General features: G+C 40.7%; 101 protein-coding genes and 1 tRNA gene (1 of these 102 running past the window's edge). 11 read left to right on the top strand and 91 right to left on the bottom strand.

Features of this window, described 5'->3' with window-relative positions; genetic code table 11:
* The 17 genes from DW650_RS10385 to DW650_RS10305 form a co-directional block, all read right to left on the bottom strand.
* On the bottom strand, positions 1-1,100 hold the 5' portion of the coding sequence (locus DW650_RS10385; RefSeq protein WP_014079053.1) for a hypothetical protein. Its footprint begins 997 nt before the window's first position; the window shows 1,100 of its 2,097 coding nt (coding positions 1-1,100); it begins with the start codon at positions 1,098-1,100; its stop codon lies off the left edge, out of view.
* Positions 1,090-4,557 carry a hypothetical protein gene (locus DW650_RS10380; RefSeq protein ID WP_118209850.1) on the bottom strand — a complete coding sequence of 1,156 codons (3,468 nt, stop codon included), beginning with the start codon at positions 4,555-4,557 and terminating at the stop codon, positions 1,090-1,092. Before DW650_RS10380 ends, DW650_RS10385 begins: the two co-directional genes overlap by 11 nt.
* Positions 4,558-4,659: 102 nt before the next feature.
* A complete protein-coding gene (locus tag DW650_RS10375; protein ID WP_199654248.1) occupies positions 4,660-5,658 on the bottom strand; it encodes a helix-turn-helix transcriptional regulator in 999 nt (332 codons plus the stop codon).
* 16 nt (positions 5,659-5,674) lie between these two features.
* On the bottom strand, positions 5,675-6,097 hold the full coding sequence (locus DW650_RS10370) for a UPF0158 family protein (RefSeq protein ID WP_014079050.1): 423 nt from the start codon (positions 6,095-6,097) through the stop codon (positions 5,675-5,677).
* 72 nt (positions 6,098-6,169) lie between these two features.
* A complete protein-coding gene (locus DW650_RS10365) occupies positions 6,170-7,057 on the bottom strand; it encodes an ATP-binding protein (RefSeq protein WP_014079049.1) in 888 nt (295 codons plus the stop codon).
* 54 nt (positions 7,058-7,111) lie between these two features.
* Complete coding sequence (locus tag DW650_RS10360; RefSeq protein ID WP_118209849.1) at positions 7,112-8,452, bottom strand: UvrD-helicase domain-containing protein; 1,341 nt, start codon at positions 8,450-8,452, stop codon at positions 7,112-7,114.
* A 1-nt stretch (position 8,453) separates the two neighbouring features.
* Positions 8,454-10,220 (bottom strand): ATP-dependent nuclease, encoded by a 1,767-nt coding sequence (locus DW650_RS10355; protein WP_118209848.1) that lies wholly within the window; start codon positions 10,218-10,220, stop codon positions 8,454-8,456.
* A 52-nt stretch (positions 10,221-10,272) separates the two neighbouring features.
* Positions 10,273-10,950, bottom strand: a complete 678-nt coding sequence (locus DW650_RS10350) for a hypothetical protein (RefSeq protein WP_014079046.1) — start codon at positions 10,948-10,950, stop codon at positions 10,273-10,275.
* 1 nt (position 10,951) lies between these two features.
* Positions 10,952-11,353: an ATPase gene (locus DW650_RS10345; RefSeq protein WP_014079045.1), complete on the bottom strand. Its 402-nt coding sequence runs from the start codon at positions 11,351-11,353 to the stop codon at positions 10,952-10,954.
* The gene (locus DW650_RS10340) at positions 11,343-11,795 is read right to left on the bottom strand and encodes a DUF4869 domain-containing protein (RefSeq protein WP_014079044.1); all 453 of its coding nucleotides are present in this window, start codon (positions 11,793-11,795) and stop codon (positions 11,343-11,345) included. The genes DW650_RS10345 and DW650_RS10340 overlap by 11 nt, the downstream gene beginning before the upstream one ends.
* Positions 11,796-11,801: 6 nt before the next feature.
* On the bottom strand, positions 11,802-12,455 hold the full coding sequence (locus DW650_RS10335) for a hypothetical protein (RefSeq protein WP_118209847.1): 654 nt from the start codon (positions 12,453-12,455) through the stop codon (positions 11,802-11,804).
* A gap of 53 nt (positions 12,456-12,508) precedes the next feature.
* On the bottom strand, positions 12,509-14,005 hold the full coding sequence (locus tag DW650_RS10330) for a DUF3800 domain-containing protein (protein ID WP_118209858.1): 1,497 nt from the start codon (positions 14,003-14,005) through the stop codon (positions 12,509-12,511).
* Between the two features lie 13 nt (positions 14,006-14,018).
* The gene (locus tag DW650_RS10325; RefSeq protein WP_118209846.1) at positions 14,019-17,465 is read right to left on the bottom strand and encodes a type I restriction endonuclease subunit R; all 3,447 of its coding nucleotides are present in this window, start codon (positions 17,463-17,465) and stop codon (positions 14,019-14,021) included.
* A gap of 3 nt (positions 17,466-17,468) precedes the next feature.
* Positions 17,469-18,599, bottom strand: a complete 1,131-nt coding sequence (locus DW650_RS10320) for a restriction endonuclease subunit S (protein ID WP_118209845.1) — start codon at positions 18,597-18,599, stop codon at positions 17,469-17,471.
* The gene (locus tag DW650_RS10315; protein ID WP_118209844.1) at positions 18,586-20,193 is read right to left on the bottom strand and encodes an N-6 DNA methylase; all 1,608 of its coding nucleotides are present in this window, start codon (positions 20,191-20,193) and stop codon (positions 18,586-18,588) included. The genes DW650_RS10320 and DW650_RS10315 overlap by 14 nt, the downstream gene beginning before the upstream one ends.
* Before the next feature lies 1 nt (position 20,194).
* Positions 20,195-20,416, bottom strand: a complete 222-nt coding sequence (locus tag DW650_RS10310) for a helix-turn-helix domain-containing protein (RefSeq protein WP_117997817.1) — start codon at positions 20,414-20,416, stop codon at positions 20,195-20,197.
* Between the two features lie 167 nt (positions 20,417-20,583).
* Positions 20,584-21,666 (bottom strand): hypothetical protein, encoded by a 1,083-nt coding sequence (locus tag DW650_RS10305; RefSeq protein ID WP_118209843.1) that lies wholly within the window; start codon positions 21,664-21,666, stop codon positions 20,584-20,586.
* A 71-nt stretch (positions 21,667-21,737) separates the two neighbouring features.
* Between DW650_RS10305 and DW650_RS10300 the strand changes: the two genes are divergently transcribed.
* The gene (locus DW650_RS10300; RefSeq protein WP_243102929.1) at positions 21,738-22,022 is read left to right on the top strand and encodes a hypothetical protein; all 285 of its coding nucleotides are present in this window, start codon (positions 21,738-21,740) and stop codon (positions 22,020-22,022) included.
* A 411-nt stretch (positions 22,023-22,433) separates the two neighbouring features.
* On the opposite strand, the gene DW650_RS10290 is transcribed toward DW650_RS10300, so the two are convergent.
* Both DW650_RS10290 and guaA read right to left on the bottom strand, forming a co-directional pair.
* On the bottom strand, positions 22,434-23,480 hold the full coding sequence (locus DW650_RS10290) for an HAD-IA family hydrolase (protein ID WP_118209842.1): 1,047 nt from the start codon (positions 23,478-23,480) through the stop codon (positions 22,434-22,436).
* A gap of 131 nt (positions 23,481-23,611) precedes the next feature.
* Entirely contained in the window at positions 23,612-25,186 is a 1,575-nt protein-coding gene (guaA, locus tag DW650_RS10285) for a glutamine-hydrolyzing GMP synthase (protein ID WP_118209841.1), read from the bottom strand.
* 320 nt (positions 25,187-25,506) lie between these two features.
* On the opposite strand from guaA, the gene DW650_RS10280 reads away from it, so the two are divergent.
* Complete coding sequence (locus tag DW650_RS10280; protein ID WP_118209840.1) at positions 25,507-26,151, top strand: putative ABC transporter permease; 645 nt, start codon at positions 25,507-25,509, stop codon at positions 26,149-26,151.
* Positions 26,152-26,180: 29 nt separating this feature from the next.
* Here the strand turns inward: DW650_RS10280 and DW650_RS10275 are convergent, their stop codons facing one another.
* The 11 genes from DW650_RS10275 to DW650_RS10225 all read right to left on the bottom strand — a co-directional run bounded on the left by DW650_RS10275 (position 26,181) and on the right by DW650_RS10225 (position 37,632).
* The gene (locus DW650_RS10275) at positions 26,181-26,699 is read right to left on the bottom strand and encodes a DUF2798 domain-containing protein (RefSeq protein ID WP_117922257.1); all 519 of its coding nucleotides are present in this window, start codon (positions 26,697-26,699) and stop codon (positions 26,181-26,183) included.
* A gap of 327 nt (positions 26,700-27,026) precedes the next feature.
* A complete protein-coding gene (spoIIID, locus tag DW650_RS10270; RefSeq protein ID WP_117922258.1) occupies positions 27,027-27,281 on the bottom strand; it encodes a sporulation transcriptional regulator SpoIIID in 255 nt (84 codons plus the stop codon).
* A 94-nt stretch (positions 27,282-27,375) separates the two neighbouring features.
* Positions 27,376-28,020, bottom strand: a complete 645-nt coding sequence (locus DW650_RS10265; protein WP_243102928.1) for a DUF4230 domain-containing protein — start codon at positions 28,018-28,020, stop codon at positions 27,376-27,378.
* Between the two features lie 11 nt (positions 28,021-28,031).
* Positions 28,032-28,694, bottom strand: a complete 663-nt coding sequence (locus tag DW650_RS10260) for a DUF4230 domain-containing protein (protein WP_118209838.1) — start codon at positions 28,692-28,694, stop codon at positions 28,032-28,034.
* A gap of 175 nt (positions 28,695-28,869) precedes the next feature.
* Positions 28,870-31,095, bottom strand: coding sequence for a penicillin-binding Tp47 domain C-containing protein (locus DW650_RS10255; RefSeq protein ID WP_158576224.1), 2,226 nt, complete (start codon positions 31,093-31,095; stop codon positions 28,870-28,872).
* Between the two features lie 72 nt (positions 31,096-31,167).
* On the bottom strand, positions 31,168-32,076 hold the full coding sequence (locus DW650_RS10250; protein WP_243102927.1) for a 4Fe-4S binding protein: 909 nt from the start codon (positions 32,074-32,076) through the stop codon (positions 31,168-31,170).
* Positions 32,077-32,090: 14 nt separating this feature from the next.
* Positions 32,091-32,552, bottom strand: coding sequence for an FMN-binding protein (locus tag DW650_RS10245; RefSeq protein WP_117922262.1), 462 nt, complete (start codon positions 32,550-32,552; stop codon positions 32,091-32,093).
* A gap of 13 nt (positions 32,553-32,565) precedes the next feature.
* Positions 32,566-34,896, bottom strand: a complete 2,331-nt coding sequence (locus DW650_RS10240) for an FMN-binding protein (protein WP_158576223.1) — start codon at positions 34,894-34,896, stop codon at positions 32,566-32,568.
* Between the two features lie 26 nt (positions 34,897-34,922).
* Positions 34,923-36,047, bottom strand: a complete 1,125-nt coding sequence (locus DW650_RS10235; RefSeq protein ID WP_199654250.1) for an FAD:protein FMN transferase — start codon at positions 36,045-36,047, stop codon at positions 34,923-34,925.
* A gap of 255 nt (positions 36,048-36,302) precedes the next feature.
* The gene (locus DW650_RS10230; RefSeq protein WP_117922265.1) at positions 36,303-36,911 is read right to left on the bottom strand and encodes an ECF transporter S component; all 609 of its coding nucleotides are present in this window, start codon (positions 36,909-36,911) and stop codon (positions 36,303-36,305) included.
* 112 nt (positions 36,912-37,023) lie between these two features.
* Positions 37,024-37,632: an ECF transporter S component gene (locus tag DW650_RS10225; protein WP_117922266.1), complete on the bottom strand. Its 609-nt coding sequence runs from the start codon at positions 37,630-37,632 to the stop codon at positions 37,024-37,026.
* A gap of 294 nt (positions 37,633-37,926) precedes the next feature.
* Here DW650_RS10225 and DW650_RS10220 point away from each other — a divergent pair, with 294 nt between their 5' ends.
* A complete protein-coding gene (locus tag DW650_RS10220) occupies positions 37,927-39,273 on the top strand; it encodes a hypothetical protein (RefSeq protein ID WP_118209836.1) in 1,347 nt (448 codons plus the stop codon).
* Positions 39,274-39,413: 140 nt separating this feature from the next.
* Here the strand turns inward: DW650_RS10220 and DW650_RS10215 are convergent, their stop codons facing one another.
* The 6 genes from DW650_RS10215 to DW650_RS10185 all read right to left on the bottom strand — a co-directional run bounded on the left by DW650_RS10215 (position 39,414) and on the right by DW650_RS10185 (position 46,258).
* Positions 39,414-40,463: an electron transfer flavoprotein subunit alpha/FixB family protein gene (locus DW650_RS10215; protein WP_117922270.1), complete on the bottom strand. Its 1,050-nt coding sequence runs from the start codon at positions 40,461-40,463 to the stop codon at positions 39,414-39,416.
* A 26-nt stretch (positions 40,464-40,489) separates the two neighbouring features.
* Positions 40,490-41,272: an electron transfer flavoprotein subunit beta/FixA family protein gene (locus DW650_RS10210; protein WP_006855163.1), complete on the bottom strand. Its 783-nt coding sequence runs from the start codon at positions 41,270-41,272 to the stop codon at positions 40,490-40,492.
* Positions 41,273-41,440: 168 nt separating this feature from the next.
* Positions 41,441-42,595 (bottom strand): acyl-CoA dehydrogenase, encoded by a 1,155-nt coding sequence (locus tag DW650_RS10205; RefSeq protein WP_006855164.1) that lies wholly within the window; start codon positions 42,593-42,595, stop codon positions 41,441-41,443.
* 29 nt (positions 42,596-42,624) lie between these two features.
* Positions 42,625-43,497 (bottom strand): 3-hydroxyacyl-CoA dehydrogenase family protein, encoded by an 873-nt coding sequence (locus DW650_RS10200; protein WP_015520873.1) that lies wholly within the window; start codon positions 43,495-43,497, stop codon positions 42,625-42,627.
* 93 nt (positions 43,498-43,590) lie between these two features.
* Positions 43,591-44,772 (bottom strand): acetyl-CoA C-acetyltransferase, encoded by a 1,182-nt coding sequence (locus DW650_RS10195; protein ID WP_015560964.1) that lies wholly within the window; start codon positions 44,770-44,772, stop codon positions 43,591-43,593.
* Between the two features lie 346 nt (positions 44,773-45,118).
* Complete coding sequence (locus DW650_RS10185) at positions 45,119-46,258, bottom strand: cell wall hydrolase (RefSeq protein WP_241070780.1); 1,140 nt, start codon at positions 46,256-46,258, stop codon at positions 45,119-45,121.
* Positions 46,259-46,482: 224 nt separating this feature from the next.
* On the opposite strand from DW650_RS10185, the gene DW650_RS10180 reads away from it, so the two are divergent.
* A complete protein-coding gene (locus DW650_RS10180; protein ID WP_117922274.1) occupies positions 46,483-47,775 on the top strand; it encodes an HD-GYP domain-containing protein in 1,293 nt (430 codons plus the stop codon).
* Positions 47,776-47,868: 93 nt separating this feature from the next.
* Here the strand turns inward: DW650_RS10180 and DW650_RS10175 are convergent, their stop codons facing one another.
* The 24 genes from DW650_RS10175 to DW650_RS10050 form a co-directional block, all read right to left on the bottom strand.
* A complete protein-coding gene (locus DW650_RS10175) occupies positions 47,869-49,479 on the bottom strand; it encodes a mannitol dehydrogenase family protein (protein WP_118209835.1) in 1,611 nt (536 codons plus the stop codon).
* A gap of 34 nt (positions 49,480-49,513) precedes the next feature.
* The gene (gene uxuA, locus DW650_RS10170; RefSeq protein WP_118209834.1) at positions 49,514-50,596 is read right to left on the bottom strand and encodes a mannonate dehydratase; all 1,083 of its coding nucleotides are present in this window, start codon (positions 50,594-50,596) and stop codon (positions 49,514-49,516) included.
* Positions 50,597-50,754: 158 nt separating this feature from the next.
* The gene (locus DW650_RS10165; protein WP_117922276.1) at positions 50,755-51,432 is read right to left on the bottom strand and encodes a GntR family transcriptional regulator; all 678 of its coding nucleotides are present in this window, start codon (positions 51,430-51,432) and stop codon (positions 50,755-50,757) included.
* Between the two features lie 421 nt (positions 51,433-51,853).
* Entirely contained in the window at positions 51,854-55,060 is a 3,207-nt protein-coding gene (gene carB / locus DW650_RS10155) for a carbamoyl-phosphate synthase large subunit (protein ID WP_118209833.1), read from the bottom strand.
* A gap of 46 nt (positions 55,061-55,106) precedes the next feature.
* Positions 55,107-56,165, bottom strand: a complete 1,059-nt coding sequence (locus tag DW650_RS10150; protein WP_117922282.1) for a carbamoyl phosphate synthase small subunit — start codon at positions 56,163-56,165, stop codon at positions 55,107-55,109.
* A gap of 351 nt (positions 56,166-56,516) precedes the next feature.
* The gene (locus DW650_RS10145; RefSeq protein WP_117922278.1) at positions 56,517-57,137 is read right to left on the bottom strand and encodes a manganese efflux pump; all 621 of its coding nucleotides are present in this window, start codon (positions 57,135-57,137) and stop codon (positions 56,517-56,519) included.
* Between the two features lie 144 nt (positions 57,138-57,281).
* Positions 57,282-57,632, bottom strand: coding sequence for an Hpt domain-containing protein (locus tag DW650_RS10140; RefSeq protein WP_118209832.1), 351 nt, complete (start codon positions 57,630-57,632; stop codon positions 57,282-57,284).
* A gap of 1,171 nt (positions 57,633-58,803) precedes the next feature.
* Positions 58,804-60,006: a homoserine dehydrogenase gene (locus DW650_RS10135; RefSeq protein ID WP_118209831.1), complete on the bottom strand. Its 1,203-nt coding sequence runs from the start codon at positions 60,004-60,006 to the stop codon at positions 58,804-58,806.
* A gap of 132 nt (positions 60,007-60,138) precedes the next feature.
* Positions 60,139-60,582, bottom strand: coding sequence for an ACT domain-containing protein (locus tag DW650_RS10130; RefSeq protein ID WP_006855183.1), 444 nt, complete (start codon positions 60,580-60,582; stop codon positions 60,139-60,141).
* 143 nt (positions 60,583-60,725) lie between these two features.
* Complete coding sequence (locus DW650_RS10125) at positions 60,726-61,547, bottom strand: TPM domain-containing protein (protein WP_118209830.1); 822 nt, start codon at positions 61,545-61,547, stop codon at positions 60,726-60,728.
* The gene (locus DW650_RS10120) at positions 61,544-62,716 is read right to left on the bottom strand and encodes a TFIIB-type zinc ribbon-containing protein (protein WP_118209829.1); all 1,173 of its coding nucleotides are present in this window, start codon (positions 62,714-62,716) and stop codon (positions 61,544-61,546) included. Before DW650_RS10120 ends, DW650_RS10125 begins: the two co-directional genes overlap by 4 nt.
* Before the next feature lie 2 nt (positions 62,717-62,718).
* Complete coding sequence (locus DW650_RS10115; RefSeq protein WP_015560959.1) at positions 62,719-64,053, bottom strand: SPFH domain-containing protein; 1,335 nt, start codon at positions 64,051-64,053, stop codon at positions 62,719-62,721.
* A 138-nt stretch (positions 64,054-64,191) separates the two neighbouring features.
* On the bottom strand, positions 64,192-64,977 hold the full coding sequence (locus tag DW650_RS10110) for a zinc ribbon domain-containing protein (RefSeq protein ID WP_118209828.1): 786 nt from the start codon (positions 64,975-64,977) through the stop codon (positions 64,192-64,194).
* A protein-coding gene (gene prfB / locus DW650_RS10105) for a peptide chain release factor 2 (RefSeq protein ID WP_118209827.1) occupies positions 64,970-66,107 on the bottom strand; the annotation gives its coding sequence in 2 pieces (ribosomal slippage) (positions 64,970-66,031 and positions 66,033-66,107; 1,137 coding nt in all). Before prfB ends, DW650_RS10110 begins: the two co-directional genes overlap by 8 nt.
* Positions 66,108-66,141: 34 nt before the next feature.
* On the bottom strand, positions 66,142-66,642 hold the full coding sequence (locus DW650_RS10100; protein ID WP_117922505.1) for a VanZ family protein: 501 nt from the start codon (positions 66,640-66,642) through the stop codon (positions 66,142-66,144).
* Entirely contained in the window at positions 66,639-67,934 is a 1,296-nt protein-coding gene (locus DW650_RS10095) for a S41 family peptidase (protein ID WP_118209826.1), read from the bottom strand. The genes DW650_RS10100 and DW650_RS10095 overlap by 4 nt, the downstream gene beginning before the upstream one ends.
* Before the next feature lie 327 nt (positions 67,935-68,261).
* A complete protein-coding gene (locus DW650_RS10090) occupies positions 68,262-69,527 on the bottom strand; it encodes a murein hydrolase activator EnvC family protein (RefSeq protein WP_243102926.1) in 1,266 nt (421 codons plus the stop codon).
* Entirely contained in the window at positions 69,524-70,432 is a 909-nt protein-coding gene (ftsX, locus tag DW650_RS10085; protein ID WP_117922502.1) for a permease-like cell division protein FtsX, read from the bottom strand. The genes DW650_RS10090 and ftsX overlap by 4 nt, the downstream gene beginning before the upstream one ends.
* The gene (ftsE, locus tag DW650_RS10080) at positions 70,422-71,180 is read right to left on the bottom strand and encodes a cell division ATP-binding protein FtsE (protein ID WP_015520859.1); all 759 of its coding nucleotides are present in this window, start codon (positions 71,178-71,180) and stop codon (positions 70,422-70,424) included. Before ftsE ends, ftsX begins: the two co-directional genes overlap by 11 nt.
* A gap of 14 nt (positions 71,181-71,194) precedes the next feature.
* Complete coding sequence (locus DW650_RS10075) at positions 71,195-72,283, bottom strand: PucR family transcriptional regulator (protein ID WP_006855194.1); 1,089 nt, start codon at positions 72,281-72,283, stop codon at positions 71,195-71,197.
* A gap of 290 nt (positions 72,284-72,573) precedes the next feature.
* Entirely contained in the window at positions 72,574-73,449 is an 876-nt protein-coding gene (locus tag DW650_RS10070) for a YitT family protein (RefSeq protein ID WP_117922501.1), read from the bottom strand.
* 8 nt (positions 73,450-73,457) lie between these two features.
* Positions 73,458-74,123, bottom strand: a complete 666-nt coding sequence (locus DW650_RS10065) for a WecB/TagA/CpsF family glycosyltransferase (RefSeq protein ID WP_243093950.1) — start codon at positions 74,121-74,123, stop codon at positions 73,458-73,460.
* 92 nt (positions 74,124-74,215) lie between these two features.
* Positions 74,216-75,901, bottom strand: coding sequence for a carbon starvation CstA family protein (locus DW650_RS10060; RefSeq protein WP_117922499.1), 1,686 nt, complete (start codon positions 75,899-75,901; stop codon positions 74,216-74,218).
* 889 nt (positions 75,902-76,790) lie between these two features.
* A complete protein-coding gene (locus tag DW650_RS10050; RefSeq protein WP_118209824.1) occupies positions 76,791-77,987 on the bottom strand; it encodes a C40 family peptidase in 1,197 nt (398 codons plus the stop codon).
* Positions 77,988-78,278: 291 nt separating this feature from the next.
* Between DW650_RS10050 and DW650_RS10045 the strand changes: the two genes are divergently transcribed.
* A complete protein-coding gene (locus DW650_RS10045; RefSeq protein WP_117922497.1) occupies positions 78,279-78,491 on the top strand; it encodes a YjfB family protein in 213 nt (70 codons plus the stop codon).
* Between the two features lie 149 nt (positions 78,492-78,640).
* Here the strand turns inward: DW650_RS10045 and DW650_RS10040 are convergent, their stop codons facing one another.
* From DW650_RS10040 to DW650_RS10010, 8 genes are all read right to left on the bottom strand, one after another.
* Positions 78,641-79,015 carry a RidA family protein gene (locus DW650_RS10040; protein WP_006855202.1) on the bottom strand — a complete coding sequence of 125 codons (375 nt, stop codon included), beginning with the start codon at positions 79,013-79,015 and terminating at the stop codon, positions 78,641-78,643.
* Positions 79,016-79,068: 53 nt separating this feature from the next.
* The gene (locus tag DW650_RS10035; protein WP_118209823.1) at positions 79,069-79,905 is read right to left on the bottom strand and encodes a CvfB family protein; all 837 of its coding nucleotides are present in this window, start codon (positions 79,903-79,905) and stop codon (positions 79,069-79,071) included.
* Positions 79,906-79,908: 3 nt separating this feature from the next.
* Positions 79,909-80,652: an acyl-[acyl-carrier-protein] thioesterase gene (locus DW650_RS10030; protein WP_118209822.1), complete on the bottom strand. Its 744-nt coding sequence runs from the start codon at positions 80,650-80,652 to the stop codon at positions 79,909-79,911.
* 366 nt (positions 80,653-81,018) lie between these two features.
* Positions 81,019-81,423, bottom strand: coding sequence for a HEPN domain-containing protein (locus DW650_RS10025; RefSeq protein WP_118209821.1), 405 nt, complete (start codon positions 81,421-81,423; stop codon positions 81,019-81,021).
* Positions 81,420-81,752 carry a nucleotidyltransferase domain-containing protein gene (locus DW650_RS10020; protein WP_117922493.1) on the bottom strand — a complete coding sequence of 111 codons (333 nt, stop codon included), beginning with the start codon at positions 81,750-81,752 and terminating at the stop codon, positions 81,420-81,422. The genes DW650_RS10025 and DW650_RS10020 overlap by 4 nt, the downstream gene beginning before the upstream one ends.
* A gap of 337 nt (positions 81,753-82,089) precedes the next feature.
* On the bottom strand, positions 82,090-82,566 hold the full coding sequence (locus tag DW650_RS10015) for a hypothetical protein (protein WP_118209820.1): 477 nt from the start codon (positions 82,564-82,566) through the stop codon (positions 82,090-82,092).
* 39 nt (positions 82,567-82,605) lie between these two features.
* Positions 82,606-82,776, bottom strand: a complete 171-nt coding sequence (locus tag DW650_RS19555) for a hypothetical protein (protein WP_158576222.1) — start codon at positions 82,774-82,776, stop codon at positions 82,606-82,608.
* A gap of 12 nt (positions 82,777-82,788) precedes the next feature.
* Complete coding sequence (locus DW650_RS10010) at positions 82,789-83,535, bottom strand: hypothetical protein (protein WP_147403014.1); 747 nt, start codon at positions 83,533-83,535, stop codon at positions 82,789-82,791.
* A 199-nt stretch (positions 83,536-83,734) separates the two neighbouring features.
* Here DW650_RS10010 and DW650_RS20630 point away from each other — a divergent pair, with 199 nt between their 5' ends.
* Entirely contained in the window at positions 83,735-83,923 is a 189-nt protein-coding gene (locus tag DW650_RS20630; protein ID WP_117921107.1) for a helix-turn-helix domain-containing protein, read from the top strand.
* A 209-nt stretch (positions 83,924-84,132) separates the two neighbouring features.
* Here the strand turns inward: DW650_RS20630 and DW650_RS10000 are convergent, their stop codons facing one another.
* The 3 genes from DW650_RS10000 to DW650_RS09990 all read right to left on the bottom strand — a co-directional run bounded on the left by DW650_RS10000 (position 84,133) and on the right by DW650_RS09990 (position 85,388).
* Positions 84,133-84,405: a nucleotidyltransferase domain-containing protein gene (locus DW650_RS10000; RefSeq protein WP_118209818.1), complete on the bottom strand. Its 273-nt coding sequence runs from the start codon at positions 84,403-84,405 to the stop codon at positions 84,133-84,135.
* A gap of 176 nt (positions 84,406-84,581) precedes the next feature.
* Positions 84,582-84,653: transfer RNA gene (locus DW650_RS09995), tRNA-Gln, on the bottom strand.
* Between the two features lie 96 nt (positions 84,654-84,749).
* Complete coding sequence (locus DW650_RS09990; protein WP_118209817.1) at positions 84,750-85,388, bottom strand: YigZ family protein; 639 nt, start codon at positions 85,386-85,388, stop codon at positions 84,750-84,752.
* A 288-nt stretch (positions 85,389-85,676) separates the two neighbouring features.
* Between DW650_RS09990 and DW650_RS09985 the strand changes: the two genes are divergently transcribed.
* Complete coding sequence (locus DW650_RS09985; RefSeq protein WP_243102925.1) at positions 85,677-88,445, top strand: transglycosylase domain-containing protein; 2,769 nt, start codon at positions 85,677-85,679, stop codon at positions 88,443-88,445.
* A 171-nt stretch (positions 88,446-88,616) separates the two neighbouring features.
* Here DW650_RS09985 and DW650_RS09980 read toward each other — a convergent pair whose 3' ends face one another.
* From DW650_RS09980 to ftsH, 13 genes are all read right to left on the bottom strand, one after another.
* Positions 88,617-89,813 carry an ammonium transporter gene (locus DW650_RS09980; RefSeq protein WP_118209816.1) on the bottom strand — a complete coding sequence of 399 codons (1,197 nt, stop codon included), beginning with the start codon at positions 89,811-89,813 and terminating at the stop codon, positions 88,617-88,619.
* A 182-nt stretch (positions 89,814-89,995) separates the two neighbouring features.
* Positions 89,996-90,334: a P-II family nitrogen regulator gene (locus tag DW650_RS09975; protein ID WP_117921112.1), complete on the bottom strand. Its 339-nt coding sequence runs from the start codon at positions 90,332-90,334 to the stop codon at positions 89,996-89,998.
* A gap of 270 nt (positions 90,335-90,604) precedes the next feature.
* Entirely contained in the window at positions 90,605-92,725 is a 2,121-nt protein-coding gene (locus tag DW650_RS09970) for a glutamine synthetase III family protein (protein ID WP_118209815.1), read from the bottom strand.
* Positions 92,726-93,112: 387 nt separating this feature from the next.
* Positions 93,113-93,979, bottom strand: coding sequence for a class II fructose-1,6-bisphosphate aldolase (gene fba, locus DW650_RS09965; protein WP_006855227.1), 867 nt, complete (start codon positions 93,977-93,979; stop codon positions 93,113-93,115).
* Positions 93,980-94,071: 92 nt separating this feature from the next.
* Complete coding sequence (locus tag DW650_RS09960) at positions 94,072-94,974, bottom strand: diacylglycerol/lipid kinase family protein (RefSeq protein ID WP_117921115.1); 903 nt, start codon at positions 94,972-94,974, stop codon at positions 94,072-94,074.
* A gap of 21 nt (positions 94,975-94,995) precedes the next feature.
* On the bottom strand, positions 94,996-95,247 hold the full coding sequence (locus tag DW650_RS09955; protein ID WP_182384829.1) for an HPr family phosphocarrier protein: 252 nt from the start codon (positions 95,245-95,247) through the stop codon (positions 94,996-94,998).
* Between the two features lie 67 nt (positions 95,248-95,314).
* Positions 95,315-96,220, bottom strand: coding sequence for a DNA-binding protein WhiA (whiA, locus tag DW650_RS09950; protein ID WP_117921116.1), 906 nt, complete (start codon positions 96,218-96,220; stop codon positions 95,315-95,317).
* A gap of 3 nt (positions 96,221-96,223) precedes the next feature.
* Positions 96,224-97,099, bottom strand: coding sequence for an RNase adapter RapZ (rapZ, locus tag DW650_RS09945; protein ID WP_118209852.1), 876 nt, complete (start codon positions 97,097-97,099; stop codon positions 96,224-96,226).
* A 131-nt stretch (positions 97,100-97,230) separates the two neighbouring features.
* A complete protein-coding gene (gene murB / locus DW650_RS09940) occupies positions 97,231-98,139 on the bottom strand; it encodes a UDP-N-acetylmuramate dehydrogenase (RefSeq protein WP_118209814.1) in 909 nt (302 codons plus the stop codon).
* Positions 98,140-98,160: 21 nt separating this feature from the next.
* On the bottom strand, positions 98,161-99,561 hold the full coding sequence (locus tag DW650_RS09935; RefSeq protein WP_118209813.1) for an aminopeptidase: 1,401 nt from the start codon (positions 99,559-99,561) through the stop codon (positions 98,161-98,163).
* A gap of 49 nt (positions 99,562-99,610) precedes the next feature.
* The gene (gene hprK / locus DW650_RS09930) at positions 99,611-100,552 is read right to left on the bottom strand and encodes an HPr(Ser) kinase/phosphatase (protein ID WP_117921120.1); all 942 of its coding nucleotides are present in this window, start codon (positions 100,550-100,552) and stop codon (positions 99,611-99,613) included.
* A gap of 71 nt (positions 100,553-100,623) precedes the next feature.
* Entirely contained in the window at positions 100,624-102,492 is a 1,869-nt protein-coding gene (uvrC, locus tag DW650_RS09925) for an excinuclease ABC subunit UvrC (protein WP_118209812.1), read from the bottom strand.
* 107 nt (positions 102,493-102,599) lie between these two features.
* Positions 102,600-104,762, bottom strand: coding sequence for an ATP-dependent zinc metalloprotease FtsH (ftsH, locus tag DW650_RS09920; protein WP_118209811.1), 2,163 nt, complete (start codon positions 104,760-104,762; stop codon positions 102,600-102,602).
* Between the two features lie 266 nt (positions 104,763-105,028).
* Here ftsH and DW650_RS09915 point away from each other — a divergent pair, with 266 nt between their 5' ends.
* Positions 105,029-106,636 (top strand): CTP synthase, encoded by a 1,608-nt coding sequence (locus DW650_RS09915; RefSeq protein ID WP_117921123.1) that lies wholly within the window; start codon positions 105,029-105,031, stop codon positions 106,634-106,636.
* 91 nt (positions 106,637-106,727) lie between these two features.
* On the opposite strand, the gene DW650_RS09910 is transcribed toward DW650_RS09915, so the two are convergent.
* From DW650_RS09910 to DW650_RS09905, 3 genes are all read right to left on the bottom strand, one after another.
* Entirely contained in the window at positions 106,728-107,825 is a 1,098-nt protein-coding gene (locus DW650_RS09910; protein ID WP_243102924.1) for an N-acetylmuramoyl-L-alanine amidase, read from the bottom strand.
* A gap of 40 nt (positions 107,826-107,865) precedes the next feature.
* Positions 107,866-108,039: a DUF6472 family protein gene (locus tag DW650_RS19755; protein WP_015521421.1), complete on the bottom strand. Its 174-nt coding sequence runs from the start codon at positions 108,037-108,039 to the stop codon at positions 107,866-107,868.
* Positions 108,040-108,119: 80 nt separating this feature from the next.
* The gene (locus tag DW650_RS09905) at positions 108,120-108,503 is read right to left on the bottom strand and encodes a hypothetical protein (protein ID WP_243102923.1); all 384 of its coding nucleotides are present in this window, start codon (positions 108,501-108,503) and stop codon (positions 108,120-108,122) included.
* A 149-nt stretch (positions 108,504-108,652) separates the two neighbouring features.
* On the opposite strand from DW650_RS09905, the gene DW650_RS09900 reads away from it, so the two are divergent.
* A complete protein-coding gene (locus DW650_RS09900; protein ID WP_015521422.1) occupies positions 108,653-108,841 on the top strand; it encodes a DUF4250 domain-containing protein in 189 nt (62 codons plus the stop codon).
* A 3-nt stretch (positions 108,842-108,844) separates the two neighbouring features.
* On the opposite strand, the gene DW650_RS09895 is transcribed toward DW650_RS09900, so the two are convergent.
* Complete coding sequence (locus DW650_RS09895; protein ID WP_199654246.1) at positions 108,845-109,420, bottom strand: M48 family metallopeptidase; 576 nt, start codon at positions 109,418-109,420, stop codon at positions 108,845-108,847.
* A 425-nt stretch (positions 109,421-109,845) separates the two neighbouring features.
* On the opposite strand from DW650_RS09895, the gene DW650_RS09890 reads away from it, so the two are divergent.
* Complete coding sequence (locus DW650_RS09890; protein ID WP_118209808.1) at positions 109,846-110,103, top strand: hypothetical protein; 258 nt, start codon at positions 109,846-109,848, stop codon at positions 110,101-110,103.
* A gap of 4 nt (positions 110,104-110,107) precedes the next feature.
* Here the strand turns inward: DW650_RS09890 and DW650_RS09885 are convergent, their stop codons facing one another.
* The 3 genes from DW650_RS09885 to DW650_RS09875 are packed head-to-tail and all read right to left on the bottom strand — an operon-like array spanning position 110,108 to position 112,301.
* A complete protein-coding gene (locus DW650_RS09885; protein WP_199654244.1) occupies positions 110,108-111,025 on the bottom strand; it encodes a SufB/SufD family protein in 918 nt (305 codons plus the stop codon).
* Between the two features lie 29 nt (positions 111,026-111,054).
* On the bottom strand, positions 111,055-111,777 hold the full coding sequence (locus tag DW650_RS09880) for an ABC transporter ATP-binding protein (RefSeq protein WP_006858976.1): 723 nt from the start codon (positions 111,775-111,777) through the stop codon (positions 111,055-111,057).
* A 26-nt stretch (positions 111,778-111,803) separates the two neighbouring features.
* On the bottom strand, positions 111,804-112,301 hold the full coding sequence (locus tag DW650_RS09875; RefSeq protein ID WP_118209806.1) for a hypothetical protein: 498 nt from the start codon (positions 112,299-112,301) through the stop codon (positions 111,804-111,806).
* A 292-nt stretch (positions 112,302-112,593) separates the two neighbouring features.
* On the opposite strand from DW650_RS09875, the gene DW650_RS09870 reads away from it, so the two are divergent.
* Positions 112,594-114,822, top strand: a complete 2,229-nt coding sequence (locus DW650_RS09870; RefSeq protein WP_118209805.1) for an amylo-alpha-1,6-glucosidase — start codon at positions 112,594-112,596, stop codon at positions 114,820-114,822.
* Positions 114,823-115,343 lie beyond the last annotated feature (521 nt).

The raw sequence follows: 115,343 nt of genomic DNA, 5'->3' as shown, positions 1-115,343 counted from the left end.
GTAAAATGCTCGGCCTCTTCTGTTATATGCTGTACAATATATCCTTTTAAGTTATCACTGTGTAGATCATGCATCTCATTTTCAGCATAATATTCACCATCATGAATGATTCTGATATTATATGCTTCTTCCGAAAGATTTCCTACCGCTGCCTTTACATGATAATACTTCTCCAACTCCTCTTGGAGCTTTGCTACAATATCCTTTGATACTTCAGAGTTATTTTCATCTACAATTACAACACCCTTTTTCTGTAACATTTCACCATATTCAAACTCTGATATTCCCCTCTTTTCCAAATTGGAGATATCAAATTCTTGTGCATCTTCCCTCTCCACAATGTCTATGGACATATATTTAGAAAGATTATCATTCACATCTCTTAAAAACTGCTCCATTACGCCCATCTTACTTTTCCTAAAATGTGCAATATCAGATATATCAAAATTATCTACTCTAAAGTGATTATGCGGCAAGGAACCTTCCTTGTATGTAATGACATTTGTATCTGTCTTTAATTTTTTTCTAAACTCACCAGTCTTTGAATCTATTACATACAATCCGTTACTTTCTCGATCATATCTCTTGAAAGTTTTATGTTCCAAATTGAGATACATCCCTGGATCAATAACAATCTCCAAGAATCTGATAAAATTCACCTTACCTGTTAATTTATCTTTATGTCTCCATGATGGGTCATGATAGAAAAGCTTACCTGTGAGATTATTATACATAAAAGCCTCATGCTTAGGCGTTCTCATTGAATTTATCAGGAGTTGTGCAAGTAATCTGTTTTCAAAATAAAAACATTTATTGCACTGCTCGCTATCAAACAAATCAATCTTTTGGATTTTTACATCCTCATACTCTTTCATAATACTTTCTTTAAATTGCTTTTCTGTCACCTCACCCTTACGGAACAGCACCAATGCAGTTGCGCCAAAGGTCCACTGAACTGCTGCCGCCTTAAATTCATATACTGCCGAATCTAAGATATTGTATTTGTAATAATCCTTATTAGACTTCTCGACCCTAAAAATATCAAAGTCAGCATCAATATTTTCTATATTGTAGGTAACATTAATTCTGTTAGTTAACATTTTCGAAATCCTCCTTACAAATCATATGTAAATTTTCATAACAAACTGTACCATCTTCTCTTATAAGCATCGGAATCTCCACCAAGCACTGATCCACTATGGCACTCGGCTTGTAATTTTTATCTGATACAACATTTATGATATAAACCCGTTTAGCCCCTATAGCCTCCAACTTTCTCAATATATCTTTTCTGATTTCGTCTCTATCCTGCACATATGTAAACTTCCAATTCTTAAAATCAACATACACATCATCAGATAGCTTATAATCGAAGAATTCAAAATATTCCGGCACTGTTATTGGTGATAATTCAATTCCCAATTCTCTTTTCAATATAAACTTACCAGCCACTTCGCCCAATGCACCTTTATAAATATTATGAAACAACACTGGACTAAGAAGATATTCATTCATTTCAAATTTCAATGCATATCCCATTTCTTCAAAATGAGCTTTCATTCCGGGATATCTAAGTATCGCCTGCAAACCGGATTCCTTTTCACTCATTTCATAAATAGCAACTTCATCAGAATTCCCCTTTATTTTAGCTCTTTTACTGTTTTTAAATGCCACCTTGTCGTTTCCAAAATCTATAGTAACATCATTGAAATCTGAATACTGTGAGTAAATATACTGGTTCCGCTTTTCTCCACTTGTAATATAAAGTTTTTGAAGATATTCATTATTCTGCCAGTCATATGTACTTGCCGTCGGATACTGTAATACCAACGACCTTAACTGTTCCCACAACTGCATACTTTCAATAGTCCAATCCTTTGCCAACATTCTTCGAATCGTCCAAAGACCAACCGAGGATATCTTTTCCGCCTTATTAAGCATAAGGTTTTCGTCCGGAAGATAATCCTTTCCAATTGTCTCTCGCATAGATACAATTGCTTTCATTTCAGGTGATAATATACGTTTATTTATTTCACCAACATACAATTTCTCTAACAGTTCCGACTCAACAAACAAGTATATATTAGGACTCTTTACAAATGTTCTACACATACGCCCCACTGCTTGTAAAACCATTCGGCTAGCTTGCACAACTACACTCTTTAACTTATACAACTTGTTTAAAGTGAATTGGTCACTTCCTGTATAAGAACGAAACGCAAGCTTTAACATTTGGTCCTTTTCAGAATAATTCATTTCACCGTTCTCGTATAATTCCTCAATTTGAAACAACATCTGCAACAAATCATGAGATGTTATTGTCTCATCCTGATATGTATTTACTGTCATATTAGTTATATTTCCCAGATACAATGCATCGAAATCCTTATATAAGAATCTCTTGTCACCTTCGGCAAACTCTCCCAGTTGAACAACTTTTTTACCTTTCAGAATCTTATATTGTAAATTCTGTCCAGCACCTATAGTCTGATAAGATGACATAACAAATATCTTTTCTCCACATGACAATCGCTGCTGCAATTCTTCCTTATCTTGTTCAAAATTGTCGCTTTTCAAGAAACAAACACTACTATTACTCTGCTGTGTCTCCATCTGAGAATATTCAAACAACTGCTGCAGAACGCCTTCATCCATGCCGGGATTGTTCTTTTTCGGCAATGCCATTCCCAAGTACAACATTGATTGAATATCTTCATTCCTATTAAAAATACACATTGATTGAAGTACATTGCAGTATCTTATTATCTGATATTCGTTATCTGTTATATTGGTGATAATGTTTGAAGCATAACGTGCAAATTCTGCATCCATAAATGTTTTGCAATAATCTTCTGCATTGAATCCTTGTATATTACTGCTGATTACTTCCCCATGTACATTTATCTCGCCATCTGCATAAGCGCTCCATCTTTTTTCTAATGCAGTTCTTGTTTTGTCCTTTAAATAACCCGGCGTCTTATGAAACCTGTCTTTTAACCGCTCCTTCAAATATCTCAAATCATAATTTCCAACAACTGTATCAACTTCAGCAGTTGCCGATATCCCAAACACAGTTGCTTTTCCTGCAAGGTATAACATGATTTTTTCAGGAGTATCATATACCTTAACAAATTTAAGATTTGTATTGTCATGATGAGAATCATTATCCTCAAATTCATAATACTCCATGCCAACTTGATAGAAGCTTCTATCCTCCAATATCAGTTCACGATTATTTCTAATCATTTGGCAAGTTTCACCCATCAACAAATCTCTTTGCTTATTAGTTAATTCTAATCTTTTTAGGATTGTACTAATAGCATTCTCCAAATTCATCGCATCCATGATACCGCTTCTGGAGCTATTTATAATTTCCATGTAATTTCTTGCCCATTCTATAGAAAATAACCTAAAATGCAAAAGAAATACATTAATCTCACGCAATAAGCTATATAACACAATATCCTTCTCTTTGTTTCTGTTCTTGAAAAAATCATCTTTCCCCTCAAAGAAAACATCAATACGATTGTCTTCTTTATTTAAAGATGAGCGGATATACTGTGCCCCTTCTTTTAAAACCGTATGGAATGAACCATCATTAAACAAGAAAATCTGTCTCTGATCCACTAAATCTTCTTTGGTTTTTATACTTAACCTTACATGATAATTCTCTGCAATTTCTCTTGCTTCATCCATTAGTGTTGTAAATGTATTTCTATTCCCTAATTTTTCAACCTCATCCATAGCTTGTCTCATACTGGAAGAAAAATCGTTTGGATTCAAAGTACGATATATCTGACGAAACAACTGTATATAGTCTTCCTGCATTGCCAATGACTTATCAATCAGCTCACTTTGTATAGTATCCTTCGTTGCATCAAATTCATCAATAACAATTACTGCGTTTTCTATTAAATCCGAATTCAAAAACTCATAACTGGAATCAATAAGAATAGAATTTCTCTTCATAAACTTACTGACACTCATTAATATTATTTTGTAATCGTCTGTAAATACTGCAGGATATAATTGCCCAATCCATTTATATTTAGCATCAGTTCTAATAGCATTTTTTCGCTGTGTCTTTGTTTGAAATCTATTCTTTAAATGTTTAGTAATTTCATATCGAAGCTGCCTGTCCCCTTCTGTTATTCTGTCAGCCAATTCTTTTATATATTCCTTATCGGCATATCTTTTTTCCACAGCATTACGATAAAGGGAAACATCCTTGCATAATTTAAGATACGCATCCGTTTTCATTTCCTCCGGCACTTCAATCTCAAGAATTTTTTCTACAACCTCATCAAAATTAGAGCGTAATCTCAATATATTACGCTTATAAAGCTCCTCACTCCCATATGCCGCCCTCAATGCATCTTCTGGTAAATTCTTATTTAAAGTTGTCAGGTAAATGATTTTGGTATCATCACCAATTGAATCCGCATATTCTTTCATTGCCCGTGCCGAATCATAAGTTTTTCCATTGCCCGTTGGTAATTCGCACATATACAAACCATGTTCATGTTGTTGCATAACATCTAATAAGTAATCTTTCAACACCAAACCTCCTTGTGGTTGCTTATTTCTTGCATGATTGGTAACAGTAAAATTATATATAATTTTATCATAGAACGGAAAAAGAATTGCCGCATATTTGCGTCAATTCTTTTTAGAATATATTTCCATATTTTGTTTTATCAAATCAGTCATAGCATTCCTAACACTCTGTGGTTCTAATACCTCTACATATTGTAATCCTAATAACCATCCAAGCAAGATAACAGACGCAACTGCATTAAAAGTAACTAACAACATACCCTCTGTGTATTCCGAAATTGTAATCCTCTTACCAAATTGATCTATAAAAGGGCCAACTAACGTATCCGGAATTCTCACAGTTATTACCTGTTCTTTTCCTGAAAACATACCCATCCGTCTTGAAACATATGTATTAGCATTAAAAATACGGAACTGGCTTTTACCAGCTCTTGGTATATCGGACAACTTGATATTATCAAGTTTATCCACTCTATAATTTCTTTCACTTAATACACCATCTTTTTCTTTTACATCATATCCATACAAATAATACCTATCATTTGCCCATATTAAAGCCCAGGGGTTCATGTTATATCGTCTATCCGACTTTTTTACCAACTTCTTATTTCTATCCCACACCATATAATCAAAACTTATCTGAACCCCCTTAGATAGAGCTTCCTGAATCAAATTTACATTATAGAGAATTTTCTTATTCTCTGCTTTTGCAATATTAATCCCTAACACGCTTCTATCCAGTTCTTCCGCATCATACAGACTCATAGTATATTTCAATTTATCAATCATTTTGGTGGCAATACTTTTCTCAATGAAATTAGACGCATTAACGGAATCAATAATAAGTTTCATCTCTTCCTTTTCCAAAAGTCTGTTTCCAATGAAATAACGAGCATTCCTTCCACGACCGGAAATTACATCTACCCCTAATTCATTTCTTAATTGTTTTATATATCGCAGAATACTGTCTTCACTACAGTAATAACCTTCTGCATCCATGTGAACCAGAATATCCTGCATAGAAATCTGATGTTGTTCGTCTGTATATGCTGTCAGAATCTTATATAATGCCAATACTCTGTTTTTTTCGAAATCACTCACAATTTACCTCTTTCTTTTATTCAACAAGATCAATCTTATGTCTTTCACACCATTGCCTTGCTATTTTTTCATAAGCTTCATCACGATATTGGTACCACTGTTTCTCCAGATTCAAGTCATACAATTTATCCTTAAATCTTCTAAAAGCGCCTCTTCCCTGGATTGCCCCTGCCAATACATTCTGATTCTTTCCCTCCGGAAGCTCGTATATAAACTCTTCCATTATTCGATACTCGTTGATATCGTATTGTCCCGGTAACGGTATATAATCCTCAACAAATCCCTCTTTGATATCTTCAAAAAGTTCCGGATTGTCCTCACCATCCACCATTCCATCAAACAACATCAGAACTTTTTCGTTTTGGGTATCATAATAATATTCTGTTTCCATACCGGCAAATTCCATTGCCTCGATTATGTCTTCTAATTTTACTTTCATCTTTTATCCTTATTTCATGTTCTTTTTTAATTTGTTCCCTAGCCCGAGGAACATTTTTAGCATCCATTTGCATTATTCTCTAAAATATACTTTATTCTTTGTTTTTCCGTAACTTTTAAGAATATCCAATTTTGCTGCCTTCGATAACAGTCGACTTGCCGTCTTTATTTCCGCTTTCAATAATTTTGCTGCAATAGAGCTATTTATTTCTTTATTTGTATCGAGATAGTGCAAAATTATCTGCATTCTTGTCCTTTCCAATTCGGACATTGATTCGGACATTGATTCAGACATTGTCTCATTTCCTTCAAAATTTTGAGGGACATCATAGTTCAGATTCGGCATCACTACAGTAAACTCATATCTGTCTGAGCGGAATGATGGTCTTTTACTCTCATTATAATTAATTTGAAATTCATATCCACTGATAATCTTTCCAAATCCACTACCTTTACGCTCCATATATCCAAGCCGGTTGAATACATCGGCAAGAACCGGATTTCTTCTGGTAGAAGCTACTGTAAATGGATCTCTGTCTTGAATCATGGAACCATCCGGCATTCCTCCCGGGGAATAAATTTCCATTCTGTCATCATATATGTCAATATGCACTTCACTTCCATTCACCAGATAGTCACGGTGAGCCAAAGCATTAACAAGTGCTTCGTGATAACTTCGCTCTACATACTCCGGCATTTCTTCTCTTGAATTTGCAATCTTACGCCACTTCATTTTACAATTACGCTTGATGAATGCCTCTCCATTTTCAATCAGTGAAATAACACTACCTGAATACTCCACATCATCTAACGCATCAACTGCGCCACCACTTTTATTTAATCCATTCCACCTTGTACAAAATAATCTTGAACAACGAATCGGACTTTCATCCGCAAGTAATGCCCCTGCATTTGTTAATTCGCACCGCTCATTTACCAATCCAAATGAAATCTTTACCATCAAAGCTATTCCCTATCCACCTAAATTACTTATAATACCTTCTCTCCTTCACATTCAAAGGTATCCTTCAAAAAAATCCTGTATTCTCTTCTTTGTGTATTTATTCTCAACTTCTTTTAATATGTACATCGACAATTCATTTAGCGAACGAGTAAGTGCTACATAAAGCTTATTCTTGGTCTTATTCATCTCGGTATTATCGTCAAATAAATATGCCGCCAAATCGTTAGTAAGAATAAACAAACACTTCTCACCCTCCATTCCCTTTATGTAGTCTATTGATTTTACAAAAATCTTATCTTCCTGTTTTATTGGGCTTTCGTCTTCAAAAATATTTATGATAATGCCATATCTTCTTGAATCTATTTTTTCACACTTGCTCAGTAATGCCATTGCATCTTTTTTCTTTCCCGTATTCCTGTACTTTTCAATCATCTTCCCAGCATAATAATACGCTACTTTTTTTACTGTCAGAGTATCTTTGGTTGGATGATTCTCAGACAACAATGGTTCAAGCTCTTCCGCTAAATTCTCTCTCATATTATTTTTCTTGTAGTCATGCGTTTCATATACCCCTTGCTTCTGGGATATATACATCAAATCATATTTTTGACTTTCAATTAACGTGCGACAATCAATTTCACTTTCATAATATATTGACAATTGTCTGGAATCTTTTTCAGATTTCTGTTTTTCATTTTCATCTACTAAACGATTTGACAGTTCTAAATGTAATTGCGGACATCTATGGCATTCCGATATATATCTAACATTTTGCTTGTATATAGACATAAGATTCCTTAAGCATTTAAAACCTTTTAAATCCTGTTTTGGATCTCCCATCAGCAACATGGGGATTCCCATTCTACTTAATTCTTCTATAATTTCTTGCATATGCTTATCTATATCCTGTACTTCATCTATACAGATTGCGCCGCAATATTTTGCAATTGCATTTTTAATGATTACTCTGCCATTCTTTATACTTTTTGTGTCCTTTGATTTTTTACATAACACCCATTTAGCATGTTCAGGAATTACTGTTTGGTGAAGTACATTCAACTCATCAAGTCTTTTAATCTTTGCATTTTTATACTTTGCATCTTGGGGTAAATCCGAAATAGAAATTTTTTCATATTTCTTTCCATAAAGTAAATGATAATACGGTTTTATTATTTCTCTATACAGAAATGAATGAATCGTACTCACTATTATATTTTCCGGGATTTGTACATAATGTTCACATAATTTTCTACGAATGCAATCTACGGCACTATTAGTAAACGCAACGCAAAATATTTTCTTATTCTCATCTATTTGATTACGAAGAAGTATTATTTTATCTGACATCTTTGTAGTCTTTCCTGCTCCGGCCCCCGCTATATTTATTTCCACTTTATAACCCCTCTTCCTGCTCTTGAGAAAGAAAATCTAATACATCTTGAATATGTTTGGGCATTTGAAATCCTTCTAATCCACCACTAGCTAAATCCTTACAAATAGTAAACATATCTGATGCTTTTGCATTTTTCCATGCTTCTGTAAGCTGCTCAGCTGTCATATTACTCCAACCGAAAACTTCTCCATATTTTTCCTTCAAAATATTAAAGTTGTCACCAGTATTTACAATTTCCGGTTCTAAGGTATAATACTCTGTTGTCCTAACACATATTTCTTTATCATCATTATACTTATCATGTCGTTTCTTTGCATCAGGTTGGTCATCATAATCTCGTATAATGCCCAATTTGTTACCTGAACCTTCATTGATTTTTTTCCAAATATTCATTATTTTCTCAAATCCCTTATGGAATGATAGCAATTCAATCTCACTCAAAGATACTTGCGAGTCAATATAAGAGCGAATTAGTAATTCTTCTGATATTCCCTCAAACAAAACACATTTCTTAGAGAAAAAAAGCTTAAAAAGATCCAAATTAGGATTCTTTGCTAAATATGCTATATCTTCATCTTCTAATTCGTCAACAAACGAAAATGCTTTTCCCTTATGTAAAACCACCACATTTTTCAAATTCATTTTATTAATAAATTCAGTACTATGCGTGGAGTAGAATAACTGAACAGTTTTATTCTTATCTGTAAATGCTTTTAGAAAACTGACCATCAATCTAGTATTGTTAATGCATAAATGAGCTTCTGGTTCTTCAATCGTCAAAACATTCAGAGCAGTATCCGAATTTTTACCAATCAACGAATTAATCAGAACAAACAACAATACTAAGTTACGATGTCCCAACCCTTGCATTGACAGTTCTTCTTCTGAATACCCTAATCTTACACTGTTTAAAATAGATTGCATTGGTGGCATATTAGGAAGAATATTAATATGTGAAAAAAACTTCTTTGCCTCTTTTAGCTCCGATGTATCTTGCCAGTTTATTATGTCATTGATATCACTAATTTTTTTTAAAGACTCAAAGAAATGGCTATATTCTTTTTCTATTTTTAATTTATCCTGATCTGAAAGTCCATCTTTCAATAAATCAACCAAAAATTTTGAACCTAATTGATTTTTAGTTCTTGAAAAATCGTCTCTTTCTGCCTCAAGAGCCTCATATTTGAACTGCTTTAATGTGTCATATGATATATTACTGCCATCAGAAACCTTTACTGAGTAATTATAATATTCTACTGGTAAGAGATTCATTTTAACCTCATTCAAATTCGCATCATTGATTTCATTCTCAGATACAATTTCCTTTACCATTCTGAATATATCTTCACAACTCTTAGGTGCAAACTCATATTTTATACCATATTGAATTTTCCCATCTCTAATTTCATATGACAAATCCTTGACATAATACTCCTCCGCACCACTTGCCTGAATATTAACTTCAACACTTACTATTGGCAATAATTCTACAAATTGCTCAATAGTAATCTCGTCATTCTTAATTTTATTCTGGTTTTCAATAATTTTATTGTAATAACACTTTTTAGTTTCATTATTTATATCAGACCATGATAATTTCTTACTGATATGTGTATTATCATCGGTTAAAAAAGGAAGCGTAATTGCTTTTAAGAAATTACTCTTACCACTATTGTTTTCTCCTATAATTGCAACTGTTTCTGCTAAGCCTATGTCTATATTCCTTAAATTCCTATAATTGCATACTTTTACATGTGTAATCTTCAAATCTTCACTTCCTTTTCACAATACAGCTATCAATTGTTAAGTAGATATATTTTTAAATAATGCCTTCTCCAATCACTCTTTGTACTTCCTCCGACTTTATCAACATCCTCATCTTCTCACTACCATCATCAATCTCAGGCTTTCCACACCTAAGACTATCCGTATGTTCAGATACACAACAATCCTTATACCAGCATTCACCCATAAGCTGCCCCTTAACAGACCACTTCTCGTTTTGTGTAAATTCACCCACCAATGATTTCATCACACGCTCTGTAGAGTATCTCTTAAAACCTGCCAAGTACTGTAATGTCTTCTCATCATCAATCTTTGACAAGTTGATTCTATGATTCTCAATTGCTGATAAAACCTCTTCACGAATTTTGATTTTATCTGTCTTTCCGGTACCTGTCCATGCCACCAGCTTATCAAAAGCAAGAATCAGGTATTCAAAACAAATCATATCCAGAATGATAATCTTCCCTTCTGCCTTATCTTCTATTGATTTCAACATACGATACTTATTACGAATATCCTGATTATCAACCACACAATCAAACGCAATATAATACTTATCGTCCTCTTTAATGTCTATCTCTGCCAATGCATCCAATAAGCCCTGATTGCTTTCTTTACTTTCGACCACAAGTGCATCATCAAAGAAAAGCTGATTGACTAACTTCCAGAAGTGGAGTCCAGCACCAGTGTCTTCTGTCCATAAATATTTCATATCACAACTCCTCTTCCAGTGTTATCCTATTATTGCCAAACTTCAGCACCTTAAAACTCTTATCTGAAACATTGAGGCCATCACAATTTCGTAGGAAAAGCATATATTGATTCGACGGCTCAAAATTAATAAAACGTCTGATCTCATCATTAATCAAATTATCTGCATTATCGACTACAATAAAACTATCTCTGCACTGTTCAATCGATTCTGAGAAATTATCTGATTTGTAGTTAAACAACTTTATAGCTTTGTATTCATTAGTTAATCGTAGATCTTCTAACATTTCATAAAGCACTGTTTTTCCAGTACCACTATCTCCACCAACAAGAGTAATCCTGTCATCAAATTCTAAATCGTATGAAAATGGATCTGCTTTAAATGTAATATTCTTATAAATCATCTGCTTCTCTCCTTTCATACTCCTTACTCCACCAGGCATTATAACCTCTCCCTCCGGTCACTATATCAGAATCATTGAATCTGATTTGCACATCATCCGGGATATCAAAAAGCGTTGGTCTGGACATGTAAATTTTTATATTATCCATAGAAAAAATGATTCTAAGTACATTCGGACCACATTCTTCTACATTTACTACCTTATCAGGATGCTTTACGATATTAAGTAATGTCTTGCAGCCAGATGACAAATTACGGATTGTACCTAAACCATATTTTGTTTCAATGTGCTTGTCTGGTGTCAGCTTTGCCTCATCTACTTTCTGAATGAGATTTATTTCATATTGGGACATTTCTTCATTACTTGTATTCAAATTGAAATACAAATCGTTTTGAAGTATCCAGTCGTTGGAATCTTTTTTTTCTGTATATATATATATCATTCGGTGTCACTCCTTCTCTCTATCATAATCAGGAACAAATGTTGCCATTTCTTCATAATATCCAGCAATACAATTTAAGTTATCACCTATCTTTTTGAATATCTCCACAAACATCTCTAAATCAACAACTTCATTTCCATAATTTTCGATATAAAAATGATATTCGTCATCGGCATTAAACGGATACCGTGAAAAATCCATATTTTTCATCTTTGCATTAGCATTATGATCTTTATCTATTTTGTCATATAATTCTAAAATATAGTCGTCCAGTTCTTTTGTCATTTCCTTAAATTGTTTTCGTTGTTCTTTATCGGTTTCAAAACCTATCATACGTTTCTTTACTGTGTTCCATATTTGCCTGATATCGTGACCTCCACAAAATGACTCTTTCATGTTCAGCAACATATCCAAAGACCAGTTTATAGATTTTAGATACAACTCTATTGCATGGTTTGCCGAAAACAGCATTGGGAAAACTACAATATCCGCCTTTTTATCTCCATTATCCTGCAAACAATCTTGTGCAAGCATTATCGCTGCCTTCATGTATCCATCAGCAATAATCATCATATCATGAATGGGTTGATGCTGTCTGGTTCTCCAATTCATATATGCTGTTTTGTCTATATCTACATTATACGAAAAAATCTTTTCCATTCATTCACCTACTTTTCAAAACTATATATTTAAATTTCTAAAATGCCTAAAATCTATAAAATATCAACCAAATACCTTCCACCAATTAATGAAAATAACACTTTTGATGGAAATAATCTTTCACCCATACTGGAAAACCCAGCAACAGTCATAGTCCAATCACTGTACTCATTCGGCAACCTATAACATATAGGCTTATCATTTTCAGAGATTGTTACTAATGGAGTTCCATTCTGTGAAAATCCAACAGAAAGAACATAAAACTCATTTTGTCCACTATGTAATGGCAACATGGGTTGCTTATTAATATTCTTATAAACCATTGCACCTCTTTGATTATAAAAATAATTTTTGTCATCTTCTACTATAGGATCAATCGGTAATTTGTTTCTCATTATTTTATAACGTTCGTTCAAGTTCTCGCAGACAAAAGCATTATAATATTCTGGTTGCATTTCTATCTTACTATTACGAATCTCATCTGCATCTGAAAATTGATTCATAAATTGAAGAAGTGCTACAAAAGCCACTAAATCATCCGAATAAATTCCAGAAAAAGATTTGTACCAATAGTCATTAATCTCACAAATTACCCGATATAATTTTTTATACAAATCAAGCTGTCTTTGATTCAATGCAAACCAGCCCGAATCTAAAAGTGTCTTCTTCATTTTCCCATCTTTATAATCTCCAGTTAACGATATCTTCAATGATTGCATCAATCGAGATATCAATCCAGCAAGCATATCAGCCATTCTGATTCCAATATAATCCTTAGAATCTTCTTCGATGACATTTTTAAGTCCTACATTCTTTGCAGAATTCAATGTATGCGATTCTTTTCCTTCTCGGTCAATCATCAACTGATATTCATTAACATTCATCTCTGTCAACAATTTCTTAAATCCATCAAAAGGTGCAAAATAGGACCAATCTAATGTTTCGGGTACCTCTGTGTCCTCAAGCAGTAAAAGTATTTCCTGAAATGCTTGATTCTCATGCTCTTTCAAAGCAGTATTCGCTTGATTTTTAATAATCCTATCTTCTAAAAAAGACCGTAGTTCTTTAACAAATATTTGTGGCTCTTTATAAATTGCTTCTATCACATTTTGTGGTCGATATACATTGATAGCCTTAATTATTGAGTATTTCATGTAATCAATATCAACAAACATAGAATTATGATAATTTACAAACAGCTGGCTAATAACATACTCTATTTTGCTAAACACAGAGAAATAAATAATTATTTTCTCGTCAAATAGTGATACAAGGTCTTCATATAACTCAATCGTATGATTATTAAGAGAAGCAAACCCAAGCCTAAAATCTTTTACTTTCATAGTCTGACTCTTTAATTCTCCGTCTTTTTTTCTATAATCATACTTCGATTCAAAAGCAAGGTATCTGTCAGAAATACATTCATCATCTTCTGCTTTCCACCCTACAATTCCTGTTATGAAATTATCATAGTAATTATTCGCGGTAACAGTTTCATAATTAATCTTTCTACTATGCTCTGTTTCATCATAGAAAAAAATGTACTTCATCTTCAACGCCTTCCTACTGATTATTTTTTGAATCACCATAATGTATCGAATCTTCCGCAACCTTCATCACCTTATACTCTGGCTCATATTGATAAATCTTTGCAGAATTATCTACTTCATTTCCTATATCTTCTGTTATGGAATACTCCTCAAAATTCTCCACCTGTTCCATAACTTTATTGAATACTTCCGGACTATACTGTGGTGGATAACCATTCTTCACCAAGCAGATTTTTATATCAAGTTTTAATTGGTTACGAACATTCTGATTATTGAGCCAATCAGCAAATGAGGATTTTGTATCAATAATATCCTTTATCTTCTTAGCTAATGCTTTACATTTATCATTGACTGCAACACCATCTACCTCTTTATCTGTTCCGTACTCAAAGCTATATTGGTCACGCAGAGAAATCAAAATATCATAGAATGCTTTTTCCTCAAATGTTAAGCCAATTTTTCGAAAACTCTCTCTATTTTCGTTCATCTGACGAAGAATAGCTAAAGCCTGTTCCGTTGCAATCTTAATGATATCCTCTGATGCCTTTTCCTGTGTCTCACCGGCTTCTTCAGCAGTAAGATGTTTACGTCTTTCATGATATTCTGCAATCGTCTTTTCCAACATTTCCTGAAATGATTTTGCAGCTAACTGATTAACTTTTCCATATTCCTTAATTTGTTTACGGATCATTTTCACAAGAAGTTCCAATTTAGTTGCCGGCATTTTGACATCAGATAATTTTTCAAAATATTCCGGAGAAAAAATATCTTCTTCCTCTCCGCTTTCAAGAACACTTTCCACCTGATTATATTTTAATGCTTCTTCAACCATCTTTGAAACTGCACGATTCATCGTATCAGTGTCTACTTCACTTGTTCCGCTCATCTTACGAACAAAACCTGCTATAGCCATAAAGCATTGTGCAAGTGCAGATTCTTCTTCCCCAAGATAACCGGAAGGCTGACAAATATCAAAAGCTGCCCTCATTCGTTTTACTGTCTTTAAAAAGTAGGTTTTGAAAGAAACTTTCTGAACACCTTTATTTCCTTCCGACTGTAATTCTTCTGTTGATACAAATACATATTCCGCTGCTTTTGCAAGGAGTCTGTATCGTTCTATAGGATCACATTCCGGATTTAAAAACGGTAATAAATCATAACCTGTGAACATGTTTTTCAACACTTCTAGTTCTTCTCTAAACACTGATGTAGCCTGCTCAACATCATCGGATGTCGGTGCAACAGATGTATCTCCTCCATATACCTTCATAGCTTCACGCATATTGTCGCGAATACCAATATAGTCGATAACCATACCATATTCTTTCCCCGGATATTTTCTGTTTACACGGCTTATTGTCTGTATCAGCAAATGCTTTTTGAGAGGTTTATCATTATATAAATATGTAAGGCAAGGAACATCAAAGCCCGTAATCCACATATCTACAACAATGACAATACTGAAATTTGATTTTTCCTGTTTAAAAGCAGCATCCAATTCTTCTGAACGCTTATCATTTTTAACTCCGCCAAGATAATCATACATATCTTTTTCATCATTACTGCCAACACTGGATACCATTGCCATAAATGGCATTGGTTTCAATTCTTTCAGTTCCTCTTCTGTTACAGAAACCCCATCCGGTGATTTCTTTTCCTCAAACCATTCCGGGTATTTATCCTTAAACTTTTGTAATAATGCATAAGCAATCTTTCTATTAGAACATACAACCATTGCTTTTTGTATTCTATCCGGATCACCTGCACAAGACGCAACATAATGGTTGTGGATATCTGTAGCAAGACGCTCAAGTCTGGAAGGCTCACCAAGAATTATTTCCATAGAGCTCATTGCTTTCTTACTTGCTTCGATATCCTCATATGTTGCACCATCATCTGCACATTTTTTATAATAATTCTCAATTTCTTTTACTTTTTTATTATCAAGCAATACCTTTGCAATACGCGGATGATACTTAATGGAAACAGTAAGTCCATCTGCAACTGCCTGATCCATTGTATATCGATCAATTTCATCACCAAAGGTCTGATAAGTTTCCGCAATAGGCGTTCCGGTAAAACCAACGAAAGTAGCATGTGGAAATGCTTCCTTCAATACTTTTGCATATGGTTTTGAAACCATAGCTTTCATGTTTTCATCGGCATCTTTACTAAATTGAATTTTCTTAGAATGTTCAAGCTGAGTTCTGTGAGCCTCGTCTGAAAAACATATAATATTCTGCCTATCATTGATAAGTCCGATTTTATCATCTTCCCTATCACAGAATTTCTGAATGGTACAAATATAAAAACCACCACTTTGTCTTGCACCAAGCTCCTGCCTTAATTGTGTTCTGTTTTTTACAACAGATACTTCTCCCAGATTAAGAAACTCTTTACTCTTTGTAAAAAGCTTTGAACCTTGTTTTTGCAGTTCATCTCTGTCAACAATTAATATAATTGTTGGTGAACCGATTTCCGGAATATCAGTACAACGAAGTGCAAGCTGACGTGCAAGAAAAGCCATCGTATATGTTTTTCCACATCCGGTTGCTCCAAAATATGTACCACCTTTACCACTCCTAGTAACAACAGAATTTACAATACTTTGTTTTAAAAGTTTTGCTGCAAAGAACTGAGGATATCGGCATACGATTTCTACTTCATCACAGTCGTAAATACTATCTTGGAAATAGATATAGTCCCTAAAAATCTCCACGAACCGCTCTGGTGTATATATACCCTTTATCATAGTTTCTGTTTCTGCAAAAGGAAGAGTGGATACAACATCTCCTTCGTTTACTCTACGCCAAGCATAAAAATGCTCGTAAGGTGTACGTACTGTACCTAATCTTGTTTTCACACCATCTGAAATGCAAGCCAAAGGGCAATAATGTAAAAGGTGTGGAATATCTCTCCAGTATCGAATATTAATTTGTTCCCAAGCATCATAAATAGTCGCATTCGCATCAGCGGGATTTTTCAACTCGATGACACACAGAGGTATACCATTTACAAACAAAAGCACATCCGCTCTACGATTTTCTTTTTGACCATTGTTTGTATATTCCACTGTAAACTGATTCACTACACGGAAGATATTCTTATCCCAATTATCAAACTCAATAAGCGGTATCATTCTTGGCAATCTATCTTGCGGCGTAAACTGAACACCATTTACCATCCAGCCATATACTTTATGCAAAGTAGCAAAATCACTTTCCGCACCTACAAGACGGACATTATCATATATCTGTGTCACCTCGTCTTCTGTCAAATCCGGGTTGGTGTCTGCTATAAACTTCTTGAAATCATCAGCAATCAGTACATCTCTTTTTGTGACACGAGAGATATTATTGCCAGAAGAATACTTCCAACCTTCCGCTTCTAAAAATTCAATGAAGGCATATTCATATTCTGATTCACAATAATGACCATTGTATTCTTTTAATCTTGCCATAGACTATGCCTCCTTTGCTTTTGTCGCCTCTTCTATTGAGCCTTTAATAAGAATTGGACAGATGTCTTTTATTTGTGCTTTGAGTTTTTCGTTAATCTCTTTTCGTATTGTGTATGCTTCATAGATACCAACTATGGATTTTTGAACGTCAATAGATGGAAGTGGCATTCGTACTTCTTTCATATCATCAAGGCTAAATGTTTCTCTTGCACTCCCCCACGAATGAAAACGGGCATAACGATCAAATTCTGTTCTGCAAAAAAATAAATACAAATATTTAGGAAGTAGTTTAGTATTATCAGTTTGTATTACAGTTGATATTGACGATACTAAATAGTTCTCTTCCGACTGATTCAAAGCTATCGACATTTTATCTGCTCTTCGTGAAGTGTCAGAAATAAAAGCAATCATTCCAGGCTCTACTACCTTGTAATTTTCTAGAGAAACTCCCTCCATATTAGCTTTAGTATTGATGAATTCTTTACTTGTTGCTATACCTCGTACAGAATCCAACTTGAGATTACCAATATTTTTTTGATTGACCTCTTCTATATAGAAACCAATTGCTTCACAAGGCATCTCTCGCCTCAAATCTTCAATATACGCATCACAAACAAGTTTTATATCATCCAAGCCACGCTCATAGCTTTTCTGATTTTCCAGCATAGCATTATAGATATCTACATAATTTTGTTGAATTGATAGTGGCGGCAGTTCAAGTTCAATATCACAAAACACATCCCAATCCAGATTTGAACGAATACTTCCATCACTACAAAAAGCACCATATCTATCCTTTTCCTTAGAAAGAAATTTCATAAAGAAATACAACGGATTAACGATATCCGTCGCAACAACTTCAAACGTTGTATATGCAGGAGATACCAATATCGGAACATCTTTGTTGTACATACTTACTCTAATGCATTCATCTCGACCTGTTTGCATCCCGCTATAAACAAAACGATTCTTTCTAACCACTTTATACTTAGTTTCATCTAAACCTTCAGTATTTGCAACAGTAGGCATAAACTCTTTATGAATATTGATTCCAAAAAAATCTCTAATACCAAGATTGTTTCTTTCATCAACTATTTCTATCAATTCTCCGATTTTATATTTAGTCAATCCCATATCCAATCCCCCTAAATGCTTCCTCCAGCATCTGCTGGGATTTCTTTTCTTGTTTCATAACCTCTTTCATTTCAGATTGAATACGAGCCATTTCTTTTTCATAATCAATTTCTAAATCATGGTCAATAAACTCAATATATTTGCTTGGTGTAAGTGCCCAACCTTTACTTTCAATTTCATTAATGCACACACTACGGTAAAGTTCTGGCATCTCATAGGCTGCTCCATCAGTTCCCTCACATTGCCATGTGTGATAAATATCTGCTGACTTCTCAATTTGTTCTGTATCCAACCGAACTTTCTTTTTGCTCTCACCCTTAACAGCATTTTCTGTCCATTGGCGTAAATCCATAAAGAGCATCTCATGCTCGCGGTTTCGGAGATTTCTTCCATGATATTTTCCGCCTTTTTTATTCTGATTCAGTATCCAAAGAGTAACACTGATATCTGTTGTAATAAACAATTCTCTTGGTAGAACAACGATAGCCTCAATTTTATCATTCTGAATCAGTTCCTTACGTATTTCCAATGTATCACTATCATTCAACGCACCATTCGCAAGAAGGAATCCTGCTACTCCATCAGCTTTCTTCAAATGTGAAAGTATATGCAAAATCCATGCATAATTTGCGTTGCTTTCAGGTGGCGTTTGATAGTCAGACCAACGACCGTCATTTTTCAAATTGTCATTATACCAGCCTTTCAGATTAAAAGGTGGATTTGCCATAATATAGTTAAAGTGTAACCCCTTGTGTAAATCATGTGTAAATGATGAATCTGCTTCTTCTCCTAGATTATGGCTAATTCCACGCAAAGCCAAATTCATTTTCGCAAGGCGATATGTAGCCGGTTCTTTTTCCTGACCATATACATTGATACCATTTAAGTTTCCCTGCTTTGACTTTACAAGTTCAGCACTCTGAATAAACATACCGCCTGAACCACAGCAAGGATCATATAAAGTGCCATCATAAGGTTCAATCATAGTTGCAATCAATTGAACCACGTCATGAGGCGTATAAAACTCTCCTTCTTCTTTTGTAGCATTTACTGCAAATTCTTTAAGAAAGTATTCGTATACACGTCCAATAAGATCCTTCTCTTCGCCAAATGCCTTATGGCTGATTTTGTTTACTTCATCAACAATTTTCTTTATATCATTTGCAGCAAGATTTCGTGCCGTAAATGTTCCTTTAACAAAACAACCTTTTAATTGTGGATCTTCTTCCTCGAGTCTCTGCAAAGCAGTATCAAGTGCAACATTTAATCCGGGAGCTGGTGTATTAATAATTGTCGACCATCTTGTTTCTGGTGGTAAATTATACGTTCCATCTGCGAAAGTAGCATCATCAAAAAAGGCTGCTCTAATATTTTCATCTTCCGGATCTAATCCCTGTTCTATCAGTGTTTGCTTTAACTTTTCAATTCCATCTTCATACTTTTCTCCAATAAATCTCAAGAACACGAGTGTAAGCATCATATCTCTCTTTTCAAAGAATGAGCCGGAGTTACGTGCCGCACGTAAGTAATCTCTACAATTAAATAAAATACTATCTAAGTTCAATGCTTTTTCAACTGTTTTCTTCTTAGCCATATTACTTTTCTTCCCTTTCCTCATCTGGAACGAATTCCATAATGTCTTGTATCTCACAATGCAATACTTTACATATTTTTTCCAAAACTTGCGTACTTACATGTTCATTCTTTCCTAGTTTTGCCAGTGCATTTGTTGTAATTCCAGCCTGATCTCTAAGGTCAACTTTCATCATATTTTCATCTATTAATTTCTTCCATAATTTGTTGTATCTGATTGCCATTATTAATCCCTTTCGTATCATTACAACTATTTATCATTTCTTTTTCATTATATCATCAAATCCAGTTTATTTCAATCTGAAATTGATTTTTTCAATCTCTTAAATATATGTAAAGGACAGATATTATTAGTCAATAAAATACCTGTCCATCTTGTCAATAATTCTTCCTACCTACTCCTATTCCAACGTTTTTTATTGTTGTAATAATTCACATTCTGCTCCTCAACAGGCTTCTTATCCGTTTCATCCGCAATGCTCATATAATCATCATACAATTCTGAACTATACATTTTCACATTAAGCTCTTTTAACACCAATGAATGCAGTTTCATATCCGCTTCAAAATCATCAACAGAAAATTGGAATAGCTCTGCTTTTACCTTTACTGGCACATTATCATATCTGCCATAATTATTACGGATAACAGATGATATTTCTTTTGCCCGTTCCTCCATAGTTACCGGTCTTTCAACAGCTTGTTCAATGACAGCCACCTCTTCTACTGTTGATTCCAGTATTGAAATATCCTGAACCTCAAGCTCTTCTGCCTGATTCTTTTCTGTACCTATTGTTTCTTCTGCCTCCTCTACCACTACAGCATCCTGAACGTTTCCTACTGTTTCCACAGGTATAGCACTTTCACGCTCCATCATTTCACCAAATTCCCCAAAAGTTAGAATTGGTTCTTTTACCTGTTGCAAGGTAAATGTAGACACCTTTCGATACCTTATCTCTTCTAAATAGTTCAGATATTCCCACTTGTGCGGATATACTAAACCATCAATATTATTGAGAGTATCCTTCCATAATTCATGCGCCTTCTCGCAATTTTCTTCCTGCAATTCTTCAATCTGCTTTCGTTCGAATTCTTCCTTTGTTAAAATCGATTTCGATAACTCTTCAATACTTTTAGAATCAAAATCGATAATCTTCTCTGCCATCAGATACTCCGCATACTCAGGATTCCAACTCTCAGAATTAGAATTTGCCATAAAATACTCAAATTGAATACTATTTCGTTCAAATGCCAATTTTCTCTTTCTCTTGGACAGTTCTTCTTTTCTCTTCCGCTCTGCTCTTTCAGACACCGCCCTTCGTTCTGCTTCAATTCTGGCTTTTTCTCTTGCTTCAGCCTCCGCCTTAGCTTTAGCCTCTACAATCCGCCTAGCTTCTTCTCTTGCCTTTTCTTCTGCAATTCTCTTGGCTTCTGCAACAGCCTTATCCCTGATAGCAACATCAATTCGTTCCATTAGTTCTGCTTTTCCATATCCATCTCCAAGCTTATTACCTCGAATACCCCGATTCATATCCGGCAGGCTAAATGTTACTGTTTTATCTGTTACACGAATCTTCCAACCATCCTGCTACTGTTAAGCTGTCCTTTAAGGACAACCTCATCAAAAAAAAACTCTGTACCTATATGAAAGCTCTGGAAATTCGTGAAAATATGATAAATGCTAAAGATCAATATTCAGAAGAAGAGTATGCTGACAGTTTGCAGCATATCAATGAAAATATCGAAGAAATCAAGCAACATCTGCTTGATGACAATATGGTTGTCAAAAAAGGCACTGACCGCCTTACTGTAAAAAATTATCCAAATTAGTGAAACCTCTTGAATTATCAGACATAAGATGATAATATCTAATTAAACAGAAAGCACCCACTCCAAAGGTGGATGCTCCGAGTTTAGGCTAAAGAAATGTCCTTACGGACACCGCCTATCCTGTTGGCAGACAGGATAGGCATTTTTATTTTTTCGCCTGCTCTTCCTCGAAGAGCTTTTCTCTTTATCGAGAAAGGCAAGCAACGCTATAATCAAGCTACCAAAGGACATCAACAATGCTAATATCCCAATGAAAATCGAAATGATCTCATAAGCCGTCATCGGCGCTAAGCAAGCCCCCCAGACACTTAACGCCCTGTCATGGGTACTTTCCTTAAAGAGTACCCTAACATATATCATATGTTCTGCAAGAACAATTGTAATTTGAATCTTATTTTATAGACCTATCCCCTATAAATATTTTAATACATCAGATAAGTTATTAATTTCCATATCAGCTTTTTCACTCTCATCTGTTATATTCCACAAACTTCCTAATCCCTGTTTTACCCATATAGTTTTCATACCCAACTGTTTTGCGGGTACAATATCATTATCAATACGGTCACCAATCATGACTGCATTCTCTGGCTTACAACAGCTTCTTTCCAATGCAATTTCAAATATGCGCCTATCAGGTTTTGAAACGCCTTCTTCTGCTGATGCGATAATCAAATCAATATATTTTCGTACTCCAAGATTTTCTAATCTCTCAGAAGTTCCTAATGATTGGTTTGCAATTACACCAATTTTATAAATTCTACTTAACTTTTTCAAACAATCTTTAGTATCTGTATACAGCCTCTCGTATTGCGATTCCCATTTAGGTAATTTCACCCCCAATTGCCTTGCTACCTCTAAATCTCCTTTTTTGTTTTCTTTATAAAACGACATGGCATATTTATAAATTTGCTCGTAAGTTAAACCTGATAAATCCGCTATCCTTTTCATCCTGTCTTCATAAACTTTGCTTTCATCAACCAATGTCGACCCAACATCAAAAAATAACCATTTTATTTCATTCTTCTTAGGCAAAAATCCTCTTTGTCTCGCTTCTTCTAGCAGTCTTGGTTGAATTTCTGGATAAGTCCAATTAATCGGTAGTTCATCCATAATTGCTATTTTTTCAATTTCACTGTGAAGCTCTTTTTCAAATGTATGTATATCTGAGAAGAATAATTTTCCAAAAGTCTCCATTCCATCGAAATTATCTGGTGCAGTCACAGAATATATACAAATTGGAGTAATATCAAAAGTTATTGCTCCTGTTTCTTCATATAGTTCTCGTTTGGCTGTTTCAAGAATATCCTCACCATCTTCTCTATGTCCCCCCGGTGCCTCCCATGTATTTCTTTCCTTGTGCTTGCAAAATACCCATTTACCATTATGTCTGGCAATAATAACTGCAAACTTCAGCATTGAATCATTAATACTATCATAAAAATTCACTTTCGTCATATAATGCTCCTTATTAGATTTCATCTATTTTCTTGCCATTATTGCTCTCACAAATAGAGCCAAACTAGAGCCATTTGATAAAACAAATGCCGGAAGCCCGCATAAATACAGGCTTTCGGCATTTTAATCCGTTATTCAAGCTCAATCGTTCCCGGTGGTTTACTCGTCAAATCATACATTACCCTGTTGACGCCCTTCACCTCATTAATAATTCGGCTCATAACTCTCTGGAGCACCTCAAACGGAATCTCCGCTGATTCGGCAGTCATGAAATCAACTGTATTGACGGCACGCAGTGCCACAGCATAGTCGTAGGTACGCTCATCACCCATAACACCGACGGAACGCATGTTAGTGAGTGCCGCAAAGTATTGGTTCGGCATCCAGGATGGCGCCTTGCCATTTGCTTTAGTGTACTCTTCTACTGCTTTGTCCACTTCCTCCCGGTAGATGGCATCAGCATCCTGCACGATCTTGACTTTTTCGGCATTAACCTCACCGATGATACGGATGCCAAGTCCCGGTCCAGGGAATGGCTGACGGAAAACAAGTTTTTCCGGGATACCAAGTTCAAGTCCGGCTTTTCTTACTTCGTCCTTGAAAAGATTACGGAGTGGCTCAATGATTTCTTTGAAATCAACGAAATCAGGAAGACCACCTACGTTGTGGTGGGATTTGATCACGGCTGACTCTCCGCCAAGTCCACTCTCAACAACATCCGGGTAAATCGTTCCCTGTGCGAGGAAATCGACAGCTCCGATCTTCTTTGCCTCTTCTTCGAATACACGGATGAATTCCTCACCGATGATCTTACGTTTCCTCTCCGGCTCTGTGACACCAGATAGCTTGCTATAATAGCGCTCCTGTGCATTGACACGGATAAAATTCAGGTCAAACTGTCCGTTTGGTCCGAATACTGCTTCAACCTCGTCGCCCTCATTTTTACGAAGAAGACCATGGTCTACAAATACACAGGTAAGCTGTTTTCCAATTGCACGGGACAACAGACCTGCTGCAACAGAAGAATCCACTCCACCAGATAAGGCAAGTAATACTTTTCCGTCACCGACTTTTTCACGGATCTCTTTAATCGTATGCTCCACAAAAGAGTCCATTCTCCAGGTTCCCTCACAGCCACAGATGCTGCGTACAAAATTGTGAAGCATCTTCGTACCTTCCTGTGTATGAAGCACTTCCGGATGAAACTGGATTGCAAATAATCCTTTCTCCTGATTCTCTGCAGCAGCAACCGGACAATCTGCCGTATGCGCAACAATATTAAATCTCGGTGCAACCTTTGAAATATAATCAAAATGACTCATCCAGCAGATCGTATTTTCCGATACGCCTGTAAATAACGGCGATGAAGTATCGACCGTAACCTCGGTTTTTCCGTACTCACGGACAGGTGCCTTTTCCACTTTTCCTCCAAGTACGTGCATCATCAACTGCGCACCATAGCAGAGTCCTAAAACCGGCACGCCAAGTTCAAATAATTCTTTCGAACAGGTCGGTGAATCAGCCTCATAGCAACTGTTCGGACCGCCGGTAAGAATGATTCCCTTTGGATTCATTGCCTTGATCTGCGCGATATCCGTCTTGTAGGAATATATCTCACAGTAAACATTGCATTCTCTGACACGTCTCGCAACCAACTGGTTGTACTGACCGCCAAAATCAATGACAATTACTTTCTCATGATCCATTGATCTTCTTCCTCCTGATGTTTTCGTTGCCTGCCATCCGTTTGTGACGATGCCTTTTTTAAAGCATGTCCTTCCCTGATACAGACTTTAATGATATTTATTATAAGATACGTTTTGAGAGTTTACAAGGCGTTTTTCCCTCTATTACAGTATTTTGTCATTTTTATCAAAAAAATAAATATTTTGGATTCAAATATCACTTAATTTTAAAAACATGTACCTGAAAAATTTGGTCTAAAAATCTGTCTGATGCATTTTAAAATCTGTGAATTATTAAACAAAAATACATATCCCTTTTCTTCTGCGGTCATAATATCCATATGAAAAAACATTCCAATCTTCCGGATTTTTCAAAACTCTGCGCACCGGAGCAGAATCCCATACAGGATAAGATTTCCCTGCTGATCCACTTCTTCTTTCTGGGAAGTTTTTCAGGATTTCTCTGGGAAACCCTTATTTTTCTTGTAAAAGATAATACTTTTCGCAACCGTGGCTTCTTTTATGGTCCATGGCTGCCTGTTTATGGGATTGGCGCGGTGGTCTTTTACTGTTTTTTTCATCATTCCAGCAAAAAAATATCCGGAGCCACTCATCTATCAGGCAGAACATTCCGCTCTAAAATAAAATACCACCCAATCACTATATTCACCAAAACTGCTCTTCTTGGAACAGCCTTAGAACTTGTGATCGGATGGCTTCTCAATACATTTTTCCATTTACGGTACTGGGATTACAGCAGTTATCCGTACAATTTTCATGGATATATCTGCCTTTTTTCAGCAATCGGATTTGGTATCGCAGGTATGCTCTGGATCTGTGTATTTTCTAATATATTCCGAAAATACTGGTTCTCCCTGCCACCCGGTTTCAGACGCTGCTTCAACAGTATGCTAGTACTTTTATTCCTCGCAGACTGCGCGGCTGCACTGATTTTCCCAAATACCGGGCATGGAATCACATTTTAATCTGCAGGCTTGCGCCTTCATCTGCCTCTTTAATTTCTGGCACTTCCACCTTCTAAATATTCGCTTTCCTCTTCCATAACCTGATTTTCTTTTTCTTTAAAAATCATTCCGAAAATAGCACGTACAAGCGGGCCTGCAAAAAAGATCTGCCAGAAAAATGCCATTGGGAAATTCAGTGCTGTCGTCTCAATCCACACAGCGATCACTTCTTTTCCGGCATGTTTAAATAAAAGTGTTGCTGCAAGGCTCATTGTCGGACACATCAGGCAGACTGTGATTGATGAAATAGCAAGAATCAGCATGATCGGCTTGTCCACACCAGGTGTCACAATACGGAATGCAAGTTTTTTTGACAATGATCCGTAAAGGAAAAAGTCAAGAATAAATGCGATCGGTCCCATGATCACCAGTTCATGAAATGCATTTAAAAATACAATATTGCTCATTCCTCCCATGTTCAGTGAAATATTGTAGCAGATCATTGCGTACACCATCACGAACACCATTAAAATAGTAAATACAACTTCCTGTAACTTTGTCTTTGGCATATTTTTCTCCTCATTCTTCTGATAAAATATTTATTTTTCCCGACAAAAAAGCAGAGAAAGCAATCTTTGCGATCGCTTTCTCTGCTGCACGTCGTGTGATTATTATAACGTATTATATGCACTTTTATAATAGTTTTAATTTCACAAATTTTTTATACAATTCATGAAATTCATTGTGCAATTTCTTCAATGCTGTCCTATAATTTCGTAGGAAGCACTTTCCTTTTTTATATGTTTTTTGTTTCATGAAGCATGCCTTTCATTTTTTGAAACATGTCTTTCGTTTCATGAAGCATGCTTTTCATTTTTTGAAACATGTCTTTCGTTTCATGCATGCTGATGCAGATATTTCTCCCTTGTTGCGAGTCCGCCGCGGATATGACGTTCGGATTTATTGACATCTAATACTTTTCGTGCTTCTGCCGCAAGCGACGGATTTACCTGGGCAAGACGTTCCGTGACATCTTTATGTACCGTACTCTTGCTGATTCCAAAATGTTTCGCTGCCTGACGCACCGTCGTATTATTATCAATAATATATCTGGCTATTTCCATAGCTCTTTCCTCAATATAGGTTTTCACAAAAAATCCCCTGCAATACTTGTTTTTACATTGTATGCAGGGAATTTTTGTTCATGACAATAGAATGTTTACAGAACATGCATCCTATTGTTTCTTACCTTTCTGTTCCATTTTCAGCATATTTCCATATAACCTGATATTCCACACCGGTAGCTTCCCCCAACTGTGTGATATAATTTTCTATCAATGTTTTCGCACGCTCCTGCGCGCCTGCCAATAACGTTTTATTCTTTTCCACTGCTGCCACCATTTCATCCTGTGCCTCATTTACTGCCTGTGTCTGCTCCTCAGCTGTGATCTGATTCTTGTTAAACCATGAATCTGACGTTGCAATATAATCATCCACATCTATTGTTTTTACTTCCGGTTGAAAAATTTTTGCTCCGGGAATCGTAATTTGTACACTGGTACCATTTACATCCATTTTCACATCTGACATTTCAATCCCAATCTTGACAACTCCTGTATACTCAATCCAGAATTTTCTCTCCTTTTCTCCCAGATGTGCCAATCCGGATCCTTTTTCTTTTGTGGACTTAGCCACATTATGATAATAACATTCCAGCGTTGCAAGATCACAGATGGATCTGATCTGTGCCAGATCCGGTTCTAAGACAGCCGCAGTTTCCATTTCTTGTGTTTCTTCCATTTTCACTTTTGTCTTATCGTTTTTATTTGTACATGCAACTAAAAACAATGACATGACACATAGTATCATTATTATCCTATATTTTCTCATTGCATTCCCCCCTATTTAATATTAACTTTATATTCCCCGTCTATCTGTTGTACCCATGGATCAACCAGCGCTTCTACCGCAGTAACCGCATTTTCCTTCGCCAATGTCATCAAATCATTTTCTTTTGCCGCCCGCCTGGCAAGATCTGTTTTACATAATTCATATGCCTCCTGTGATACAGTTTCCGTTTCATATTTTTTATTTTCAAAAATATAATCCATTGAACCAAAATCCACCGTTGTATTCTGTATTTCGCTCTCCGGCAAGGTAATGGTGATTATTTTTGTATCCTCATCAATATCGATCATAATCTTACTGAAATCAATTCCTGCAGTAACGGTTCCTTCATATGCCACATAATATTTCGGAGTAGCACCATCCTCCTCATACGCACGGGCAACTGCATTATAGGAATAATCTACCGTGGAAAGTTCACTGATTTCAAAAACTTTTTCCAATGACGCTTTTGAAATCGTTGTTACCGTTCCTTCTTCTCCGATGATTGCATCTTTTGTATTTTTTAAGAAAACAGATGAAGGATCTGCATTCAGAATTTTCAGAATGACACACACTATCACAATTGCTAAAATAACCCCTCCTGTGATACGAATCTTTATCACCCGTGTTCTCTTCTCTTTATTTTTGCTCTTTTTTTCGCCTGTGTTCTGCTGCATCGCTTTTTCCTCCGCAAATGTTCAATTACACATTCCATTCTACAATAAGGTTTCTTTTCTCACAAGCACCATATTTTCTGTAATAAAAGAAAGAAGAAGCCTGGTTACAGTTCAAAAAAAGGATCTGAATCTTTTCAGATTCAGACCCCATTTTACAATAAAATATATCTGCGCCTTACATTTTTTTTACCTTGATATTTTTACCGGCACCTTTTGCCTTAAAAATAGTCTTGTAAAAAGATACTTTCTTTGAAGGTACTTTAAAGACTGCGTTTGCTTTGATGTTCTTAAATGCATCTTTTCCTACACTTGATTTAGTAAGTTTTGATGTCTTGATTGTAACTGCTGCTAACTTTTTATTACCGGAAAATGCTTCTTTACCGATCTTTGTCAGTTTTGTGGAAGAAACCGTAATGCTGGTAAGTGCTGTACAATTTTTAAAAGCAGCATTCCCAATGCTCTGCAGGGATTTTGAATCTAAAACAAGTTTTTTCAACGCCTTACATCCGTTAAAAGCGTTGTTTTCAATTTTTGTTATATTAGATGCTCCACTTACAGTTTTTAATTCTGTACATTTATAAAATGCCTTATTTCCGATCGTCTTTACATTAGAACCGACAGTTACTTTTGTCAGTTTGCTACATCCGGAAAATGCGCTGTCTGCAATTGCAGTTACCTTAAATGTATATCCGTTGATTTTAACCGTTGCAGGAATAGATACCTTTGTAATGGTTTTCTTTGCATATTTATTTACGGTTACGGTATTTTTTCCGGTTACTTTATACTTGATCTGTCCAACTGTTTTCACAGTTCCAACTGCCGGTTTTTTCTTTTTGTCTGTAGTTCCGTTATTTCCCGTATCAGCTTTTACCAGTGCCGAAATCGCTGTTTCCAGATCACTTGCTGCCTGATCTACTGCAGTCTGTTCTGCGACTGCATCTGTAAGTTTTTTTGCAGCATTAAGTGCAGTCTGTAACTTTTTCCAGCTGTCTGCCGTGTAATCACTCTGCTTTAATGATTCTGCTTTCCTGATCGCAGCGTTCAGTTTTGTAACATCTGTTTTTGTTTCTTCCTTTGGCTCTGCCTTTACCAGCGCTTTGATTGCAGCATTCAGATGCTCTGTTGCCTCATCTACAGTAGCCTGTGTGTGCGGAGCCGCAAGCTCATCTTTTGCCTCTTTCAATTCAACGCAAAGATCAGACCAGCTTGCTGCCGTATAATCACTCTCAGTTAAGCTCTCTGCACTTTTGATTGCAGCTTCAAGTGCTGTAGTATTTACCGTTTCCTCTTTATCCTTAACGATATTTGCATCCGTTGCCTCAAATTTTACTGTATAATCATTGTAACCAAGTGCATATACCGTCAATGTCCAATATCCGGTTCCATCTGTTCCCTCCGGCAGTTTGCAGCGCAGTGAATCCGTAAGTCCAAGCTGTATTCCCTGTGCTTTGTGCATCCAGTTATCTGCTGCAAATTTGGTTCCATAAGACTGAAGTGGTTTGGTATAAGTACTGTCAGATCCATAATAAGTCCACTCTACTGCCTGCATATCTGCGCCAAGTGCACCATATCCGTCTCCTGTTAAATCAACACGGAGAAACTCTCCATAAGAACCGTTTGCCTCTTTTACCGTTGTTGTGATATTCTCTGCAGTTTTTAATGCAGCATCCTTAATACCAGAATCCGTTCCTTTATTTACCCTCGCAGAAAATGAAAAACTTCCGTCCTCATTTTTGGTAACCGTTTTTAAGCCATTGGTGTTTTCTGTTACTTCTGCGACCAGATCCGTATAGTTTTTCAGATTGTTCTCCGTAAAGCCTCCGGATAAAGTATCTCCATTTTCTACTACGGTATATGCTGCTTTAAAAGCTTCATAATCGTCTGTTTTTACCTTGACTGGAACATATTTAAGTCCGGTTACCACATAACTTTCAATATCCTTTTTATCATAGGAAAAAGGATTTCCGTCCGTCAGTACACCTTTGGTTGCCCCCGTATAATATGCCACTTTAAGTTTGGTACCATCTTTCATTGTAATTTCTGATGTACACTGGTAACTTCCCCTGTGCAGACCATGATTGGTAGTTGCCCTCGATACCGTATCAAATGCGCCCTTGTCAAGTTCGCCCTTTGCATCTTCCTCGGCAGAGCTCTCTGTACTTCCGGCATTATATACATCTTCATTTTTCCAGTACTCAGCCCAGCTCAGTGCTGCATAAGCATACTGATACTCCTGCGCCGTCTCGTTTTCACTCTTCACCTCTTCTCCGGTGTTCTGCTCTGCTTCTACTGCACTTTCTTCTGCTGCAAAAACTGCCATAGACGGTGTTCCTGTTGCTGCCACCATGGAAAAAGCCAATACACCAGTAAGAATCCGTGCAGATACATCTTTTCTTTTCACTTTAAAATCCTCCTTTGTTTTATCTATCAAAAGTCAGTATCAACTAACTTTTAACCAAAAATTTTTCTTTGATCAAATTCCGATCCATAAATATAATAAAAGCAGAATTACCACCCTTATGCCAGTAAACCACCATTCATTACCTTTCTGTTTTCCAGAGATACCGCAGTGAATGTTCCTTTTGGGACAGGTGCCGATACATTTCTGGCACATAAAACATTCACCTCTTGTCTCGATCGAGTCATTTTCCGGCAGTCCGATATCCGATGGACATTTTTTCGTACATGCCGCACACCCCGGAATGCAGTTTTCCCTGTCTCTTCTGAGTACAAAATATGGAAATACCGGAAGAAGAGAAAATATCGCTCCCATCGGGCACAAAATGCGGCAGAAAAAACGCTCCTGCACACACATGCCGCACAGGATCAAAATGAATAGTACCGTTCCCACAAGATAGCCTCCCAATGCAGGATTGCCTGCATGAAGCATGGAAAACACATCCCACGGACTGCTGCCTTTCAGCCTCACATAAATCCCTTTAAAACACAGAAGAAGAATCACTACTAATACGATATATTTTATTTGTGATAACGCTGCCGTAAGTTCCGCACTAAGCGTGACCGGCTTCTTTTTTAATTTTTTACTAACCCAGACATAAACTGCACGCACCCAGTCAGAAAGGCTTCCAAATGCACACGCAAATCCACAAAAAAACCGTCCAAATACCACAGTAAATGCACAGAGCATAATAAGTGTCATCACAAACGACGTAATCTCTATCTGTGCCCCTGTTCCCATCTGTCCGGCAATATATTTGACACCGGAAAATGCAGCCGTAAATGCTGATGGGAACAATACAAAAAACAATAGTTGTATTCCCGCACGTATCCATACCGGGATCTGCTTTTTATGCTTTTTCCAAAAAACAGATCTATTTTTTTGAATTATTTCAGCTATATTTTTTAACTTTGTATCTTCCAATTTTTTCCTCACTCTTACTGTTCTGCCTGTTTCAGTGCCTCGCTGACGGCATCCCGGATTCCGGTAGAACTAAATGTTGCACCACTTATGGTATCCACTTCCGTGGACTGCGCATCCATGATCTTTGGAATAATATCTTCTGCCATGGATAAATAAGCTTTATCCTCACCATCTGCAGATGTTATCTCAATTTCACTGACTGCTCCATTTTCAACGGTCACAAGTACATTGATCATTCCGCCAAAACCCTTTGCTTCACCTTCCCATTTACCATCAGAATAGGCTCCTTTTGCATTGACAGTTTTCTCATTTTCCTGCCCTATGGCATCTTCTTTGTCCTGCTGCAGTTTTGTCACCTGCGCCTCTAACTTTGTGATCTCTTCATCTTTGCTTCTATCCTTTAATACCTGGTCATAACCTGCCAGTATCAAAATGACTGCTGCCAGACTAAATGAGCGGATCAAAAAATCTTTCATCTGACATTCTCCCTTAATTTTTTGCCTGCTCTAATGCCTTCTGGCAGGCTTCAATGATTGCTTTTGAAGAACAGGTTGCAGACGATACCGTATCGATTCCCTCTGTACTGTTCTTTTGTAATATCTGACTGACAACACCTTTCGATGCGGCTTTTATATAGAAAGAATTGCTCTTTCCACCGTCTCCGGAAATATCTCTGATCTCTGTGATCTTATCGTTTTCAATCACAACCGTCACCGTCAGATTATATGCATCAAAATCCTCGTCCTCATCCGGATTGCAGACAACATTTACCTTATAGTTACCATTTTTATAAGTCAGCGTCTTCTCGCCACTATCCTCAGTGTTTTCCGTATCATTTTTTTCGGTATCACCGCCACTCTCCGTGCTGTCACTGCCGTTTTCCGTATTACCACCGTTATTTTCTGTGTCTTCACTGTCTTTTTCTGTATTCTCGCTGTTCTTTTCCGTGTTTTCGCTGTCTTTTTCTGTATTCTCGCTGTCTTTTTCTGTGTCCTCGCTGTTCTTTGTATCGTCAGCATCGTTCTGACTGCCGGATGAAGTGTAGATGCCGTCTTTTTCTGCAGCTTTTGCCACTACCTCCACAGCATGCATTACCGCTTTAGAGGTGCAGGTTGCACCGGACACTGTGTCTACTCCATCAATTCCGTTTTTCTTTACAATCTGCGCCGCAACCCCCGGATGTTTACTGCTGCCAGAGACCGCTTTTGTAATATAAGTATCATTCTGGGAACCTCCATCCCCATACACGTCGGAAACTTCAATGATCTTTCCATTCTGAAACATCACTTTTACATGCAGGTTGTACGATGTAAAAGCGCCGCTCTCATCCGGATTACATACAACTACTCCATAATACGAACTCGCATTTGATGTGTCTGGCTTTTCGGTATCATCCTGTGTTTCGGTATCCGTTTTTCCCTTTTTTGCAGCCTTCATCGCATTTGATACTGCCTCAATGATTCCTTTTGAACTATATGTTGCACCGGAAACCGTATCCACAGACAAGCTCTGCTTATCTATGATAGTATCCGCTACTTTTTTCGCCTGGTTAAAATAACGGTCATCCTCGTTTTTGTGATCTGTGATCAGAATCGCCTTAATCGTCTTATCCTGTAATACCATCGTGGCAGCGATATCACCGCCATAGCCCTCCCCGACTCCGGTATAGACTCCGTCTGGATAGTTAAATTTTCCCTTTTTCTGCTTTTCTGTTTCTTCCTTGTCCAGCCCAAGTGCATTTTTTACCGCATTAATAATACCGTTGGAACTAAATGTTGCACCGGAAACCGCATCCACATTTACTGTCTGACCTGCAAGGATTGTCCTTATAACGCCTTTCGCACGTTCAAAATAAGATTCCGTGTCTGACTGGCTGACAATATCGATCGCCGTGATCGTACGGTTTTCCACTTTTACCGATACTGTCACTGTGCCGGAATATCCCTGTGCATTTCCCGTATATGTACCATCCGCAATATCAAAATCTCCTTTTCCAATTGTAAATGCATCTTCCGTCTCGCCCGTCAATGCATTTTTTACCGCATCAATAATTCCCCTTGAACTATATGTAGCGCCGGAGACCGTATCCACATCCGTACTCTGCTTTTCTAAAATACTTGCAGTCACACCCTCCTTTGCACGGTTAAAAAATCCTGCATCATCCGACGTTTTTACAATATAGATCCCAACGATCGACTTATCTTTGATTTCAATAAACAATTTGACTGGTCCGGCAAATCCAGTTCCGGTTCCTTCATAATAGCCATCGTCCAACGTAAAATTTCCTTTTGCCACAGCCGTTTTCTTCGTCTTGTCACCGGAAGACAATGCATCTTTGACTGCATTTATGATTCCTTTTGAACTGTATGTTGCACCGGAAACTGTCTCCACATCCGTACTCTGCTTTGCAAGGATGCTTGCTGTCACGCCTTCTTTTGCACGATTGAAAAAGGCTGCATCATCCGAATTGCTCAGAATATTGATCGACCGGATCGTCTGATTTCTGATCTCAACTGAAACTTTGATCTTGCCGGAGAATCCATTCGCACTTCCTTCATAAGTTCCATCTGCAAGATCAAACGCACCAGTCAAAACAGCAACCGTTTCCGTATTTTCAAATTCCGTCTCTGTTTCCGGCTCTTCCACCGACTCATTACTGGCATTTTCGATAACAGTTTCTGACCCTTCCTGTTCATCCTCTGATTCTGCACCATAAACCGGTGCTGTATAATCACTCAGTGAAACAACTGCACCAAGTCCCACGATTGCTGCCAGAATAACCGGTGCGATTCCTGAAATATTTTTCCAGATTTTGTTCATGCTTATCTCCATCTAAAACTATCTTTTTATGATTCTTTTTCAATGATCTTCGTATCCAGTTCCGATTCAAAACTATTTGCAATCCCCTCTGTGACATAGATTTTCCTGTCATCCGTCATCAGAATCATGTCAAATTCATCACTGTGAGCTCTCCAGTATTCCGTTGCAGCTTCCTTCCCCATAATAAAAACGGACGTAGAAAGTCCATCCGCAAGCGTCCCGTCTGCCGTAACAATGGAAACAGAAATCAGTCCGTTCTTCGCCGGATAACCAGTTTTGGGGTCTATAATATGATGATATGTCTTTCCATCCTGCTCAAAATACCGTTCATACCCACCGGAAGTGATCACTGCCTTATCCTGTATGGAGAGCACCCCAATATACTGATCTGTATCCTGTGGATTCTGCACTGCAACACGCCATTTGCTCCCATCTGTTTTGGTTCCAAGTGCCTGTACATTTCCACCAAGATTAACCAGTCCGCTTTTAATTCCACATTCACGGTATATATCCATGATACGTGCGGAAGTATATCCTTTTGCTATCCCGCCTAAATCAATCTGCATTCCTTCTTTTTGGAATGAAATCTCCTTCGTCCTGCTGTCATAAGAAATATCATTCACATCCGTCAATGTCAGAAGCTCCTGTAATTCTTCTTCCTCCGGCACCCTGAAATTATCATCTGTAAATCCCCATGCTTTCATCACAGGGTATATTGCAATATCAAATGCACCATTTGTTGACTGGTACAGGTCTAAAGACCGTTCCACAAGATAATCGGTATCCTCCGAAAGGATTCCTCCTCCATTCTGGTTGATCTGATAAATCTCACTATTTTGATCTCCGGTAGATAAAAGACTATCGAGACGTTCTATTTCCTCCTCTGCCCGTCGGACAGCTTCATTTGCACCAACACCATAAGCTGTTACATTCATATAGGTATCCATTGCAAATATATCCCTGCTTGCCTGTGTACTTTCGTTTTCCTGCTGACTCTGCGCATCTGCCATTTTCTGTGTGCTGCTTTCCTCCGCAGCTATTTCGCTGTCCGCTGTATATATTTTCACAGATCGGTCTGTTCCACAGCCTCCAAGCATTGCAATTACTGTCACCGTTGTTATTAGTAAATATTTTTTTCTAATTTTATCCATTCTCATATATTATAAATCCTAACTATCGTTAGTTTTTTCTAACTCAAATAGTTTACAATGCTTATCACTATTATGTCAATCACACCTTTCGATATTTTTTCTCATTAAAATCTGCGTTCCAAAAGGTGATTTGCAATTTCTTGACTGAATTTTATATAACAGGAAACTTCAACGCTTTTTTTATAAGCAGAAAGATCCCAGTGTTATCCTTAATGGTAACACTGGGATCTTTCTACATATCGTCATATGTTTTATTTAATTGTATTTTAATGCCTTTTTCAAAGCTGCTGAAATTGCCGTTCCTACGATAAAACATACGATTGCTTCAATCAGTCCGTTCACACCGACAAATGCTAAAATAAACAGCAATGCATTTTTTGCACCCAGAGCCGATACAAATGACTGGATGTATTCTGTATTGTAAAATCCAAGCACTAACATTCCCATAAAAAATGTAGTATTAAGTAATGGACAGCAAAGGTTGCTGATCGTAACAGATGCACCGGATGGCAGCTTTGTTTTGCGAAGTCCTTTATAGATCAGACCTGTCAGCCATCCCATCAAAATACGGGTAGGTACGCATACCAGAAATGTCAAAAAGCCGTTAATTCCAAGCAGTGCCGCACCAAACGGACTCATGCCAAAGCACTGGATAAAACTTGTAATGCCGAACACACCGCCTAAGATCGCACCTGCTGCCGGTCCTAATGTAACAGCTCCTACCGCTACCGGAACGACGATCAGCGTGATCTCAAGACCTGCTGTTCTGATATATCCGATCGGGGTAAAAGCCATGATAAGAATAATAGCAACTAAAAGTGCCATCTCCACAAGATACTTTGTGGAAAACTTTTTCTGAGTCATAGTCTCTTCCTCTTTTCTTAATAATATGTAATTTTTTCATATGCAACGTTATTAAGTATAGCACTTGAACACCTTTTCCGCAATGCTGCATTAACGTTTTTAACATATTCTGTTAATTGTATTTCAGTGCCTTTTTCAAAGCTGCAGAAATTGCCGTTCCTACAACAAAACATACAACCGCTTCAACAAGTCCGTTGATTCCCACAAATGCAAGCACAAACCAGAACGGATTGCTGACACCCAGTGTCTGAACAAATGACTGGATATACTCCGTCTGATAAAAACCAATCACCAGCATACCCATAAACAATGTCGTATTCAAAAGCGGACAGCATAAATTTGCGACCGTGATTGATGCAGTATATGGGATTTTCGTCTTTCTGAGTCCCTGATAGATCAATCCGGTCAGCCATCCTACCAGAATACGTGTCGGCACATATACCAGAAATGCCAGAAACGGATTAATTCCAAGCAGCGTCGCACCAAAGGCGTTTAGTCCGAAACACCGTAAAAAACTGGCAAATCCAAATACACCACCTAAGATTGCACCTGCCGTTGGTCCTAGTGTAACAGCTCCTACCGCCACCGGAACAACGATCAGGGTAATTTCTATACCTACTGTCTTAATGTATCCGAGCGGGGTAAAAGCCATGATAAGAATGATGGCAACTAAAAGTGCCATTTCCACAAGAAATTTTGTGGAAAACTTTTTCTGAGTCATAGTCCCTTCCTCTTTTCTCGTTTTTATGTAATTTTATACGAAACACAGGACGAGCCATTTGTGAATCATTATAAATTTCCGGCATCCTGTATCTCTGCAACGTGACTAAGTATAACATCTGGCAGTATTTTCCGCAATCTTAGATTGCATTAATCCTAAAATTGTGCCATCCTCAGAATTGCACTACCACTTTTTTATATTTTTAATGTTTCCTTAATTATCAATAAATGCCATTGACTTTCTGCTTTTTGCGTGCAAAGCTAACCATATATTTATAAGAAAAGAGTTTTTACCATGATACAGAAAAAAAATGTACTTAACACCGTTCCGGTTATCTGCCTTGGTGCCCTGCTTTTAGGGTCGGCATACGGGCAGCTTCACACGCCAATGACGCCGCCACCGATTACAGCTCTCGCCTCAGATATTCTGCCGACGACAGGCAATGTCCGAGCACTTGATGTTGTGGTCGATTTTGCGGATGCGAAATATGATACAGACAGACGCCTGTCCGATGAAGAAATTTCCTCCTATCTGTTTGGCACAGACAATACTGAATTTTATCCCTGTGAGAGCCTGACTAGTTATTTTGACCGTGCTTCATACGGATCACTGCATATGACCGGAAATGTATTTCATTACACAGCGAAAGGTACGATCGCATCCTACGAAAAAACGAACGATGGATACGAAACGCTGGTGCGTGAGGTTCTTTCCGGTTTAAATGATACGATCGACTATACCGATTATGATTCTGACGGCGATGGCTATATCGACGCTCTCTGCCTTTCTGTTCCAAGCGGAGGCAATGCTGATTTCTGGTATGGCTGTACGGCATCCTGGTGGGCTTCCACCCTGCCGGATTTAGATGGCGAAAAATTAAATTACTATGTGATCAGCGATGAACAGCCTTATGCCGATACCATGGATTATTATCTCGGAACACTCGCCCACGAATACGGGCACTGTATGGGACTCCCGGATTATTATAAATACGGTTTAAAAGAAAATTTTGAAGCTACGACTGGGGATGCCGGCATTGAACGCATGGATGAAGCTGCGGGTGATTTTTGTCCGTTGTCAAAGCTGCTGCTCGGATGGTACCTTCCGGCAGAAGTACAGATTTACCACCCCGGCAGCAAAAAGACCGACATCACTTTAGCTGACTCCTCCATGCAGACTGACACTCCAGCTGCACAGACATTTACCCTGACAGATGATACCCAAGAGGGAAGCTGTCTGATCATACCGCGCACTGATGCTTCCAGTTATTTTTCAGAATACATGATCCTTGACTATATCACCCCGAATGGTAATTATGACGGTATGTTTTCTTCCGGCGGACTTCGTATTTATCACGTCGATGCCACCCTTGCAAACGACGAATACTATGCCCCCTATCTGACCGCTGATAACTACAGTCCTGTCTACGATTCCACCAATAACGGCAGGCGGATCTTAAGACTGGTCAATGACGGAAATGGCTTTTACCGGAACGGTGATGTGATTGATGGCACTGCCACAGGCTTGGGCTGGTATGACAACAACGGACAGGTGACCATTGATACCGGGTATACGATCACGGTTGACTCTGTATCTGCGGATCAGAAAAAATGTACCGTAACGATTTTGCCGGACAACTAAATAACTTTTTCCACCAACTCCAGACAAGAAGCCGCAAATTTTCTCCAACTCCCAACAAAAAGCCCGTCCCCCATGTCAGCTTCCTCACAGAATCCAAACATGAAAGACGGGCTTTCTATCTTACAGGTTGTCCACCTATATTATTTGTTGCCTAACTCAGCTTTTAATGCTGCTGTTAAAGCAGGAACGATCTTATTCAGATCACCAACCAGACCGTAATCAGCTACGTCGAAGATTGGAGCATCTTCATCTTTGTTGATTGCGATGATCAGGTCAGAATCTTCCATACCAGCTACATGCTGGATTGCTCCGGAAATACCGATTGCAAAGTAGATCTGAGGACGAACAGTTTTACCTGTCTGACCTACCTGTAAATCAACCGGTAACCAGCCATTCTCTACAACTGCACGGGAGCAACTTACAGTACCGCCAAGTACCTCTGCAAGATCTTCAAGAAGTTTGAAGTTCTCTTTGGAACCAACTCCACGACCACCGGAAACAAGGATCTTTGCTTCCATGATGTTTGCTGTGCTCTTAACAGCTTTTACGATATTTAAGATCTCAACATATCTGTTGTTTGGTGTAAATCCCGGATTGTATTCTACAACGTTTGCTTTTGCACCAGCGATCGGAGCGATCTTCTGCATAACACCAGGACGTACAGTTGCCATCTGAGGACGGTTGTCCGGACAGGCAATTGTTGCGATGGTGTTACCACCGAATGCAGGACGTGTCATTAATAACTGATTGTGTTTCTGCTCTGATTCTTTACCAGGTGCAGCAACCAGTGGGAAATCACCGATCTCAAGAGATGTACAGTCTGCTGTCAGACCTGTTTTTACTCTTGCGGAAACAGTAGGTCCTAAATCACGACCGATTGCAGTTGCACCTACTAACATGATCTCCGGTTTGTACTCATTGATTACAGATGCTAATGCATGTGCATACGGCTCTGTTCTGTAGTCTTTTAATTCCGGATCATCTACAACGATAACTCTGTCAGCACCATACTCAGCTAACTGATCTGCTAAGCCTTTTACACCAGATCCGATTAATACTGCGGTTACATCAGTACCTAAATCTTTTGCTAAGTCTTTGCCTTTTCCAAGTAACTCAAATGCAACGCCATCTAATACGTTATCTACCTGCTGTGCAAAGACAAATACTCCTTTATATTCTTCTAATGCCATGTTATTCACCACTTTTCCTTTTTTTATTAGATAATGTGTTTCTCTTTGAATTTGCCGATCAAATATGCTACGGATTCTGCCGGATCAAGGTTTACTTTCTCACCAGCACCCTTTGCAACTTTATCAGATGCTTTTGCAATCTTAGTAGGAGATCCCTTTAAACCAAGATCAGAATCGTCAACATCCTTTAAGTCTGCTCTTCCCCAAACGGTTACTTCTTTGTCAAATGCATCGAAGATTCCGCCTGGTGTCATGTAACGCGGCTCATTTAATTCAGAAAGAGCAGTTACCAGACAAGGCATTTTTGCTTTTAACTCATGATATCTGTCTTCGTACTGACGTTTTACAACAACAGAATCACCCTCTACTTTGATGTCTGCTGCGTAAGAGATAACCGGAAGTCCAAGATGCTCAGCGATCTGAGGACCAACCTGTGCAGTATCACCATCGATAGCCTGACGTCCTGTGATGATCAGGTCATAGTCTAAGTTACGAAGTGCTCCAGCGATTGTGGTAGATGTTGCCCATGTATCAGCTCCACCTAATACGCGGTCTGTTACAAGAACTGCTTCATCAGCACCCATTGCTAATGCTTCACGAAGAACTGCATCAGCCTTTGGAAGTCCCATGGTAAGAACTGTAACTTTTGCTCCTGTCTCATCTTTGATTCTAAGTGCTGCTTCAAGACCAGCTTTATCATCTGGGTTCATGATAGCAAGCATTGCTGCTCTGTCAAGCGTTCCATCCGGGTTGAACTTAACGCCGCCCTTTGTATCAGGAACCTGTTTAATACATACTACGATATTCATGTATTTTCCACTCCTTATGTTTTATATGTTTAAATTTTACGCGGATTGATTCGAAACACTACGTGTTTCTCATGCGCGTTGCGCTCTCAAATGTCTGAAAAAAATATTCCATTCACGCAAGCGTGATTCCATATTTTTTACAGCCATTCTCAATCCGCTGGATCACGACTATTTCAACAATGCACCTGAAATTACCATACGCTGTACTTCGCTTGTACCCTCGTAAATCTCTGTGATCTTAGCATCACGCATCATACGCTCTACATCATACTCTCTGATATATCCGTATCCACCGAATAACTGAACAACTTCAGTTGTAACTGCCATTGCCGTCTCGGCTGCGAATAATTTAGCTTTTGCAGCTTCTACAGAATATACTTTCTGGGTAGCTTTTGCCATTGCTGCTTTGTAAACTAAAAGCTGTGCAGCTTCGATTCTTGCAGCCATATCAGCAAGTTTGAACTGTGTATTCTGCTGCTGTGCGATAGAACGGCCGAACTGTTTTCTCTCTTTTGTATAAGCGATAGCTCTGTCTAATGCACCCTCAGCGATACCAAGTGCCTGAGCAGCGATACCAATACGTCCACCATCAAGTGTATGCATTGCGATCGGGAAACCTTTTCCTTCCGGTCCTAACAGATTCTCTTTCGGGATTCTGCAGTCTTCGAAGATCAGCTCATAAGTAGATGATCCACGGATACCCATCTTCTTCTCTTTTGTTCCGAATGAGAAACCAGGAGCTCCCTTATCTACGATAAATGCAGAGAAGTTTTTCTTCTTTCTGCCTCTCTTGTCCTCTGTGATGCTTGTGATAGCGATTACAATATAAACATCTGCAACTTTACCATTGGTAATGAAGCATTTTGATCCATTTAATACCCACTCGTCACCATCTAAAACAGCTTTTGTCTGTGCACCCTGTGCATCAGTACCAGCACCCGGCTCAGTTAATGCGAATGCACCTAACTTCTCGCCTGTTGCAAGTGGTTTTACATATTTCTGTTTCTGCTCTTCTGTACCATATGTCATGATCGGATCGATGCAGAGAGATGTATGTGCAGATACAACAACACCTGTGGTTGCGCAAACTTTAGATAACTCTTCTACGCACATAACGTATGTAAGAGGATCACAACCCTGTCCACCATATTCTTTCGGAACCGGAATTCCCATGAATCCGTATTTCTGCATTTTCTTAACCGTTTCTGCCGGGAAAGCTTCTGTCTCATCTGTTTCCTGTGCAAGCGGTTTTACTTCTGTTTCAGCAAATTCCTTGAATAAGGAACGCGCCATTTCATGTTTCTTGTCTAAAGTGAAATCCATGATCTAATTTTCCTCCATAAATATTTATTTTACTGAGCATCGACCGGAGTCTTTGTACGATCAGCATTGTATACATAGAATCCCTTGCCGCTCTTTGCTCCAAGGTTACCACCACGAACCATCTTACGGATCAGTGGGCATGCACGATATTTGCTGTCGCCTGTCTCTTTGTAAAGTACATCCATGATAGCAAGGCAGATATCAAGACCGATGAAATCACCTAACTCTAACGGTCCCATTGGGTGGTTAGCACCAAGTTTCATAGCTGCATCGATACCAGCGATATCGGAAACACCTTCCATTTTGATGAATGCAGCTTCATTGATCATTGGGATTAAGATACGGTTTACAACGAAACCAGCAGCCTCATTAACCTGTACCGGAGTTTTTCCGATCTCTTCAGAGATTTTCTTAATAGCGGAAACAGTTTCATCCGGAGTATTCACACCAGCGATAACCTCGATCAGTTTCATACGGTCTGCCGGGTTGAAGAAATGCATACCAACCATTGGACGGTTTAATCCGTTTCCGATCTCTGTGATGGAAAGACTGGATGTGTTAGAAGCGAAGATACAATCTGGTTTTGCGATCTCGTCTAATTCTTTGAAAGTAGTTTTCTTTACTTCCATGTTCTCGAAAGCTGCCTCTACGATCAGATCACAGTCTTTGCAAAGGTCTTCTTTTAAACCTGGAGTGATTTTTGCAAGGATGCCATCAACAGCTTCCTGTGTCATTTTTCCTTTTTCTACTAATCTTGCATAACCTTTTTTGATTTTCTCTTTTCCGCCTTCAGCCCACTCCTGCTTGATATCGCAAAGTGCTACTTCATATCCTTCTACCTGAGCAAATGCTTTTGCAATGCCCTGTCCCATAGTTCCTGCACCAATAACGCCAACCTTCATTTCGGTTACCTCCTGAAAATAATTATGTTAACTGTATGTTTGAAAAATGCAATCCCCGGGAAGTCATTCCCCGGGAATTACTATAAAAAACTATTATCTCTCAACGATTGTAGAGCATCCCATACCACCGCCGATGCAAAGTGTAGCAAGACCTCTCTTAGCGTCTCTCTTCTGCATCTCATGCAGTAATGTAACAAGGATACGGCATCCGGAAGCACCTACCGGGTGTCCTAATGCGATTGCACCACCGTTTACGTTTACTTTTGACATATCGAATTTCAGATCTCTTGCTACTGCGATAGACTGAGCTGCGAATGCTTCGTTTGCTTCGATCAAGTCCATATCATCAATGGATAAACCTGTTTTAGCTAATACTTTTCTTGTAGAAGCAACAGGACCAACACCCATGATCTCTGGCTCAACTCCGCCAAGAGCACCTGCTACCCATGTAGCCATTGGTGTAACACCAAGTTCTTTTGCTTTCTCTTCGCTCATAACAACGATTGCTGCTGCACCATCGTTGATACCGGAAGCGTTACCTGCTGTAACAAGTCCGCCCTCTTTACCAGAGCAGCATTTTAATTTTGCTAAAGACTCAGCAGTTGTACCGGCACGTGGTCCCTCATCTTTCACGAAATCAACGATCTCTTTTTTCACTTTAACAGGAACCGGAACGATCTCATCATCAAATTTGCCTTCAGCGATTGCTTTTTCACATTTCTGCTGGCTGTTTGCTGAGAACTCGTCAAGTTCTTCTCTTGTAATGCCATATTTATCACATACGTTCTCTGCAGTGATCATCATATGATAGTGGTTGAATGCATCTGTTAATGCATCATTTACCATTGTATCGATGATCGTTGCATTGTTCATACGATATCCAAAACGAGCTTTTGTCATAGCATATGGTGCCATAGACATGTTTTCCATACCACCTGCAACAACGATATCAGCCTCACCTGCCATGATCATGGTAGCTGCATCATTGACACATTTTAAACCAGAACCACAAACAACGTTGATCGTGATTGCCGGAACTTCGATTGGCAGTCCTGCTTTGATTGCTGCCTGACGTGCAACGTTCTGACCCTGAGCTGCCTGGATTACACAACCCATTTTTACCTCGTCAACCATCTCCGGTTTAACGTTTGCTCTTCTTAAAGCCTCTTTGATAACGATTGCACCTAAGTCTGCTGCTGGAGTATTGCTTAATGCTCCACCCATTTTACCGATTGCGGTACGGCAAGCACCTGCTAAAACTACTTTCTTTGCCATTTTGAATTCTCCTTTCAATTTAACACAAAGCTCTGCATTTGCAGAGAATTTGTTTCTTTCTCTTTCATTTTGCCGAAAAATGCTGTTAATTTTTTAACAATCTTTTTTAAAAAAATAAATTCAAACTTTTGGTTGAAATTTATCTTTTTTTCTTTTCAATTTAAAAAGCTCATTACTATGTAAATCAGCTATTTTTCTGCATTTCTTGTACTTTCTTATGCTAACATATTTCACAATTAATTGCAATAGCTTTCTTTATTTTTCATCTTTGTAAACAATTTTCCACATCCTTTTTGCTCCATTTTGCAGGGTTTTTTGTTAAATTTTTATCATTTTATCATTTTGTTTAATAAAACACATGATTACCTATAACTGTTCCTTCTATTATGCCGTTATTCACACGAAAATACAGACAATTTGTTGTGCTCGTTCCACCCAGCACCGCCTGTGCTGCACTCATACAATCGGAAGCAACTCCCTGCTCCAGACGGTATGCAAGACGACCGCTGGCAACCGGAGAGAACTGCCCTCCCTGATAAATCACACCGGAAACTGTATTCGGAAAATAGGAACTTCTGACACGGTTCATGATCACGCTGCCCACCGCAAGTTTTCCATCATATGGCTCGCCCCATGCCTCACACTGGATGATGGCAGCTAACAGATACGCATCGCTCTGTGCCGGTGCGTATGTCACATTCGACCTGTTTTCCTGTTCCTGCTTTTTGATGGCTGCAAGGCGCGCAGCATCCTCTTTTGCCTTCTGTATCTCAAGCTGCTTTTCGTATTCGATCATTTTCTTGATCTTTGCATCGATCGACTCCACATCGGACTGTGCATCTTCAATTTTCTCGCTGGATTCCTGTATCTTCTTCTGCGTATCCTCGATCAGGCTGTTGACTTTTTCCTGCTCTTTCTGTTTTTCCTGCTGTAATACAGTCAGTTCTTCCTTCTGCTTCTCGAGTTCCTTTTTCTGTTCTTTGATCTGCTCCGTGAGCTCCTGATATGCCGTAAGCATATTTCTGTCGTACTGATTGATTGCACTTGTATATTCCGCCTGATTTAAAAATTCTGCGATGGAGGACGCATGAATAAGCATGTCCCATACAGACTGATTGCCATTTTCATAAATATACTGAATGCGCACTTTCATATCTTCATACTGCTCTGCTGATCGTTCCTCGGAACGTTTCAGATCTTCCGCCGCCGTATTGATCTCGTCCTCTTTCTGTGCTGCCTGCTGCTCTAACTGGTTCATATCGGAAGTGATCGTATTTAACTGTCCATTCAGTCCGCTAAGGTCGCTCTCCAACCCCTGTTTTTCATTGGTCAGGCTGTCCACCTGATCTTTCGCATCTTCTTTCTGTTTCTTAAGGTCTGTGATCTGGTCTTTTGCCTTATCAATATCTTTCTGTGTCGTTCCTGCATGGACAGTTGCCGTAACAAGCATGCAGCCGGTCAGTATTCCTCCCAGGATTCTTCTCAAAAAATTGTGTCTCATGCTGTTCCTTTCGGCTGAACAGTAACCTTTCGGCTGCTGTTGTATTTTTCGTTCATTGTATTTCTTCTATTAATATGGTATTATAGCATGTAAAGCACAATATGAATATTAATTTTTTCACATACCATTATTGGGGGAATATTCAGGCATCTGGTGTCTGGATATGGTATAAAAAAGCCTGATAATCATCACAGGGGGAGGATTTACCTATGCAATTTGTAAAAACAGCAGATTTAAAACCCGGCATGAGACTTGCAAAACCAATCTACAATAAGATGGGTGTTCTTCTTTATGAAAGAGACACACTTTTAACCATGCAGGGTATTAACAGTATCGAAAACTTTGGTCTGATCGGTATTTTTATTCTTGAGCCGGCAGAGCCGGTACCGCCTCTTTCCAGAGAGGATCTTGAATTCGAACAGTTCCAGACGATATATGTTTTTAAACTAAAAGAAAATATGGATCGTCTGCAGGCCAATCAGGCACCTGTTTCGCTGAGCGATCTCGTCCGGGACATCCAGACACATTACGGCAGTCTTGATCACAAATTAAATTTTGCACAAAACCTGCGAAGTTCTGCAGATTTTGTTTACAAACATTCCATCAGTGTCGGCATTCTCTGTGCGATGATCACAAATCAGATGCATCTGCCTGCTGCAGAACAGACAGCCCTTATCACAGCTGCGCTTCTCTACGATTTTGGTTATCTGTATGTACCACAGACAGTGTTAGACAAGGGGGATGACCTTACAACAGCAGATAAGGATTTTATCCAGCTCAACTTAGAGCGCGGTTATGAAACGCTCCGCCCGGACCGTGGTGATTATAAATTCCCGGTACATACGCTTGATATCATCCAGCAGATCATTTTTAAAAACAGCCGTACTTTAAAAGTCAAAGAACCGGCAGACAATATCCGTCTTCTCGTCGATATTTTAGCAGTAGCGGACGAATTTGACCATCTGACCGCAATGAACATTAACAAACCGCCAATTTCAGAAATTGCTGCCATGGGACGTCTGAAAAAGGATAAAGCCACCTACAATCCGCTCGTACTTTCCGCTTTAGCAGAATGTATCCATATTCTTCCGACCGGTGCATGTGTTGATCTTTCCGATGGAGAAAAAGCCCTTGTGCTTGCAGAGAATCCGGCTGATTTTCTTCATCCGATGGTACTGAAGTTTTCCACAAACATGATATACGATTTAAGTGACCCGGTGATCAGTAAATCTTTAAAGATCACAGATATCATGAAAACTATGGACAACCGCATCGCTTTAGACAAAGATTCTGTCAAACAATTTGTCTCTGATGCCTATATCAAAGAAACGGCAGACCGTTTCCGCAAGGTTAAACTTCAGATTGCCCAGCACAAGCAAAGTGAGCTGGAACAGAAAGCCGCAAGTGCTTTAATGAGCAGTGCTTCCGTGATCCCACAGAATGCCGGCACAGAAAAATCACTGACACAAAAAAAGACACGCAAAAAAATGAAACTTCGTTAATAATAGAATACGCACTCCGCAAATATTCCATTACGATAAAAAAGAAAGACATGGCAGGATTTCCGATCACTGTCATGTCTTTTTTCTGATGAACTAGAGATATTTTTTCAGCACCTTCCGTACTGCACCCGGTCCTTCTAACATCTCTTTAAACATTTTTATTACTTTTTCCGCAATTCCTGCCTCATAAAGATCACATCCAAATAAAGTATCATTTGTTAAAATGTCAGAAAGTTTTCCATCTGCACTGTCCGGATCTGATAAATGGACATCTTTCAGTTTCTCCTGCATAACCGAAAGCATTGGATCACTGCTTGGTGTAAACTCTTTTCCTGCATCATCTACTGCAAGAAGGTAACGGAGCCATCCAGCAATCACAAGCGGGATTCCTGTCAGTTCGTTTAAATCTTTTCCTGCTTTACAGTAGCTTTTGATCGTCTCTCCAAAGCGGATCGCAAGTTTCTGACTCGTGTCAGTTGCAATTCTCTGTGGAGTATCCGGAATAAACGGATTTGGGAGACGTTTGGTCAGCACCTCATCTAAAAACTTCTCCGGACTTAAGATCTTAGGATCTGTAACTACAGGCATACCTTCTTTTTTGCCGATCAGTTCTACTAATTTCTTTAACTCTGTATCTTTCATTTCAGCAGCAATGCTCTCATAACCAAGCATACATCCATATACTGCAAGTGCTGTGTGAAGCGGATTTAAACATGTCGTCACTTTCATACGCTCGGTATCATTGACCGTATCGCGGTCTGTCATATATACACCTGCTTTTTCAAGCGCAGGTCTGCCGTTCGGGAAACGGTCTTCCACAACCAGATACTGTGGTTCCTCTGCATTGACAAATGGTGCGATATATGTATTTTTTCCGGTAATGACAGGTGCCATTTCTCCAATTTCAAGTTCCTTTAGGGCATCTTCCACCACTTTTGCCGGACGCGGCGTGATCTTGTCGATCATTGTCCATGGAAATGACACTTTTTCTTCATTATTTACCCAGTCTGCAAATTCTTTTGTTACAAAGCCTCGTTTTTCCCATTCCTCTACGACGGTCAGAACGCTGGTCTTTAATTTTTCTCCATTGTGTGAACAGTTATCCATACTGACAACGGCAACCGGCGTACCACCACTTAAAAACCGCTCCAGTAGAAGTGCTGTCACTTTGCTCATTGCATGTGAACATTTTTCCGGTCCATTTTCAAAATCCTGCTGTACAACCGGCAGATATGCGCCCTCTATGTTTTTTAAGGCATATCCTTTTTCTGTGATCGTAAACGAAACCATCTGTAAGGATGGATTACGAAAAACCGCTTTTAACTGTTCCATATCTTCCGGAAATTCCGTGCCGGCACGAAGTCCTGCCCCGATCGAAGCGATCACTTCTTTTTTCATGGTTCCATCCGGAAGTAGACTTACCATCAGCGTCATGTTATCATGCGGGCGGTAGATCTGATCTATGATATCGTAATCAAATGTATCAGCTGCTATAATTCCGCTCTTCTCAAGCCCCTGATTTAACAGGGACTGCTGCAATGCCGCAATAAACCCCCGAAAAATGTTTCCGGCACCAAAGTGTACCCATACCGGATTATTTTTCGTTTCTGCCATCATTGCCTGTACATCAAATTCCGGCAGTTTTACATTTCTTTCCTGCCATGCGCTTTTATCTTTGATTCCCTCTAAATTTAACTGAAGCATTTTATTCTCCCTTCTCTTTTATAACTATTTTGCTTTAGTTCTTTCTGGCAGCTTTGTCAATTGCTTCCCAAAGACCATTTAAGTATGTAACTCCAAGTGCACGGTCATATAATCCATATCCAGGTCTTCCTGTCTCATCCCATATCATTCTTCCGTGATCCGGTCTGATATAGGTATCTGGGCATGTCTCGTAAACTGCTTTTACGATCTCATACATATCCAGACTTCCATCCGAAGAAAGATGGCTGCTCTCGCGAAAATTATGATATCCCAAATGCTTGATATTACGGATATGCATACAGCCGATACGGTTCATCTCACCAAAATGCCGGATGATCGAAGGAATATCATTTGCAGGATCTGATCCAAGGGAACCAGTGCATAAACATACTGTATTTGCCGGTGAATCATGCAGTTTTACGATACGGTCATAATCATCCTGACTGTGTGCGATACGTGGCAGTCCAAAGATATCCCATGCCGGATCATCCGGATGGCATGCCATCACAACGCCACACTCCTCGCAGACCGGGATGATCGCATCCAGAAAATATTTGAAATTCTCCCGCAGCATATCACCTGTCATTCCCTCATAATGTTTTAAAGTAGTCTCTAACTCTGCCAGACGCTCCGGCTCCCATCCCGGCAATGAAAAACCGTTACAATCTGCGGCAGTCTTTTTCACGATTTCAACCGGTCCCATCGTTCCGAGATCCTTTTCATCAAAATATAAGCTGTTTGATCCGTCCTCCGGAATCACACGCGCAAGATCTGTACGCAGCCAGTCAAATACCGGCATAAAATTATAAACGATGACTTTTACTCCGTATTCGGCAAGATTGCGGATCGTTGTCTTATAATTTTCAATATATTTGTCCCTTGTCGGCAGACCGATCTTGATATCCTCATGGACATTGACACTCTCGATCACTTCACACTCTAATCCGGCTTTATGAATCCCGTCAATATAATCTTTGATCTCTTCTTTTGTCCAGACTTCTCCTGCTGCCTTGTAATCCAAAAATCCCATAACCCCGGTCATCCCCGGAATCTGTTTGATCTGGCTTAATTTTACTGAGTCACTGTTTTCTCCAAACCAGCGAAATGTCATCTTCATATGAAATCCTCCTTTTTGAATCCCCATAATGATCCTGTACCATCTGTTATTTTTGTTATCTGAATCATAACATATCTTTTTTCATCTTGTCTACTAGTATACTAGTTGGTGTAAAATTTTTTCTATATTTCACAGAATATTCCAGTGGGTGTATCTTTTCATTTTTCAAAATATTCCGGATAAACTTCGCGGATTGCATCTTCCTCTAAACGGAAACGCTGCAGGTGATGCGTAAGGATCTCTGCTGCCTGCCTGGCATCCTGTGCTTCAATCGCTTCTAATATCTTTTTGTGATCATCCACAACTTTCAGATCTTTCACTACACCGATACTTAAATCACGCACCCGGTCAAAATGGACACAGATCCCCTCCATCATGGTATATGCCTGCATTTTCCCGGCTATCTGAAATAATTTCTTATGAAAATCATTATCCAGTTCTAACAGACGGATATGATCTGGATTTTTAAGATAAAATTCCTGAAGCATTACATTTTCTCGCAGTTCTTTTAAATCATCCTCCGTCCGCATACCACAGACAAGCTCCACAACTGCTTTTTCAAGTGCCATACGCACAAAATCCGCTTCCTCCACCATCGCATAATCAATATAAGCGACACGGCTGCCGCGCTGCGGCAGGACTTCAATGATCCCTGTCTTGGCAAGTTCAATAAATGCTTCGCGCACCGGTGTTCTTGACAGTCCAAGCTGATCTGCGATCTCTTTTTCGCTCAGCATCGTACCGGGCTTTAATTCCCTGTATACAATATTATAACGCATAACTCTGTATGCATAATCTCTTCCGGTCTCCCCCGGATTCCGCTCCTGTATGATCATATTTTATGTAAAATTGCCGGCACAGGCAATTCTATTTCCTTTCTGACATTGCTTCTTACTCACCTGTATATTGTTCTATAGTACAAATATTGTATCATAAAACAGCACATTTCCCTAAGGATTTGTGCTGTCTTTTGTCAGTTCCATTATTTATTATTAGAACAAAGAGTCGCTTGCGACTCTTTCGCGCTCGAGCGATGCTGTTTACTGCTAACTTCTTCTCCGCGAGATGCCGCATCCCGCCCGGAGGGCTTTTTGATTCATAGGACATAATTTCCTATGAATCAAGAAAGAATCCTGCTTTGCAGGATTCTCCGCCTGCGGCGGGTCGCTCCAGCGACATAATTCCACTCCGACGCAGTGCGCTCCTGCCCGGAGGGCTTTTTAATTCATAGGACGTAATTTCCTATGAATTAAAAAATTACAGATTCTTTACGGTAGCAATATCCACCGGTGTCAGATCATCGGTCGCAGTCTCTAAGCTACGTGCTAACGCATTTGCCGTATCCATTGCCGTGATACAGTAAACACCTGTCTCGATTGCATTTCTCCGGATCAGGAATCCGTCTCTGGTCTTATCACCATTTCCCTGTGTCGGTGTGTCAATGACAAGGTCGATCTTATGTCCTAAGATTAAGTCCATAACGTTCGGTGACTCCTGAGAGATCTTGTTGACACGAAGTGCATTGACGCCGTGCTCCTGTAAATATTTTGCGGTGCTTCTCGTTGCGTAAATCTTGTAGCCAAGTGCTTCAAAACGTTTTGCAACACCGACTGCTTCCGGTTTATCTGCATCTTTTACTGTCATGATCATCTGTTTGTACTTCGGTAAAGTCACACCTGCACCGAGGAATGCTTTGTAGAGAGCCTCGTTAAAGGTCTTTGCAATACCAAGGCACTCACCGGTTGATTTCATCTCCGGTCCTAAGGAGATCTCAGCACCACGCAGTTTCTCGAAGGAGAATACCGGCATCTTGATTGCAATGTAATCTGCGGTCGGTGCAAGTCCCGGCTCATATCCAAGTCCACGGATCGTATCACCGATAATTACTTTCGTTGCAAGATCAACGATCGGAATACCGGTAACTTTGCTGATGTATGGCACAGTTCTCGAAGAACGCGGGTTTACTTCGATGACATACACCTGCTCGTCCATGGCGATAAACTGGATATTGATCAGTCCGATTACATGCAGTGCCTGTGCAAGACGTTTGGTATACTCAACGATCGTCTCTTTGACATGGTCACTGATCGTCGGTGCCGGGTAAACAGAAATACTGTCTCCGGAGTGTACACCGGTACGCTCGATGTGCTCCATGATACCAGGGATCAGGATATCCGTTCCATCACAGACTGCATCGACTTCGATCTCTTTTCCCTGTAAATATTTATCTACAAGGATCGGGTGATCCTGTGCAATACGGTTGATGATGCCGATAAATTCTTCGATCTCATCATCATTAAATGCGATCTTCATACCCTGTCCACCAAGTACGTAAGAAGGTCTTACCAGTACCGGATAACCGAGACGGTTTGCAACTTCTTTCGCTTCCTCTGCAGTAAACACGGTTCCACCTGCTGCTCTCGGAATCTGTGTTTTCTCTAAGATCTCATCGAAAAGCTCACGATCCTCTGCCGCATCGACATCCTCTGCTTTTGTACCAAGGATCTTAACACCCATCTTCATCAGACTCTCGGTTAATTTGATCGCGGTCTGTCCACCAAACTGTACGACAGCTCCGTCCGGTTTTTCCAGTTTTACGATGCTCTCTACATCTTCCGGTGTTAAAGGTTCAAAATAAAGTTTGTCTGCAATATCAAAGTCAGTGGAAACGGTCTCCGGGTTGTTGTTGATGATGACGGTCTCCCATCCCTCTTTTGCAAATGCCCATGTACAGTGTACGGAGCAGTAATCAAACTCGATACCCTGTCCGATACGGATCGGACCGGAGCCAAGTACCAGTACCTTTTTCTTTGGATTGGTTTCGATGGCTTCGTTCTCACTTCCGAATACGGAATAGTAGTACGGTGTGGATGCCTCAAACTCTGCGGCACAGGTATCTACCATCTTGAATGCTGCCACGATGCCATTTTCATAACGCATATCATGGATTTCTTTTTCGGTCTTTCCGGTCAGTTTTGCAATAACACTGTCCGGGAATTCGATACGTTTTGCTTCTTTTAATAACTCTACAGTTAAAGGCTCATTCTTTAACTGATTTTCCATCTCAACTAAGATGGCAAGTTTATCAATAAACCAGCGGTCAATCTTTGTGATCTCATGGATCTCATCATAACTTTCGCCTCTGCGGAGTGCCTCTGCGATCACCCAGATACGGCGGTCATCCACCACATGAAGCTGCTCGTTTAACTCTTTATCAGAAAGTCCTGTAAAGTCATAAGACATTAAGCTGTCTACGTGCTGCTCTAAGGAACGGATTGCTTTCATCAATGCGCCCTCAAAGTTGTTGCAGATACTCATGACCTCTCCGGTCGCCTTCATCTGTGTGGTAAGTGTTCTCTTTGCCGTGATGAATTTGTCAAACGGAAGTCTCGGAATCTTTACAACACAGTAGTCAAGCATCGGCTCGAAACTTGCATAAGTTTTTCCGGTAATTGCATTTTTGATCTCATCTAAGGTGTAACCTAATGCGATCTTTGCAGCAACTTTTGCGATCGGGTATCCGGTTGCTTTGGATGCAAGTGCAGAAGAACGGGATACACGCGGGTTAACCTCGATGACGCAGTACTCAAAGCTGTCCGGATTCAATGCATACTGTACGTTACATCCTCCGGTGATATTTAACTCGGAAATAATATTTAATGCAGATGTACGGAGCATCTGGTATTCCTTATCGCCAAGTGTCTGGGAAGGTGCAACAACGATGGAATCACCGGTATGTACACCGACCGGATCGATATTTTCCATGTTACATACGGTGATACAGTTGCCGTTCGCATCACGCATTACCTCATACTCGATCTCTTTCCATCCTGCGATACAACGCTCTACCAATACCTCTCCGACACGGGAAAGACGCAGACCGTTTGTTAAGATCTCAACCAGCTCGGTCTCGTTATGTGCGATACCACCGCCGCTTCCGCCAAGCGTATATGCCGGACGAAGTACGACCGGATAACCAATGGTATTGGTAAACTTGATACCATCTTGTACGTTGTGTACGACCTGGGATGCTGCACAAGGCTCACCGATCTTTTCCATGGTATCTTTGAATGCCTGACGATCCTCAGCCTTAAAAATCGTCTCTGCAGTTGTACCGATCAGTCTGACATTATATTTTTCAAGGATGCCTTTTTCCTCTAACTCCATACCAAGGTTTAAGCCTGCCTGTCCACCTAAAGTTGGCAATACGCTGTCCGGTTTTTCTTTTGCAATGATCTTCTCTAAAACAGATACCGTAAGCGGCTCAATATAAACCTGATCTGCGATATCTTTATCTGTCATGATCGTCGCCGGGTTTGAGTTTACCAGCACAACCTCAACACCCTCTTCTTTCAATGAGCGGCATGCCTGTGTACCTGCATAGTCAAACTCTGCAGCCTGTCCAATTACGATCGGGCCGGAACCAATTACTAAAACTTTTTTTATGTCATGATTTCTTGGCATTAATTCTTCCTCCTAAAATTTGTTAAACAATAACGTAAGAATTTTTCTACATCATCGAAATAAAACGATCAAACAAGTATGCAGAATCCTGTGGTCCCGGACACGCTTCCGGATGGAACTGTACGGTAAAAATGTTTTTGCCTACATAGGAAAGTCCCTCATTGGTTCCATCGTTTACATTCACAAATGCCGGTTTCGCGATCTTTGGATCAAGTGTATCCGTATCTACCACATAACCGTGATTCTGGGAGGAAATATATACTCTTCCGGTTTCTAAATCTTTTACCGGATGGTTGCCGCCACGGTGTCCGTATTTCATCTTATGTGTATCAGCTCCGGTTGCAAGTGCCATAAGCTGATGTCCTAAACAGATTGCAAAGATCGGAGTATCGGAATCATATAATTTTTTAATCTCAGCAATGATCTCTTTGCACTCCTTTGGATCTCCAGGTCCGTTGCTAAGCATGATTCCATCCGGATTCGATGCAAGAATCTCTTCTGCTGTGGTATGCGCCGGATAGATCGTCACTTCACAGCCGCGTTTATTTAAAGACTGGGCAATATTATTTTTTGCTCCAAGGTCAAGCAAGGCAACACGCTTGCCTTTTCCTTTTAATACTCGTTTTTCACTGCAGGTAACTTTGTCCACAACATTACCTGTCGTGTATTCTTTTAATCTGGGAATAATTTCTTCTATATTATAGTTATCATTCGTGGTGATCATACCATTCATGGTTCCCTTCTCACGAAGGATCTTTGTCAGTGCGCGGGTGTCGATCCCTGCAATACCAGGAATATCATATTTCGTAAGGAAATCCTGAATTGTTCCCTCCTCACGGAAGTTACTCGGCATCCTTGATAACTCCCTTACAATATATCCGTCCGGCCATGGTCTGCCTGACTCCATATCCGGTGTGATTCCATAATTTCCGATCAGCGGATAAGTCATAACAACCGCCTGTCCCGCATATGACGGATCAGTCAGAACCTCCAGATAACCTGTCATCGACGTATTAAATACGATCTCACTGATGACTTCCCTAGTAGAACCTATACTTGTTCCGGTAAATACATTCCCATCTTCGAGTATTAAATGAGCTTTCATTCGTTTCCCTGTCCTTTCACCTTTTTTCCAAAAAAAAAAACGTCGCCGTTTTTCTTCTTTTTCCATCCAGACAGTCCCCTGACTGAACTTTCCCTTATTAGTACCTATAGTCTTTTTCTTAAATTGTAAAAAGTGTATCATATCATAAGACTTTTTTCAACCTTTTTCCAAAAACAAATAGTACCAAGATTTTATGCGTATTTATGTATATTTATACATTATTTCCAAATCCACAGAAAGCGGCAGTATGTGCTGCCCACACGCAGGAAAATTTTATTACCAAAATGTCATGCAAGACATACATAGTAACAGGCTTTCCTGATTTTCCCGCAGCAATGGGCAGCCGGCGTCTTATATCATCTTCTGAAACGCAAGGATTACAAACAACACGCCTCCAAGCCACGATACATCGGCTTTCCACCGCTTAGATGCCTGCATGCCAATCCTGCATCCGCAAAGTACTGCACAGAAACTGACGACAAAACTTCCAAGCACCGTAAGAAAAATATACTTTCCGCCAAATCCTGCACCCAGCCCTCCAAACATCCCATCCAGTGACATTGCAAGTGCAAAAAATACAGCCTCCACACACGACATGGTCGCCGAATGGTCGCGGTCTGCCATTACCGGATTGTTGTAGATACTCAGAATAAAACTGAGCTGTGAAAAAGAGATTTTGACTTTCTTACAGAGGAACTTATGACGCTCAATATATTTTCTGATCGCATACTCTGTCAGCTTAAAAATTCCCACTGCAAGCAGTCCGAAAAAACTTAAATATATTGCATATTTTTTTAAAAGTATCCCCTGTAACGCCATCCCCGCATAAAGTGATATCCCTAATATTCCACTGCAGACCGTGCTGATGCATAACGCTGCCACAGATCCGATCTTTATCTGCTCACTCCCACACGCCACACACGCCACAAAGACATCCACACTGACAGCTATGATCAAAAGAATTACCTGCACTTTTTTCTACCTCAGACATAAAACCTTCTGTTTTATCATATGTCAGAGATTCAAAAATGCATCTTTACCTTTGATACTGTTCTCCATTTCCGAATAACTCATTTCAAAGAATCAGCCAAAATTCCAGCTTTTCACACTGTTATCTCAGTCAAGTCTTTCGACAATACCAAGGACTTTCTGATAAGCCGCCGCCACCTCATCCAAAAGCGGTTTAAGCTCCCTTTCCGGTTCGCCATCCCTAAGTTCTTCGCATAACTCCTGTGCCGGAATGAGAAGCGGCGTCAGTCCCAGATTCATCGCAAGTCCCTTTAAATTATGTACATGTGTAAACGCCTGCTCATAATCCTTTTCTTCCAGTTCCTTACACAGCGACTCATAATTTGTATCCGTCAGGATCAGTTTTAAAAATTTTCCGATCCTCTCCTCCGTCTTGAGCCGCCGTAAGACCTCCTGTAAATCTGCGCCCATCTCCTTGTAACATTCTTCCAGCGTCATATTTGCTCCCCTTTCACGTTAAGTTTTTTAGTTCATTATCCAACAAATGATGGTTTGTTTATGAAATAAATCGCCCGCCCAAATGGTGTGTTGTAGGTCTGTGAGTGACATCTTGCGCAAAGCCAGAGTTAATTTTGGTTCCGTTGTACGAAAAGAAGAAAAGTCTAAGTGTGCCTGAGTTAGATTTTCGCGGAGTGACGTGAACGGCAACAACGAGTCATCCATGACTCGATGAAGCCTTGTTCTGCCATCCGTGGCAGAACATCACTGTGTATCTACAGACACACAATCTCAATCTGACCATTATCAGATTGAGATAGATTTTCTAATTTTCTCCCAAAGTCACAAAATTACTTCGGCTTTGCGCAAGATGCCAGCCGTCAGGTTATGAACACCATTTGGGTGGGCGGTTCATCTCAAAACTGGGGGCGCGGGTTTGAATTTTTGACATTTGCACAAATGGAAATATACTTAAAATCCTAATGTGCTGTATCATTGATATTCAGCTTAATAACTTCCCAGAATTTTTATATGCTACATTGTATTACATGAATTATTTCGTAAAATGCCAGACCAAATAACACAGAATATTTTTTTCAAATGTGTATGGCAATAAACATAGGCATAACGGGATACATTGAGGTTTTTCCAGTATTATCAAGCCAATAATAATCTATTAAACATAGTTATTTGGAAATATTTTTTTATCAGATTCAGACACAAAACACTAAAAATTTACACCCGCCAAAGTTGTAAAATGAGTTCCCCGGCGAAAGGTGGTTCACAACTTAGTGGCTGGCAAATCGCATCAAGCCGGGATCCGCTTTGTGACTTTGGGAGAAAATTAGAAAGTCTTTGTATGCCTGTTCACAATACAGTGTTGTGCTGCCACGGACGGCAGCACAAGACTTAATGTGCCCGGACGGCACATTTAGGACGCACACGTCATTCCGGCATAAAACTAAATCAGGCATACTTAGACTTTCTTATTTTCGGACAACGGAACAAAACACTCCCGGCTTGATGCAATTTGCCAATCGAGAACCTGCGATGCCACCCTTAGCCGGGGAACTCAACTCACACCCAAACCACAATTAGTCGGGCATTTCATAAGATTACAAAAAAGCAACCCCTGAACCGCCCTCACGTGATTCACGACCTGCTTTTCTTTTTACGCTACACGAATGACATTCAACACTTCCCCATATGCTGCTTTTTTGTTCTCTAAAGCCTCTTCTGTCATCTCTTCTGTTACAAAGCCAAGTTCTCCTGTAACACCCTGTACATCAATATACTCTACATTTCCAAATACTTTTTCCACAGATGCCTTATCTGTACCTGACACTCTGACAAAGAAACGATTCTTCGCGCTGCGGTAATCTACCAGTTCTAATTTCTTTGAACTCCACTCAACCGGAATATTCTTGTCAACATTTTTTGCCATCTCCACAACATCTGCTACCACTGCACTCGCGGTAGGAAGTTTTCCTGCACCACTTCCATAAAACATTGCATCTCCAAGTACATTTCCATGAACAAAAATTGCATTGAACACACCGTTTACATTATATAACGGATGTTCTTTCGGTAATAAGAATGGGGCAACCATTGCAACATACCCGCCGTCTGTCTTTTTGCTTGTTGCAAGAAGTTTAATGGCTCTTCCCATGGCTTTTGCATATTTAATATCGGTCGCAGAGATATGTGTAATTCCTTCTGTGTGGATATCCTCAAAATCTACCTGCTGTCCACAGACAAGTGATGTCAGAATTGCAATCTTTCTACAAGCATCATACCCTTCAATATCGGCTGTCGGATCTTTCTCCGCATATCCTTTTGCCTGTGCATCTTTTAATACCTCATCAAAATCAGCACCTTTTTCTGACATTTCTGTCATCATATAGTTCGTTGTTCCATTGACGATTCCTGTGATTTCCTCAATCTCATCAGCAGTCAGACAGGAATTTAACGGACGGATGATCGGGATACCGCCACCGACGCTTGCTTCGAACATAAAGTTAACATTTTTTTCTTTTGCAAGTGCGATCAGCTCTGCTCCTTTTGCTGCTACTAACGCTTTGTTTGAAGTAGTAACATGTTTTCCGGCCTCTAACATTGCTTTTACAAAGGTATAAGCCGGTTCCACACCTCCCATGGTCTCAACGACGATCTTTACCTCAGGATCTTCTACAATCGTCTTATAGTCGTGTACGATCTTATCCTGGATCGGATCTCCCGGAAAATCTCTTAAATCCAATACATATTTGATCTCTACCGGCTCTCCGACACGTTTTGCTATGCTGCTTCCGTTGATGTCAAGTACTTCCACAACACCAGAACCGATTGTTCCATATCCCATTACTGCTGCTTTCATTTTTCATCCTCCAAGTTCGTCTGCCAGACTATCGCTTCCATCCTCTCAGACAGACTTTATTATCTTTCTATCATTTTACACATCTTACATGCATATTTTATGAACTACAATATATGACGCATCTGCCATGTCTTATTCTCTTGCGAGAATCTTCACATAATGGATGCCTTCCTGTTCCTCAATGTGCTCTAACATTTCAGCCACATCACCAGTCTGTGGCAGGACATCCACACTGAGTGTAAGAGAAGCGATACCGTTGATCGGTATACTCTGATGTATCGTAAGAATATTAGCATGAAACTCTGCTACGGTCTTTAATACAACGGATAACAGCCCCGGTTCATCATCCAACTGGATGACTAATGTGATCGTCCTTCCTTTTGCCGTGTCATGAAATGGAAAAATATCATCTTTATATTTATAAAAAGAACTCCTGCTGATGCCAACTTTTTCTGTTGCCTCCTGCACGGATGCAATCTTACCGGATTCAATCAGCCGCTTTGCCTCGACCACCTTTAAGAGGACTTCCGGAACTGCTTTTTCTTTCAGCACATAATACTGACCTTTTTCTTTCATGTGACTCTATCCCTCTCTTTAGAAATTCATCTGTTGTGTTTGTTGCACGCTGACACTTGTCCTCATGAGGAAGATAATAACATAAAGAGGCTGCATACGCAACCTCTTTTTTATCATGTCAGGAACATTTTTTTATTATGCTGTTAAAATTTTTTACTGCCTCCACCATGTTTTACGCCGCTGCTGCTCGTATGTACCGTACTCCTGCCGCTGTCTTCTGCTTTCTTCTCTTCTATATGACGGTGTGTCACAACAGTGTTCACAAGCACATCGCTGTGTTTCTTTATATTCACTGTTCCGGACTCATGAGCGTCATATTTATATTTGCCATTCCTTAATTTACAAAATAGTACAAGCACCAGGAATACAATAGCGCCTGGGATCAGAGCTAAAACAACGGATGTGATGACATATTCTGCCGGCGTGATCTCAATATCCGCCTCCTCATACTCATACTGATTTGACGGGATTCCTTCATCATAATAAACCAGCACATCTTTTAACATTACAGACAGACACTGTTCATATTCTCCATCTGAGATCGGTTCATATCCGTCATTTAAAATATCTTCAATACGCGCATCCGTAAGATACCTGATTGCAATGCCACCGGTAGAAATACAGATTTCACGGTTCTGCATATCGATCAGGAGTGCAACACCATCACCGTTTTCTGCAATCGCATCAAAGAAATCATCCGCATATTCCTGCGTGGTTTTTCCATTTGTGTCATCCGTCGTCAACATCAGCATATTCCATCCGGTCTTCTCTCCCGCAGCGTCCAGTTCACTCTCAAGCGTCTCGATCTCTTCCGGTGTCAGAAGCGCAGCATCATCATATACCGTCTGTTGTGGAACATTTTCTTCTGCTGCAAAGCATACATGCTGTCCGCCTGCTGCAAGTAAAATCGTAAACAGCCAGGCAAATACAATACCCTTTAAACATAAAAATCTTTTCTGTCTCATGCTAGCCCTCCCAGTAATAAAATGACCAGTGTTACCAGACTGACGATTCCACTGACAAGTGAGATTTTTTTATAGTCGATCGGGAGTTCGCCGTACACCTTTCCAGTCTGTCCGTTCATGGAAAAATAATAGATTTTTCCGTTTTTCGCCTTGTATGTAATTGTCCATACCGGCAGAAGCGTATACGACCACTTTTCTTTTAATGCCCGGAAATCGGCATTTTTTATCGACACGGAACTGTATCCATTTATTTGTTCCCGCATCAGTTTCTCTGCACTCTCACGCGCTTCCTGCTGCACTTTCTTTTCTATCTGTTTTTTCTCAATATCACGCTTTTCTGCCAGAAATCCAGACAGAAATCCAAGCTGAAACTTTTTCACATCCTTAAAATCATAAGGCATTACACCGCAGATCAGCTCCTGATTTGCCTTCCCAAGTGCATTTTCCGTCAGGTTTTCAAGTTTTACATCACCTTCTCTTGATACCTGATAATACTTTGTCTCCGTATATTCCGTGTTTCCGGTTCGCCACACGCGGACATTTCTCGCCTCGCCCTGCATTTTTCCCTCCAGGCTGGTATTGTAATGCCAGTATGGAAAATATACACCTGTGATGCTCTCGACCTGCTTTTTGTTGTAAAAGGCACGCGGGACAAATTTTTTCTTGCAGACATAATCTTTGAATCCTTTTTCTGCATCTTCCCTCGACACAGAAAACGGAATCACCTGATCCGGCAGGAATTTACCTTCCAGCCGTCCGCCAAGCACGACCGGATTATGGCAATAATAACAGAAAGTCGCCGCTGTAGTGGCATCCGTCACAATCTGTGCACCACAACTCGGACAGGTATAGGTCACTGCATCAGCTTCCTTCCCTGCTTCCTTCCCTGCTTCTTTATCTGACTCTTTATTTTCCGTGTTATCTTTTTCTGCTCCACTACCTGCTTTATTTCCCGGCTGGCTCTGCTTCTTATCCTCCGGTTTACCTGATGCTTTTCCTGCGCCCGCAGCATCTGCATTTTGAGGTTCCGTCGTCTGTGCCGGCTTCATGGCATCTAACTCTTCCTGTGAAAACAGACTGAAACAATATTCACATTTATACTTTTGTGTGGAAGGATCAAAAATCAGTTCTCCATCACAATTTGGACATTTAAAACTGATCACTGCCATAATTAGTCCCTCGCTTTTCCACAGTTACTGCAGAATTTTCCTTTGTTGACCTGACCACATTCACACGTCCACTCTGCTGCCGGTGCCGGTTTTCCACACTCACTGCAGAATTTTCCTGTATTGACATGGCCGCATTCACATGTCCACTCATTCTTTGGTGCAGGCGCCGGTTTTCCACATTCACTGCAGAATTTTCCCGTGTTGGTGCGGCCGCACTCACAGGTCCATGTGCCCGCTGCACTGCCTGCCGGATTTGGCTGGCTCTGGTTCATGGCTCCCGCATTCTGCCCCTGATTCATGCCTCCTGCCATCTGGCTCTGTGCTGCATTTCCATACATCTGCCCCTGCTGATCCTGCGGTGTCTGAAGTGCGCCAAGTCCTGACAACGTCTGGTTCATCGCATTCATGCCCATGCCGACTCCCATAAACCCGTTCATGGCTCCTGCTGCATTGCTTCCTGCATCACGCACACCCTCGGTCAGATTTTTGACTGCCATACCGCGCATTACATTGAAGTCACCACCGAGCATTGCGCCCTCATTTCTCATGTTGATGAGTTTCTGGGACTCCTCATCATAAGATACGCTCGCAATACCGACACTCTGGATCTCCATACCGCGCATCTGGTTCCACTCTTCATCGAGCGTATTCGCCATATACTTTCCAAGTTCTCTTGCTTTTGAAGTCACATAGGAAATTCTGGTTCCGTCCGCTGACATCTGGTTGATGGATGCCTGCAGTGCCTCTAAAAACTCGGACAGATACTGTTCATTGATGGATGAGATCTCCACATGATCCTGATTTTTCGGGATGGCTTCCGCATAGAACTGCAGCGGATTGGTGACTTTGATGGAATAAGTTCCATGTGCACGCAAAAACAATTCTGCGTTATAAAAATTATCAAAATAATTGATCGGATTTCTGGTACCGAATTTGATTCCTTTGATCTCCTGCAGATTGATAAAAAATACCTTCTGCATCGTCGGCGTCTGTCCGCCGAATTTGAAACGATTGAATGTTTCTTTTAAAGATTCTCCAAATTCACCGTTGAACATGGATGGCATGGATGAATTATCCACTTTATAATATCCCGGCTCTGCCGTGTAATCTACGATCTTTCCGCCGTCTACGAGCATCATGAACTGATTGTCATACACATGAATGATCGAACCGTTGCTGACCGTATCCGGCGTTCCCTTCCGGTTCTGTCCTTTTCGGATCAGCACACCGCTCGTAAAGACAGTGTTGTCCCCCATGTCATCTGCTTCGTAAACTTCTAACCACTGATCGGCAAGACCTCCGCCGATCGCCTGCGTAATTGCTCTGATAATTCCCATAATTAATCCTCCTTGTTTTGCGGAGCAAAATGCGACTGCCTTTGCAGGAGCAGAGGATTTTCCTCCTTGTTTTGCGGAGCAAAATGCGACTGCCTTTGCAGAAGCAGAGGATTTTCCTCCATTGTTTTCCATCCTTTGTTATGAATGATGGTAGTCCGTCTCATCAAAACTATGTAATGTCCATACTTTCAGGTTCAAAAGCGTCACCGCCGAACCACAGTACTCACAGTAAGCTGCGCCGAGATTTGTGATCGGCGCACCGCAGTTCGGGCAGGTAGTTCCGACTGCATTGTCCATTCCTGCAAGTTTTTCATTCTGAATATACATAAGCTGTACATTATATCTGGTCTGTTCCGTCAGCTCTTTACTGCCGCTTAAGATTTTTCCCGCTTTTTCACAGTAATGCAGATACCCGACTGCACTCTGGAATGTAATCACACAGGTACCCTGCTTTTTCTCATAACCAGCAATCTCTGTCTGATGAATCTGTATCTGTTCGTAGTGCTCTGTGACTGCCTCCGTCTCATTTTCACGGATTCTGTTTTTGATCTGCGCTAAAAATTCTTCCGAAACGCCATCTTTTATCTGTCTTTCAAAAATGCCGGCATCTGCGGCAGCGATTGCCTGCAATGCCAGCATGAGTGCATTTTCCACTTTATCCTTAAACTGTTCGATATGAAAATCAGGAAAATCCCTCTGGATCTGCGGCAGAAAAATCCGTGTCATCGCAGAAACGGATTTCGGTGTTACCGCAAGCTCTTTTGCCTGTTGTTCTAATCCCTCTTTGATGGAATCTGTGCCAAACGCCATGCGGGACAATCTACGCAGTTTTTCCCGCACGATCCGGTATGCCGCGTATCCCGCGCCACAGGATATGCAGACAACAAAGACAATCACAAGGAGTGTGACCGTTCCCTTACTCATCGTCTCCTCCAAGTCCCTTCGGGCATCCAAGTGAAAGCCATTTCAGGTAACCATTGATAAAAATATCAATCTTTCCATCCATGACGCTGTCTACATTTCCGGTTTCTACACCGGTTCTGTGATCTTTTACCATCGTATATGGCTGCATAACATAAGAACGGATCTGGTTACCCCAACCGATCTCCGTTACCTCTCCACGGATATCTGCAGCTTTTTCCGCATTTTCCTGCTGCTTTAACAAATACAGTTTTGCCTTCAACATCTGCATTGCCTTATCCTTGTTCTGGAACTGGGAACGCTCATTCTGGCACTGTACCACGATTCCGGTCGGAATATGCGTAATACGGATTGCGGAAGATGTCTTATTGATATGCTGTCCACCGGCACCACTTGAACGGTAGGTATCGATCCGCAGATCGTCCTCATTGATCTCAACGTCAAGATCTTCCTCGATATCCGGCATGACATCGCAGGATACAAACGATGTCTGGCGCTTGCCGGCTGCATTAAACGGTGAAATACGAACCAGACGATGCACACCTTTTTCAGATTTCATGTATCCATATGCATTCTCTCCGTTGATCTGGAATGTGATGGATTTAATACCTGCTTCCTCCCCGTCAAGGGAATCTAAAACCTCCACAGAAAATCCTTTGTCCGATGCCCATCTTGTATACATGCGGTAAAGCATTGCCGCCCAGTCACAGGACTCCGTGCCTCCGGCTCCTGCATGCAGTGAGACGATCGCACCATCCGAATCATATTCCCCGGATAACAAAGTCTTGATACGGATACCATCATAGGTCTTCGTAAATTCATCGAGCATTTCCTGGATCTCCGGGATCAGGGAAGCATCATTTTCCTCATATCCCATCTCGATCAATGTCTCAATATCCTCAAATTCTGTCTTTAAGGATGCATAAGTTGCGACATCATCCTTCATGCTCTTTAATTCTTTCATTTTTTTCTGGGAAACAACCGGATCATCCCAAAAACCGGGATCTTCCATTTCCCTCTCTAATTCCTGGATCCGCTGCTCTTTATTAGCCAGGTCAAAGTGAATCCCTCACTTCCTGCAGCGGTTCCCTGTATGTGTTCAGGGTCACTTTAAATTGATCAAGTTCTACCACAGTATCACCTCTTTCTGATATTTAAGATATATTTCTATTGTAAAGTATGCGCTCTTTTTGCGCAATGCCTTCTCCATATTTTTAAGAGAATCGCAAGAAGTAAAAGACCTATTGCTGTTCCCGCTGTATCAATGCAGACATCCTTAAACTGTCCGGAACGCCCTGGGATAAACAGCTGGTGGATCTCATCTGTCGACGCATAACAAAAATTGAATCCAAGTACTGCAATATAATGCATTTTCCCCTGTATTCCACACGAACCCAAAAATGCAAATGCGATCCATCCTAAAATTGCATATTCTGTCATATGTGCAGCTTTCCGGATTGGATATTCAATATTTCCTGCTATCTTTCTGATCTGTTCTGCTGTCAGTCCCCAGTTAAAAATATCATCTGTATCTTCAACCAGACGGTATGAGATCGTACCGCTGATCTCGGAAGATTCCGTCGCTGGCTGATTGGAAAACCAGAATATGATAAACATCCAGCATATCAGCATGATTCCCAGAATCAACCGCATTACTGTTTTGTTCATTTTCCGTTTAATTCCTCCGTGAGTACTTCCACTGCTTTCTGGATCTGGTTATCATATTTTACATCATATTCCGTTCCATCCGGATCTAAATATTCATATTCCAACTCAATATCCGGATCAATTCCAACACTGTGGATATAGTTTCCATTCGGCGTAAAATATTTTGCTGTGGTAAGTTTCACTGCATCCCCATCTTCAAGTGGGAAAATAGTCTGAACGATTCCTTTTCCAAATGTAGTTGTTCCGATCAATGTGCCATATTTGTAATCTTTAATCGCTCCGGCTAAAATCTCAGATGCACTTGCACTGTCTCCGTTGATCAGCACTGCAAGTGGATATTCCATGTAAGTGTCTCCACTTGACGTATATGTTTCGCGGTGACCGTTTTTGTCTTCCGTGTATACAACTGTGCCTTCCGGAAGAATATCATCTAAGATCTGCACAACAGCGGTAACGAGTCCTCCACCATTATAGCGCACATCCAAAACCATTGCTTTCATTCCCTCTTTATCTAACTCTGCCACTGCTTTTTCAAACTGGTCTGCAGTCTCTGTCTCAAAAGAATCAATATGGACGTAACCGATATTATAGTCAAGCATCTGTGAAGACACACTTGGCAGTGTTACATTTTTACGCTCTACATCAAAAGATAAATTTTCCCCGGTAGAAGGACGGTATACTTCTAAATGTACCGATGTCCCCTCCTCACCACGGATCAGTTTTACCAGTTCCGTCACTTCCATGCTTGTGGCATCTGTTCCGTCAACCGAAGTGATCACATCATCTGCAAGCAGTCCTGCTTCATCCGAAGGTGTTCCTTCATATATCTTGGAAATTGATACTACCATCGTATCCGGGTCCTGCCGTAATCCCGCACCGATTCCATAATACTGTCCGGTTGTGCTCACCTGCATCTGTTTATAATCTTCTGCATTATAATAGACGGAATATTTATCCCCAAGACCGCTTATCATGCCCTCATACAGTCCGTCCTGTAATTCGGTATCATCCACCTCGTCATAATAGTACATATCTGTATATGCTTTCAGTTCATTGATCTTCTGAACCGTTTTTGCATCCAGGATCGAGTCCGTCTTACCAGATGCATTCGTTATGTAGATTTTTGCTCCTGTTACTTTTGTAACTACGCTCAGTGCGACAAATCCAACGAAAATCGTCCCTGCAATACCGCAGGCCACACCTTTTGCCATCTGTCCTTTTTTGCTTTTCTTCGGTTCTCCGATTTGCTCTGGCATAATCTCCGGAACCTGCTGCTCATTTTTATTTTCCATATTCTGTCTCCATTCCTGCGCTGTTTTTATGTTGATTTTTATGCTGCCGTTTTACGCTGCCATTCACACCTGTTGTGTGACCAGCCGCATTTTTATTTCATATTGCCTTTTATACTACACTCCACATTACTTATCATATCATTCATATGTGAAGATTCGCTGTCCTACTACATCGGGACAAAATTTCCCATGAAGCTTCGGATTTCGGATGTCAAAAGGTGGTTCACAATTTGACAATCCCAAAATTAAAAGCCACCTTTTGACACCCAAATCCAACCAATTTAAAAAGGACCACCGCGCATTGCGGTAGTCCCAAAAACATCCGCATCATCTGCCCAGATAACTCCACGGGCTGACATAGCTTCCGTTTAATGATACACCAAAGTGTAAATGATTTCCAGTAGAAATACCCGTACTTCCGACCTGTGCGATCGTCTGTCCGGCAGATACTGTCTGACCTGGTGAAACCAGAAGCGCAGACGCATGCATATATACAGTATATAATCCACCGCCATGATCGATCATCACATAATTGCCGGCAGCACTGCTGTAGGCTGCCGTCGTAACCGTTCCATCCGCTGCCGCCACGATCGCAGCACCTCCGGACGCTCCGATGTCAATTCCTTTATGATTGGAAGAAGCACCTCCCATCGGCGACACACGTGTTCCATAATCACTGGTCACACGTGTACTGCTCGGACAAGGCCAGGTGAAAACTCCTCCTGTATATGGATTATCCTGCTTGCCTGCAGCCGCTTTCTCTGCTTCGATACGCTTGATCTCCGCAATGATTTCCTCCTGTGCCTTTATCTCCGCCGCATAGTAATCTGCATCACTCTGTGCCGAATCGATATTTCCCTCGATTCCGGCAAGTTCTGTCTCACGCTGTTTCATAAGTGCTGCAACCGAAGCCTTTTCCTGTTCAACAGATGCTTTTTCCTGCTCTACTTCTTTTTTTATTTCCTCTAATGTGGCATAGTCTTCTTCTAACTGTTTTTCCACATTCTCAATATAATCCACTGTGTCCTGATACTCGTTAAGCTTTTTTCTGTCATATTCCTGAATCTGTATGATATACTCAGCAGAATTTAAAAAATCTGAAAAACTCTCTGAACTGAAAAGTGCCTCAAAGTAGGACTCCTGTGCATTTTCATACATAAACTGTATGCGCACTTTCATATCCGCATACTGCTGTTCTTCCTGCTTTTTTGCATCTTCAAGCTGACTTTTCGTATCCTCGATCTGGTCTTTTTTCTCAGTCAGCTCCTGATTCTTCTGCGCAAGCCGGTTTTCGAGTGCAGTGATCTGACTTGAAATATTCATTAGCTGCGTATTCAGGTCATTTACTTTTTCCTGCACATCCCCTTTGGACTCTTTGAGCTCGTTTATGGTCTGTTTTGCATCTTCCAAAGCCTTTTCCAAAGCTGCTTTTTCCTGCTGCGCTTCTTTTAAAGATGTGGATGTATTTTCACTTTTCTTTGCACTGCTGTTTTCTGCTGCCGGTGTTATCTGCACTGTGGCAGCCACACCGATCATCACAATCAGTAATACAGCCGTTATCCTGTGTATCCATTGACTTTTATTAATTATCATACCTTTAAATGTTTGCGGATTGTAATCCGGCTTCCAATAAATCCAATACCAACACCAAGTAACAATGCCACAGGAACCAATGTGTGGAATACCTGATCCACACTTAAGAACTGTATCATATTACTGATAAATTTAAACTTATCTCCAATATATAATATGATCTTCTCATATAAAACATACAAAATACCAAGCGGAATCGCCGCTCCGATCAACCCGATCACGATTCCCTCAACCACAAACGGGGCACGGACAAAATAATCCGTTGCACCAATCAGTTTCATAATTCCAATTTCTTCCCTGCGCACGGAAATACCGACCGTGATCGTATTGCTGATAAGGAAAATCGCAACGCCAAGCAAAATCAGGATGATTCCTGCAGAAATGTAACCAATCAGACTGTTAAAATCAGTCAGTGTATGCGCTACCATTTCAGACTGTTTTACAGATCGTATTCCATCTATGGACTCTAAATAAGTTACTAACGTACTCTGCATTGATATATCATTCATATAGATAGAATAACTTGCAGAATTGGCAAGCGGATTATCACCAGCAAAACTTGAAGCCGCATCTTCATTACCATCAAAATAAACATCTTTAAAACTTTCCCAGGCTTCATCCGCAGACGTATATTCACAATGGGATACCTCAACGCGCTGCTTGATCAGATCACCGATTTCCTCAATGCGCTGTTCTGATATACCCGCATCAAAAAATACTGTGACCGCCACGCCGGATTCGGCATCTTTTACCATTGCCTGAAAATTGGTCACGATTGAATAAAAAAGACCAAACAAAAAAATACACGCTGTCATCGTCGCAATGGATGCGAGTGAAAACATCTTATTTTTCCAGATGTTGACCAGTCCCTGTTTAATCGTATAAAAAAAAGTACTAATCCTCATAATCGTAATCTCCCTCGCGTTTTAATACATCGCGTTCCGTCAGGCTGCGGCTGATAGCATTATCACCAGTCACAATACTGCTGGCTGTATCACTGTCATCCACGATTACACCTTTCTGCATGGTAATAACACGTTTATTCATGGCTTTTACGATCTCAAGGTTATGGGTAACAACAACAACCGTTGTACCATTGTTATTGATCTCTTCCATCAGCTTCATGATCTCCCAGGCATTATTGTTATCCAGATTACCGGTTGGTTCATCTGCCAGAAGAATCTTCGGTTTATTGATAAGTGCTCTTGCGATTGCAACTCTCTGCTGCTCACCACCGGACAACTGTTTCGGATATGAGCGGTATTTTGCTGCCAGTCCTACCATGGAAAGCATCAAAGGAACATTCTTTTTGATGGAACGCGTGGATTCTCCGATGACTTTCTGTGCAAATGCAACATTATCATAAATATTACGATCCTTTAACAAGCGGAAATCCTGAAATACCACGCCTATCTTACGACGGAATTTCGGGATTTGTCTTCGCCTGATCTTATTTAATTTCTGACCGTTTATTGTGATCGTACCCTCCGTCGGTTCAAGTTCCTTCAATAAAAGTTTAATCAGCGTAGATTTTCCGGAACCACTGTCCCCGACGATGAATACAAATTCTCCTTCTTCAATGTTAAGACTCACGTCATTAAGCGCAGGTATTCCTGCAGAGTACGACTTGCTGACATGTTCTAACTTAATCATAGCAATCTCCATTTCTAGTAGTCTAACGACTCCATGTACTTCATGTATTTTACTACCATAAGTGCGATTTTAAAAGTAATGGCATCTTCAAACACACGCAGATCAAGTCCGGTTGCTTTCTGCAGCTTGTCCAGACGATATACCAATGTGTTACGGTGAATATAAAGCTGTCTGGAAGTTTCGGAAACATTCAGGCTGTTCTCAAAAAACTTATTGATCGTTGTAAGTGTCTCCTCATCGAACTCATCCGGTGATTTACCATCAAAGATCTCTTTGATAAACATTTTGCAGAGTGGGATCGGGAGCTGATAGATCAAACGTCCGATTCCTAGTGTAGAGTAAGCAATAACATCTTTTTCCTCAAAGAAAATCTTGCCTACATCAAGTGCCATTCTTGCTTCTTTATAGGAACGAGATACTTCTTTGATCTCTCCGACGATCGTACCGTATGCCACATGTACATCACTGTCCGAATCAGAACGGAACAGATTTACAATGACCTCGGCGGTCTTATTCATCTCTTCGTATCCCTCGTTCTCGCCTACTTCTTTTACAACGATAATGTTTTTCTCATCGACTGCGGTGACAAAATCTTTGGTCTTTCCCCCAAAAATGCCACGAATACGTTCAAGTTCATTACCGTCTTTGTCGCGGTTGGTCTCCACGATAAAAACAACACGTCTGACTTCCGTATCAATATGCAGTTTTTTGGCACGATTGTAAATATCAACCAAAAGCAGGTTATCCAAAAGCAGATTCTTGATAAAGTTATCTTTATCAAATCTCTCTTTATATGCTACCAGAAGATTCTGGATCTGGAAACTGGCAATTTTCCCCACCATATAGACGTCATCGCTGTCGCCGTTGGCAAGCAGGATGTATTCTAACTGATGATCGTCAAACACCTTAAAAAACTGATAGCCGTTTACAACCTGGCTGTCTGCAGGAGATTCCACAAACGCAAGCGCCGGCTCCATATATTTGTCTGCTTCCGGAAATGTAGCAGCCAGCACCTTCCCCTCTACATCAATAATGCATAAATCAATGCGGGTAATTCCTTTCAACCCATCAATTGTATTTTGAAGTATCTGATTTGAAATCATAAGCTCCGCTCCTTCTATCTTCGTTTCATTTGAAACACACCCGGCAAATCGGGCTGCTGTGTACATCAGCTGTCAATTTCTGTATGACACAGTACATAACCTCCATTGCACGCATGGGCAACTTTCACAATAAAAATATACCCATTGTCCCCACTTAAAAATACCTAAATTCTATTTTAATGCAAAACAGCAAAAAAAGAAAGAGGAAATGCATATTTTTTATGCACTTCCTCAATGTATCCTGCTTTTTTCCCATTTTTTACAGTGTACATAGTTCACAAAGAAAATTTTCAGGACATCTGCTCCTGGAATCCCTCACCGAGTACCTCTCTTGCATCTGAAACAATTACAAATGCATCCGGATCCACTTCGCTTACGATCTCTTTTACCTGAACAATCTCTTTTCTCGAAACCACACAGTAAAGCATGCATTTTTCCGCACCGGAATACATTCCTTTTGCGTGAAGCCCTGTCACGCCGCGCTCTAACTCTGTCATGATACGTTTTGCCACCTGATCATAATGGTCTGTGATAATAAATGCAGCTTTTGAAAACTTTAAACCTTCCATCAGCGCATCTGACACTTTGCTTGTCACAAAAATTGCAACGATCGCATACAATGCCACATGTACACCAAACACAAACAGTCCGGCGATCACAACCGCTCCATCTAAAAACTGTATGATCTGTACCACGGAATAATGTTTATAGTAATGCTGGATCAGGGTCGCCACCATCTCCGTTCCACCGGTTGTTGATTTTGCCAGCAGCACAAGTCCCATTCCGACACCGCCAATACAGCCGCCGAAAATCGCTGCCAGCACATAATCACCATCAGTAAGATCGATAAGAGGCAGTATATAAAGCCAGAGAGAAAGAAGAAGTGTTCCAACGATCGTTCTCCAGATAAAACGTTTCCCCTTGATCTTAAAAGCAGCTAAAAATAACGGCACATTGAGCACAAGGTTCGTCAGCCATAAAGGAACACCACCCGGAATCAGTCTGCCAGTCACATCTTTTATAATGATTGCAAGACCGGTAAATCCTCCTGTTACCATACTGACCGGATCATAAACACACTGAATACTCACTGCGATCAATGCCGTTCCCACCAGCATAAGGATATAATCCCAGACCAGAGATCTTTTATATAAAAACTTCTGCATACCAAACCTCAGCTTTCATACTTTTCAATACTGTTTTTTAATCTGATACGTTGAATCAGATTAAAGAAAAAACCTTTGATCTTCGATCTTTTCCGGTGAACTTCAAATCCGCCGATTCCATACCATAAATTCGCATTGATCTTGTCACGGTGTTCTACAAGGAAATGTTCCTGTTTTGGGGATGGAATGATCGAAATGATCACAGCCGGTGTTGCAGCATTCAGCTCATTGATCACACCCTCAAGATCTCCAACGCAGTTTTCCGTCGCAGCAGCACCAGCCAGTACCAGCTTGGGATATTCCTCACTAAGTTCCTGTATTAATTCATCAACAGCCTCCTGTGTTTCTCCAATAACAAAAACAGATTTACGGTTACGCTCCACACGCTTTAAAAATTCATCTGAAAAATCATTTTCTTCTGTTTCTCGAATCCTCTGCATCGTATCGACTCCCGCCGCCTGAAGGATTCCTTTCTCTCCGATCACTGCCAGATCAAGGGATGAGATCACCTCTTTTAACACAGGATCTGTTTCCGACTCGGTAAGCATCTGCATGGAAACCATCTCGATAACATTTAACACATTATTATCATACCAGGCTTCCACGCGCATGATTGCTTCCCGCACTGTATAATTGTCCAGTTGTATTCCAAGAATATCTATCTTCTTAATCATTTTACACCCATATTCATTTCCATATATTGAAAAAATATACGCGAACAGTATAGCAGACATGGGGTAATATTTCAAGAAATACTAACCGTATCTTATTTTTGCTCTGAATTTTTGGCTGTTGTAAACAGTTTCTTTAAGCAGCTATATGCAACCAGAACACCTAATATCATAAGTAAAAGTGCGACAATAAGCTGTAATCCATCCACTAAAAACGTTGCATTGTGTGCGGCAATATTTGATACCAGTGCAATCGTTTTCTGCACCAGGGCTGTAAATGTAACTGCCAGCATTACGAACATTGGTATGTAAAGTGTCCATCCGGTTCTTCCTGTTGTCTTTAAGAACACAGCCAGTGCGATCAATACCATTGCTGCAAGGAGCTGGTTTGCAGAACCAAATAACGGCCAGATATTATTGTATCCGCCAAGTGTCAGCAGATAACCGAAGAATAATGTGATCACTGTCGCAAAATATTTATTGGTCAGTACACGCTGTGCAGGTGTCATCTTTTCTGGATCGGTGCTGTCTCCATAAAACAGTTCCTGAAAAGACATACGTCCGATTCTCGCTACAGAGTCAAGTGATGTTAATGCAAGTGCCGATACACACATAGTCATAAATACAGTTGCAACCTGAACCGGAACACCAAGTTTCTCTAAGAAGCCGGCAACACCGGAAGAGAAAATTGCAAACGGTGTTCCCTCAGGTTTTGTTCCACCGACTGCAACGGCTCCGACAACTACCAGTGCCACAATACCAAGTAATGATTCTACTACCATTGCGCCATAGCCGATCATCGGCATATCTTTTTCATTGCTGACTGTCTTAGAAGAAGTACCGGAAGATACAAGGCTATGGAAACCGGAAACTGCACCACAGGCGATCGTAACAAATAATGTCGGGAATAATCCACTTCCATTTACATTAAACCCATTAAATGCATTTAACTGCATCTGCGGATGTGCAACGACAACTCCGACAACTGCACCGATAATCATACCGAGCAGCATAAATGTTGTCATGTAATCCCTCGGCTGCATCAGAAGCCACATTGGAAGAACAGATGCCAGGAATAAGTATGCCATGATGATGTAGATCCATGCTGTCTTTGAAGCATAGATTGGAAGTTTCATACCAACTGCAAACATCACAACTAAAAGAGCGATCGCAACAACTGCTTTTACCCATTCATTCATTTTTCCAACATGCTTCTGGATCACGCCAAAGATAACAGCTACAACGATAAATAACATCGAAATAGATGCTGCTGCTGAGTTTGCATAAGCAGTTCCTGCGCTGTCTAATCCGACACCATTAAATGTTCCTGCTACCATATCAGTGAATGCTGCGATAACAAGCAGTGTAAACAGCCAGCAGAACAGCATGAATAATTTCCGTCCTGTCTTACCGATATATTTCTCAATGATCATTCCCATCGATTTTCCTTCATTCTTTACGGATGCATACAGTGCGCCAAAATCCTGTACGGCACCGAAGAACAATCCACCGATGATCAGCCATAACAGAACCGGTACCCATCCAAACACGGATGCTAAGATCGGTCCAGTAACAGGTCCTGCTCCTGCGATGGAAGAAAACTGATGTGAAAATACGGTAAATTTTGATGACGGTACATAATCCTGTCCGTCCTCATGTGTATAGGCAGGTGTTTTTGCATTCGGGTCGATCCCCCATTTTTTTGCAAGCCACCTTCCATACAGCAGATATCCTGCTGCAAGTGCTACAATTCCAATTAAAACAATTACTAATCCATTCATAACCTCTTACCGTCTGCACACTGCAGACAACTCCTTTCTTTTTTTTCAGATAAATAAAAAGACTTTCGTCTGATAGATGTTTATACATCCAAAAGACGAAAGCCTATACTTCCGCGGTACCACTTTTCTTGCCATGTTCCCATGACCTCTCTGCCCCATCATATATTCTGTGTACCATATATGTATATATCATATCACACATATACATATGCCTATCGTGCATCTATCATACACAAATATCCCTAACAGGTCTCTCTGTAACGGAAGAGCTCCGGTGCCGCTTACTGACCTGATGGCTTTCGGCGTACTGCTTGCAGAGGATATTATCAAAAGATGCATGTCATTTTCCACCAGCCAACGACTCTCTGTAATGCATTGCCTTCCAATAACGGTATTCTGTTCACTGCATTTGTTCTATTTATCTGTATGCCACATAGTTTAGCACTCTTTTTTCAAATGTCAACCGCTTTTTTCACATTTTAATTATTTCGAATCTTTTTTCTGAATTATCAGATATTTTCTCAAGTATTGTAATCTTTTTTCATATTTAAAAAGTCAATATCTTTTCCACAGTTTTTTATTTTATGGCAAACTTTATGATTTATACACAAAACAAATATTCGATTTTTTTACTATGTAAACCATGTTTTTTTACACCAAAAATGTGGATAACGTGGATAACTTCGTGTATAACTTTATTTTTCCACGTTTTTAGGGCATTTTAACAGTGGACAACTTTTGGGATAACTTTCTCCCTTTGTTTATTACTTTTTTTGCGCCATGATATTTTGTGCATGTTGTATACTCCACTTTTTCTTTATAGGACGTAATTTCCTATGAATTAAAAAAACAGCTATTATCCTAAGACAATAGCTGTTCTTATCATAAATTAGAAAATTCTTCTTACACAGATCGGACTTCTGTAATTTACATTGGAGAACTTGATACCACTTGACGGCGTACTTGCATGAACGATCGTACCACCACCAACATAAATAGCAACATGTCCACTGTAGCATACAATATCTCCCGGCTGTGCATCTGAAAGACTTACCCCATATCCAACCCCTCTTAATGCACTGGAAGAATGAGGAAGACCTACACCAAATGCTGCATATACACTCATAACAAAACCAGAGCAGTCTGCACCGTTTGTCAGGCTTGTTCCACCGTATACATATGGATTACCGATAAACTGGGATGCATAACTTGCAACTGCCTGTCCGTTAGAACTTCCTGCTGCTGCATAGCTCTTTGAACTTCCAGAACTCTTTGATGAAGATAACTTACCATCTGCTTTCTTTCTTGCTGCGTTTGCTGCTGCATCAGCTGCCTCACGCTCTGCTTCCTCTTTTGCAAGTCTTGCTTTTTCTTCTGCTTTAGACTCAGCCTGTACAAACTCGATCGTAATATCTACATAATCTTTATGTACCCAGCCATCACCCTCTTCGGTGGTAACTTTTGCCCAGCCTTCCACAGACTCATCATCTGTAACAACCAGGTCATCTCCAACCGGAACCATGGTAAGAATACTTGCATCTGTGGACGGCTCTGTTCTTACATGGAGTGTTGTGGTGTTGACCTTTGCGTATTTAGTACTGACTTTCTTTGCCAGTTCCTCATCATTTGGTACTACATATTCGCAATTTACATATCCATCAACATTACCGGACTTAATACGATACCAGCCGTTATCTGTTGTCTCAAGGATTGTTCCTGCGGAATTATTGTACAGCTTACCAAGTACCTCACTGTCTGTATTTGGCTCTGAACGAACATTTACATAATTATCAACCTGCGCAATCGCAATATCTGTATATTCAGAAGCAACAACCGGTGTCTCATTCTCACTGACCTGCTCTGCCTGCTCTGCTGCTGCCTGAGCTGCTGCATCATTGCTGTCTGCAAGGCACTGTGCCAAAGCCTGTGAAACACCTGCTGCAGGTGTCTGTCCCTCTGCAATTTCAGCTGCAGTCACACTTGAAACACCTGCGACCGGGGCTGCATATGTATTTAACCCAAAGCTGCCAATTGATAATGCTCCTGCTAAAAGACAGCCTGTAATTCTTACCATTCTCTTCTTCATTTACGAAAAGCCTCCAACTGAGTTTTCATGTTTTCGCAACTATAAAACTATTTCATCGTTTGTTACGAATTTGTTACATTTATTACGTGTTTATTATAACAAAGGCATATTTCCATGTCAACCTGTATTAACCGTGAATTTTACTAAAATATTACATTTCTTTTTATTCAATTTTTCATGGAAATAGCTTATCTTTTCATGGAAATGGCTTGTCTTTTCATGGAAATGGCTTGTCTTTTCCATAGATTCCTGTCATAATAAGGTTATAAATATTTTTTCAGGAGGTGCAGTATGGATATTTCAGGTATGACGCCGGCACTTAGTACATTACAGTCCTACGACGCAGGCTCTTCTGTCAGTCAGACCAGCCTTTCCTATGCGGTTTCTACTGAACTATTAAGCCAGCAGCTCGATATGACGCAGGAAATGGGCACCGCTATGGTTCAGATGATGGAACGTTCCGTAACACCGGGACTTGGTGGAAATATTGACGTCTATATTTAATCAATCTATAAATCAGAGATTATATATCATGTCGGCAGAATAAAAAATCCCGGTACAGATGGGAATCACACCATCTGTACCGGGATTTTTCATGTTAATTCATAAGAGCTGCTCTAGGATACAGTGACTATGCTTTTTATGGCTTTGCTTTATTTTACAGCAATAGCCTCAATCTCAAGCATAACATCTTTGGGCAGACGTGCAACTTCCACACAGCTTCTGGATGGAAATGCTCCGTCAAAAAATGTTGCATATACTTCGTTAATTGCACCAAAATCATTCATCTCTTTGATAAAAACAGTCGTCTTAACAACATTTGCCATACTGGTTCCAGCTGCTTCCAACAGATTAGAAAGGTTTGTCAGTGCCTGTTTTGCCTGTGCAACAGAACCTTCCGGGATTTCACCGGTTTCCGGTACAACCGGAATAATGCCTGATGTATAAACCATTCCATTTACTTCGATCGCCTGTGAATATGGTCCAATTGCTGCCGGTGCCTTGTCTGTACTGATGACTTTTTTCATAATATTTTCCTTCTTTCTGTCAATTTTTTCCTATCATAGCATATGCTTTTAAATTAATCAATTTTACGGATCGATTTTTCATTGATCTCTATCCGGCGTTCTTTATAAAGTCTTCCGACCGCTCTCTTGAACGCATTCTTGCTAAGGCCAGTCTCTCTCTTGATGACCTCCGGTGAAGATTTGTCCGTAAATGGGAGCACACCTGCAAATTCTTCAATCACCTGCATGACCTTTTTGGCATCTGCATCCATCTGAAGATAGGCTTTCTGCCGCATCGTAATATCTAATTTCCCATCAGGCTTTACATTGGTCACGGTTGCCTCGATGACATCACCGATACGGAGCATGCTATGATCTTCAAAAGATGGAAGCATGGCGGAATACTGATCATCTACCGCAACAAATGTTCCAAAATTATCGCTGAACTCATAGACACGGCCATTTACAATATCGCCGGTATGATACGGTGATTCCAGTGACAGAAGATCATACAGATGCTTCATGCTTGCACACAGACGTCTGCTCTTATCAATGTATAACGTCACTAAAACCTCATCCTCCGGCTGAACCTTAACGGTCATCTCTTTATAAGGAAGAAACAGATCTTTTTCCAGTCCCCAGTCTAAAAATGCACCAATCTTTCCGACCTCTTTTACAGTCAGCACCGCAAGTCCACCCAATGTCAGCTTAGGGGCATTTGTCGTCGCAATGAGCCTGTCTTTGGAATCTTTATATAAAAACACCCGGAGTTCTTCTCCGATCTTCGTTCCTTCCGGCACCTGTTTTTCCGGCAGCAGCACACGGGTCTCATCCTCCATATGTTCTGCAAGATATACGCCAAATTCTACTTTTTTTATTACAACAAGTTTCTGATATTCACCTAATCTCATATTTTATGACTGCCTTTCTTTTTTCTGAATCTGAAAGCAGATGACCGCATATGGTGCACCTTTTTCATCCGCAAGAGTAACTGTGATCCGTTTCCCTTCCATTGTGACAACCGGATACAACATGTCTCCTAACATTGCCGACTTACGATACTCCGCACGAAGTCCGCAAACCACAACCTGTTCCGGCAGATACTCTTCCGCTACCAGAATGTATTTGCCATTATTCATATGATGATTTGTATCGATATAAAAACGTGAGACACGTACCGGTTCCTTTTTCACACTTTTCTTTACCGCATCATCTGGTAAACTGATTTTCCGGTCTGCCCATTCTCCCGGTATCTCATCATTAATCTCCGGTGTATAAATTTCTTTCATCCGCTCTGATATGCGCGCCGGTCGCATTTTTTCTGTGTCCATAAACACCCATACTGAATTTGCCTCAGCAAATATTATACCATCGTCTCCCTCAATCCGAAAATTCCGGTATCCATAAAATCCACGGAATGCATACGGCCATGTACTGACCTTAATATGCTGCCCCATCTGCGGATATCTGTAAATTTTTATCTCCCAGGAAGATAGTACCCATGCCACCTGTTCTTTCGCAAGATAATCCACACCAATTTCCAGATCCTCAGACTGAAAAGTGCAGCAATCCTGCAGATAATCCAGTAATGACGGTAATGTCAGTTCTTTTTCACTATTCACTTCACTGTAACGCACACGGCTGTTAAAACTATACATAAAATGCCTCATTTCCAGGTATTTTTAAACTTCTCTGACTGATTTGCTGTATTGTTCTTTTGTTATGCTACCACATTTTGAGGCGTTATGGTAGGGATATTAAAAATTTTCTGCCTGCAGCCGCATATCCTGCCCGTAAGGCTTTTTATGTAACAAGGAATTTCAACGAAATTTCCTATTGCACAAAAAAACCTCAACAGTTCTCACTGCTGAGGTCTTATTAGCAGGGCTACAAGGATTCGAACCTTGAAATGACGGAGTCAGAGTCCGTAATGTCAGGGGTTGTTCTGCCTGTAAAATCAAGGGTTGTAAGGGTGGGATGGGAGAAATTGACCTATTGATTGACCTATCCGCATTTACTATACATTATTCAATAACTGCATTCTCTCTTAAATATGCTTTTATCGCCTCTAATATATTTCCAGCTGCTTCCATTTGTTCCGCTGCCTCTTCATTTGATGCAATATAAAAATCATCATAATCACTCGTTTCTCTTTTTTTCTGGAGGCGCGCAAGCAAACGACCTATTTCTCTAGGAAAAATACCTGCTGCAACATATTCTTTATTAAAATAAGCAACGACATCTTTATGCCTCTTAAAATCCGTATCTGCTAAAGCCAGCACAGCCTTCACAGCATAAAATGCCGCATAATATGATCTGTTAATCGCATCTTTAAACAAATGATTTTCCATACACAACTGTGCACTTCTTATTGTATCTTCTGCCTGAGACACTCTATACAGACACAAATCTTTTTGTTTATCTGTCATGCAACCTGCACCCCTTCTGTTTTTACATTACGATAAAATGGAAGTGTATCTGACCAATATTCAAAAAATTCCTGATTTTTAATAACCGGCGAAAGCACTTTCCCATATTTTAACTCTAAATCAAATGCATCATCATATATATGGTTCTCAGATTGTTTTATCTGATTTTCTGATAGAGTTACCAAAATCATAATATCAATATCCGAACTCTCATTATAATCTCCTCTGGCATATGAACCATACACTATAATACTTTTCAGATTTTTTCCAAAATATTGTTTTACGAGTGTTACAAACTCATCCAATTCAGATTGAATTCCTTGTGGCATGTTCTTTCACCTTCTTTCCTTCCATTTTCTTATCTAATGCCGCCCGCCCTTTCTTTCAATAAAATATGTTTCATTTCTACACTTATTATTATATGCTATTTTTATGTCCTTTACAATACGAACCCCTTTCAATGATACTCCCAAAACATACATCTCCCCACACACCAGTAAAATAAAACAAAAGGCAGGGCTACAAGGACATATTATTCATCGTAATATCTTTTCCGTTAAATATATAGATAACGTTACTCATTGCATTCGCCATTGTCTACATACCTTTACTAATAAGTTTCCAATACCCATTATTTTCTATATATTTTTCGTAATTCACATCACTTCAATTCTCCTTTCTATGATTTTTCCACTCAGCTTCACTTAGTCTAAAACGGCTTGCGCTTGATATGAAACTATTCATTGTTATCAAATATCTCCTTTTCTCATCCTCATCTAAATCAAATGATTGAAACAAGTCAATTATTTCCTTCGGAAAATTTTTTTGGGAAAATATATATAAGTAATAACTACACACAAAAACAGGAAGATAAAAAATCGCTTTACTGTACCCTTGTCTCTCTTTTTCAATACCTCTTAAAACTTCTATCATTTGAATAAACGATCTTGATATATATTTCCCTGTTTTCTCTTTCCAACCTGAACATAAAATACAATACAGGGCCATCATATTCTCAATATTAAGAACATACTTTTTACCTGGAATATTACAGATAATCCCATTTCCAATAAATTTTTCATTTACAATCAGAACTAACGTCAAAACCCATGCAAAAGCCTTTTTTAATATTTCTTTTTTCATGATCTCATCCTCCGTATTTTACTTTCGAATCCAATAATCTTAATCTTTTTCTTCCGTATCAATTTCATCCAGTAATTCATTGACAGCTAATATCCGCAACAGACTTTTTACTTCTTCCAGACTCTGTTCTACCGTTTTTAATTCATCCGCTAAGCCTGAAATGTCTTTGCGTATTTTTATGTCACGATTTTGTCTCCAATTACGTTTCATTGTGCACTTCCTTTACTTTAAAATTTGGCAGACACAGTCAGATATATCCACGATAAATACTGGCAGAACACAGTTTTTTTCTTTATCTCCCTGTTCCAGTTCGTTGTCATTTACCATCTTATCAAAGCGTTCCTTTAATGCCTGCATGGTTTTTGCCTGTTCCTCTGATATACTGTTTAAATAATCCTGGATATCCTCTGTCTGGTCATTTAAAGACTCTCTCACATTGTTCGCTAAATTATCCAGTGCCTCCTTGGTCACTTTTTGTGTAAAATTTTTCATTGCATTTTTCTTTTCGGCACCGGCATCCATCTTTAATATGCTAAGACATTCTGAATCATCCAGTGACATTCTTTTCGCTAAAGGCTCTCTGATTCCACCTGTAATTGTCTTTGCGATCCGTTTTTTTCCATTTTTTAATGCCTTTAAATTTGCCGCACTATATGCGCCGCCTGGTGCATTTTCAATAATGCCGATCAGCTTATCATAATATTCCTCTACCAGACGGATACACTCCTTTTCGTAAAATGTTGCATTCTGTAAATATCCCTCGGAAAAAGAAACTAATATCTCATTCAGACGGTCTGTCGTATAAATATTGGCTTCCTTTTTGTCGTAAGATTTCTCAGATGCCACTTTTTCTGCACATGCATCCTGAATTTTCCAGCCCAGATCGCTGATCGTAGTACTCCCAATCACATCACCAACGGTTTCTACAACTCTTCCAATTGCTCTCCCAAGCGCTCTAAAAAATCCCATGTTACTGTTATATAAATAACAAGTACGCAAAAGGTAATACCTTTTCATTTTATTTTCAATTATCCACCTTCTTTATCAATTATCTTCTCTTCCGTAGTCTTATTTTAAAGTTGTCCGGCATTAAATTACTTATTTGTTTGCAAAAAATAATTTTCAAACATAAATGTAATACAATAATAAAGGAAGGATTTTTATAATCATGTTCAACAGCTACGATGGTTTAATAACCATTGATGATCTCTGCGACATGCTCGCAATTGGAAAAAATACTGCATACCATCTGTTAAACACCAATCAGATCCATGCATTTAGAATCGGAAGAATATGGAAAATTCCACGAGATGCGGTTTCAGAATATGTTTTAAGAAACAGCAGCCTGACTAAATAACACAGCTTCTCTTTCACGCTCTAGCGGTGCTGTTTACAACTAACTTCTTTTCCGCGAGATTGCACATCCTGCCCGGAGGGCTTTTTGATTCATGGGACGTATTTTCCTATGAATTAAAAATAACCCTGACAGCATCTTCATCACTGGCAGGGTTCACTTACAAAATTAATTTATGATATTGCAATTAACCTATTTAATTTCTAATAACATCATTTTTCATAAATCTTTACCCCGGTTTCTGCGATCTCATGGTCAATTTCCGTTCCCTTCTCCACGTGAGAAACATCAAAAACATCCATTTTCCTATCTAATGCCGCCCGCAATGCCTCAATCAATCCAACAAACTTTAAACCTTTTAGTCCACTGTCGACCAATAAATCCACATCACTTGATGCATTTGCGCTGCCCTTTCCATATCCCTCGCACCAGTAAAATCTATGTTTCCCGGCATTTTCGATTGACCTATGAATTGACCTATCCATTCAAATTTCCTCTTATTTTGCAGGAAATTGCCGTACTCCGTTCCTGCAGAGCATTTTCCCTTTGATCCCAGCTTTTGCTGATTCATCCAGACAAAAAAGCCCGGAAAGCCGCACAATTCTGCGTCTCTCCGGGCAAAAAAATAACCTCAGCAGTCTCACTGCTGAGGTCTTGTTAGCAGGGCTACAAGGATTCGAACCTTGAAATGACGGAGTCAGAGTCCGTTGCCTTACCATTTGGCGATAGCCCTTTATCTTGTCTCTAGCGTTTCGCGCCGTCAACAATAGCTATTATATATGAGTATAATATTTTTGTCAACTGTTTTTTTGAAAAAATTTTTAAATTTTTAAAAAAGTTGCAATTTTTCTCCGACCATCGCATATAACACCATCTCTCCCCAGGAAATATCAGCTTTTCCATTGGTTGCCTCGATAATTTCTTTCTCTGTCTGTTCCTGCATCCCGGATGGAACCATCAAAAGCAGCTCCACTTTTTCGGTATAAACGGTATCAATAAGTGTCAGCCCATTTTGTGCAATCAGATACTGTAATTTTCCAAGTCCGGTATAATCCGTCCCTACGGAAAGTCTGCGTCCTTCTTTTTTATCAATAATGACACTTGCTGCAAGTCCTTCCTGGACAGATTTCTGATATGCACGCACAAGTCCGCCCGTTCCAAGGAGCACTCCACCAAAATATCTCGTAACCACAACAGCCACATTGTGGATATCTTCTTTCAATAATACATCAAGCATCGGTCTGCCTGCTGTCTGTGCAGGTTCCCCATCATCTGAACAACGGCTCATCTCCTGTCTGTCTCCAATTACAAAAGCAGAACAGTTATGTCTGGCATCCCAGTATTTTTTTTTCATTTCTGCAATAAATGCGGTTGCTTCTTCTTCGGATGAGACAGGACGCACTGTTGCAATAAACCTTGATTTTTTTTCTATAATCTCTGCCTCTCCACCGGCATATACTGTTTTCATGCCTGTCCCTCCTGTCACTCATCTTTCAGACTGTTTTCTGTCATTTTAATGAATCAAATATTTCTATATATAAATAGGTAAATCAACCTCTCACATTCTCTGCGTGTTCCTATGGTATCATGTTTTTTTTCGAAATTCAATTCTTAAAAATAAATGAAGAAAGCCTGTATTTTCAGTTTTTCCTTTATTCTGACACATTTCTTTGCTATAATATGATGATGGTTCGTTCTGACTATAAATAGTATTGTAATTTCATAGCTTATTTTTATTACAAAAAGGAGACCTAAAATGAATTATGGAAAGAAAAGTACGCAAAAGCGCGAAAAAGAACTGATTTCCAAAAGTACCATGATTCGCAAAAAATTTTACGTGATTTTTTGTAAGTCGCTGCTTATATGTGTATTTGCCTTCATGGTGATCGGAGTATGTTCCGGTGTTGGAATCATTCGGGGAATCATTGCCTCCGCTCCAACAATTGATGATATCGTCGCTACTCCTACCGGTTTCTTATCCACGGTTTTAGATGCAAACGGCAATCAGACTGCTACATTAGTGGCATCGGGATCTAACCGGCGTGCCGTTACGATTGATGAGATACCAAAAAATCTGCAGTATGCATTTGTTGCCATTGAAGACGAGCGTTTTTATGAGCACAATGGTATTGATGTAACAGGTATCATCCGTGCCGGAGTAAAAGGTGTTGCATCCGGTTTTCATTTTTCAGAAGGTGCCAGTACCATCACACAGCAGCTTTTGAAAAATACCGTCTTTACCAGTTGGACAAGCGAATCCTCCATGGCAGACAAATTCGAGCGAAAGTTTCAGGAGCAATACCTCGCCCTGCAGCTGGAAAAAGTAGTAGATAAAGACTGGATATTAGAAAATTATCTGAATGCGATCAACCTCGGACAAAATACTTTAGGTGTCGGTGTTGCCTCGGAACGTTATTTTGGCAAGGATGTTTCTGATCTTACCTTATCGGAATGTGCCGTTTTAGCAGCTATTACGCAGAATCCTTCCAAATACAACCCTATTACCAACCCACAGGAAAATGCCAAGCGCCGCATGAAAGTACTTAATAATATGAAAGATCAGGGTTATATTACCCAGGACGAATACGATGAAGCTGTTGCAGATAATGTTTATGACCGTATCCAGCTTGTCAACATCGAATCCGAAACCAACAGTATCAACTCATATTTTGTTGATGAACTGACTGATCAGGTCATTCAGGATCTGGTAGAACAGAAAGGTTACACTGAGACACAGGCTTACAAGGCACTTTATCAGGGTGGACTTACGATCTACTCCACACAGGATCCGGAAATTCAGGCGATCTGTGATGATGAAGTAAATAATCTGGACAATTACCCGACTGCTCCAAAAGTATCGTTTTCCTATCGTTTATCTGTTCGCTCTGCCGACGGTTCCATATCAAATTACAGTGAACAGACGATGCTTTCCTACTATCAGTCTTCAAACAAGAGCTTTACGATCAATTTTAACTCGGAAGAAGAGGCTGCTGCTGCAATCGAGCAGTATAAAACTGACATCATGAAAGACGGTGATACGATCGTAAACGGAAGTGAAACAGTTACCTACACACTTCAGCCACAGGCAGCTCTTACGATCATCGATCAGAGCACCGGAAATGTCAAGGCTTTGGTCGGCGGCCGCGGAGACAAAACCGCCAACAAGACTTTAAACCGTGCAGCAGACACCACAAGGCAGCCTGGATCTACATTTAAGATCATTGCTGCATATGCACCGGCACTTGATGCCGGCGGTCTGACACTTGCATCTGTTCAGGACGATGCGCCATATAATTACGGCAGTGGACAAGGTGGTGCCGTCAACAACTATGATAACCGCTATCGCGGTTTCACAACACTGCGCGAAGCCATTACAGACTCTATCAATGTTGTTACCGTAAAAACCTTAGCACAAATTGGACCGTCTCTCGGATATGATTATATCTGTGATTTTGGCATCACAACCGTCGGTTTAGATGAAAGTTCCAACGAAACCTTAGCACTCGGCGGTCTGACACATGGTGTTACCAACTTAGAGCTTACGGCTGCTTATGCAACGATTGCGAACAGTGGAACTTACATTAAGCCAAAATTCTACACCAAAATCTTAGATCATGATGGAAATGTATTGATCGATAATACCGAACCGATCTCCCATACTGTTTTAAAAGAAACAACTGCATGGCTTTTAACCGATGCCATGAAGGATGTTATGACTCAGGGAACCGGTACTCCGGCTTATTTCGGAAGTTCAATGGCACAGGCAGGTAAATCCGGTACAACAACCAAAAACCGCGATGCGCTTTTTGCCGGCTTTACACCATATTATACCTGTGTTGTATGGGGTGGATTTGACGATAACTCACCACAGTCCGGTGGTCAGACTACCTATCCGAAAAAGATCTGGAAAGCAGTTATGAGCCGTATCCATGAAAATCTGGAATATCAGGATTTCACAAAACCATCCGGTATCGTTACAGCTCAGGTCTGCAAGGAGTCCGGAAAACTGGCAATTGCCGGTGTCTGTGATGCAGATCCCCGCGGCAGCCGTGTATACACGGAATATTTTGCAGAGGGTACACAGCCTACGGAATATTGTGACCATCATATTGTTGCAAATATCTGTAACGCTTCCGGTCAGCTTGCCAGTGGTTACTGCCCGACAGATTCTATTTCCTCACGGGTATTCGTTATTGGCGGAACTGCCGGAACGGAAGATACTCCATATCTTCTGACGGATGATTTTAAGAATAATACCTGTACCTTGCACAATGAAGGCAACTCCACCTACCAGGGAACTTCTGCTTTCTCCGCGGTCCCTGGAGTAAATAATGATAATTCCGGGGGAACACAGGCTCCTGCCGATAATACGCAGCAGACACAACCACCTGCAGAAAATACCGGCAATGCTCCCGCAGATAACACCGGCGGCAATGCTTCTACAGATGGTTCCTCCGGCAATGATGCATCTAACAACACCAGCGGCGATGGTGGATGGAATATCGGAGATGCACCCATTCAGTAACTGAAAATATATTTTCATAATAAAGAATGCAGGCTTATCGTCGATTCGACAATGATTTCCCTGCACAAACAGCAAAAACCCCGAAGTCACCTTCGGGGTTTTCACTGTTGATGTATATACTAACTAAGGGGATTAGATTTCACCAATCTAATCAAATTAGATTAGTGCATATTAATGTAACTCTCTCGATACAAAATCCGGATAACCTGACTCTAATCCATGTTCTGTAGAATCAAGTCCTTCGATTTCTTCCTGTGCAGAAACACGAAGACCGATTGTTTTCTTTAAGACTGTAAATACGATTCCCATCGTAACGATCGTCCATCCTGCAATGCAAAGGATACCAAGTAACTGGATCAGAAGATGATGAACACCACCACCGTAGAACAGACCATCTTTATAATCAAAAAGTCCTACTGCGATCGTTCCCCAGATACCATTGCAGCCATGAACTGCAACTGCACCAACCGGGTCATCTACTTTTAGTTTATCCTCAACAAAGTATACTGCTACACAGACAAGCACACCTGCTACTGCGCCGATGATGAAAGAACCGATCACATCTACATTTGCACAGCCGGCAGTAACTGCTACAAGACCTGCAAGAGATCCGTTTAATGACATGGAAACATCCGGTTTGCCATTTCTGATCCATGTATAAAGCATTGCGGTACAGGTTGCCACTGCAGGAGCAACTGTCGTTGTTGCAAAAATCTGTGATAACTGCATGGTGTCTGTTGCTGCTGCGCCGTTAAATCCATACCATCCAAACCAGAGAATGAATACGCCAAGTGCACCGATCAAAATATTATGTCCAAGAATTGGTCTTGGTTTTCCGTTTTTGTCATATTTTCCGATACGAGGTCCTAACATTGCTGCACCGATGAAAGCTGTGATACCACCTACCATATGGATACATGCAGAACCTGCAAAATCTGTAAATCCAAGATCAGTAAGCCATGGTGTTCCGCCCCATACCCAGTGAGCTTCGATCGGGTAAACACATAAGCTGATGATAAAACTGTAAATACAATATGTAATAAATTTGGTACGCTCTGCCATTGCGCCGGAAACGATCGTTGCTGCTGTTGCGCAGAATACCAGGTTAAATACAAATCCCGACCAGTCAGTCTCTCCAAAATGAGCAAATGGATTTAATCCCCAGCCAAAAAACTTACCATCACCACATAAGAGGTTATAACCCAACAGATAAAAAGCAACTGTGCCGATACAAAAATCCATCAGGTTCTTCATCGTAATATTACCAACATTCTTTGATCTGGTAAAACCAGCCTCAACCATAGCAAATCCACATTGCATAAAAAAAACTAACGCCGCACCCATAAGGTACCATACACTCATATCCATAATCAAATCCTCCTTGTTTTGCGAAAAAATAAAAAAAGATAATCACGACACCAATCCACACTTGTGTCACAATTATCTCCTTTGATAATAATTTCTTCCTGATTCAATTTTTTTCATAATATTTTATTCCTGATCCGTTCCCTGATTTCGCAGATGACTCCTCATTTCATCCACAAAGCCTCTTACAGTGCGTCTACACCACGCTCACCTGTTCTGATACGGATCGCATCTTCTACCTCATACATAAAAATTTTACCATCACCGATATGACCGGTATTGATCTGCTCAACGATCTTGTCGATCAGCTTTGGAGCGACCTCATCTGCCACGACTGTCTCCACTTTTATTTTCGGTAACAGATTGACTGCATACTCTGCACCACGGTAATTTTTGATAATACCTTTCTGATTACCGTAACCCATGCTGTTTACAATATTAAGACCATTTACTTCTTCACTGTCAAGCAAAGCCTTAAGATCCTCTAATTTCTCAGGTTTGATAATAATCTCTAACTTCTTCATCCCAATCCTCCTTGTTTTGCGGAGCAAAATGCGACTGCCTTTGCAGGAGCAGAGGATTTTCCTCCTTGTTTTCCGAAGGAAAATGCGAGCCCATTGGCGAGCAGAGTATTTTCCTCCTTGTTTTTCGAAGAAAAATGCGACTGCCTTTGCAGGAGCAGAGGATTTTTCTCCTTGTTTTGCAGATTTCTGCGGTAGTGGCAGCGATTTTTCTACTGCCACTTCCACACAAAATCTAATTTTTACATATCTGCCGTTATTGTCGGAAAATCTTTATACCTCGAATAACAGATCACCATAAGATGGCATTGGCCACATGGATTTGTCTACTAACATCTCAAGTTTATCAATCGGTGCTCTTAACTCATCCATTGCTGTCTTAACTTCATCTCTATAGTATACAGCCTGATCTCTGCCTTCTTCCATCTCTGCAGCTTTTTCCGTTACTACCTGTAATTTTGCCAGTGCCTTCTTGGAATCAGCCAGTAAAGAGGAAACCTGTGTCAGGATCTCTGTCTGTGCGCTGATATCTGCACCACATGCTGCTTTTACGGAAGTGATCGACTCCGCAAGTACGGTTGTGTATTTGATAACAGCCGGAATGATCTGCTTGGTTGCGATATCAATTGCAGCTCTTGCCTCGATGTTAATCTCTTTTGAGTATGTCTCATACTCGATTTCAACACGGGAGTCTAACTCTGCCTTTGTAAATACTTTGAATTTTTCAAATAATTTCACAGATTTCTCTGTATTTAATGCAGGGATCGCATCTACCATGGAACGGATATTTGGAAGTCCGCGTCTCTCAGCTTCTGCTACCCACTCATCGGAATAACCGTTTCCGTTGAATACGATTCTCTGATGCTCTGTTGCATATTCTTTGATCAGATCATGTACTGCCATATCAAAATCATCTGCTTTTTCAAGAACATCACATGCCTCTGAAAATGCCTCTGCAACGATTGTATTTAATACAACGTTCGGCTGAGCAATAGAATCCTGGGAACCTACCATACGGAATTCAAATTTATTACCGGTAAATGCAAACGGTGATGTTCTGTTACGATCTGTCGCATCTTTCATAAAATCAGGAAGTGTCTTAACACCTGTCTCTAATTTCTGTCCAGCAAGACTGTGTGTAGCTTCGCCTGTGCTGATCAGCTGTGATAATACATCCTGAAGCTGCTCTCCTAAGTATACGGAAACGATTGCTGGCGGTGCCTCGTTTGCTCCTAATCTGTGGTCGTTTCCAACATCTGCTGCGGACTCTCTTAAAAGATCTGCATGTTTGTCAACTGCCTTTAAGATACAGGTAAGTACTAATAAGAACTGTACATTCTCGTGTGGTGTCTTACCTGGCTCTAACAGGTTGATTCCATCATCCGTTGTAATTGACCAGTTGTTATGTTTACCAGAACCATTGACACCTGCAAATGGTTTTTCATGAAGCAGGCACTGTAAGCCATGACGTCCGGCTACTTTCTTTAATGTCTCCATTACCAACTGGTTGTGGTCTACTGCAATGTTAGCCTGTGCGTAGATTGGAGCTAACTCATGCTGTGCAGGTGCAACTTCGTTGTGCTGTGTCTTTGCGCTGACACCTAATTTCCAGAGTTCTTCGTTTACATCCTTCATGAATGCTGCGATTCTCTCACGAATCGCACCGAAGTAATGATCGTCCATCTCCTGACCTTTTGGAGGCATTGCACCGAATAAAGTACGACCGGTAAAGATAAGGTCTTTTCTCTGTAAGTATTTCTGTCTGTCTACGATGAAGTACTCCTGCTCCGGTCCAACAGAAGGAGTAACTTTCTTTGATGTCGTATTACCGAATAATCTTACAAGACGTAATGCCTGCTCATTGATAGCTTCCATAGAACGAAGAAGCGGTGTTTTCTGATCGAGTGCTTCTCCTGTGTAAGAACAGAAAGCTGTTGGGATACAAAGTGTTGCGCCTGCTGCATCCTGTCTTACGAATGCCGGTGAGGTACAATCCCAGGCTGTATATCCTCTTGCCTCGAATGTAGCTCTCAAACCACCAGATGGAAAAGAAGATGCATCCGGCTCACCTTTGATCAGCTCTTTACCGGAAAAGCTCATTAATACCTTGCCGTTCTCCATCGGTGCTGTGATGAATGAATCATGTTTCTCTGCTGTTACTCCGGTCAGTGGCTGGAACCAGTGAGTATAATGTGTTGCACCTTTTTCGATTGCCCATTCTTTCATCTCATGTGCAACAACATCTGCTGTTTCAAGGTCTAACTCGCGACCTTCCTGAATTACTTCCTTTAACTTCTTGTAAACCTTCTTTGGCAGACGCTCCTGCATCACTGCATCATTGAATACGTTCTCGCCAAAAATCTCTGCTACATTTAAGTATCCTGTTTCGCTCATGTTCTACATCCTTTCTTCTTCACCGGTCTAATCCCCTGAGACTATTCCCTGCTTTTTTGAACAAATGTAAGAGATCTTAAATTCTCATTTCTTATTGTACCTTGAAAGTGGATGAATGTCAGTAAGAAATTTCTCCTATATGGCTTTTATGAGAAATTGTGTGACAACTTCTTATAAAAAAAGGGCATTCCAAGCTACTTGGAACGCCCTTGTTCATCTCTCACATTTGTTTTGTTGAACTTAAGATAATACTTTTCTCTCCAAAATGCAAGAGAAAAATTTCACTTTTTTATCATTTTGCTATATTGAACAATAAATTCATGTAAAGTCTGAAATCTTTGTTAAATATAACATTATGGAAAGTGGACTTCCGTCTGTGCGACAATATTATTCAGCTTTGCCAACAGAACCGAACAGTTCCATTTTCTCTTTTACAGTAGCTTTGATAGCTTCTGCACCCGGAGCTAATAATTTACGAGGATCAAATCCTTTACCCTCTAAATCTTTACCAGCTTCGATATATTTACGTGTAGCATCTGCGAAAGATAACTGGCACTCTGTGTTAACGTTGATCTTAGCTACTCCAAGGGAGATTGCTTTCTTGATCATGTCTTCCGGAATACCTGTACCTCCGTGAAGTACTAACGGCATCTGGCCTGTTAATTTCTGGATAGAATCAAGAGTCTCGAAGCTTAATCCTTTCCAGTTTGCCGGATATTTACCATGGATGTTACCGATACCTGCTGCAAGCATGTCCACGCCAAGATCTGCAACTCTCTTGCACTCTTCCGGATCAGCACATTCACCCATACCTACAACGCCATCTTCCTCCCCACCGATAGAACCAACTTCTGCCTCGATAGACATTCCCATTGCATGGGCAACGGATACGAGCTCTTTGGTTTTCTCAACGTTCTCATCGATTGGGTAATGAGATCCGTCGAACATGATGGATGTGAATCCTGCTTTGATACATTTATAGCATCCTTCGTAGGTACCATGATCTAAGTGTAATGCAACAGGAACTGTGATTCCTAACTCATCATGCATAGCTTTTACCATAGCTGCTACAGTACCGAAACCTGTCATATATTTTCCAGCGCCTTCAGAAACGCCTAAGATAACCGGGGATCTTAACTCCTCTGCTGTAAGCAGAACAGATTTTGTCCACTCCAGGTTATTAATGTTGAACTGACCAACTGCATAGTGACCAGCTTTTGCTTTGTCTAACATTTCTTTTGCAGATACTAACATGTCTTATTCCTCCATAAAATTAATATTTTTACCCTATGGGTATTATATATTACTTCTTTCAAAAAATAAAGTTAAATTTATAACAATCTTAATCATTTGTTTCCCGGAACCATAATATCAACAGCACGGCAGATATTTTTTACGACAACTTCTTCGTGTGCCCCGCCAAATTCGCCGTCTAACGTCCACGGAACTTCCTCTCTTACAAGGAACTTTACTTCATTAGATTTAAATGAATAAATCATATCTGTGTCATCCACAAGATTGATCAGAGATGCGATAATTTCGTTGAGTTCAATCGGATTGCGTGGTTTTTTGATCAGGGTAACCTCAAACACGCCATCGTCTAAGCGCACATCTTTTCCGGTCATTCCCTTAAATCCACCCACCGATGTGGAATTGCTGATCATTCCATAGATAAATTCATCCTGGATACGCACATTATTATACTCAACCTGCATGGTAAACGATGGGATATCATGCAGACTGCGCATTCCTTCCAGAATATATGCTGCATGTCCAAGTACATTTTTCCATTCCTGGCTTGTCTTATAAGAGACCTCCGTAAAAAGTCCGAAAGCTGCCACATAGACAAAATAATCATTGTTAAATGCACCGATATCACACGGAAATGCTCTTCCATTCACTGCTGCATCTGCTGCCTTTACCATATCCTTTGGAATTCCAAGTGAAGTTGCAAAATCATTGGTGCTTCCCGCCGGAATATATCCTAACGGTACAGTAAGTCCTTTATGCATGATACCACTTACCACTTCATCAAGCGTACCGTCTCCTCCGCTGCATACAACAAGATCATATTTTTCTGCATCTGTTTCCACTTTATGTATCGCATCTTCCGGTGCCTGTGTCGGATAAATTGTTACCTCATACCCTGCCTTCACCATGGTATCCACGATATCCATAAGCTGGTTTTTAATCTGCGCTTTTCCAGAAAATGGATTGAAAATAAATAATAGTGTTTTCTTTTCTTCCATAAGTTTCCTACACCTGTCCTGTTATTTTGTCAGAAATTCCTCGATTGCTGCGATTGCTTCCTGTTCATCCTCGCCCTCAGCATCGATCACAACTTCTTCACCATTTAAAAGAGCCATGTTCATCATTCCCATAATGCTTTTGACATTCACTCTCTTGTTGTCAGCAGATTCCATATAGATCCGGCTTGAAAACTGATTTGCCTTCTGCACTAAAAGTGCGATCGGTCTTGCTTCCATGTCGTTTTGCATATTTACCACTACACTCTTTTTCATGATATCCTCCATTCCTGTTTGCTCTGTTCTCAATTCTAAGAGCATGTCAAGTTCGTATGTGAAAATATTATTTTTCACACGGTTCTTTCCCACGCAGCTCATCTGCAATCTCACTGATCCTGCGCAGCCTGTGGTTCACTCCTGATTTTCCGACAGGCGGATCAAGGTAAGTTCCCAGTTCCTTAAGTGGTGTATCCGGGTACTCTAACCGCAGCAATGCCATTTCTTTTAAGTTTTCCGGCAGACTGTCTAAACCTGCATTCTGCTTAATATATTCAATATCGCCAAGCTGTTTTACTGCTGCTGTAACAGTTTTGCTGATATTTGCCGTCTCACAATTTACCTTGCGGTTAACGGAGTTTCTCATTTCTTTTAATATCCGCACATTCTCAAGATTCATCAATGCCACATGCGCTTCCATAATATTTAACATATCCACGATCTGCGCACCCTCTTTTAAATATACGACCTGATGTTTTTTTCGCACCACGATCTTTGCTTCCATATCAAAACTGTTGATCGTATCCTGAAGCTGTTTTGCCTGTTCGATACCTCTGCAGACAATTTCAAAATGGTAAGATTTATTCGGATCACTGATCGATCCACCCGCTAAAAATGCTCCCCGGATAAATGCCCGCCTGCAGCAGGTCTGCTGCAGCAAAATTCCATTTACCGTATCAGTGATCTGTGCCCCTCCAAAAGACTGGTTCCACATTTTGATCGTCTCAAGGACACGTTCGGCTGACAGTGTATCTATTTCCTCTATATTAATCTGGAACAACTGAGTCAGTAACAGTCCATATTTTTCCTGCAAAAGCGGATTTTCCGAATCTAACACATCACCTGCATCCCCGATCAGCCGCTGACGTTTTCCTTCAAAAGCAACCAGCGCTGCAAGTTCTGCGATCTGGCAATGTCTGCTCTTTCCACTCTGCTTTGCCAGCTCCTGTTTCACTTCACTTGAAAAAGACATTCTTTATTTTCCCCTTAAAGCATCTTTGCCAATATCCCGATGCTCGATTTTAAGTCCATAACCTTTTCTTCCCGACAAACGTTTGTATAATTCATTCGCCAGTGTAACAGACCGGTGTTTTCCCCCGGTACATCCGATGGAGATCACAAGCTGGTTCTTGCCCTCCGTAATGTAATTCGGGATCAGAAATTCCAGCATATCTTCGAGTTTGTCAAGAAAGACATTTGCTTCCTGAAACTGCATGACATAATCCTGAATTTCTTTATCATTTCCGGTCTTTGCCCGCAATCCCTCCACATAATATGGGTTTGGGAGAAAACGGACATCAAATACCAGATCGGAATCGACCGGTATTCCATATTTGAATCCAAACGACAGAATCGTGATAAATAAATTCTTATAATCCTGATTCTGTATAAATATTTTGTCCAACTCGGCTTTTAACTCTCTCGTCAAAAGCTGGCTTGTATCTATAATATAATCTGCACGCTCTTTTAAAAACGCCAGACGCTTTCTTTCCTCTTCAATTCCCTTATCCACACGCTCGCCGCCGGATAACGGATGGTTTCTTCTCGTTTCCTTATATCGTTTTACCAGAACAGAATCTTCGGCATCCAAAAACAGGATCTCATATTCAACGCCATTATCTTTCATCCGGTCTAACACACTATGCAGCTCATCAAATGACTGACCGCTTCTGATATCAATGCCGACTGCAACTTTCTGCAGTTCCGCGCTCTGTAATGTTGTAAGTTCCACAAACTTTTCCAGCAGTGGGATAGGCAGATTATCCACGCAATAAAATCCTATATCTTCCATCATTTTTATCGCTGTACTTTTTCCTGCTCCCGACATTCCTGTTAAAATTACGAACTTCATCTTATTCTCCATTCTTGCGCTGCTTTTTGCGCATCTCAAGTTTGTGCGTAAGCACAAATCTTGCGTGTGAAAAATCTTATTTTTCACACTATTCTCCATTCCAGAGCGTTTTCCGCGCATCTAAAGCCTGTTTAAAATTCACCGGTTATCTTGACTTCCGGTTCTAACCTGACGTCAAACTTTTCTTCTACAATATCTGAAACATTCTGCATCAGGGTCCTTACATCCGCTGCCGTAGCATTTCCCCGGTTGATGACAAATCCACAGTGTTTTTCTGACACCTGCGCATCTCCCACCTGATAACCTCTTAACCCTGCATCCATGATGAGTTTTCCCGCAAAATATCCTTCCGGTCTTTTAAAAGTACTTCCTGCACTTGGAAACTCAAGCGGCTGTTTTTCCACCCTCTGTTTCTTTAACTCATCCATGCGGGCACGGATCTCTTTTTCCTCTCCATGCAAAAGTTTCATCTTTGCTTCTGTTACAATATAACCTTTTTTTAAAATACAGCTTGTCCGGTAGCCAAGTTCAAGTTCTTCTACCGTAAGTTTTTTCTCATTGCCATCTTTATCTAAGACGGTCACAGCGGTTAAGATATCCTTCATCTCACCGCCGTAAGCGCCCGCATTCATGACAACAGCACCACCGATGCTGCCCGGAATCCCGGCTGCAAATTCCATGCCGGTCAGACCATGCTCTGCCGCACAGTTTGCTGTCTTTGACAACAACATTCCTGCTCCCACAGTGATGCAGTCATCTTCCACACAAATCTCATCTTTTTTTGACAGCATCTCGATCACAGCACCTCTGATTCCACGGTCGCCCACTAAAAGATTGCTTCCGTTTCCGATGACCTGATACGGGATATCATACTCTCTGCACAGACGGATAACGGATGCCAGTTCTGCTCTCTTAGGCTGTATTAAAACATCTGCCGGACCACCCACACGGAATGTCGTATGTTTTTTCATCGGTTCATCCGTAAATATTCTGTTTTCTGCTGTGACTGCTTTAAGTTCTGTCAAAAACTGCTGATTCATGCTTTCCTCAATTCTATGGTTTTACGCTTCTTTTAAGAATGCAACATAACCGTTATATGCTTCATATAAGTCTACTTTGCTGATAAGTTCCCATGGAGCATGCATATTTAATACTGCAACACCACTGTCGATAACACTCATTCCGTAATTTGCCAGAATGTATGCGATCGTTCCGCCGCCGCCCTGGTCTACTTTTCCAAGCTCTGCTGTCTGGAATGATACATTATTGTTATCCATGATATTTCTTAAATATCCGACATACTCTGCATTTGCATCATTTGAACCGGATTTTCCTCTTGCGCCGGTATATTTATTAAATACAAGTCCTCTTCCAAAGTATGCTGCATTACGTTTTGTCATAACAGACGGATAATTCGGATCAAATGCTGCGGATACATCGGATGAAAGTACTTTGGAATTTTTCAGAGCGCGTCTTAATTTTAATTCTGAATAATCCTCTGCTGCATTCATAACCTCTGCAACCGTATTTTCAAAGAAACGTGACTGCATGCCGCTTGCACCGACACTGCCGATCTCCTCTTTATCTACAAGCAGACAGACACTCGTGATCTCCGGTTTTTTCATTGCAAGCATTGCCATAAAGGACGGGTATGCACATACTCTGTCATCATGACCATATCCCATAATGATACTGCGGTCAAAACCGTAATCTCTTGCCTCTCCTGCTGGAACAACCTCGATCTCTGCTGATAAGAAATCTTCTTCCTCTATATCATATTCCTTTGCAAGGATCTTCATGATATTTGCTTTTACTTTTTCTTTTGCAGCTTCCTTGTCATCGCCTGCTTCCTCTGCCGGAATACTTCCAATGATAAGATCAAGGTTCTCTCCCTCGATCACCTTTGCCGCCTTTTTCTCAAGCTGCTCTCCGGATAAGTGAATTAAAAGATCGCTGACACCAAATACCGGGTCACCAGGTTTATCTCCGACATTGACTTTCACAACGGTTCCGTCTTTTTTGACGATCACGCCGTGCAATGCAAGTGGAAGTGTTACCCACTGGTATTTTTTGATACCTCCATAATAATGGGTATCTAACATTGCAAAATCCGTATCCTCATATAACGGGTCCTGTTTTAAATCCATACGTGGGGAATCGATATGTGCTCCGAGAATGTTCATTCCTTCTTCCATGCTCTTCTTTCCGATCACAAACATGGCGATTCCTTTTCCCATGTTGTTTGCATACACACGGTCTCCGGATTTTAATTTTGTTCCTTTTTCCAATACTTTATCCAGATTTACAAATCCAGCTTCCTCAGCTCTTTTTGCAAACTCTGTGGTACACTCACGCTCTGTTTTGCATTCCGAAATAAATTTTCTGTAATCTTCTGCAAACTGAAATACCTCTTTTCTTTTTTTGCCTTCCGGGTATTTCTCCCATGCGTTTTTTCTTTCCATGACTGATTATGCCTCCATTTATGCTATTCTTTTTAACTCCGGACTTTTATTATTCATCATCATCCGAAGATTTTTTGGTGAGATTCTCCTGCACACGACGGTAAAGCTCCTGTGCCGCATTGTATCCCATCTTTTTCTGTCTGTGGTTGACAGCCGCCGCCTCACAGATGACGGCAAGGTTACGTCCCGGACGAATCGGCAGGGAATGACACACTACCTTGTTGCCAAGGAACTCTGTATATTCTTCCTCTAAGCCGAGACGGTCATACTCATTTTCTTTCTTCCAGTCCTCTAACTTGATGACGAGGTCGATCTGCTGTTTTTCCTTTACACATTCTACACCAAACAGTGTCTTTACATCGATGATCCCGATACCGCGGAGTTCAATAAAATAACGTGTGATATCCGGTGATGTTCCGATCAGCGTGTGCTCATTGATCTTGCGGATCTCTACCACATCATCTGTTACAAGACGGTGTCCTCTCTTGATCAGCTCAAGGGCTGCTTCGCTCTTTCCGATACCGCTCTCGCCCATGATCAGAAGTCCCTCACCATAGACATCTACTAAAACTCCATGGATCGTGATACACGGTGCAAGCTGTTCATTCAGGCAGTAGATAAGTTCTGCCATAAACTCAGAAGTACTGCGTTTTGTGCCAAGCACCGGGATGTTCTTCTCCTCTGCAATCTTTAAGAATGATTCATCCGGCTGTAAATCCCTGCAGAAAATGACACAAGGGATATCATATCCCATAAATTCACGATAGATCTTTTCACGTTTTTTTTCATCTAACTGCTGCAGATATGTGTACTCTACAGTACCGATGATCTGAACCCTGGACTGTTCAAAATGTTTAAAATATCCACTGAGCTGTAATGCCGGTCTGTTCACATCACTGATCATAATGCGATGTCCCTTTAATTCCATATCCGGCAGAAAATTACATAAATCCATGATCTGTGCGATCTTTGCTACTCCAACACCTTCCATATCCTTTGTCCTCTCCTAAGCATTTTTTCGTAACTATTCTGACGCCATTTTACCATAGACGCTAAAATTCTTCAACTTGAATACTCGTGGAAAAACTGATAAACCGCCTGCGCCGCCTGCTCGTTCATCGACTCTGTCTTTGCAAGTTCTTCCTCCGATGCCTCCCGGATTGCTTCAAGCGACTGAAAGCGGCGCATCAACGCTTTCCTCCGCGCAGGCCCGATTCCCGGAATATCGTCAAGCACAGAGTGTACCTGTTCTTTGCTTCGCAGGGATCTGTGATATTCGATCGCAAACCGGTGTGCCTCGTCCTGGATTCTTGTGATCAGTTTAAATCCCTCACTCGTCCGCTCGATCGGTATTTCCTTATTCTGATAGTATAACCCGCGGGTACGGTGATTATCATCTTTTACCATACCACAGACCGGAATATTTATCTTCAGCTCATCGAGTACTTTAAGCGCAATATTGACCTGCCCACGTCCGCCATCCATCATGATAAGGTCCGGAAATCTTGTAAAACTTCCATATTCTTCCGTTATTTCACGTTCAGCAAGATCTTTTTTCTCCTGCATGCCGTGCGTAAAACGTCTGGTCAACACCTCATGCATCGACGCATAATCATCCGGTCCTGTGATCGTTTTTAACTTAAATTTACGGTAATCACTGCGCTTTGGCTTTCCTTTCTCATAAACGATCATGGAACCAACTGTCTCAAAACCATTAATGTTTGAAATATCGTATGCCTCGACACGCGAAAGACCTTCCATCCCCAGAAGATGTTCGATTTCTTTCATTGCACCGATGGTTCTTCCCTCCTCGCGTTTGATTTTCTCACGATCCTGCGAAAGAACCAGTTCTGCATTTTTCTGTGCCAGCTCGACTAACTTCTCCTTCATGCCCTTCTGCGGAACACGGATATAAACCTTTGCACCACGTTTTTCACCCAGCCACTCAGCTAGGACCTCGTGATCCTCGATCTCCTCCGGCAGCATGATCTCTCTTGGGATAAACGGTGTCCCTGAATAAAACTGTTTTAAAAAGGTTGTTAAGATCTGGCTTTTGGTATCTTCTGTTCCGACTCTGACATAAAAATGATCCCTGCCGATCAGCTTTCCATCGCGGATGAAAAATACCTGAACCACTGCATCCCTGTCATCCGACGCAAGTGCGATGATATCTTTATCCTCTCCATCTGTATGCGTGATCTTCTGCTTCTGCGCGATCTGACGCACACTGCCTAAAAGTTCCCGGTATTCGATTGCCTTCTCAAACTCCAGATTTTCGGATGCCTCATTCATTTTCTGTTCTAATGATTTTAAGATTGGCGCATAATTTCCATTTAAAAATTCAACGGCAGCATCGACTCTTTCCCGATACTCTTCTTTACTGATATATCCCTGGCACGGCGCCTGACACTGGTGGATGTGATAGTTCAGACACGGACGCTCCTTGCCGATATCTCTTGGCAGAACACGGCTGCAGGTGCGGAGCTGGTAAAGTTTATTGATCAGTTCGATCGTATCCTTTACCGCCCCTGCACTGGTATATGGTCCAAAATATCTGGACTTATCTTTTTTCTGCTGACGTGAAAAAAGTACCCTTGGAAAATCCTCGCCAACCGTTACCCGGATATAGGGATATGTTTTATCATCACGCAGCATGGTATTGTATTTTGGACAATGCTCCTTGATCAGATTGCACTCTAAGACAAGTGCCTCTAATTCCGAGTCTGTAATAATATACTCGAAACGTGCGATCTGTTTTACCATCTGCGCCTTTTTGATCCCCTCATCATGACTCGGCTGAAAATACTGGTGTACTCTCTTTCGTAAGCTGACAGCCTTTCCAATATATATGATCGCATCGTGGCTGTCGTGCATAATATAAACTCCCGGCTGATCCGGGAGTTTTTTTAATTCTTCTGCGATGTTAAACATGAAACCTCATTCCTGCTCTGATCGTTCTGTTTATACTTATCCTGCTGATATTTATCTTATTTTTCAGCTTTTATTTCTGATACTTCTGCAGCGAAGCCTCTGCTGCGTTACTTCTGGTGTTCCTCATGTGCTGCTGTCTGATCGTCTACGACCTGATCAATAAAACTGCCCTTTTCCAAGGATACAGTATTCTGATTTTCCACTGCACGTGAAGTTTCTGTTTCTGCCTGCTTTTTTATTTCTGTCTGTCCTTCCGTTTTTTCATGTTCTTCTGTTTTCGCCTGCTCTAACGCATTTTTAGCATCCTCTGCCTGTTCGAAGAATGTTTTTTTCTCCTCTTCTTCCGGCTCCGGGATTCCTTTTAACTCGCGGAAAATCTTCATGAATTCTTTTCCGGTGATTGTCTCATGCTCGTAGAGATATTCTGAGATCTTGTCGAGAACCTCCCTGTTTTCTTCAAGCATGCGGTATGCTTCATCATAACTGCTGTTGATAATGGACAGTACTTCCTGATCGATCTGTGCAGCCGTCTCCTCACCGCAGATCAATCCTGCACGGTTATCTAAGTACTGATTTTCAACTGTTGCAAGACACATCATGCCAAATTTATCAGACATACCATACTGTGTGACCATAGCTCTTGCGATCGAGGTCGCACTCTCGATATCGTTGGCGGCACCGCTGGTCGCAGAACCAAATACAAGCATCTCTGCTGCACGGCCTGCCATATAAGTCGTGATCTTTGCAAGCAGTTCATCTTTGGTCTGTAAATATTTCTCTTCTTCCGGAGTCTGTAAGGTATATCCAAGTGCACCCATGGTACGCGGCACGATCGTGATCTTCTGTACCGGCTCGGTATTTTTCTGCAATGCTGTTACCATCGCATGTCCTACTTCATGATAAGATACGATCTTGCGCTCCTTGTCACTCATGATACGGTCTTTTTTCTCTTTTCCTCCGACTGCAACAAGCTCAAATGCATCAAATAAATCCGCCTGATTGACAAACTTTCTTCCATTTTTAACAGCATTGATCGCAGCCTCGTTGATCATATTTGCAAGATCAGATCCTACGAGTCCGGCCGTTGCCAGTGCAAGTGCATCAAGATCTACGGTCTCATCCATCATAACATCTTTGGAATGGACTTTTAATGTCTCTAAACGTCCTTTTAAGTCAGGTTTATCTACGATAATACGACGGTCAAAACGTCCCGGCCGAAGCAGCGCCTTATCAAGTACCTCCGGACGGTTTGTTGCTGCTAAGATCAGAAGTCCCTTCGATGTATCGAAACCATCCATCTCTGCCAGTAACTGGTTTAACGTCTGCTCACGCTCATCATTGCCGCCATAGCGGGTGTCACGGCTCTTACCGATCGCATCAATCTCATCGATGAAGATAATACACGGTGCCTGTTTCTGTGCTTCCTTAAACAGGTCACGCACACGGGAAGCTCCGACACCGACAAACATCTCCACGAAATCCGATCCTGCCAGTGAGAAGAACGGAACCTTCGCCTCACCTGCCACCGCTTTTGCAAGCAATGTTTTACCAGTACCAGGAGGTCCTACTAAAAGCGCACCTTTCGGCAGCTTTGCACCGATCTCTGAATATTTCTTCGGATTGTGCAGGAAATCAACAACTTCCTGTAAGGACTCTTTCGCTTCATCCTGTCCTGCTACATCCTTAAAGGTAACACCTGTCTGCTTCTCGACATAAACTTTGGCATTGCTCTTGCCAACACCCATAGCACCGCCGCCCATACGTTTCATTAAAAAGCCGAGCAGTACCCAGATCAGTACTAATGGGATCAGATAACTTAAAATGCTGTAGATCCAGGTGGAAGTGTTATCCGGAATCACTCCATAGATCTCCACACCTTTTTCTTTCAAAAGCGGGATCAGATCTTCATCTGCCACACGTCCGCAGTAATAAGTCGGCTGATAAGGACTCTTACCCTTTGTGACCGGCGTGATATCGATCTCGTAAGAACCGATCTCTACGGATTTGACTTCTCCTGCCTCTACTTTTTCTAAAAATTCCGAATAAGAGATCTCCTGAGTGCTCATCTGTGAAAAACGGTTTGACACCATGCTCATGATAAACAACACGATGAGGGAAACCAGGACAAATGCCATGATGAGCTGTCCGTTATGGTTGTCCCTGCCGCCGTTACCGCCATTATTCCCACCGCCATTGCCGCCGTTATTACCACCGTTATTGTTGTAATTGTTATTTCCATTATTGTAATTATTTGGTCCCTGATTATCCATAATCTATCCTTTCCAAACATCTGCGGCCTATGCCACATCTGGATTTTATCTGATATTCGTCAATATCTTCTTTATTATATTGAAAACCAAACGCAAAAGCAATACGCAGTTCATGAACTTTTGGTGTGATTTCTAAATTATTTCTAAATTCACTTTTATCTTTTTTAAGTTTTGCTGGATTTTGCGTAAACTTAGTTGTATACTATATGGGTTATTAAATACGTGAAATTTTTTTAATTTACTATAATTATGAGGAGGAAAACCCTATGCCTGTAAAATATGTCTTTGTCACCGGCGGTGTCGTTTCCGGTCTTGGTAAAGGTATCACGGCTGCTTCCCTTGGAAGATTATTAAAAGCACGTGGATACAAAGTAACCATGCAGAAATTCGATCCGTATATCAATATCGATCCCGGAACCATGAACCCGATCCAGCATGGTGAAGTCTTCGTTACCGATGACGGTGCAGAAACAGACTTGGACTTGGGACATTATGAACGTTTTATCGATGAAAGTTTAACAAAAAATTCCAACGTGACCACCGGTAAAGTTTACTGGTCTGTGCTCCAGAAAGAGCGCCGCGGTGATTTCGGTGGAGGTACCGTTCAGGTTATTCCGCATATTACAAATGAGATCAAGAGCCGTTTTTACCGCAATTTCACTTCCGATGAAACACATATCGCGATCATCGAGGTTGGTGGTACCGTAGGAGATATCGAAAGCCAGCCTTTCTTAGAGGCGATCCGTCAGTTCCAGCATGAGGTCGGACACGAAAATGCGATCCTGATCCATGTGACACTGATCCCTTATATCAAGGCTTCCGGTGAACTTAAGACGAAACCGACACAGGCAAGTGTAAAAGAACTTCAGGGAATGGGTATCCAGCCGGATATCATCGTCTGCCGTTCCGAACATGAACTTGACCAGAGTTTAAAAGACAAGATTGCCCTGTTCTGTAATGTTCCAAACGGCAATGTACTGCAGAATCTTGATGTTGAGTACCTTTACGAAGCACCTCTTGCCATGGAAAAAGAAAATCTTGCCAAGGTTGCATGTAAGGCTCTGCATTTAGACTGCCCGGAACCCGATTTAAAAGACTGGGAATCCATGGTAGACGCCCTGCGTCATCCGAACAAAGAAGTAAAGATCGCTTTAGTCGGAAAATATATCGCTCTGCATGATGCATATATCTCCGTAGTAGAGGCATTAAAACACGGCGGTATCGCTGAGCGCGCTACCATTGATCTTCACTGGATCGATTCTGAAACTTTAAATGACGACAATGCCAAAGAGCTGCTTGGCGATATGGCAGGCATCATTGTTCCGGGAGGATTTGGTTCCCGCGGTGTTGAAGGTATGATCTCCGCTGCAAAGTATGCCCGTGAAAACAATGTTCCATACCTTGGTCTCTGCCTTGGTATGCAGGTAGCCATCATTGAATTTGCAAGACATGTCTGTGGCTTCCACGATGCACACAGCGTTGAGCTTGATCCGAACACCACACATCCTGTCATCGCACTGATGCCGGATCAGAATGGTGTGGAAGATATCGGCGGTACTTTAAGGCTTGGTTCTTATCCATGTGTATTAGATCCAACATCTAAAGCCCGCGAGCTTTACGGTTCCGAGGAAATTCACGAAAGACATCGTCATCGTTACGAGGTTAACAACGATTTCCGTGCAGCACTTACCGAAGGCGGCATGAAACTCTGTGGTACTTCCCCGGATGGAAGAATCGTAGAAATGATTGAGATTCCGGATCATCCGTGGTTCCTTGCAACACAGGCTCATCCGGAATTCAAATCCAGACCGAACCGTCCACATCCGTTATTCAAAGGTTTTGTGGAAGCTGCTGTAAAAAACAGTATGAAATAAATTTTAAACGCAAAAAGCTGACTTGCCGGTTTGCCCGGCAGTCAGCTTTTTTCATAATAATAAAATGTTCGTGCAACGTGCACTCTGTTATTTATTTTCCAAAGTAAGCATCCACCCCATTGGCAATCCCAGCCGCGATCTTCTGCTGATAATCGTCAGCCGCCATTTTAAGATCCTCATCCGCATTGGTCATGTACCCCATCTCAACGATCGTGACCGGAATCTGACACCAGTTGATACCGCTCATCGTATCTGTCTCCCAGACGCCCTCACTTTTTGCACCGGTTGCCGCACACAGGGAACCTATGATGCAGTCGGAAAGTTTTCTTGAGTTCTGATAAATATTGGAGCAGTACGGGTTTGCTGCGGTCGGACAGATCGTCATCGCTCCGTTTGCCGCAGAGTTGGTACTTCCATTTGCATGAATGCGGATAAATGCTGCCGCATGATTATTATTGGCAACTGCCGCACGCTCGGAATTACTGATATTGACATCATTGGTCGTCCGGATCATCAACACCTGATAGCCGCGCGCCGTAAGTTCCTGCTGCAGCTTTAAAGATACCTGAAGTGTCAGTTCGTATTCCGCAAGCCCGCTCGCCACACCTGTTGTACCGGAAGCAACTTTCGCTTTTGTCTCAGATGCGCCTGGCCCGATCGGCTCTTTTTCGTTATTTCCTTTTGCCTGATGTCCGGCGTCGATCACAACGAGATTACCGGAAATGTTTGTCTGGGCTGTATCTGTCTGCGTGTTTTCCATCTCCGCAGACTGCTCTGTGTCAGTCTGTGGATTTCCCGCCTCAGCAGACTGCTCTGTGTCCGCAGTCTGTGATGATGCACTCTCCTGCTCCGAATCTGCTTCTCCCTTAATCACCTCTGTTGTAATGATTTCTTCTGTTTCCCGGGTCTCCGTTGGTGCCAGTTCTGCCGGCTCTGTTTCTTCCGTCTGCTCTGTTTCCTGTGTTTTTGTCTGTGCAGTTTCTGTCGCTTCTGTCATGATCTGCTCTGTTGCAGTCTGTTCTCCCTGCCCTTGTATTTCTGTGACATTTTTCTCTTCAGCAGACACCTGGGCAGATCCGTTTTCATCCGCTTTGCTGCCACATCCCGTCATAAAAGACACCCCCGCCAGTGTCATACATAACAATAACGCCAGTAATCTTTTCTTCTTTTTTATATTGCCCAAACTCATATATTTCTCCATTCTTTTTGCTTATTATCTGTCTGTAACATTACATCTGATGCCTTACCACCGCATACTCATCATCCAGCTGGTAGTACGGACACTCTTTATAATGTCCCTGCATCAGGCGCGCAGCATCATCCTCGTCCATGTCCACTTCGCAGTAATATTCCTCATCATCTTCATCGTATACATTGTATACACAACTGTCACAGCTCGCCATAACATCCTCCAATTCTTATTGCCGTATTTTCCATATCCTGTCTGCTGCTTATCTTTCACTTCCGACTCTTCCGCAGAACATTATCTCCATGTTGAGATCACTTCGTCATAAAGCTGTTCTAAAAATTCTTTCAAAAGTGTGCGCTGGGTATCCCAGTATTTCTCAGTGATCTCGTCTCCGTCCGATGTGTTTTCCGTCACATCCATAACTGCATCTAAGATCTCCGGGTTCAGATCATCCATCGCCTCCTGCACGGCAGCCTCAAAATCACAATACGCCTCACTGGTCAGGTATAGGATGAAATTCTCGCGGTTTAAATTTCTTGCCTCATAACTTCCGGTAAAAATATCATTTCCCACCGATGCGATCTGTTCGAACTCTTCCTTTACCGTTGTATAGTCAACCGGGCAGTAACTCTCCGTAAAAAATTTATCAAACACTTCTTTGTCAATCTTTTGTTCCATGCTGTTATCGTCTCCTTGCATTTTTTGCGTTCCCATGTTATTTTAGCATAGAAACCGTTCACAGAAAAGACCGCATATCTGCGGTAATCATGGGCAACCCACTACACGGGCAAACCGTTTACCATAATATAGAAGAAACGAGGTTTATTATGACTGAATATCAAAATCTTCCAAACGATCCTGCTATGCTTTTAAGTTTCGTCAATACACAGCTCCGCGACAATTATCCGTCTTTTTCTGAGCTTGTTGCCGCATTTCATGCAGATGCCGATGCGATCACTGAAAAATTAAAAATGATCGATTACGAATATGACGAAACCCAAAATCAGTTTGTATAACATTTATTCCGGTACTTCATCATTCAGATATTTTCTGACACGCTTCCAATTCGGATAAAACTGTGTCATATAGCCCCAGAACACGGCATTATGACTCGGTTCTAAAATATGTGTCAGTTCATGCACAACCACATACTCCAGACACTCCGGCGGCTTTTTCGCCAGTGCGAGATTGATATTGATGTGGTGTGTCCTCACATTGCAGGAACCCCAGCGTGTTTTCATCTGGCGTATCGTAACACCGGATGCCTTTACGCCCATGACGGGTTCCCATTTTGCAATCAATTTTTCCACTTCTCTTTTCAAAAGCAGTTTCTGCTGTTTTAATTCCGCTTCGCTTAATTGTCTTACTTCCCTGCGTCCCTCTTTCGCACGCAGATATTTTTCCCTGTAAACCCGGATCCAGTCGATCCGCTCCTTTGCAAAACGGTAAATCCGCTCGTCGCTCATCTGATGCGGCGCCGAAATGCGCACACTGCCATCCTCTTTACTGATACGCAGATACATATTTTTCATGCGTTTTTTCGTCACAATGATCGGGATCTCTTCTATCGTGAAACTGTATGTTTTTTCTCTCATATCCGGCCTTTCTGATAATTTTCTGAATTTTAATATGATTCGATTTTCAAAAAATGAAATCCACCTTTTGATAATCGAATCCCATAAATGAAGAAACCCCGGCAACATCACTGTTCCGGGGTTCCTCCGAGGAGTTTAGTTATGAAAATGTTAATCTATATAAAGGAAATTGCGTCGAAAGAATTGTCGGGATGTACAGCCTTTATTCTATACAACCTTGTTTAACAACCCGCCTGGGTAAGCGTTGTTAACTTCTTTCGATGGTTACAGTATACGGAAAAAATATGTCTTAAGTGTGACGATTTTCGAAAAGATTTATAAAAATCCTTATTTTTGTTTTTATATTTTATTTATAAATACAATTCTTTCCATATGATAATCTATGTTATAATAATGTTCTAACGTAACAGACAGGAGGACTTTATATGACCGAAACACCTTTATTTGAAAACCGGAGATACTGCGAAGAATGTCACTGTCTTCTTCCCACATCCTACGAGGGAACATTGTGTCCCCGCTGTTTAGAACAGAAACTTTTTCATCAGGTAAAAGAATATATTCAGACAAACAACGCCACCGCTTATGATGTTGCAACACATTTTCATCTGCCGCTCAGCCGCATTAAAGAATGGATTGATGACGGGATGATCGAATACAAAGACATTCCCGGCCACAAACTTTAAATGACTATTTCAAAAATCCATTGATAATCTGTTCTTCCGCTTCTTTTTCTGTAAGTCCAAGTGTCATCAGCTTGATCAGCTGCTCTCCGGCTATTTTTCCGATAGCAGCTTCATGGATCAGATTTGCGTCAATATTGTTGGCAGTCAGCTGCGGACTTGCAGTCACACAGGCGTTATCCATAATGATGGCATCACATTCACTGTGTCCTGCACAGGCTGCATTACCATTCATAACGGAGAAAAATTCCTGTTTTGATTCCCCTTTTGCAACAGAACGTGACACCAGATTCACACTGGAATTATCCCCGTTAATATCCACATGAAAATCTGTCTTTGCGTACTGTTTTCCGTGTGTCATGATCTTCTCATGGATCTCTAAGGATGCGTTTTCTGCCAGATCTCCTCTCGTCACACGAACCGTGGAATCGATTCCTTTGATCTGTGTCGTCTCCATCTCCATATGTGCGCCCTCTTTTAAGTGGACGATGGTCTGCGGATTCATGATATTCTCTCCGTTGCCGTCACCCTCGCCGTAATGGCGCTCAATGTAGCGGACCTTTGCATTTTTTTCCAGATAAAACGTATGCACACCGTCATGTTTGGAAGTATCTACACCACAGTTATGGATCCCACATCCTGCCACGATCGTGACATCTGCGCCCTCGCCAATATAAAAATCATTGTAAACACATTCCTGCATTCCGCTCTCGCTTAAAAGTACCGGGATGTGCACACTCTCATGAACAGTTCCGGGTTTGATGATGATATCAATTCCATCCTTATCCGTCTTGGTCACGATATCAATATTAGCAGTCGTATTTCTTCCGAGTTTGGTTCCGTTGGCACGAATGTTATAGGCACCCTCCGGGATCTCGTGCAGTCCTGCCACCTGCTCTAATAAATTTTTCTGTATTAAATCCATTTTTATCCTCACTTCCTCATACTCATACATTACAGCTTGCTGGTCAGTGTCTCACAGGCCCCTGCTGTATGAAGCAGTTCCGGAAGTACTTCTTCCTTGGTTCCGATTGTCTTAACCTGTCCGTTTGCGATCACCACGATCTTATCTGCAATGTCTAAAATACGCTCCTGATGTGAAATGATAAGAATCGTTCCCTGAATCTCATCACGCATTTTTTCAAATACCCTGATCAGGCTGTTGAAACTCCAGAGATCGATTCCCGCCTCCGGCTCATCAAAGATAGAAAGTTTCGTTCCACGTGCCGTGATCATTGCGATCTCAATACGTTTCAGCTCTCCACCGGAAAGACTGCCATTGATCTCACGGTCAATATACTCTCTCGCACACAGACCAACCTCCGATAAGATCTCACAGATCTCATTCACCGTCATCGTTCTTCCTGCTGCGATTGTGATCAGATCTTTGACTGTCAGTCCTTTAAAATGTACCGGCTGCTGAAATGCATAGCTGATGCCATGTTTTGCACGCTCGGTAATATCAAGTTCTGTAATATCCTCTCCATCTAAAATGATCTGACCGGATGTCGGCTTGATGATTCCGGCAATGATCTTTGCGAGTGTGGACTTTCCTCCACCGTTCGGTCCGGTGATCGCCACAAAATGCTCATCGATCGTAAGGCTGACATCTTTTAAGATCTCTTTGTTGTCCTGATTGTCCTCTACCTCATAAGTGATATTTCTTAACTCTAACATTTCTTCCTCCGTCTGCGTTTCGCCGCTTATCTTACCACGGAACGCGGATATTTTACCATAACTTCATCGAGCATCTCATCATCCGGCTCAAACTCATAACGCACAAGTCCTTTTTCGCCCTTTGCGATCAGCTCATACACCTTTGCCTCCGGATTACCGGAAGTCAGATTTTTATATGCCAGATTCTTGTCATTTTCGTATTTGTATACGCTTCTGTCACCTCTTGGAGCAAATCCAAGTACATCATCCATCTGCACGCTGCCGATGGCTTTACGTCTGCTTTTTGCCTTGATCCGTGCAAAGCGGAACTCTCCATCATAATAGGTATATTCGTACTCTATATCCGAACGAAATGCCTGAAAATACCATACCAGCGCCAGTGCAATTCCCGGTATCAGAAAAATAATCGGGTTCACAAATGTAGACAGCAAAAACATCAGACATGCAAGTATAAACAATACGGTATTTAATATTTTTTTAGAACCTGTGTTCTTTTTTGGAACGATCACTAATTTCTCATGCATATAATCTTCTCCTGTGTTTTATATTTACCTGTTTACCGGATATTATCCCTTCACAAGTCATCTCTCCTATTTTATCATGTTAAAACATGACAGGCAAGGGTTGTCCCCTATTCTCTGTTCAAATACAGGAAATTTTATACATTTTTTATTTTTCTGTACATCAGTCCTGTTATCGTGTAAAATATAACCAGATGGGTTTTTCGTAAATTTTCGCACAGTTGCCGGGCATTTTGAAACCAGCCACTGCACACTTTGTCACAAACAATTATTTTTATTATGGAGAGAGCTAATAATGATCACTTATCAATATGAAAAAAATGCATTTTCAACATTCAAAGAAGGAATCCGCCGCGAATGGGCACTGACCAATGGCATCGGCGGATATGCCGGAAGTTCACTGATTGGTGCACACAACCGTACACATCAGGGTTATCTGGTCGCAAGTCTGCACCCACCGATCGAACGCTATCTCGTTTTTTCCAAGATCAACGAATCTCTGACAGTATATGCAGCAGATACTTCTGAAGGTTCTGATGAGCAGCCTCATTCATTTATGAACACTGCAAAAACTGGATCTGCACATGATGTATCTGCCATATATGATCTTGAAACCTCACAGCACAAAAAAAACGGACAGACCTGTTATGCACAGGGGCAGAAATATCTTGTCTCATTTTCTTATGATGGAAGCGTTCACTATACATATCAGGCAGGTGATATCACCCTTACCAAACATATTTGTTTAAAACACGGCGCCAATGTCTGTGCCGTTGCTTATGAAATTGAAAATAATGGTCCGGATGCATCCCTTACCCTGGTTCCTCTTTTTAATTTCCGTGAGCACAGCGCATCCAGCCGCCCGGAAGATTTTCATTTTCATACGACACAGACCGGCAATTCCCTTTGTCTGATTCCGGAAAGCCACCCTGACACTGCCATTTTATTTCAGACAAGCGACGGTATGTTTTCAGACCATACGCCTATGTTTGACATTGATATGCAGCTTCAGACGGAAGTGGATCTTGAGACAGACGGACTCGACTGCCACTATTGTCCACACCAGATAACGTTTTTCCTTCCGACCAAAAGCCGTAGACAGGTTTCCGTGCTCTGTTCCGTAATATCTGCCGGTGAATCCTTTTCAGATATCAAGCCAGACACTGCTTTTGATATTTTAAAAGAACGGGAAGAATATACAAAATCACTCTATGCGACGGCAGACATTCATGATGATCTTGCAGACCGCCTAGTTCTCGCTGCGGACCAGTTTCTCTGCGACCGCGCCTCTACCGGCTACAAAACTGTGCTCGCCGGTCTCCCATGGTTTACCGACTGGGGACGTGACACGATGATCGCATTTACCGGACTGACGTTATGCACCGGTCGCAGAAAAGACGCCGAGGAAATTCTTTTAACATTTTCAAAGTATATCCGTCATGGGATCGTTCCAAATATGTTCCCGGATGATAATGCGGCGCCTCTTTACAACACGGCGGATGCATCCCTGTGGTATTTTTATGCGGTATGGCAGTATCTGCAGTATTATCCGGATGATGATGCACACACTTTTGTCAGAAAAAACATCTATCCTCACCTGAAAGAAATCATTTCTGCTTATAAAAACGGTACAGATTTCAGCATTTATATGGAAGAGGACGGTCTTATTCATGCCGGAAGCGGTCTTGACCAGATCACATGGATGGATGTGCGCGTCGGTGACTGGGTTGCCACTCCGCGCCACGGAAAACCGGTAGAGATCAATGCACTCTGGTATAATGCGCTAAAAGTTATGGAGCAGCTTGCATTGCGGTATGAGGATGTGGCTTGCACTCTAATTCCTGACAGTGATACTTCCGCTTCTGGATGTACTGTTTCTGGATCCGGCAGTGAAACTCCTACTTCTGGATGTACTGCTTCTGACTCTGTGAATGATTGCATGACCTCCCACGATTATGCTGCACTTGCCGATCTGATAAAAAAATCTTTCTGTCAGAAATTCTGGTGGGAGGAAAAGGGCTGTCTTTATGATGTTGTTGACGGGGATGAACCGGACGATCATCTTCGTCCTAACCAGATCTATGCGGTATCTCTGCCTTTTACCATGTTATCAGAAGAACAGGAAGCAAAGATCGTCGCATTTGTCAAAGAACATCTTTATATTGGCTGTGGTCTGCGCTCTCTTACAAGCGATCATGCTGACTATCACGGCATCTACTGTGGTTCCCTGCCGAAACGTGATGCCGCATACCATCAGGGTACAGCATGGGGCTTCCTGCTCGGCGGTTTTCTGACTGCTTACGCAAAAGTCCATGATCACTCACCGGAATGTACGAAAGAGCTGCTTGCACTGTTAGAACCGATTCGCCACCATCTGACTGACAATGGATGTATCGGCTCTATTTCAGAAATATTCGATGGCGATGCACCTCACAATCCAAGAGGCTGTTACGCGCAGGCATGGAGCGTCGGCGAGACACTGAGGGCTTATATGCAGGATGTTCTTCCGTATAAAGAAGAATAAGTATTTCAAAAATGCAGGTTAAGGATTGCCTGCCAAATTGTGGTTTGTGGGGCTATGAGTTCCCCGGCTAAGGGTGGCGTCGCAGTTTTGTGAGTGGCAAATTGCATCAAGCCGGGACTGTTTTGTTTCCGTTGTCCGAAAATAAGAAACTCTAAGCATGCCTGATTCAGGTTGGGGCGGAGTGACGTGTGCGTCCTAAATGTGCCGTCCGGGCACATTAGGACTTGTGCTGCCGTCCATGGCAGCACAACACTGTGTTACGGACAGGCATCCTAAGAGTTTCTAATTTTCTTCCAAAGTCACAAAACGAGTCTCGGCTTGATGCGATTTGCCAGCCTCAAGGTTGTGAACCACCCTTCGCGGGAGAACTCATTTTACAACTTTGGGAGACGTAAATTTTTAGTGTTTTATGTGTGAATCTGATTAAAAAAATATTTTCAAATAACTATATTCAATAGTTTATTATTTTTTTGATTACACTGGCAAAAACCTCGATATATAACACTATGCTCATATTTATT

The sequence above is a fragment of the Roseburia sp. AM23-20 genome (genome assembly GCF_003470905.1).
Taxonomy (GTDB): domain Bacteria; phylum Bacillota; class Clostridia; order Lachnospirales; family Lachnospiraceae; genus Roseburia; species Roseburia rectibacter.
The sequence above is the reverse complement of the archived record's forward strand: the minus strand, read 5'-3'. Positions and strand labels throughout refer to the sequence as shown.

Bases quoted from the DNA above. Each gene is read 5' to 3' on its own strand.
- carB (WP_118209833.1), bottom strand. From the start codon at position 55,060: ATGCCAAGAAATCATGACATAAAAAAAGTTTTAGTAATTGGTTCCGGC.
- DW650_RS10275 (WP_117922257.1), bottom strand. From the start codon at position 26,699: ATGCCAAAGACAAAGTTACAGGAAGTTGTATTTACTATTTTAATGGTG.
- DW650_RS10315 (WP_118209844.1), bottom strand. From the start codon at position 20,193: ATGGCTAAGAAGAAAACAGTTGAAAAAGCATTGAACTTAGATAGTATT.
- DW650_RS10165 (WP_117922276.1), bottom strand. From the start codon at position 51,432: ATGATCATACAGGAGCGGAATCCGGGGGAGACCGGAAGAGATTATGCA.
- DW650_RS10125 (WP_118209830.1), bottom strand. From the start codon at position 61,547: ATGAGACAGAAAAGATTTTTATGTTTAAAGGGTATTGTATTTGCCTGG.
- DW650_RS09895 (WP_199654246.1), bottom strand. From the start codon at position 109,420: ATGAGAGAAAAAACATACAGTTTCACGATAGAAGAGATCCCGATCATT.
- DW650_RS10135 (WP_118209831.1), bottom strand. From the start codon at position 60,006: ATGAAAGCAGCAGTAATGGGATATGGAACAATCGGTTCTGGTGTTGTG.
- uxuA (WP_118209834.1), bottom strand. From the start codon at position 50,596: ATGAAGATGACATTTCGCTGGTTTGGAGAAAACAGTGACTCAGTAAAA.
- DW650_RS10095 (WP_118209826.1), bottom strand. From the start codon at position 67,934: ATGGAAAATAAAAATGAGCAGCAGGTTCCGGAGATTATGCCAGAGCAA.
- DW650_RS10140 (WP_118209832.1), bottom strand. From the start codon at position 57,632: ATGACGCTGGAAGAATGTTACAAGGAGATGGGCGCAGATTTACAGGAG.
- DW650_RS09880 (WP_006858976.1), bottom strand. From the start codon at position 111,777: ATGTTAGAGTTAAGAAATATCACTTATGAGGTAGAGGACAATCAGGAC.
- DW650_RS10110 (WP_118209828.1), bottom strand. From the start codon at position 64,977: ATGAGTAAGGGAACGGTCACACTCCTTGTGATTGTCTTTGTTGTCTGC.
- whiA (WP_117921116.1), bottom strand. From the start codon at position 96,220: ATGTCTTTTTCAAGTGAAGTGAAACAGGAGCTGGCAAAGCAGAGTGGA.
- DW650_RS19555 (WP_158576222.1), bottom strand. From the start codon at position 82,776: ATGAAACGTAATTGGAGACAAAATCGTGACATAAAAATACGCAAAGAC.
- DW650_RS10150 (WP_117922282.1), bottom strand. From the start codon at position 56,165: ATGAAAGCTCATTTAATACTCGAAGATGGGAATGTATTTACCGGAACA.
- ftsH (WP_118209811.1), bottom strand. From the start codon at position 104,762: ATGGATAATCAGGGACCAAATAATTACAATAATGGAAATAACAATTAC.
- DW650_RS09970 (WP_118209815.1), bottom strand. From the start codon at position 92,725: ATGAGCGAAACAGGATACTTAAATGTAGCAGAGATTTTTGGCGAGAAC.
- DW650_RS09980 (WP_118209816.1), bottom strand. From the start codon at position 89,813: ATGGATATGAGTGTATGGTACCTTATGGGTGCGGCGTTAGTTTTTTTT.
- DW650_RS10330 (WP_118209858.1), bottom strand. From the start codon at position 14,005: ATGAAGTACATTTTTTTCTATGATGAAACAGAGCATAGTAGAAAGATT.
- DW650_RS10100 (WP_117922505.1), bottom strand. From the start codon at position 66,642: ATGAACAAAACAGTAATGCGGTTGATTCTGGGAATCATGCTGATATGC.
- DW650_RS10340 (WP_014079044.1), bottom strand. From the start codon at position 11,795: ATGATATATATATATACAGAAAAAAAAGATTCCAACGACTGGATACTT.
- DW650_RS10220 (WP_118209836.1), top strand. From the start codon at position 37,927: ATGATACAGAAAAAAAATGTACTTAACACCGTTCCGGTTATCTGCCTT.
- DW650_RS10230 (WP_117922265.1), bottom strand. From the start codon at position 36,911: ATGACTCAGAAAAAGTTTTCCACAAAGTATCTTGTGGAGATGGCACTT.
- fba (WP_006855227.1), bottom strand. From the start codon at position 93,979: ATGTTAGTATCTGCAAAAGAAATGTTAGACAAAGCAAAAGCTGGTCAC.
- DW650_RS10265 (WP_243102928.1), bottom strand. From the start codon at position 28,020: ATGAGAAAATATAGGATAATAATGATACTATGTGTCATGTCATTGTTT.
- DW650_RS10240 (WP_158576223.1), bottom strand. From the start codon at position 34,896: ATGAACAAAATCTGGAAAAATATTTCAGGAATCGCACCGGTTATTCTG.
- DW650_RS10040 (WP_006855202.1), bottom strand. From the start codon at position 79,015: ATGAAAAAAGTCATCAGTACAGACAAGGCACCGGCAGCAATTGGACCA.
- DW650_RS10050 (WP_118209824.1), bottom strand. From the start codon at position 77,987: ATGAAGAAGAGAATGGTAAGAATTACAGGCTGTCTTTTAGCAGGAGCA.
- DW650_RS09955 (WP_182384829.1), bottom strand. From the start codon at position 95,247: ATGAAAAAGAGTGTAGTGGTAAATATGCAAAACGACATGGAAGCAAGA.
- DW650_RS10090 (WP_243102926.1), bottom strand. From the start codon at position 69,527: ATGATAATTAATAAAAGTCAATGGATACACAGGATAACGGCTGTATTA.
- DW650_RS10035 (WP_118209823.1), bottom strand. From the start codon at position 79,905: ATGAGATTAGGTGAATATCAGAAACTTGTTGTAATAAAAAAAGTAGAA.
- rapZ (WP_118209852.1), bottom strand. From the start codon at position 97,099: ATGAAGTTCGTAATTTTAACAGGAATGTCGGGAGCAGGAAAAAGTACA.
- DW650_RS10280 (WP_118209840.1), top strand. From the start codon at position 25,507: ATGAAAAAACATTCCAATCTTCCGGATTTTTCAAAACTCTGCGCACCG.
- ftsX (WP_117922502.1), bottom strand. From the start codon at position 70,432: ATGAGGATTAGTACTTTTTTTTATACGATTAAACAGGGACTGGTCAAC.
- DW650_RS09875 (WP_118209806.1), bottom strand. From the start codon at position 112,301: ATGCATGAGAAATTAGTGATCGTTCCAAAAAAGAACACAGGTTCTAAA.
- DW650_RS09900 (WP_015521422.1), top strand. From the start codon at position 108,653: ATGACTGAATATCAAAATCTTCCAAACGATCCTGCTATGCTTTTAAGT.
- DW650_RS09975 (WP_117921112.1), bottom strand. From the start codon at position 90,334: ATGAAGAAGTTAGAGATTATTATCAAACCTGAGAAATTAGAGGATCTT.
- DW650_RS10060 (WP_117922499.1), bottom strand. From the start codon at position 75,901: ATGAATGGATTAGTAATTGTTTTAATTGGAATTGTAGCACTTGCAGCA.
- DW650_RS10115 (WP_015560959.1), bottom strand. From the start codon at position 64,053: ATGGGAATTATCAGAGCAATTACGCAGGCGATCGGCGGAGGTCTTGCC.
- DW650_RS10300 (WP_243102929.1), top strand. From the start codon at position 21,738: ATGTTACTGTTTTATCTGTTACACGAATCTTCCAACCATCCTGCTACT.
- DW650_RS10070 (WP_117922501.1), bottom strand. From the start codon at position 73,449: ATGCAGAAGTTTTTATATAAAAGATCTCTGGTCTGGGATTATATCCTT.
- DW650_RS10210 (WP_006855163.1), bottom strand. From the start codon at position 41,272: ATGAATATCGTAGTATGTATTAAACAGGTTCCTGATACAAAGGGCGGC.
- DW650_RS10325 (WP_118209846.1), bottom strand. From the start codon at position 17,465: ATGGCAAGATTAAAAGAATACAATGGTCATTATTGTGAATCAGAATAT.
- DW650_RS09915 (WP_117921123.1), top strand. From the start codon at position 105,029: ATGCCTGTAAAATATGTCTTTGTCACCGGCGGTGTCGTTTCCGGTCTT.
- DW650_RS10025 (WP_118209821.1), bottom strand. From the start codon at position 81,423: ATGACAGATAAACAAAAAGATTTGTGTCTGTATAGAGTGTCTCAGGCA.
- DW650_RS09885 (WP_199654244.1), bottom strand. From the start codon at position 111,025: ATGGATTTAATACAGAAAAATTTATTAGAGCAGGTGGCAGGACTGCAC.
- DW650_RS19755 (WP_015521421.1), bottom strand. From the start codon at position 108,039: ATGGCGAGCTGTGACAGTTGTGTATACAATGTATACGATGAAGATGAT.
- DW650_RS10045 (WP_117922497.1), top strand. From the start codon at position 78,279: ATGGATATTTCAGGTATGACGCCGGCACTTAGTACATTACAGTCCTAC.
- DW650_RS09905 (WP_243102923.1), bottom strand. From the start codon at position 108,503: ATGGAACAAAAGATTGACAAAGAAGTGTTTGATAAATTTTTTACGGAG.
- DW650_RS10335 (WP_118209847.1), bottom strand. From the start codon at position 12,455: ATGGAAAAGATTTTTTCGTATAATGTAGATATAGACAAAACAGCATAT.
- DW650_RS10020 (WP_117922493.1), bottom strand. From the start codon at position 81,752: ATGCCACAAGGAATTCAATCTGAATTGGATGAGTTTGTAACACTCGTA.
- murB (WP_118209814.1), bottom strand. From the start codon at position 98,139: ATGAATCAGCAGTTTTTGACAGAACTTAAAGCAGTCACAGCAGAAAAC.
- DW650_RS10180 (WP_117922274.1), top strand. From the start codon at position 46,483: ATGCAATTTGTAAAAACAGCAGATTTAAAACCCGGCATGAGACTTGCA.
- DW650_RS09960 (WP_117921115.1), bottom strand. From the start codon at position 94,974: ATGGAAGAAAAGAAAACACTATTATTTATTTTCAATCCATTTTCTGGA.
- DW650_RS10015 (WP_118209820.1), bottom strand. From the start codon at position 82,566: ATGAAAAAAGAAATATTAAAAAAGGCTTTTGCATGGGTTTTGACGTTA.
- DW650_RS10010 (WP_147403014.1), bottom strand. From the start codon at position 83,535: ATGGGATTTTTTAGAGCGCTTGGGAGAGCAATTGGAAGAGTTGTAGAA.
- DW650_RS09910 (WP_243102924.1), bottom strand. From the start codon at position 107,825: ATGAGTTTGGGCAATATAAAAAAGAAGAAAAGATTACTGGCGTTATTG.
- DW650_RS20630 (WP_117921107.1), top strand. From the start codon at position 83,735: ATGTTCAACAGCTACGATGGTTTAATAACCATTGATGATCTCTGCGAC.
- DW650_RS10305 (WP_118209843.1), bottom strand. From the start codon at position 21,666: ATGGAACGAATTGATGTTGCTATCAGGGATAAGGCTGTTGCAGAAGCC.
- DW650_RS10225 (WP_117922266.1), bottom strand. From the start codon at position 37,632: ATGACTCAGAAAAAGTTTTCCACAAAATTTCTTGTGGAAATGGCACTT.
- DW650_RS10000 (WP_118209818.1), bottom strand. From the start codon at position 84,405: ATGGATAGGTCAATTCATAGGTCAATCGAAAATGCCGGGAAACATAGA.
- DW650_RS09985 (WP_243102925.1), top strand. From the start codon at position 85,677: ATGAATTATGGAAAGAAAAGTACGCAAAAGCGCGAAAAAGAACTGATT.
- DW650_RS10320 (WP_118209845.1), bottom strand. From the start codon at position 18,599: ATGGGATTGACTAAATATAAAATCGGAGAATTGATAGAAATAGTTGAT.
- uvrC (WP_118209812.1), bottom strand. From the start codon at position 102,492: ATGTTTAACATCGCAGAAGAATTAAAAAAACTCCCGGATCAGCCGGGA.
- DW650_RS10205 (WP_006855164.1), bottom strand. From the start codon at position 42,595: ATGGATTTCACTTTAGACAAGAAACATGAAATGGCGCGTTCCTTATTC.
- DW650_RS10310 (WP_117997817.1), bottom strand. From the start codon at position 20,416: ATGGCAATCAGATACAACAAATTATGGAAGAAATTAATAGATGAAAAT.
- DW650_RS10195 (WP_015560964.1), bottom strand. From the start codon at position 44,772: ATGGCAAAGAAAGTAGTTTTAGCAGGTGCTTGCCGTACCGCAATCGGT.
- DW650_RS09870 (WP_118209805.1), top strand. From the start codon at position 112,594: ATGATCACTTATCAATATGAAAAAAATGCATTTTCAACATTCAAAGAA.
- DW650_RS09935 (WP_118209813.1), bottom strand. From the start codon at position 99,561: ATGGAAAGAAAAAACGCATGGGAGAAATACCCGGAAGGCAAAAAAAGA.
- DW650_RS10260 (WP_118209838.1), bottom strand. From the start codon at position 28,694: ATGCAGCAGAACACAGGCGAAAAAAAGAGCAAAAATAAAGAGAAGAGA.
- DW650_RS10235 (WP_199654250.1), bottom strand. From the start codon at position 36,047: ATGGATAAAATTAGAAAAAAATATTTACTAATAACAACGGTGACAGTA.
- DW650_RS10370 (WP_014079050.1), bottom strand. From the start codon at position 6,097: ATGAAAGTAAAATTAGAAGACATAATCGAGGCAATGGAATTTGCCGGT.
- DW650_RS10350 (WP_014079046.1), bottom strand. From the start codon at position 10,950: ATGAAATATTTATGGACAGAAGACACTGGTGCTGGACTCCACTTCTGG.
- hprK (WP_117921120.1), bottom strand. From the start codon at position 100,552: ATGGAAGGTGTTGGAGTAGCAAAGATCGCACAGATCATGGATTTATGT.
- DW650_RS10215 (WP_117922270.1), bottom strand. From the start codon at position 40,463: ATGGCATTAGAAGAATATAAAGGAGTATTTGTCTTTGCACAGCAGGTA.
- DW650_RS10345 (WP_014079045.1), bottom strand. From the start codon at position 11,353: ATGATTTATAAGAATATTACATTTAAAGCAGATCCATTTTCATACGAT.
- DW650_RS10075 (WP_006855194.1), bottom strand. From the start codon at position 72,283: ATGATTTCAAATCAGATACTTCAAAATACAATTGATGGGTTGAAAGGA.
- DW650_RS10120 (WP_118209829.1), bottom strand. From the start codon at position 62,716: ATGGCAGTGATCAGTTTTAAATGTCCAAATTGTGATGGAGAACTGATT.
- DW650_RS10030 (WP_118209822.1), bottom strand. From the start codon at position 80,652: ATGTATAGTTTTAACAGCCGTGTGCGTTACAGTGAAGTGAATAGTGAA.
- DW650_RS09990 (WP_118209817.1), bottom strand. From the start codon at position 85,388: ATGAAAACAGTATATGCCGGTGGAGAGGCAGAGATTATAGAAAAAAAA.
- DW650_RS10130 (WP_006855183.1), bottom strand. From the start codon at position 60,582: ATGAAAGAAAAAGGTCAGTATTATGTGCTGAAAGAAAAAGCAGTTCCG.
- DW650_RS09890 (WP_118209808.1), top strand. From the start codon at position 109,846: ATGACCGAAACACCTTTATTTGAAAACCGGAGATACTGCGAAGAATGT.
- DW650_RS10200 (WP_015520873.1), bottom strand. From the start codon at position 43,497: ATGAAGGTTGGCGTTATTGGTGCAGGAACTATGGGACAGGGCATTGCA.
- guaA (WP_118209841.1), bottom strand. From the start codon at position 25,186: ATGGATCATGAGAAAGTAATTGTCATTGATTTTGGCGGTCAGTACAAC.
- ftsE (WP_015520859.1), bottom strand. From the start codon at position 71,180: ATGATTAAGTTAGAACATGTCAGCAAGTCGTACTCTGCAGGAATACCT.
- DW650_RS10175 (WP_118209835.1), bottom strand. From the start codon at position 49,479: ATGCTTCAGTTAAATTTAGAGGGAATCAAAGATAAAAGCGCATGGCAG.
- DW650_RS10290 (WP_118209842.1), bottom strand. From the start codon at position 23,480: ATGACGAAAGTGAATTTTTATGATAGTATTAATGATTCAATGCTGAAG.
- DW650_RS10065 (WP_243093950.1), bottom strand. From the start codon at position 74,123: ATGATTAAGAAGATAGATATTCTTGGAATACAACTGGACAATTATACA.
- DW650_RS10245 (WP_117922262.1), bottom strand. From the start codon at position 32,552: ATGAAAGATTTTTTGATCCGCTCATTTAGTCTGGCAGCAGTCATTTTG.
- DW650_RS10365 (WP_014079049.1), bottom strand. From the start codon at position 7,057: ATGGTAAAGATTTCATTTGGATTGGTAAATGAGCGGTGCGAATTAACA.